The sequence below is a fragment of the Bradyrhizobium sp. URHA0013 genome, assembly GCF_000518345.1.
Taxonomy (GTDB): Bacteria; Pseudomonadota; Alphaproteobacteria; order Rhizobiales; family Xanthobacteraceae; genus Bradyrhizobium.
Window position 1 is genome coordinate 827,438 of the sequence record NZ_KI912426.1, and the last position, 114,318, is coordinate 941,755.

At 64.0% G+C, this 114,318-nt stretch carries 107 protein-coding genes (1 of these 107 running past the window's edge); 72 read left to right on the forward strand and 35 right to left on the reverse strand.

From position 1 onward, the window contains the following. Positions 1-893: 893 nt before the first annotated feature. The 10 genes from N551_RS0124455 to N551_RS38990 form a co-directional block, all read right to left on the reverse strand. Positions 894-1,544, reverse strand: coding sequence for a hypothetical protein (locus tag N551_RS0124455; RefSeq protein ID WP_027569137.1), 651 nt, complete (start codon positions 1,542-1,544; stop codon positions 894-896). Between the two features lie 67 nt (positions 1,545-1,611). Next, positions 1,612-1,812 carry a hypothetical protein gene (locus tag N551_RS0124460; RefSeq protein ID WP_007608336.1) on the reverse strand — a complete coding sequence of 67 codons (201 nt, stop codon included), beginning with the start codon at positions 1,810-1,812 and terminating at the stop codon, positions 1,612-1,614. 170 nt (positions 1,813-1,982) lie between these two features. Then, positions 1,983-2,741 carry a hypothetical protein gene (locus N551_RS0124465; RefSeq protein WP_027569138.1) on the reverse strand — a complete coding sequence of 253 codons (759 nt, stop codon included), beginning with the start codon at positions 2,739-2,741 and terminating at the stop codon, positions 1,983-1,985. 33 nt (positions 2,742-2,774) lie between these two features. Further along, on the reverse strand, positions 2,775-4,166 hold the full coding sequence (locus N551_RS36220; protein WP_245287844.1) for a hypothetical protein: 1,392 nt from the start codon (positions 4,164-4,166) through the stop codon (positions 2,775-2,777). Positions 4,167-4,448: 282 nt separating this feature from the next. Continuing rightward, complete coding sequence (locus N551_RS0124475) at positions 4,449-5,234, reverse strand: fumarylacetoacetate hydrolase family protein (RefSeq protein ID WP_035962185.1); 786 nt, start codon at positions 5,232-5,234, stop codon at positions 4,449-4,451. Next, positions 5,234-6,253 (reverse strand): 2-dehydropantoate 2-reductase, encoded by a 1,020-nt coding sequence (locus tag N551_RS0124480; protein WP_027569140.1) that lies wholly within the window; start codon positions 6,251-6,253, stop codon positions 5,234-5,236. Before N551_RS0124480 ends, N551_RS0124475 begins: the two co-directional genes overlap by 1 nt. 103 nt (positions 6,254-6,356) lie before the next feature. Then, a complete protein-coding gene (locus N551_RS0124485) occupies positions 6,357-6,782 on the reverse strand; it encodes a CBS domain-containing protein (protein ID WP_027569141.1) in 426 nt (141 codons plus the stop codon). Positions 6,783-6,956: 174 nt separating this feature from the next. Then, positions 6,957-8,279, reverse strand: coding sequence for an oxalate/formate MFS antiporter (gene oxlT, locus N551_RS0124490; protein WP_027569142.1), 1,323 nt, complete (start codon positions 8,277-8,279; stop codon positions 6,957-6,959). Between the two features lie 260 nt (positions 8,280-8,539). Beyond that, positions 8,540-9,826 (reverse strand): oxalate/formate MFS antiporter, encoded by a 1,287-nt coding sequence (gene oxlT, locus N551_RS0124495; protein ID WP_027569143.1) that lies wholly within the window; start codon positions 9,824-9,826, stop codon positions 8,540-8,542. Positions 9,827-10,076: 250 nt separating this feature from the next. Then, positions 10,077-10,214: a hypothetical protein gene (locus N551_RS38990; RefSeq protein WP_197031186.1), complete on the reverse strand. Its 138-nt coding sequence runs from the start codon at positions 10,212-10,214 to the stop codon at positions 10,077-10,079. A 278-nt stretch (positions 10,215-10,492) separates the two neighbouring features. On the opposite strand from N551_RS38990, the gene N551_RS0124505 reads away from it, so the two are divergent. Continuing rightward, positions 10,493-11,824: an Hsp70 family protein gene (locus tag N551_RS0124505; RefSeq protein ID WP_027569144.1), complete on the forward strand. Its 1,332-nt coding sequence runs from the start codon at positions 10,493-10,495 to the stop codon at positions 11,822-11,824. 40 nt (positions 11,825-11,864) lie between these two features. On the opposite strand, the gene N551_RS0124510 is transcribed toward N551_RS0124505, so the two are convergent. After that, on the reverse strand, positions 11,865-12,308 hold the full coding sequence (locus N551_RS0124510) for an SRPBCC family protein (protein ID WP_027569145.1): 444 nt from the start codon (positions 12,306-12,308) through the stop codon (positions 11,865-11,867). A gap of 394 nt (positions 12,309-12,702) precedes the next feature. Between N551_RS0124510 and N551_RS0124515 the strand changes: the two genes are divergently transcribed. From N551_RS0124515 to N551_RS0124525, 3 genes are all read left to right on the forward strand, one after another. Then, on the forward strand, positions 12,703-12,912 hold the full coding sequence (locus N551_RS0124515; RefSeq protein WP_007593324.1) for a cold-shock protein: 210 nt from the start codon (positions 12,703-12,705) through the stop codon (positions 12,910-12,912). A 98-nt stretch (positions 12,913-13,010) separates the two neighbouring features. Next, on the forward strand, positions 13,011-13,253 hold the full coding sequence (locus N551_RS0124520) for a hypothetical protein (protein ID WP_007593322.1): 243 nt from the start codon (positions 13,011-13,013) through the stop codon (positions 13,251-13,253). A 54-nt stretch (positions 13,254-13,307) separates the two neighbouring features. Further along, positions 13,308-13,532 (forward strand): hypothetical protein, encoded by a 225-nt coding sequence (locus tag N551_RS0124525; protein ID WP_027569146.1) that lies wholly within the window; start codon positions 13,308-13,310, stop codon positions 13,530-13,532. Positions 13,533-13,598: 66 nt separating this feature from the next. Here the strand turns inward: N551_RS0124525 and N551_RS0124530 are convergent, their stop codons facing one another. The 4 genes from N551_RS0124530 to N551_RS0124545 all read right to left on the reverse strand — a co-directional run bounded on the left by N551_RS0124530 (position 13,599) and on the right by N551_RS0124545 (position 18,002). Next, a complete protein-coding gene (locus N551_RS0124530; protein ID WP_007608360.1) occupies positions 13,599-13,781 on the reverse strand; it encodes a hypothetical protein in 183 nt (60 codons plus the stop codon). Positions 13,782-14,154: 373 nt separating this feature from the next. Next, a complete protein-coding gene (gene frc, locus N551_RS0124535; RefSeq protein ID WP_007608365.1) occupies positions 14,155-15,432 on the reverse strand; it encodes a formyl-CoA transferase in 1,278 nt (425 codons plus the stop codon). Between the two features lie 64 nt (positions 15,433-15,496). Continuing rightward, positions 15,497-17,230 carry an oxalyl-CoA decarboxylase gene (gene oxc / locus N551_RS0124540; RefSeq protein ID WP_027569147.1) on the reverse strand — a complete coding sequence of 578 codons (1,734 nt, stop codon included), beginning with the start codon at positions 17,228-17,230 and terminating at the stop codon, positions 15,497-15,499. A 79-nt stretch (positions 17,231-17,309) separates the two neighbouring features. Then, positions 17,310-18,002 (reverse strand): GntR family transcriptional regulator, encoded by a 693-nt coding sequence (locus N551_RS0124545; RefSeq protein WP_197031202.1) that lies wholly within the window; start codon positions 18,000-18,002, stop codon positions 17,310-17,312. A 351-nt stretch (positions 18,003-18,353) separates the two neighbouring features. On the opposite strand from N551_RS0124545, the gene N551_RS0124550 reads away from it, so the two are divergent. The 11 genes from N551_RS0124550 to N551_RS0124600 all read left to right on the forward strand — a co-directional run bounded on the left by N551_RS0124550 (position 18,354) and on the right by N551_RS0124600 (position 31,322). Continuing rightward, positions 18,354-20,483 carry an acetate--CoA ligase family protein gene (locus N551_RS0124550; protein WP_027569148.1) on the forward strand — a complete coding sequence of 710 codons (2,130 nt, stop codon included), beginning with the start codon at positions 18,354-18,356 and terminating at the stop codon, positions 20,481-20,483. Positions 20,484-20,544: 61 nt separating this feature from the next. After that, positions 20,545-21,387 carry an IclR family transcriptional regulator gene (locus tag N551_RS0124555; RefSeq protein WP_027569149.1) on the forward strand — a complete coding sequence of 281 codons (843 nt, stop codon included), beginning with the start codon at positions 20,545-20,547 and terminating at the stop codon, positions 21,385-21,387. A gap of 103 nt (positions 21,388-21,490) precedes the next feature. Then, positions 21,491-22,459, forward strand: coding sequence for a tripartite tricarboxylate transporter substrate binding protein (locus tag N551_RS0124560; RefSeq protein WP_018458586.1), 969 nt, complete (start codon positions 21,491-21,493; stop codon positions 22,457-22,459). Next, a complete protein-coding gene (locus tag N551_RS0124565; protein WP_027569150.1) occupies positions 22,456-22,941 on the forward strand; it encodes a tripartite tricarboxylate transporter TctB family protein in 486 nt (161 codons plus the stop codon). Before N551_RS0124560 ends, N551_RS0124565 begins: the two co-directional genes overlap by 4 nt. Then, positions 22,941-24,440, forward strand: a complete 1,500-nt coding sequence (locus tag N551_RS0124570) for a tripartite tricarboxylate transporter permease (RefSeq protein ID WP_027569151.1) — start codon at positions 22,941-22,943, stop codon at positions 24,438-24,440. The genes N551_RS0124565 and N551_RS0124570 overlap by 1 nt, the downstream gene beginning before the upstream one ends. A gap of 52 nt (positions 24,441-24,492) precedes the next feature. Beyond that, entirely contained in the window at positions 24,493-25,293 is an 801-nt protein-coding gene (locus tag N551_RS0124575) for an NYN domain-containing protein (RefSeq protein WP_027569152.1), read from the forward strand. Between the two features lie 85 nt (positions 25,294-25,378). After that, positions 25,379-27,181 (forward strand): adenine deaminase, encoded by a 1,803-nt coding sequence (locus N551_RS0124580; RefSeq protein ID WP_027569153.1) that lies wholly within the window; start codon positions 25,379-25,381, stop codon positions 27,179-27,181. 153 nt (positions 27,182-27,334) lie between these two features. Then, positions 27,335-29,125, forward strand: a complete 1,791-nt coding sequence (gene gcl / locus N551_RS0124585) for a glyoxylate carboligase (RefSeq protein WP_027569154.1) — start codon at positions 27,335-27,337, stop codon at positions 29,123-29,125. Positions 29,126-29,137: 12 nt separating this feature from the next. After that, entirely contained in the window at positions 29,138-29,923 is a 786-nt protein-coding gene (gene hyi / locus N551_RS0124590) for a hydroxypyruvate isomerase (protein WP_027569155.1), read from the forward strand. Between the two features lie 12 nt (positions 29,924-29,935). Continuing rightward, on the forward strand, positions 29,936-30,823 hold the full coding sequence (locus N551_RS0124595; RefSeq protein WP_027569156.1) for a 2-hydroxy-3-oxopropionate reductase: 888 nt from the start codon (positions 29,936-29,938) through the stop codon (positions 30,821-30,823). A gap of 115 nt (positions 30,824-30,938) precedes the next feature. Further along, positions 30,939-31,322, forward strand: a complete 384-nt coding sequence (locus N551_RS0124600) for a DUF1236 domain-containing protein (RefSeq protein WP_007593296.1) — start codon at positions 30,939-30,941, stop codon at positions 31,320-31,322. Between the two features lie 42 nt (positions 31,323-31,364). Here the strand turns inward: N551_RS0124600 and N551_RS0124605 are convergent, their stop codons facing one another. The 3 genes from N551_RS0124605 to N551_RS0124615 all read right to left on the reverse strand — a co-directional run bounded on the left by N551_RS0124605 (position 31,365) and on the right by N551_RS0124615 (position 32,999). Further along, on the reverse strand, positions 31,365-31,742 hold the full coding sequence (locus N551_RS0124605; protein ID WP_027569157.1) for a hypothetical protein: 378 nt from the start codon (positions 31,740-31,742) through the stop codon (positions 31,365-31,367). Between the two features lie 76 nt (positions 31,743-31,818). Beyond that, positions 31,819-32,421, reverse strand: a complete 603-nt coding sequence (locus N551_RS0124610) for a thiamine pyrophosphate-dependent enzyme (RefSeq protein ID WP_027569158.1) — start codon at positions 32,419-32,421, stop codon at positions 31,819-31,821. A gap of 11 nt (positions 32,422-32,432) precedes the next feature. Further along, entirely contained in the window at positions 32,433-32,999 is a 567-nt protein-coding gene (locus tag N551_RS0124615) for a thiamine pyrophosphate-binding protein (RefSeq protein ID WP_027569159.1), read from the reverse strand. A gap of 254 nt (positions 33,000-33,253) precedes the next feature. On the opposite strand from N551_RS0124615, the gene N551_RS0124620 reads away from it, so the two are divergent. Both N551_RS0124620 and N551_RS38995 read left to right on the forward strand, forming a co-directional pair. Further along, the gene (locus N551_RS0124620) at positions 33,254-34,303 is read left to right on the forward strand and encodes a hydroxyacid dehydrogenase (RefSeq protein ID WP_027569160.1); all 1,050 of its coding nucleotides are present in this window, start codon (positions 33,254-33,256) and stop codon (positions 34,301-34,303) included. Between the two features lie 186 nt (positions 34,304-34,489). Further along, entirely contained in the window at positions 34,490-34,702 is a 213-nt protein-coding gene (locus N551_RS38995) for a hypothetical protein (protein WP_027569161.1), read from the forward strand. Between the two features lie 61 nt (positions 34,703-34,763). Here the strand turns inward: N551_RS38995 and N551_RS0124630 are convergent, their stop codons facing one another. The 4 genes from N551_RS0124630 to N551_RS0124645 all read right to left on the reverse strand — a co-directional run bounded on the left by N551_RS0124630 (position 34,764) and on the right by N551_RS0124645 (position 39,099). Then, positions 34,764-36,968: a xanthine dehydrogenase family protein molybdopterin-binding subunit gene (locus N551_RS0124630; protein WP_027569162.1), complete on the reverse strand. Its 2,205-nt coding sequence runs from the start codon at positions 36,966-36,968 to the stop codon at positions 34,764-34,766. Positions 36,969-36,975: 7 nt separating this feature from the next. Beyond that, positions 36,976-37,992 (reverse strand): xanthine dehydrogenase family protein subunit M, encoded by a 1,017-nt coding sequence (locus N551_RS0124635; protein WP_027569163.1) that lies wholly within the window; start codon positions 37,990-37,992, stop codon positions 36,976-36,978. Further along, on the reverse strand, positions 37,989-38,480 hold the full coding sequence (locus N551_RS0124640) for a (2Fe-2S)-binding protein (RefSeq protein WP_027569164.1): 492 nt from the start codon (positions 38,478-38,480) through the stop codon (positions 37,989-37,991). Before N551_RS0124640 ends, N551_RS0124635 begins: the two co-directional genes overlap by 4 nt. A 139-nt stretch (positions 38,481-38,619) precedes the next feature. Further along, positions 38,620-39,099 carry an Lrp/AsnC family transcriptional regulator gene (locus N551_RS0124645; RefSeq protein ID WP_027569165.1) on the reverse strand — a complete coding sequence of 160 codons (480 nt, stop codon included), beginning with the start codon at positions 39,097-39,099 and terminating at the stop codon, positions 38,620-38,622. A gap of 134 nt (positions 39,100-39,233) precedes the next feature. Here N551_RS0124645 and ald point away from each other — a divergent pair, with 134 nt between their 5' ends. Next, positions 39,234-40,349: an alanine dehydrogenase gene (gene ald, locus N551_RS0124650; protein WP_027569166.1), complete on the forward strand. Its 1,116-nt coding sequence runs from the start codon at positions 39,234-39,236 to the stop codon at positions 40,347-40,349. A 9-nt stretch (positions 40,350-40,358) separates the two neighbouring features. Here the strand turns inward: ald and N551_RS0124655 are convergent, their stop codons facing one another. After that, positions 40,359-40,994 (reverse strand): 2-hydroxychromene-2-carboxylate isomerase, encoded by a 636-nt coding sequence (locus tag N551_RS0124655; RefSeq protein WP_027569167.1) that lies wholly within the window; start codon positions 40,992-40,994, stop codon positions 40,359-40,361. 201 nt (positions 40,995-41,195) lie between these two features. On the opposite strand from N551_RS0124655, the gene N551_RS0124660 reads away from it, so the two are divergent. Continuing rightward, entirely contained in the window at positions 41,196-41,414 is a 219-nt protein-coding gene (locus N551_RS0124660; protein ID WP_007593267.1) for a hypothetical protein, read from the forward strand. A gap of 130 nt (positions 41,415-41,544) precedes the next feature. Next, positions 41,545-42,603 carry a YeiH family protein gene (locus N551_RS0124665; protein ID WP_027569168.1) on the forward strand — a complete coding sequence of 353 codons (1,059 nt, stop codon included), beginning with the start codon at positions 41,545-41,547 and terminating at the stop codon, positions 42,601-42,603. 77 nt (positions 42,604-42,680) lie between these two features. Here the strand turns inward: N551_RS0124665 and N551_RS0124670 are convergent, their stop codons facing one another. From N551_RS0124670 to N551_RS0124690, 5 genes are all read right to left on the reverse strand, one after another. Then, the gene (locus N551_RS0124670) at positions 42,681-43,553 is read right to left on the reverse strand and encodes an ABC transporter ATP-binding protein (RefSeq protein ID WP_027569169.1); all 873 of its coding nucleotides are present in this window, start codon (positions 43,551-43,553) and stop codon (positions 42,681-42,683) included. Beyond that, positions 43,550-44,458, reverse strand: coding sequence for an ABC transporter permease (locus tag N551_RS0124675; RefSeq protein WP_027517024.1), 909 nt, complete (start codon positions 44,456-44,458; stop codon positions 43,550-43,552). The genes N551_RS0124670 and N551_RS0124675 overlap by 4 nt, the downstream gene beginning before the upstream one ends. Further along, positions 44,455-45,876 carry an ABC transporter substrate-binding protein gene (locus tag N551_RS0124680; protein WP_027569170.1) on the reverse strand — a complete coding sequence of 474 codons (1,422 nt, stop codon included), beginning with the start codon at positions 45,874-45,876 and terminating at the stop codon, positions 44,455-44,457. Before N551_RS0124680 ends, N551_RS0124675 begins: the two co-directional genes overlap by 4 nt. A 165-nt stretch (positions 45,877-46,041) precedes the next feature. Further along, positions 46,042-46,821, reverse strand: coding sequence for a Crp/Fnr family transcriptional regulator (locus tag N551_RS0124685; protein ID WP_027569171.1), 780 nt, complete (start codon positions 46,819-46,821; stop codon positions 46,042-46,044). A gap of 259 nt (positions 46,822-47,080) precedes the next feature. Then, the gene (locus tag N551_RS0124690) at positions 47,081-47,377 is read right to left on the reverse strand and encodes a gamma-butyrobetaine hydroxylase-like domain-containing protein (RefSeq protein WP_027569172.1); all 297 of its coding nucleotides are present in this window, start codon (positions 47,375-47,377) and stop codon (positions 47,081-47,083) included. A gap of 208 nt (positions 47,378-47,585) precedes the next feature. On the opposite strand from N551_RS0124690, the gene N551_RS0124700 reads away from it, so the two are divergent. From N551_RS0124700 to mmsB, 16 genes are all read left to right on the forward strand, one after another. Beyond that, positions 47,586-48,359 carry a ferredoxin--NADP reductase gene (locus N551_RS0124700; protein ID WP_027569173.1) on the forward strand — a complete coding sequence of 258 codons (774 nt, stop codon included), beginning with the start codon at positions 47,586-47,588 and terminating at the stop codon, positions 48,357-48,359. A gap of 104 nt (positions 48,360-48,463) precedes the next feature. Then, complete coding sequence (locus N551_RS0124705) at positions 48,464-50,206, forward strand: fumarate reductase/succinate dehydrogenase flavoprotein subunit (RefSeq protein WP_007608408.1); 1,743 nt, start codon at positions 48,464-48,466, stop codon at positions 50,204-50,206. Positions 50,207-50,235: 29 nt separating this feature from the next. After that, positions 50,236-50,469, forward strand: coding sequence for a ferredoxin family protein (locus tag N551_RS0124710; RefSeq protein WP_007593252.1), 234 nt, complete (start codon positions 50,236-50,238; stop codon positions 50,467-50,469). 2 nt (positions 50,470-50,471) lie between these two features. Further along, the gene (locus N551_RS0124715) at positions 50,472-51,449 is read left to right on the forward strand and encodes a HEAT repeat domain-containing protein (protein WP_027569174.1); all 978 of its coding nucleotides are present in this window, start codon (positions 50,472-50,474) and stop codon (positions 51,447-51,449) included. Positions 51,450-51,560: 111 nt separating this feature from the next. Further along, complete coding sequence (locus tag N551_RS0124720; protein WP_027569175.1) at positions 51,561-52,733, forward strand: fumarylacetoacetate hydrolase family protein; 1,173 nt, start codon at positions 51,561-51,563, stop codon at positions 52,731-52,733. A gap of 437 nt (positions 52,734-53,170) precedes the next feature. After that, complete coding sequence (gene ytfQ, locus N551_RS0124725; RefSeq protein WP_027569176.1) at positions 53,171-54,136, forward strand: galactofuranose ABC transporter, galactofuranose-binding protein YtfQ; 966 nt, start codon at positions 53,171-53,173, stop codon at positions 54,134-54,136. Between the two features lie 121 nt (positions 54,137-54,257). Further along, a complete protein-coding gene (locus N551_RS0124730; RefSeq protein ID WP_027569177.1) occupies positions 54,258-55,802 on the forward strand; it encodes a sugar ABC transporter ATP-binding protein in 1,545 nt (514 codons plus the stop codon). After that, positions 55,799-56,791, forward strand: a complete 993-nt coding sequence (locus tag N551_RS0124735; protein WP_027569178.1) for an ABC transporter permease — start codon at positions 55,799-55,801, stop codon at positions 56,789-56,791. Before N551_RS0124730 ends, N551_RS0124735 begins: the two co-directional genes overlap by 4 nt. After that, on the forward strand, positions 56,788-57,768 hold the full coding sequence (gene yjfF / locus N551_RS0124740) for a galactofuranose ABC transporter, permease protein YjfF (RefSeq protein WP_027569179.1): 981 nt from the start codon (positions 56,788-56,790) through the stop codon (positions 57,766-57,768). Before N551_RS0124735 ends, yjfF begins: the two co-directional genes overlap by 4 nt. Further along, positions 57,765-58,544, forward strand: coding sequence for a FadR/GntR family transcriptional regulator (locus tag N551_RS0124745; protein WP_027569180.1), 780 nt, complete (start codon positions 57,765-57,767; stop codon positions 58,542-58,544). The genes yjfF and N551_RS0124745 overlap by 4 nt, the downstream gene beginning before the upstream one ends. After that, the gene (locus N551_RS0124750) at positions 58,541-59,467 is read left to right on the forward strand and encodes a Gfo/Idh/MocA family protein (protein WP_027569181.1); all 927 of its coding nucleotides are present in this window, start codon (positions 58,541-58,543) and stop codon (positions 59,465-59,467) included. Before N551_RS0124745 ends, N551_RS0124750 begins: the two co-directional genes overlap by 4 nt. Positions 59,468-59,469: 2 nt before the next feature. Next, complete coding sequence (locus N551_RS0124755; protein WP_027569182.1) at positions 59,470-60,546, forward strand: aldose epimerase family protein; 1,077 nt, start codon at positions 59,470-59,472, stop codon at positions 60,544-60,546. Then, the gene (locus tag N551_RS0124760; RefSeq protein WP_027569183.1) at positions 60,546-61,424 is read left to right on the forward strand and encodes an SMP-30/gluconolactonase/LRE family protein; all 879 of its coding nucleotides are present in this window, start codon (positions 60,546-60,548) and stop codon (positions 61,422-61,424) included. Before N551_RS0124755 ends, N551_RS0124760 begins: the two co-directional genes overlap by 1 nt. A gap of 73 nt (positions 61,425-61,497) precedes the next feature. Beyond that, positions 61,498-62,571, forward strand: coding sequence for a multiple monosaccharide ABC transporter substrate-binding protein (gene chvE, locus N551_RS0124765; protein ID WP_027569184.1), 1,074 nt, complete (start codon positions 61,498-61,500; stop codon positions 62,569-62,571). Between the two features lie 188 nt (positions 62,572-62,759). After that, a complete protein-coding gene (gene mmsA, locus N551_RS0124775) occupies positions 62,760-64,337 on the forward strand; it encodes a multiple monosaccharide ABC transporter ATP-binding protein (RefSeq protein ID WP_027569185.1) in 1,578 nt (525 codons plus the stop codon). Beyond that, entirely contained in the window at positions 64,334-65,524 is a 1,191-nt protein-coding gene (gene mmsB, locus N551_RS0124780) for a multiple monosaccharide ABC transporter permease (protein ID WP_027569186.1), read from the forward strand. Before mmsA ends, mmsB begins: the two co-directional genes overlap by 4 nt. Before the next feature lie 83 nt (positions 65,525-65,607). Here the strand turns inward: mmsB and N551_RS39000 are convergent, their stop codons facing one another. Further along, the gene (locus N551_RS39000; protein WP_197031187.1) at positions 65,608-65,763 is read right to left on the reverse strand and encodes a hypothetical protein; all 156 of its coding nucleotides are present in this window, start codon (positions 65,761-65,763) and stop codon (positions 65,608-65,610) included. A gap of 171 nt (positions 65,764-65,934) precedes the next feature. Here N551_RS39000 and N551_RS0124790 point away from each other — a divergent pair, with 171 nt between their 5' ends. The 21 genes from N551_RS0124790 to N551_RS0124890 all read left to right on the forward strand — a co-directional run bounded on the left by N551_RS0124790 (position 65,935) and on the right by N551_RS0124890 (position 88,146). Further along, complete coding sequence (locus N551_RS0124790) at positions 65,935-66,510, forward strand: cytochrome c oxidase subunit 3 family protein (RefSeq protein WP_027569187.1); 576 nt, start codon at positions 65,935-65,937, stop codon at positions 66,508-66,510. Positions 66,511-66,512: 2 nt separating this feature from the next. Next, positions 66,513-66,773 (forward strand): cytochrome C oxidase subunit IV family protein, encoded by a 261-nt coding sequence (locus N551_RS0124795; RefSeq protein WP_027569188.1) that lies wholly within the window; start codon positions 66,513-66,515, stop codon positions 66,771-66,773. 96 nt (positions 66,774-66,869) lie between these two features. Further along, the gene (locus N551_RS0124800; RefSeq protein ID WP_027517044.1) at positions 66,870-67,322 is read left to right on the forward strand and encodes a cytochrome c; all 453 of its coding nucleotides are present in this window, start codon (positions 66,870-66,872) and stop codon (positions 67,320-67,322) included. Positions 67,323-67,361: 39 nt separating this feature from the next. After that, on the forward strand, positions 67,362-68,708 hold the full coding sequence (locus N551_RS0124805; RefSeq protein WP_027569189.1) for a cbb3-type cytochrome c oxidase subunit I: 1,347 nt from the start codon (positions 67,362-67,364) through the stop codon (positions 68,706-68,708). A gap of 59 nt (positions 68,709-68,767) precedes the next feature. Further along, a complete protein-coding gene (locus N551_RS0124810; protein WP_027569190.1) occupies positions 68,768-69,580 on the forward strand; it encodes a CbbQ/NirQ/NorQ/GpvN family protein in 813 nt (270 codons plus the stop codon). Between the two features lie 10 nt (positions 69,581-69,590). Next, complete coding sequence (locus tag N551_RS0124815) at positions 69,591-71,507, forward strand: nitric oxide reductase activation protein NorD (protein ID WP_027569191.1); 1,917 nt, start codon at positions 69,591-69,593, stop codon at positions 71,505-71,507. 73 nt (positions 71,508-71,580) lie between these two features. After that, positions 71,581-72,246 (forward strand): HAD family hydrolase, encoded by a 666-nt coding sequence (locus N551_RS0124820; RefSeq protein WP_027569192.1) that lies wholly within the window; start codon positions 71,581-71,583, stop codon positions 72,244-72,246. Between the two features lie 8 nt (positions 72,247-72,254). Beyond that, a complete protein-coding gene (locus tag N551_RS0124825) occupies positions 72,255-73,205 on the forward strand; it encodes a sugar-binding transcriptional regulator (RefSeq protein ID WP_027569193.1) in 951 nt (316 codons plus the stop codon). Between the two features lie 315 nt (positions 73,206-73,520). Next, positions 73,521-74,834, forward strand: coding sequence for a sugar ABC transporter substrate-binding protein (locus N551_RS0124830; protein WP_027569194.1), 1,314 nt, complete (start codon positions 73,521-73,523; stop codon positions 74,832-74,834). 90 nt (positions 74,835-74,924) lie between these two features. Then, positions 74,925-75,797, forward strand: coding sequence for a carbohydrate ABC transporter permease (locus N551_RS0124835; protein ID WP_027569195.1), 873 nt, complete (start codon positions 74,925-74,927; stop codon positions 75,795-75,797). Between the two features lie 3 nt (positions 75,798-75,800). Continuing rightward, positions 75,801-76,631, forward strand: a complete 831-nt coding sequence (locus N551_RS0124840; RefSeq protein WP_027569196.1) for a carbohydrate ABC transporter permease — start codon at positions 75,801-75,803, stop codon at positions 76,629-76,631. Between the two features lie 16 nt (positions 76,632-76,647). Continuing rightward, positions 76,648-77,655: an ABC transporter ATP-binding protein gene (locus N551_RS0124845; RefSeq protein ID WP_027569197.1), complete on the forward strand. Its 1,008-nt coding sequence runs from the start codon at positions 76,648-76,650 to the stop codon at positions 77,653-77,655. Positions 77,656-77,694: 39 nt separating this feature from the next. Continuing rightward, positions 77,695-78,468 (forward strand): SDR family NAD(P)-dependent oxidoreductase, encoded by a 774-nt coding sequence (locus N551_RS0124850; RefSeq protein ID WP_027569198.1) that lies wholly within the window; start codon positions 77,695-77,697, stop codon positions 78,466-78,468. Between the two features lie 38 nt (positions 78,469-78,506). Further along, on the forward strand, positions 78,507-80,153 hold the full coding sequence (locus tag N551_RS0124855; RefSeq protein WP_027569199.1) for an FGGY-family carbohydrate kinase: 1,647 nt from the start codon (positions 78,507-78,509) through the stop codon (positions 80,151-80,153). Positions 80,154-80,158: 5 nt separating this feature from the next. Further along, positions 80,159-81,094 carry a carbohydrate kinase gene (locus tag N551_RS0124860; protein ID WP_027569200.1) on the forward strand — a complete coding sequence of 312 codons (936 nt, stop codon included), beginning with the start codon at positions 80,159-80,161 and terminating at the stop codon, positions 81,092-81,094. Between the two features lie 123 nt (positions 81,095-81,217). Beyond that, positions 81,218-82,639, forward strand: coding sequence for an amidase (locus tag N551_RS0124865; RefSeq protein ID WP_027569201.1), 1,422 nt, complete (start codon positions 81,218-81,220; stop codon positions 82,637-82,639). Positions 82,640-82,736: 97 nt separating this feature from the next. After that, a complete protein-coding gene (locus tag N551_RS0124870; RefSeq protein WP_027569202.1) occupies positions 82,737-83,687 on the forward strand; it encodes an ABC transporter permease in 951 nt (316 codons plus the stop codon). After that, complete coding sequence (locus N551_RS0124875) at positions 83,684-84,577, forward strand: ABC transporter permease (protein WP_027569203.1); 894 nt, start codon at positions 83,684-83,686, stop codon at positions 84,575-84,577. The genes N551_RS0124870 and N551_RS0124875 overlap by 4 nt, the downstream gene beginning before the upstream one ends. A gap of 2 nt (positions 84,578-84,579) precedes the next feature. Beyond that, positions 84,580-85,593 carry an ABC transporter ATP-binding protein gene (locus N551_RS0124880; RefSeq protein ID WP_027569204.1) on the forward strand — a complete coding sequence of 338 codons (1,014 nt, stop codon included), beginning with the start codon at positions 84,580-84,582 and terminating at the stop codon, positions 85,591-85,593. Next, positions 85,590-86,594 (forward strand): ABC transporter ATP-binding protein, encoded by a 1,005-nt coding sequence (locus tag N551_RS0124885; protein WP_027569205.1) that lies wholly within the window; start codon positions 85,590-85,592, stop codon positions 86,592-86,594. The genes N551_RS0124880 and N551_RS0124885 overlap by 4 nt, the downstream gene beginning before the upstream one ends. A gap of 55 nt (positions 86,595-86,649) precedes the next feature. Then, positions 86,650-88,146, forward strand: coding sequence for an ABC transporter substrate-binding protein (locus N551_RS0124890; protein WP_027569206.1), 1,497 nt, complete (start codon positions 86,650-86,652; stop codon positions 88,144-88,146). A 123-nt stretch (positions 88,147-88,269) separates the two neighbouring features. Here N551_RS0124890 and N551_RS0124895 read toward each other — a convergent pair whose 3' ends face one another. Continuing rightward, positions 88,270-88,464: a hypothetical protein gene (locus tag N551_RS0124895; RefSeq protein WP_027569207.1), complete on the reverse strand. Its 195-nt coding sequence runs from the start codon at positions 88,462-88,464 to the stop codon at positions 88,270-88,272. Positions 88,465-88,718: 254 nt separating this feature from the next. Between N551_RS0124895 and N551_RS0124900 the strand changes: the two genes are divergently transcribed. Both N551_RS0124900 and N551_RS37405 read left to right on the forward strand, forming a co-directional pair. Then, positions 88,719-90,395: a methyl-accepting chemotaxis protein gene (locus tag N551_RS0124900; RefSeq protein ID WP_035962311.1), complete on the forward strand. Its 1,677-nt coding sequence runs from the start codon at positions 88,719-88,721 to the stop codon at positions 90,393-90,395. Between the two features lie 69 nt (positions 90,396-90,464). Next, entirely contained in the window at positions 90,465-90,836 is a 372-nt protein-coding gene (locus N551_RS37405; protein WP_027569209.1) for a hypothetical protein, read from the forward strand. Here N551_RS37405 and N551_RS36225 read toward each other — a convergent pair. Next, on the reverse strand, positions 90,774-91,727 hold the full coding sequence (locus N551_RS36225) for a helix-turn-helix domain-containing protein (RefSeq protein ID WP_035962321.1): 954 nt from the start codon (positions 91,725-91,727) through the stop codon (positions 90,774-90,776). The two genes, N551_RS37405 and N551_RS36225, sit on opposite strands and share 63 nt — an antisense overlap. Positions 91,728-91,930: 203 nt before the next feature. Between N551_RS36225 and N551_RS0124915 the strand changes: the two genes are divergently transcribed. The 5 genes from N551_RS0124915 to N551_RS0124935 all read left to right on the forward strand — a co-directional run bounded on the left by N551_RS0124915 (position 91,931) and on the right by N551_RS0124935 (position 97,210). After that, complete coding sequence (locus tag N551_RS0124915; RefSeq protein ID WP_051462899.1) at positions 91,931-92,515, forward strand: response regulator transcription factor; 585 nt, start codon at positions 91,931-91,933, stop codon at positions 92,513-92,515. A gap of 453 nt (positions 92,516-92,968) precedes the next feature. Continuing rightward, the gene (locus N551_RS0124920) at positions 92,969-94,054 is read left to right on the forward strand and encodes a cytochrome-c peroxidase (protein ID WP_027569211.1); all 1,086 of its coding nucleotides are present in this window, start codon (positions 92,969-92,971) and stop codon (positions 94,052-94,054) included. A gap of 17 nt (positions 94,055-94,071) precedes the next feature. Next, positions 94,072-94,392 carry a plastocyanin/azurin family copper-binding protein gene (locus tag N551_RS0124925; RefSeq protein WP_027569212.1) on the forward strand — a complete coding sequence of 107 codons (321 nt, stop codon included), beginning with the start codon at positions 94,072-94,074 and terminating at the stop codon, positions 94,390-94,392. A 65-nt stretch (positions 94,393-94,457) separates the two neighbouring features. Continuing rightward, on the forward strand, positions 94,458-96,077 hold the full coding sequence (locus N551_RS0124930; protein ID WP_197031189.1) for a methyl-accepting chemotaxis protein: 1,620 nt from the start codon (positions 94,458-94,460) through the stop codon (positions 96,075-96,077). Between the two features lie 158 nt (positions 96,078-96,235). Beyond that, positions 96,236-97,210: a magnesium transporter CorA family protein gene (locus N551_RS0124935; RefSeq protein ID WP_027569214.1), complete on the forward strand. Its 975-nt coding sequence runs from the start codon at positions 96,236-96,238 to the stop codon at positions 97,208-97,210. A gap of 44 nt (positions 97,211-97,254) precedes the next feature. Here the strand turns inward: N551_RS0124935 and N551_RS0124940 are convergent, their stop codons facing one another. After that, positions 97,255-97,881 (reverse strand): alpha/beta hydrolase, encoded by a 627-nt coding sequence (locus N551_RS0124940; RefSeq protein WP_027569215.1) that lies wholly within the window; start codon positions 97,879-97,881, stop codon positions 97,255-97,257. Beyond that, complete coding sequence (locus N551_RS0124945) at positions 97,878-98,816, reverse strand: ring-cleaving dioxygenase (RefSeq protein WP_027569216.1); 939 nt, start codon at positions 98,814-98,816, stop codon at positions 97,878-97,880. The genes N551_RS0124940 and N551_RS0124945 overlap by 4 nt, the downstream gene beginning before the upstream one ends. Before the next feature lie 129 nt (positions 98,817-98,945). Here N551_RS0124945 and N551_RS0124950 point away from each other — a divergent pair, with 129 nt between their 5' ends. The 6 genes from N551_RS0124950 to N551_RS0124975 all read left to right on the forward strand — a co-directional run bounded on the left by N551_RS0124950 (position 98,946) and on the right by N551_RS0124975 (position 105,527). Then, on the forward strand, positions 98,946-99,878 hold the full coding sequence (locus N551_RS0124950; protein ID WP_027569217.1) for a LysR family transcriptional regulator: 933 nt from the start codon (positions 98,946-98,948) through the stop codon (positions 99,876-99,878). A 272-nt stretch (positions 99,879-100,150) separates the two neighbouring features. After that, complete coding sequence (locus N551_RS0124955) at positions 100,151-100,936, forward strand: ABC transporter permease (RefSeq protein WP_027569218.1); 786 nt, start codon at positions 100,151-100,153, stop codon at positions 100,934-100,936. A 28-nt stretch (positions 100,937-100,964) separates the two neighbouring features. Further along, the gene (locus tag N551_RS36230) at positions 100,965-101,960 is read left to right on the forward strand and encodes an ABC transporter substrate-binding protein (protein WP_245287845.1); all 996 of its coding nucleotides are present in this window, start codon (positions 100,965-100,967) and stop codon (positions 101,958-101,960) included. 12 nt (positions 101,961-101,972) lie between these two features. Further along, positions 101,973-102,809: an ABC transporter ATP-binding protein gene (locus N551_RS0124965; RefSeq protein ID WP_035963096.1), complete on the forward strand. Its 837-nt coding sequence runs from the start codon at positions 101,973-101,975 to the stop codon at positions 102,807-102,809. Between the two features lie 31 nt (positions 102,810-102,840). Further along, a complete protein-coding gene (locus tag N551_RS0124970; RefSeq protein ID WP_027569220.1) occupies positions 102,841-104,514 on the forward strand; it encodes a carbon-nitrogen hydrolase family protein in 1,674 nt (557 codons plus the stop codon). 44 nt (positions 104,515-104,558) lie between these two features. Next, complete coding sequence (locus tag N551_RS0124975) at positions 104,559-105,527, forward strand: LysR family transcriptional regulator (protein WP_027569221.1); 969 nt, start codon at positions 104,559-104,561, stop codon at positions 105,525-105,527. Positions 105,528-105,568: 41 nt separating this feature from the next. Here the strand turns inward: N551_RS0124975 and N551_RS0124980 are convergent, their stop codons facing one another. Next, positions 105,569-108,244: a hybrid sensor histidine kinase/response regulator gene (locus N551_RS0124980; protein WP_027569222.1), complete on the reverse strand. Its 2,676-nt coding sequence runs from the start codon at positions 108,242-108,244 to the stop codon at positions 105,569-105,571. Next, positions 108,241-109,272: an ABC transporter substrate-binding protein gene (locus tag N551_RS0124985; RefSeq protein ID WP_027569223.1), complete on the reverse strand. Its 1,032-nt coding sequence runs from the start codon at positions 109,270-109,272 to the stop codon at positions 108,241-108,243. Before N551_RS0124985 ends, N551_RS0124980 begins: the two co-directional genes overlap by 4 nt. Positions 109,273-109,565: 293 nt before the next feature. On the opposite strand from N551_RS0124985, the gene N551_RS0124990 reads away from it, so the two are divergent. Together N551_RS0124990 and N551_RS0124995 are read left to right on the forward strand one after the other, a co-directional pair. Then, complete coding sequence (locus N551_RS0124990) at positions 109,566-110,339, forward strand: hypothetical protein (protein WP_027569224.1); 774 nt, start codon at positions 109,566-109,568, stop codon at positions 110,337-110,339. Positions 110,340-110,408: 69 nt separating this feature from the next. Continuing rightward, positions 110,409-114,318: the 5' portion of a leukotoxin LktA family filamentous adhesin gene (locus tag N551_RS0124995; protein WP_027569225.1), read on the forward strand. The gene runs 12,419 nt beyond the window's last position; only the first 3,910 of its 16,329 coding nucleotides appear in the window; it begins with the start codon at positions 110,409-110,411; its stop codon lies beyond the right edge, outside the window.

Below are 114,318 nucleotides of genomic sequence, written 5' to 3' on the forward strand. Positions count from 1 at the left end.
CGCTCTGTTATCGTTTGATGGCGGCAGGATGCCGCCCGGGTCGGGAAAAGTCTATTGGAAGGGCGTGCGGTGGAGGCGGGGCGATCATGCGGGGAGCGGGGGGATTCCGTGAGGCGGATAATTGAGGTGGTAGCACCGGGTGGCGCGAGGGTTTTTGTGCGCCGCTGCTTCAACACCGAGGGAGGATGAGGAGCTTTCGGAGACCATCAACTTGCATTTTCTCGCAAGGCACGCCTCCGCCCTCTCGCGGCGCATTCGCCCGAGCTTTGCCCGATCGCATCGCCCTCGTCGTAACAAGGGCGCAGGGAAGGCCGAGCGCCGGCTGGCACCCGCAGATCCGTGCACGATAGAAATGCACACGGGGTGGACCACAGGTTCGCCGGATCGCCCGGCCTTCCCTGCGCGATGGTTTTAACGTGTCCTTCGTGCTCTCCCCGGGGAGCGATGCACTATTGCCCCCGTCGCCCCGCAGATGACTGATGCGCGCGCCCCGGTTGGACCGCCACATTACCACAGGACTTGACGCACAGACCCCGGGCGTCAGGACCACACGACTTGTTCGTCCGCGCACGTCCTCGCTGGGACTTCGGGAGCTGGCGTGTGCTCGCACCCGAAACCATGCGAAGACGCTGTCGGCGCCGTGTCGTAGACGCGAAAGCCTTTGCTCACGGTTTCCCGCCCTGCAAGGCTCGCCGCGCCCGACGCCGTCGCGTCCATCGCTGCCCAACCCGCGGTTCGTGACGATCGCGATCCGCCCCTTGTCCCGGGTCAGGGTATCGCTCACGTACGACAAATCCGAATTTCGATAAAGTAGAATATTTTGGCGAGCCGGGATTGACACGCGACGCGGGAATTTGCGCGGGTGTTTTGCCCGACGGGCAAGACGGCTTCAGCTACTCCGCCGACAGCCGCACCATCTGGCGGCCGCCGTTCATTTCCTTGAGGCTGTTGACGAAGTTTTCCGGGCGCTGCCAGCGGTTGGGGACCTTCAATCCCATGTACTCGGCGATGTCGCCGATGAAGCCGGTGCAATTGGTGGTCTCGGCATTCCAGACCGGCGAGCTCGCCTGCAATTTCTTGATATAGGCAAACACGCGCTTGGCGTCCGCTTCGTTCAAATAGACGCGGTAGTTCGCGGTCAGGTAATCGGGGTCTAGATCGCCGTAGCTCGCGCCGGTCTCCGCCGGCACCCAGGTGAGGTGACCGAGCACATAGGCCCAAGTGTCGCCGGCCGGCGTGAGCCCTGCCACTTCGACGGCGCGCTCGCTGGTCTTGCCGTACCAGACGAAGGCGTGACCCCAGCTCGCGGCCGTGCGGGCTCGGAAATCGACGTAGTACGGGCCTTTCTCCGCGCGCGCGACTGCGCGCCGCGTCGTTTGCGGCGCCGGCCGTGATACGGCGTCGGTCGTGGCAAGCGCGTTTGCGTCAGCAACGCGCTTGTTCGCTTCGTGGGCCGAGGCCGAGGGTGTCGTGCACGCGAGCATGGCCGCGAGCGCGAATCCCGCAAGGATGCAGGGTCCCGATCGATCAGGTTTGTTCGTCACGCTATGCCCCTCGAATGTCGGCCACTCACGCAGAGTCTACGCTTGCTTCTGCGTATTTCGCTGCGCGTCAGTAGCGCGCGGCGACGGGGCCGGGCGCCTTGCCGATCGGGGCCTTTCCAACCGGGCTCTTGCCAATCGGCATCTTGCCGATCGGCGCCTGCTCGGAATAGACGGGAACGGGCTGGCGGCGCGGCAGATCCGCAGCATTCGCAACCGTCACCAGAGCAAGCGTAGCACCCACGACAAATACAATCTTCTTCACAGTCATACCCCTAGAAGGTTTGGTCCAAAGACGGCACCGCCGTGCCCCCAGACACGCCTCACAGAAGGGCGGCCGAATGCGTCCACAGTGCGGCATCCGCGCGACATGTTGGCGGCATCTGCCGGGCGCGCGGAGACGTGATGTGTCTGAATGTTCGCCTTCGCGCCGCTCGTTGGTCAGTGATCGGCGCTGAGGCGGAAATGCATCTCGATCTTCGCGGGTGACGCATCGCCCGCCGCGCGCCAGGGTGAAAAGCCAGGGGTGGGATCAGGATCGGAGGGGAGATCGATCGGCCAGCTCTGCGTCGGCGAACCCGGAAGCGTCAGGCTGACGGCGCGGTGACGCGTTTTGTACGTCAACGATGTGGAGGCAATGATCGCTTTGCGCTCGCCTTCATGCGCGCGCCAGTTCGGAGGCAAATTGGCATTGGCATAACCTGTCGCTTCCTCGACCTCGATGTGCACATCCTCCGCCTTGTCCGGCAGCGTCATGCCGGCGGGAAGGCGAAACTCGATGTGGAGCGTCATGTAGCCGTGACTGAGATAGGGCGAGCGGATGAGTTCGTACCAGCCCCAATAGCCAAGGATTGCCGCGATGAGCAGAACGGTCAGAGCAAAGGGCGCAGAGAGCTGCGTGGTGCGGTGAGGCGTAGTGTCGGAGGTTTCCGTGGGCGGCTGTGGCGTTGCGTTCCGGACCAGGCCGAAGCGCACGAACAGCCAGATGCCGGCGATCAGGCCAACCACACCGCCGATCGGACCGATGTCGAAGAAGGCGCCCATGGCGATGCCGCCATCGCGGTCTGGCCCGGCCAGCGCGATCACCAGTGCGGCAAGGGCGGACCAGCCGGCGAGCGCGCCGAGCAGGGCGGAGAAGAGGCCGAGGATCAAGCGCATGTCCGGATTGGTCGCGCGGATGGGGATCGCGGTTCGAACCATCCCGAAGGATCGGGTGCCTTCACCCGATCCGGTTCAGGCTGTTCCTGATGGTCGAGAAGATGCCGCCGATGTCTTTCGCAGGCCGTCGAGCGCGTTGAAATTGTCGAAGATGCGGGCGAGGCGGTCCTCGACCTCGCGCTTGCTCTTGGTCAGCGCGTCGACGCGCGAGGCGAGGCTGACGTCGCCGCTCGCCTCGATCTCGCCGACGGTTTTGGCGAGGAGGTCGCGCGTCGTGCCGACGTCCGCGATCATGGCCTCGATTCCGAACACGGGCGCCTTCAGTGGGACGAGGTCAGCCTGCGACTTCGACAGCTCCGTCTTGAAGGCGTTCAGCGTCGCCAGCGTTTCCTGTAAGGCGCCGAGGCGCTGGCGCGACTGGAGAACAAAATCGTTCAGCGCATTCTGGCGGTCGGCAAGCGTCTTGCCCTCGGCGTCGATCTCGACACCGGCGAGCGAGCGTTCGAGCTGGGCCCGACGCTGGCCGAGTTCTTCGAAGTCGAGCCCGATCCCTTTCAGGATGTGGAAGCTGTCGTCGATGCGGGCCAGGCGCTGCTCGATCTCGACCTTGTTCTTCGACAGCGTCTCGACGCGGGTGCCAAGCGGCGCTTCGCCGACGGTTTCGAGCTCGTCGACGCTCTTGACGAGGCGCTCATGGCTAAGGCCCAGCTCGCCAATCAAGGCATTGAGGCCGGCGTCCGAGGCGCGCAGCGGCACCAGCTCGGCGTGGGACTTCGCCAGATCTTCCTTGTACTGGTTCAGGGTCGCAAAGGTGCCCTGGACCGTGCCGACCCGGGATAGCAACGTCGATACGTCGCGCGCGATGTCCTTGAGCCGGTCGGCGAGATTGTTCTTGCGGTCGTCGGTCTCGAGGTCGTGCAGCGAGCGTTCGAGCTGGTTCTGGCGGTCGCGGATCTCGGTGAAAACCGGCTCGACCGCGCGGCGCTGCTCGGCGACCTTGCCCACCATGTCGCGCAGTTCCTGCTGGCGGCGGCGGATTTCGGCGAGCTGGTCGTGCATGTCGGTAGATTCGTTGCGGCCCCGCTGCAGCAGGGCGCGCTGCTCGGTCTCGCCCAGCTTGTCATGGAGGGCGGAGACGGCCTCCCGGGGATCGCTCTCGATCAGATGCTGGACGGTAGCGTCGAGGTGGTTCTGCAGGGCATGAGCGACGACGACGTCCTCGCGGGTCTTCTTGAGGCGGTCGCGCAATGTGTCGAGGCGCCGGTCCTGGCGCGAGAGCCGCCAGGCGGAGGCGCCGATCAGTGCCAGCACCAGAGCCAGGATCGCGCCGGTCGCAAACCGCTGCGGGACAGGCAGGCCTCCGAACCAGGCAGGCAGGTGGCCGACATCGTAACCGAGCGCCTGCTGGGCGAAGATCGCGATGGCGGTGAGCAGAACAAACCAGGCAACCAGGAAAAACAGCCACATCGTGACTTCCTCACGCCGGCACACATTATCGCCATAATTGCTATTGGAGAGCGGAACCGAGATCAAGGGCGGCGCGGGCTTGCCGGATAGGTCCGGTCGCACGATCCACGGCTGAATGCGTCAGCCGATCGGTGGAGGAGAAGTTGGTTGCCGGGATTTCCCGAGCTTGGACGAAGTGTCCGTAGCCTGGATGGAGCGAAGCGCAAGCCGGGTTCTGCAAGCCTTGAGTGCCAGCCCCGGAGTTCGCTTCGCTCCATCCGGGCTACCGCACCGCGTTGGTGGCTACAGCCGAAACTCGTTGGTCAGCTCGCCGATGCTGTCGATCGCGACGGTCACGATGTTCACCGGCTCTTTCATCACGCCGACGCCGACCGAGGTGCCGACGGCAATGAGGTCGCCGGGGAGCAGGGTCATGTCGTGCGAGATCCTGCTGACCAGCTCCTGCGCGGAGAAGATCATGTCCGATATCAGATAGTTCTGCCGCTCCGCGCCGTTGAGGATGGTGCGGACCACCAGCTTTGCCGGATCGAGACCGGTGGCGATGACGGGGCCGAACGGGCCGTAATCGTCGATGCCCTTGGCCCGCGCCCATTGCGGGAAAGTGGGATCGCTGGTCAGGATGTCGTTGGCAGTGATGTCGTTGACGCAGGTGTACCCGAAGATGAAGCTGTCCGCGTCCGCCGGCGACACCCGGGCGCAGGTCTTGCCGATGACGATGCCGAGCTCGCCTTCATACGTGGTCTTGCCGTCGTAATAAGAGGGACGGCGGATCACCGCGCCGGGCGTCGTAATGCTGGTGGTGGCCTTCAGGAGGTAGAGCGGCTCCGGCGGCTCGGGCTGGTTGAGCTTGGCCGCGAGCGCGTGAAAATTGTTCCAGAGCGCGACGATCTTGCTGGGCGCGCAGGGCGCGAGCAGTTCGACCTCCGACAGCGCCAGCGTCCTGCCGGTGGCCGCATGGCGGCCGAACATCTCGCCCTCGTGCACGCTGATGCCTGACGAATTCAGCGTGCCGAACCCGGTCGCACCGCTATTGCGGAAGCGGAGCCATTGTTTGACCTCGCCAGCCATCACGCCACCGCCAGTGCGCGCGGATCCGATCGTGTCGAGATGCCGTCGTAGAGACCGGCGATGCGGGCGCGCTGGGTCACCATCGCCAGCACTGAATCGAGCGCGGGGGTGGCGATGCCGGTGAGGCGGCCCATCTCCTGCACGACGGTGACGAGCGGGTCGATCTCCATCGGACGGCCGCGCTCGAGATCCTGGAGCATCGAGGTCTTGTGCGCGCCGACCTTGCGGGCGCCTTCGATGCGGCGCTCGACGTCGACGCGGAATTTGACCCCGAACGTCTCGGCGATGCCTTGCGTCTCCATCATGATCGCGCGCGACAGCGCGCGGGTCGCCGGATCGGTGCAGATCACGTCGAGTGTTGCATGGGTGAGTGCGCTGATCGGGTTGAAGCAGACATTGCCCCACAGCTTGAGCCAGATCTCGTCGCGGATGCGGTCGAGCACCGGCGCTTTCAGCCCGGCTGCGACGAAGAGATCGGCGAGGCGTTGCACGTCCGAGGTGGTCTCGCCGGAGGGCTCGCCGAGCGGAAAGTTGTTGCCGTAGACGTGACGGATCACGCCGGGCGCCTCGATCTCGGTGGCGGGATAGACGATGCAGCCGATGGCGCGCTCGGCGCCGATTTCGCGCCACTGCCGTCCGCCGGGGTCGATGCTCTCCAGCGTCGAATTCTCGTATTGGCCGCCGTGCTTGTAGAAGTACCAATAGGGGATGCCGTTGACGGCGGTGACGATGCGGGTGTGGGGGCCGAGCAGCGGCTGCATTGTCTCGATCACGCCGGTGATCGAGTGCGCCTTCAGCGTGATGATGATGTAGTCCTGCACGCCGAGCTCGGCCGGATCGTCGGTGCAGCGCGGATGCACGGTGTGCTTCTCCTCGCCCGCGAGCAGCGTCAGGCCGCGCTCGCGCATCGCGGCAAGGTGCGCGCCGCGTGCGACCAGGCTGACGTCGGCGCCCGCGCGCGCGAGCTGAACCCCGAGATATCCACCGATTGCGCCGGCGCCGTAGATGCAGATCTTCATGGAATCCTCGCGGAGCAGCAGAAGCCGGATTTCGGGACGAAAGATCCGGTCCGGCTCGGAAGGGTCCGAGCCGGACCGGTAGTCGCAGGGGAAGTGAGGCGCTTTAAGCTGCTTGCGGCGTGCCGTTGAGTGCTTCGTCGATGACGGCCGCGATGTCGCGCATGCTGATGACCGAGACGAGGCTGTAATCGTCGATGACAGGCAGGTGCCGGATGTGATTCCGGTTCATCAGATGGCGGACGTGCTCGATCGTGTCGCTCGAGGTGCAGGACACGAGTTGCTGCACCGAGACGAGCTGCGAGACCTTGACGTTGACGGCATTGGCGCCGTGCTCAGCGACCGCGCGCACGACGTCGCGTTCGGTGAACATGCCGACCGCGGTGTTACCCTCGGAGCGGACCACGTCCTTCACCACCAGTGCGCTGATGTTGTTGGCGCGCATCAGCTTGGCGGCGATACCCACCGTTTCGTTCATTCGCACCGTGACAACGCGCGGTGTCTTCTTGCGCAGAATGTCTCCGACCAGCATTGCAACCTCCCTGGGTGAATGATGTGGCAAGTGTGGTATACATAATGCCAATCGTCAAGCGTCGGTTTGGCTGATCCGAAAATTCTTGCGGCAGCAATGCTGACATTTATCGTGAGCCAAAAAGAAAGGGGCGCATCGCTGCGCCCCTTTTCATCCGTGCAAGGTGCGTGTTCGTTATGCCGTCTCGGTCTTGGCGTTCCCCGTCGCGGCGTTGGCGCTCTCGGCTTCCTTGCCGAGGATGAAGGAGCGGCGCATCGGCTTGATCACGAACAGCGCCGTCAGGGCTGCCGTCGCGTTCAGCGCGACTGCGACCACGAACACGGCCTTCCAGCCATAGGTGGCCGAGATCACGCTTGCGAGCGGAACGAGCAGGGACGCCGTCCCCTTCGCCGTGTAGAGCATGCCGTTGTTGGTGGTTGCAAACTTCGAGCCGAAGGTGTCCCCGCAGGTCGCGGGGAACAACGAGTAGATCTCCCCGAACACGCCGAAATAGACCGCGGTGGCGAGCACGAAGACGACGGGCACGTGGCCATAGGCCGACAGCGTCAGCAGCATCAGCGCGGCGGTGCCGAAGGCGATGAACATGGTGTGCTCGCGGCCGATCGTGTCGGAGACGAAGCCGAAGAAGGGCCGTCCGAAACCGTCGAAGATGCGGTCGAGCGAGATCGCGAACGTCAATGCCGCCATCTGGAAGCCGGCGAGCGTGACCGGCGTGTCGGCGATCTTGAAGTCGTGCGCGATCGGGGCGATCTGCGCTGCGGTCATCAGGCCGCCGGAGGCAACCATGACGAAAACGAGATACATCACCCAGAAAACAGGGGTGCGCAGCACCTCGGGCGGGGTAAAGTCGATCTTGGTCTGCGGCAGATTGAGCTGCTTCTTCTTCGGCGGGATCGAAATCCGCGGCGGCTGGATGAAGAAGGCGAGCACGAAGACGATCACGCCCTGGCCGATGCCGAAGGTGAGAAACGCGTGCTGATAGCCGCTCGTTGCGATCATGGTCGCGATCGGCACGACGGTGAGTGCAGCGCCTGCGCCGAAGCCGGCGGCGGTCGCACCGGCGGCAAGGCCCCGGCGATCGGGAAACCATTTCAACGCATTGCCGACGCAGGTGCCGTACACCGCGCCCGCGCCCATGCCGCCGATGATCGCAGCCGCGTAAAGCAAGGTGAGGCTGTCGGCATAGGAATTGAGAATCCACGACAGTGCGATCATGACGCCGCCGAACATGATGACGATGCGCGGGCCGTATTTGTCGACGAACCAGGCCTCGATCGGCACCAGCCAGGTTTCGGTGACGACGAAGATGGTGAAAGCGAGTTGGATCGCGGCGCGTCCCCAATGGTGCGCGTGATCGATCGGATCGACGAACAGCGTCCAGCCGTATTGCAGGTTGGCGATCATCGCCATGCAGACGATGCCCATGACCAGCTGGAGCCAACGGAAACCTGTGCGAAGAGGCGCGGCCGTGACAGCGCCATCGGTGCTGGAAATCATCAAAAACCTCCCGAGCGCCTGTCTGGTTCGACACCGGTCGCAAGATGACCTGGTGTCGCAATATTGTGGCGTATCGTCGCAAGCGCGATGAGGACCTTGGTATACCATATTCCAGATTGCAAGCCCTATCTTGGCGCGCCACTGACAAAAATATGCGGGGTTCCGTTTGGGAACGGCGGACTCATGAAGACGTTGCGCAAAACGAAAACGCCCGGCCGTGAGGCCGGGCGTTTTGCACGAGAAGGCGCTTTTGGAGCGCGTCAGACAGTCGATTGCGCGACCACCACCTTGCGCCAGGGCTTGAGCACCGCGATCGCCAGCGCCGAGGCCAGGATGTTGGCGCCGGCTGCGATGATGAACACGTTGTCCCAACTGCCCGACGACTGCTGCATGTAGTTGCCGATCGGGACCAGCAGCGCGGCCGTACCCTTTGCGGTGTAGAGCAGGCCGGCATTGGTGGTCGCGAACTTGGCGCCGAACGTATCGGTGCAGGTCGAGGGAAACAACGAGTAGATCTCACCCCAGGCGAAGAACACGAAGCCCGAGAGCAGCACGAACCAGAGCGGATCCTGGCCCCAGAGGTAGAGCATCCAAATGCCGATACCTTCCATGCCGAAGGCGATGAACATCGTGTTCTCGCGGCCGATCATGTCGGAGATCCAGCCGAAGAACGGACGCGTCAGGCCGTTGAGCACGCGGTCGATCGTGGCCGCGAAGGTCACCGCGGTCATGGTCACCGCCATCAGCGTGACCGGCACGTTGTCGATCTTCCAGTCGGCCGCGATCGGCTTCAAATTGGCCGTCACCATCAGGCCGCCGGCGCCGACGATCACGAACATGAAGTACATCAGCCAGAAGATTGGCTGACGCAGCACTTCGGTCGGCTGATAGTTGCGGCGGGTCTGTTGCAGATTGGCGTTCGCCACCACGCTGGGCACCTGGCCTGCCTTGGGCGCCAGCAGGAAGAAGGCGAGAATGCAGATGATGATGCCTTGTCCGAGGCCGAAATAGAGGAAGGTGGTCTGAAAACCGCTGTCCTTGATCATGGCCTGGATCGGCGCGACGGTCAGCGCAGAGCCTGCACCGAAGCCCGCGGCCGTGATGCCTGCGGCAAGACCGCGCTTGTCCGGAAACCACTTCAGCGCGTTGCCGACGCAGGTGCCGTAGACGCCGCCGGCGCCGATGCCCGCGATGATCATGCCGAGATAGTAGCCGTTGAGCGTGGTCGCCTGCGCGTTGATCGCCCAGCCGGCGGCGCAGAGCACGCCGCCGACCAGGACGACGAGGCGCGGACCGTATTTGTCGACGAACCATCCTTCGATCGGCACGAGCCAGGTCTCGAACAGCACGAACAGGGTAAAGGCCCATTGGATCGACGCGCGATCCCAGCCGAACTTCTTCTGGATGTCGGGGACGAAGAACGTCCAGCCGTATTGATAGTTGGCGATCATCACCATCGCCGCGACACCGACCGCCAATTGCGTCCAGCGATACGTGTCGCTAACGCGCGCGGCTGTCGGGGCGGTTGCTTGCACCATGTCCGTCATAAAGCCTCCCGTGGCGCCTCTCATTTTTCTGCGAGCGCTGGAACGGCATTCTTGTATGCATTATGCCAAGCTTCAAGCGCTGGTCCGGTCACCGTGCGCAAATGCCGCAGGACCTTGCCCGGTTGCGGCTGTGACTCAGGACAGCACAAGTAGAAATGGCCCCGTCATCCGGGGCCATTCATCAAAAGTAGTATGCGGACTGATCTAGAACCGTCTGCCGCTGTGCGCGCAGGGCGGGAGCCTGCCCGGGTCACAGGCCAAAGCGCGGCAGGTCGCCGTTATGATTCGAGATCCTGGCGCTCGCCATCAGGAGGCGGTCGATCGTGGCCATCAGGCGGGCGAACAGCGAGGAGGAGGGCGCGAGAGCGACGGAAGCGGTCTTGGACATCGAATTCCCTTTCTTGAGACGGTCAGTAGTGCTGTCTCATTTCGAAAGGGAATTTATGTATACCAGATGCCAAAGTCTATGCATGCCATTGCATAGCAGCATTTAGCTCTTCGCATTGCAGCATAACAATCCGTTAAATGGGCCGGTTTGAGCGGGATATGCCCAAGACCGGCCGAAACTGAACCATTTGACCGTCGATGTCCAAAAACGGAGCCTTGGCAGCGGTACACGAAGCCGTTAGTGGTCTGCCCCCTTCCAATCATCTGTCAGAGTGGTTCATGTCGAGCGCCTCGCCCGCCGTCTCGATCGGCATCGATTTTGGGACCAGCAACACGGTCGTGGCCCTTGCAGCGGACGACCGTCGGGTCGAGGCCATCCGCTTCGACCATGGCGGACAGCGCCACAGCGTCTTCGTGTCGGCGCTGTGTTTCTGGGAGGACCGGCCGGGCGCCGGCGCCCAGGCCGAAGGCGGCCCGTGGGCGATCGAGCAGTTCCTCGAAGGACGACATGTCTACCGCTTCCTCCAGTCGTTCAAGACCTTCGCCGCGAGCTCCAGCTTCAACACCACCCAGGTGTTCCGGCAGCGCTACAAGTTCGAGGATATTTTGGCGGCGTTCCTGCGGACGCTGGCGCGTCATGGCTGCGATAAATTCGGCTTCGAGACGTCCACCATCACGGTCGGTCGCCCCGTGCGCTTTGCGGGCGGCAATCCCGACGAGGCGCTGGCGATGCAACGTTACCGGGCCGCGTTCGAGCGCCTTGGGGCCGGCCACGCCCGCTACGTCTACGAGCCTGTCGGGGCCGCGTTCTCCTTCGCCCGCCGGCTGGAGCGCGATGCGACCGTGCTGGTCGCGGATTTCGGCGGCGGCACCAGCGATTTCTCGGTGATGCGGTTCTCGCGTGCCGGCGGTTCCTTGCGCGCCGAGCCGCTCGGCCATGCCGGCATCGGGATTGCGGGCGACACCTTCGATTACCGCATCGTCGATCACGTCGTCTCGCCGCGGCTGGGCAAGGGCTCGAGCTTCCGCTCGTTCGACAAGGTGCTACCGATCCCCACCGGCCACTACACCAATCTCGCGCGCTGGCATCAGCTCGCGATGATGAAGAGCAACGGCGACCTGCGCGAACTCCGGGAGCTTGCGCGCACCGCGGTGAAGCCGGCTCTGCTCGAGGATTTCATCACCATCGTCGATCTCGACCTCGGCTTTGCGCTGTACCGCGCGGTGTCCGACGCCAAGGTCGCACTGTCGGCGCAGGACCAGGTAGAGTTCCGCTTCAAAGGCGGTGGCGTCGACATCCGCTCGACCATCACGCGGAAGAATTTCGAAGCCTGGATTGCCGACGATATCGCGAGGCTCGGGGCTACCGTCGACAAGGTGCTTGGCGAAGCCGGCATTACCGCGCGCGAGATCGAGAAGGTGTTTTTGACCGGCGGCACGTCCTTCGTGCCAGCCGTTCGAAGACTGTTCGCCGAGCGGTTCGGCAACGAACGGCTGATGTCAGGCGACCAGTTCGAGTCGATCGCCTACGGCCTTGCTTTGATCGGACATAGCCCGGATCCCGACCGCTGGACCGCAAGTGGCGGCCTCCAGTCGAGGGCGGGCGCGTAGCCTGCGGTACGCGCGGCCGCCCCTAAGTCCCGTCCGGTCGCTATTGCTTGATCTCAGGCTCGACGAGCTTCGCCAGATTGCGCAGCGATTCCTGCCAGCCGAGATAACATGCCTCCGGCGGGATGACGTCGGGTATGCCGGCCTGCGTGATATCCAGCTCAGTGCCGACGGATACTTTCTTCAGGATCACGGTGACCTGGATCTCGCCCGGCAGATTGGGATCGTCGAACCTGTCGGTGTAGCGGAGACGTTCGCCGGGGACGAGCTCGAGATATTCGCCGCCGAAGGCGTGGCTGTTGCCCGTCGTGAAGTTGCGGAACGACATCTTGAACGTGCCCCCGACCTTGGGCTCGAAATGATGGACGGTGCAGGTGAAGCCGTTCGGCGGAAGCCATTTCGCCAGCGCATCCGCCTCCAGGAAGGCGCGATAGACTTTCTGCGGGCTGGTCGTCAAAACGCGGTGCAGGTGGACAGTGCTGGGCATGAAGTCTTCCTCGTGAAGCGCCGGGCTCGACGTCAGCGTCTATGCCCGTTCATGTCCAGATGACGGACGAGGTGCCGCCGATCCGACGGGGCATCTCGAATTTTTTGATGGATCCACGCATGTGGCGCTCGGCAGCACTCCCAAAGCAGCTCGCCGGCGGCGAACGATGAGCGCCGAATAGCACACGTCCTGTGCCTACCGCCGGGCTCCCGAGCCGTTAAATTCGGCCAAGCCTTGCAAATAGCGAGGATGTGGTATACGTTGAGGCTGTTCGTTCAGCCGCTGTGCCTTGTTGAATGCGCCCGCGGGCTCCTTTTCCATAGACATCGACGAATAGAATTTGTTCTGCGTGACGAGCACGCGGAACCTGCGCGTATGCGCTTTGGAGAAGAAAATGACGACAGGTACTGTGAAGTGGTTTAACGGCCAGAAGGGCTTTGGATTCATTCAGCCGAACGACGGCGGCAACGATGTGTTCGTTCACATCAGCGCGGTCGAGCGGGCTGGTCTTGCAGGTCTCGCTGAAGGCCAAAAGGTCAACTTCGAGCTCAAGACCGACAAGATGCGGGGCAAGGTCAGCGCCGAGAATCTCTCGCTGGCCTAAAGCCTTGGTGCCGTTTCACGGATGTGCTGAAACGGCCATGCCACCCGCTCGATCCCAGGATTGAGCGGGTTTTTGTCCGTTGCAGAGCAGGGTGAATAATGAGCGCCAAGAGACCGGCCGAACCGTCACCCGAAAGCATCGCGCGTACTAACCGTCAGCGGTTGGCCGCAGAGGAAGGCGCTCGGGCGATGGTGGATGTTGGAAAGCAAGCCGTCGATGTTCGCAAGAACATGGCGCGGCTTCGAGAGCTGCGCGAAGCCAAGGAAGCGGCAGACGCCGCCCTTCAGGCATCATTGCCCGCCGCCACCCCGACGAAGCGCAAGAAGAAGGTGACGCCATAGCTGGCTTCCATTGCGCCGACGACACCTCGGAGAGGGCCGATCACATGCCAAAGAGTGCGGGTCGTGCCTAGAATCAAGTCGGATGGCGGAGGCACCATCACCTTCTTTCTCGCGCTTGGCGCGGGACGACAGATGTGCCGTCTTGCGACGACCTTCCTGACGCAGAAGCAGGCTTTCAGTTATCTTCGCAAGAACCGGACCGAGTTCGAGCGCATGGCGCGGGCGCGGCTCGCTTCTGGTGCAGTCGAAGACGGAATCGTCGTGCTATCGATGCTGTAGGGCAGGCGCAGATTTCAGTGCCGCGCCTTCAGCGCAATCCGCGATCGGAGTCTGGGACCGACGCTCTTATTCGGAGCCGCTTCCCGGCTTCGCCTCCCGGGCCAATCGCTCCGCTTTCAGCCGTTCGCGATTCTCGTTGAAGGAGTTCTGATCCTTCGCATAGTCATTGATCGGCTTCTGCGTTGTCGCAGGCTTGAACGCCTTGTTGGCTTCACGCTTGGCGCGATCAGAGGATTGATCTTTCGACATTTAAGCCCTCAATTTGATCAACGAGCGTGGTCCTGGCGAGTGCCGGACGCGACGCCACCTGTACCCGAACTGAAAGGCCGACTTGCCATCCTCGGAAGCGGAGGCGACCAGTTCTTCAGCGTGGGGCAGGGTCTTTGCGAGGCGTGCTGCACTCGCCGTGGAGATTGCATGCTGGCTTTTCCGGGCATGCTCGCATTTCCGGGAGCACACCGGTCGAGGAGTAACGGCCGGCCACCGCATCTGTTCCTCGCGAAACAATCTTTAATCCAGCCTTGGCGGCGCGGCAAGCGCGCCGATCGTGCGATGCAGCCTTTGCGCGCCAACAAAAAGGCCGCCGAAGCCGGCGGCCTTTCGCGTCGTGAGATAAGCCCGCTTACTCCGCGGCCTGCTTTTGCGGCGGATCGAGCGCGCCGGACTTGTGGATATCGGCGACCTGATGGTCCGAGAAGCCAAGCACGGTGCGCAGGATCTCGTCGGTGTGCTCGCCGAGCAGCGGGGAGCGCTCCACCTCGCTCGGGGAGTCCGACAGCTTGATCGGGTTGCCGACCGAGATGTACTTGCCGCGGGTGGGGTGGTCGACCTCGACCACGGTGCCGGTCGCGCGCAGCGACTGGTCTTCGGCGATCTCCTTCATCGACAGGATCGGGCCGCAGGGGATGTCGTCCTTGTTGAGGATTTCCATCGCCTCGAACTTCGTCTTCGTCATCGTCCACTGTTCGATGCGGCCGAAGATTTCGTTGAGGCGCGGCAGGCGGACGGCCGGCTTGGCGTAGTTCGGATCGGTCTTCCAGGAGGGCTCACCGATCACGTCGCAGATCTTCTCCCAGACCGGGGCCTGGGTGATGAAGTAGATGTAGGCGTTGGGATCGGTCTCCCACCCCTTGCACTTCAGGATGCGGCCGGGCTGGCCGCCGCCGGAATCGTTGCCCGCACGCGGCACGGCATCACCGAACGGAATGCCTTCGCCGAACTGGCTGTATTCCTTGAGTGGACCATGGGCGAGGCGCTGCTGGTCGCGCAGCTTGACGCGCGCGAGGTTGAGCACGCCGTCCTGCATCGCGGCCGTCACCTTCTGGCCCTTGCCGGAATGGGTGCGCTGATAGAGTGCGGTGACGATGCCGAGCGCCAGATGCAGACCGGTGCCGCTGTCGCCGATCTGCGCGCCGGTGACCAGCGGCAGGCCGTCGCGGAAGCCGGTGGTGGAGGCGGCGCCGCCGGTGCACTGTGCGACATTCTCATAGACCTTGCAGTCTTCGTACGGTCCGGGACCGAAGCCCTTGATCGAGGCGACGATCATCTTCGGGTTGATCGCCTGGATCTTCTCCCAGGGGAAGCCCATGCGGTCGAGCACGCCGGGACCGAAGTTCTCGACCAGCACGTCGCACTTCTTGATCAGCTCGGTGAGGACTTCCTTGCCCTTGGGGTTCTTGGTGTCGAGCGTGATCGAGCGCTTGTTGTGGTTGAGCATGGTGAAATACAGGCTGTCCACGTTCGGGATGTCCTGCAGCTGGCCGCGGGTGATGTCACCGACACCTGGACGTTCCACCTTGATCACGTCGGCGCCGAACCATGCGAGCAACTGCGTGCAGGTCGGCCCGGACTGGACGTGGGTGAAGTCGAGAATGCGAACGCCCTCGAGCGCTTTTGTCATCGTGTTGCTCCGTACTCTGATCTACCCTGCACCCGCAGGGACCTTATGGGTTGAAGGGGAGTGCTTACTTCTTCTTCTGCAGAACGCTCTGCGGATTGAGGTTGCCGATGCGACCGCTTTCGGAACCGGCGGCTGGATCGATCACGGCGTTGATGAGCGTCGGCTTGCCCGAGGCCATGGCTTCGTTGACGGCGCGCTTGAGCTCGTCCGGCGAGGTCGCGTTCACGCCGATGCCGCCGAAGGCTTCCATCATCTTGTCGTAGCGGGCGCCCTTGACGAACACGGTCGTCGCCGGATCGGCGTTGACGCTGTTGACGTCGGTACCGCGATAGATGCCGTCATTGTTGAAGATGACGACGCAGATCGGCAAATTGTAGCGGCAGATGGTCTCGACCTCCATGCCGGAGAAGCCGAAGGCCGAGTCGCCTTCGACCGCGAGCACGGGATGGCCGGTCTCGAGAGCCGCCGCGATCGCCTGACCCATGCCAATACCCATCACGCCCCAGGTGCCGACGTCGAGACGCTTGCGCGGCTTGTACATGTCGATGACGCCGCGGGCGAGGTCGAGCGTGTTGGCGCCCTCGTTGACGAGGATCGCCTCGGGATGATCCTTGATGACGTTCTTCAGCACGCCGAGCGCGCCGTGATAGTCCATCGGCGATTTGTTGTTCATGAGCTTCGGCGCCATCTTGGCGACGTTCTCTTCGCGCTTGGTCGAAATCGCCTTGGTCCATTCGGCCGGCGGGGCGGTCCAGCCCGAAGCCATCGCCTGATTGAAGGCGGAGACGACCGAGTCGATGTCGCCGACGACGGGCGCGACGATCTCGACGTTGGAGTCCATTTCCCTGGGCTCGATGTCGACCTGGATGAACTTCTTGGGCGCTTCGCCCCAGTTCTTGCCTTTGCCGTGCGAGAGCAGCCAGTTCAGCCGGGCGCCGATCAGCAGCACGACGTCGGATTCTTTCAGCACCGTCGAGCGGGCGGCGCCTGCGCACTGCGGATGCGTATCGGAGAGGAGGCCCTTGGCCATGCTCATCGGCAGGAAGGGGATGCCGCTCTTCTCGACGAAGGTTTTGATCTCCTCATCGGCCTGCGCGTAGGCCGCGCCCTTGCCGAGGATGATGAGCGGACGTTTTGCGCTCTTCAAAACATCAAGCGCGCGCTTGATCGAAGCGGGCGAGGGGATCTGCGCGGGAGCCGCGTCGATCACCTTGACCAGCGACTTTCGGCCGGCATCGGCGTTCATTACCTGACCGAACAGTTTTGCCGGAAGGTCGAGATAGACGCCGCCGGGACGGCCGGAGACGGCGGCACGGATGGCACGGGCAAGCCCGATGCCGATGTCTTGGGCGTGCAGCACGCGATAGGCTGCCTTGCACAGCGGCTTGGCGATGGCGAGCTGGTCCATCTCTTCGTAGTCGCCCTGCTGGAGGTCGACGATCTCGCGCTCGGAGGAGCCCGAGATCAGGATCATCGGGTAGCAGTTGGTGGTGGCGTGCGCGAGTGCGGTGAGACCGTTGAGGAAGCCGGGCGCGGAAACGGTCAGGCAGATGCCGGGCTTCTTGGTGAGGTAGCCGGCGATGCCCGCGGCATAACCGGCGTTCTGCTCGTGGCGGAACGAAATCATGCGAATACCGGCCGCCTGGGCCATGCGACCCAAATCCGTGATCGGGATGCCCGGCACATTGTAGATGGTGTTGATGCCGTTCAGCTTGAGCGCGTCGATGACGAGATGAAAACCATCCGTCAATTCCTGCTCGGTGCCCGGTGCTTCGGACTTGGTCGCGGTATTCAGCATGGGCCTTGTCTCCCTGGTCTCAAGATGCCGTTTCAGGCTTTTGGGGGCGATGCCTCGCCCTTCTGGTGAACGTTGCTGGCTAGAAGAGTTCCTGACCATGCGCTTCGACGTAAGCGGCAAGGCCAAGGGTGTGATCGCGGGCGCGCTTCTCGGCGAGTTCGGTATCGCGCGCCTCCAGGGCTTCGATCATGCCGAGATGCTCGGGTAACGACGTCGCGGTGCGGTCCTTGCGTCCGATGGTCAATTGCCGATAGCCACGCACGTGCAGCAGCAGGTCGTTGGTGAGATCGACCAGCACCGGCGATTCCGACAGCGAGATCAGCGCCTGGTGGAAGGCGATGTTGGCGCGCGAATATTCCTCGACATGATCCTCGGGGAGGCGGTCTTTGCCAAAATCCTTGAAGTAGTCGCGCAGCGCCGTGATGTCTTTCTTGCGCGCCGTGGCGGTGATGAGACGGGCCGCCATGCTCTCCAGCGCCGCCCAGGCGCGGATCATGTCGACGATCTCGCTCTTGGTCCTTCGCACCACCATGATGCCGCGGCGCGGAACCGTCTTCACGAAACCGTCCTGCTCGAGCATCGCGATGGCTTCGCGGATCGGCGTGCGGCTCACGCCCAGGCGCTCGGACAACGCGCGCTCGTCGAGCATCACCGGCTCGGGCGTCGAGTAGATGTCCATCTTGAGGATGGCTTCCTTCAAGGCGTCATACGCCTTGTTCTTGAAGCTCGACTCCGGGGCAATACGAACGATTGCGATATCTGCCTCGGCCATGTTCGGCAACGCCTTGGTTGGTTTCCGCAGTGACACGACGAATCTCCTCCAGTGGGAGTCGTCTTTTACAGGATTATTAACGGGAAAGTTTTTGGCATACCAAATACCAGAATGTCAAGCTGCCTATTTTTTGCAGCGTTCTAAGGTGCGCTGCAGCTTGACAAGTTGGCTTCTGGCATACCAAATGCCATCGCCAGCCATTTTTAATCCAAGCCGGCGGAGTAATCTCGGCTTTATGCCACTCCGTTCCGCGACATGGAACAGAGCGCGGCGAATGGAAAAGCATCACGGGGCAGCCGCAACACGCGCGCGCTTTGAGAACGCAAGAACCAAGGTCAAGGGAGAAGCCACATGTCCAATTCCAAAGATGCCGTCCGCAAGGTGCTTGACCAGGTCAAGGCGGACAAGCGCACCAGCCTGACCGCGCCGGAAGGTAAGCTGGTCTGCGACGCCTATGGCATTGCGGTGCCGAAGGAGGGGGTGGCGAAGTCGGCCGGCGAGGCCGGCAAGATGGCCGCCTCGATGGGTTTCCCGGTGGTGATGAAGATCGTCTCGCCGGACATTCTCCACAAGACCGAAGCCGGCGGCGTCATCGTTGGCCTCAAGTCGGCCGAGGACGCCGAGAAGGCCTACGAGACCATTCTCGGCAACGCCAGGAAGTACAAGTCTGATGCCAAGATCGAGGGTGTCCAGGTGCAGCAGATGCTGGCCGGCGGCACCGAAGTGATCGTCGGGTCGATCACCGACGCCTCGTTCGGCAAGCTGGTTGCCTTCGGTCTCGGCGGCGTGCTGGTCGAAGTCCTGAAGGACATCACCTTCCGCCTCGCGCCCGCGACCAAGCAAGATGCGCTGTCGATGCTCGACGGCATCCAGGCGCACGAAATTTTGAAGGGCGTTCGCGGCGGTGAGCCGGTGAACCGCACCGCGCTCGCCGATGTCATCGTCAAGGTCTCGCAGCTCGTCACCGATTTCCCCGAGATCGTCGAGCTCGATCTCAACCCGGTGTTCGCGACGGCCAAGGACGCGATCGCGGCCGACGTCCGCATCGTCGTCGACTTCGCTTACGTGCCCAAGCCGAAGCCGCGCCCGACCGAAGAGATCGTCGCGGCGATGAGCCGCATCATGCAGCCGAAGGCGGTTGCCGTGGTCGGCGCTTCGGCCGAAGACGGCAAAATCGGCAATTCCGTGATGAAGAACCTCATCAACGGCGGCTACAAGGGCGACATCTACCCGATCCATCCCAAGGCCGCCGAGATCCTCGGCTACAAAGCCTACAAGAGCGTCAAGGACGTGCCCGGTGTGATCGACACCGCGGTGTTCGCAATTCCCGCGAAGTTCGTGGCCGCGGCGCTCACCGAATGCGGCGAGAAGAAAATTCCCGGCGCGGTTCTGATCCCGTCGGGCTTCGCGGAAGCCGGGGCGCCGGAACTCCAGGCCGAGATCGTCGAAGTCGGCAAGAAGTACGACATCCGCCTGATGGGACCGAACATCTACGGCTTCTATTATACGCCTGCCAATCTCTGCGCGACCTTCTGCACCGCCTATGACGTCAAGGGCCATGCGGCACTGTCTTCGCAATCGGGCGGCATCGGCATGGCCATCATCGGCTTCTCCCGTTCGGCCAAGATGGGCGTGTCGGCGATCGTCGGCCTCGGCAACAAGTCCGACATCGACGAGGACGATCTGCTCGCCTTCTTCGAGCAGGACTCGAACACCAACCTGATCGCGCAGCACTGCGAAGACCTCAAGGACGGCCGCGCCTTTGCGGAAGCGGCAAAGCGCGTCTCCAAGAAAAAACCGGTCATCGTGCTCAAGGCCGGCCGCACCTCCGCCGGTGCGAAGGCGGCCTCGTCGCACACCGGCGCGCTCGCCGGCAACGACAAGATCTACGAGGATGTCCTGGCGCAGTCCGGCGTGATCCGCGCCCGTAGCTTGCGGCAACTGCTCGAGTTCGCGCGCGGCGTGCCGGTGCTGCCGACGCCGAAGGGCGAGAACGTGCTGATCATCACCGGCGCCGGCGGGTCGGGCGTGCTGCTGTCGGACTCCTGCGTCGACAACGGCCTGTCGCTGATGGCGATGCCGGCGGATCTGGATGCGGCCTTCCGCAAGTTCATCCCGCCGTTTGGCGCGGCCGGAAATCCCGTGGACATCACCGGTGGCGAGCCGCCGATCACCTACGTCAATACGGTGAAGCTCGGCCTGACGGACGAGCGCATCCATTCGCTCATTCTCGGCTACTGGCACACCATCGTCACACCGCCGATGGTGTTCGCCCGCAACATGGTCGAGGTGAAGAAGGAGATGGAGGCCAAGGGCTTCGTGAAGCCGATCGTCGCCTCGCTCGCCGGCGACGTCGAGGTCGAGGAGGCCGCCGAATATCTCTACCAGAACGGCATCCCGGCCTATGCATACTCGACCGAGCTGCCGGTGGAAGTGCTCGGCGCCAAGTACAAATGGGCGCGCGGGGCAGGGCTGCTCTGAGTCGACGATGCCGCTTCGCCTCTCCTCGCGTGCGGGAAGAGGCGAGAACAGTCAGGTCGCGATGAGCAGGAACGTGATCCGGCGCAAATCGATCGAGCCCCGATCGCCATCGGAGGCCGACCACGACGCGCGCGACGGCGGGGTGCAATCCGTCGACCGCGCGCTGTCGATCCTCGAGACATTGTCCGAGGACGACGAGGGCTATCGCCTCAGCGACCTCGCTGTTCGCACCGGGCTCTCCGCCTCGACCGTGCACCGCTTGCTCGCCACGCTGGAAAGCCGCCGCTTCGTCCAGTTCGACCGCGCCGAATCCAAATGGCATGTCGGCGTGCGCAGCTTCACGGTCGGCGCGAGCTTTGCGCGGCGGCGCAATTTCAGCGCCCAGGCCATCCCCTATTTGCGCAAGCTGCGCGATCTTACCCGCGAGACCGCTAATCTTGCCATGGTCGACGACGAGTTCATCATCGTGCTGACCCGCATGGAGAGCCGCGAGATCATGCGTTCGCTGACCCAAGTCGGCGGCCGCGTCCCCATGGTGACCTCCGGCGTCGGGAAGGCGGTACTCGCGACCTATTCCGACGAGGACGTCGGTGCCGTCATCCGCCATCACGGCATGCCACGCTTGACCGAGAAATCCATCGTGCGGCCGAGCGATCTGTTCAAGGAGCTCGAAAAGATCCGAAAGCAAGGCTACGCGCTGGATGATGAAGAAGCCTGCATGGGCCTGCGCTGCGTTGCCGCGGTGGTCTACAACGACTGCGCCGAGCCGCTCGCGGCGATTTCGGTCTCCGGCATGACGAGCCGGCTGACCGATCAGCGGTTACCGGAAATCGGGCAGATCGTCCGCGATGTTGCTGCCGAACTGACGGCCGCGCTCGGCGGGGCAGTTCCGACACCCCGCTAATCGGAAACCCGGGGTATGTCACTGGACAGTGTCGGCTGTTTTGGCTGATATGCGACCAAACGACACGATGCGGCAAACGTCCGCATGAGCCCGGAGACGTCCCATGTTTCAACTTCCCGCGCGCCTCGTCGGCGCAGCCGTCGCGCTGACCCTTGCGGCAGCGACGCCGGCCTTTGCCCAGCAGCTCGAGCTCAAGCTGATGGCACCGGCGGCGCCGGGCGGTGGCTGGGACCAGACCGCGCGCTCGATGCAGCAGGCGCTGGTCGCTGCCGGCGTCGCACGCAGCGTGCAGGTCACCAACGTTCCCGGCGCAGGCGGCAGCGTCGGCATCGCGCAGTTCGTCAACGGCGCCAAGGGTGACGGCAACCAGCTGATGGTCAACGGCTTCGTCATGGTGGGCGCGCTCGCCATGAACAAATCACCCGTCACGCTCGAACAGGTGACGCCGATCGCGCGCCTCACCGAGGAAATCCAGGTGATCGTGGTGCCGGCGAATTCACCGATCAAGACCGCGCAGGATCTGGCCGCAGCGGTGAAGGCCGACATCGCCAAGGTGACCTTCGCGGGCGGCTCGGCCGGTGGCGTCGATCATGTGATGGCGGCATTGTTCGCCGGCGCCGTTGGCGCCGACGCGAAGAAGATCAACTACATCCCGTTCTCGGGCGGCGGCGAGTCGCTCGCCGCCATTCTCGGCGCGAAGGTCACTGCCGGCATTTCCGGCCTCAGTGAATATGACGGGCAGATCAAGTCCGGCAAGCTGCGCGCGATCGGCGTGACCTCGGAGAAGCGCATTCCAGGCAGCGACATCCCGACCTTCAAGGAGCAGGGCATCGACCTCGTGATCGCCAACTGGCGTTCGGTGGTCGCGCCTCCCGGAATCACGCCGGAGCAGCGCAAGACGCTGAGCGACGCGGTCGAGAAGATGGTGAAGTCGGACGCCTGGAAGGACATCCTCAAGCAGAAGGGCTGGGAGGATGCGTATCTCGGCGGCGACGCCTTCGCCGACTTCCTGAAGAAGGAAACCGTGCGCGTCACCGACGTGCTGAGATCAGTCGGCCTGGTCAAGTCATGACCTCGGGCGATCCGGTCCAGCCGCCGCGGTGCGTTGATCGCGCCGGCGTCGTCATTGCTGCGTTGCTCGCAGGTCTTGCCGCGGTGCTGGTCTGGGACGCGCGCGGCCTGCAATCGACCACGATGTACGGGATGGGGCCGGAAGCCATGCCGGTCGTGATCGCCTCCGGCCTCGCGCTGCTCGCGATCGGCAATCTCATCGACGCGCTGCGCGGTCATTTGCCGGCGCGCGAGAGCGCCGATCCTGTGCCTGTGGTCTTGATCCTCGCTGGTCTTGCGCTGCTGATCGGCATCATTGGCTTCGGCGGCGGGTTCATCCTGGCGACGTCGGCGCTGTTCGTCACGACCTCGGCAGCATTTGGGCGCCGCGCCGTCCTGGTCGATTCCGCCATCGCCCTGGTGATGTCGATCCTTATTTACCTCGCGTTCGACCGGCTGTTGACGTTGAGCCTTCCCGCCGGCCCCCTGGAGCGACTGCTGTGATGGACACTTTTGCCGCGCTGGCGCATGGCATGGCGGTCGCCGTCCAGCCGATGAATCTCCTCTACGCCCTGATCGGCGTGTTCCTCGGCACCGCCGTGGGCGTGCTGCCCGGCATCGGCCCGGCGTTGACGGTCGCGCTGCTGCTGCCGGTGACGTACAAGCTCGATCCCGGCGGTTCGCTGATCATGTTCGCCGGCATCTACTATGGCGGCATGTATGGCGGATCGACCACGGCCATCTTGATCAACACGCCCGGCGAGAGCGCCTCGATGGCGACGGCGCTCGAAGGCAACAAGATGGCCAAGGCCGGCCGCGGCGGGCCGGCGCTCGCGACCTCCGCGATCGGGTCCTTCGTCGCGGGCACCATCGCCACCATCGGGCTTGCCTTTCTCGCGCCGTGGCTAGTCGATTTCGCCGTGCGCTTTGGCCCGGAGGATTATTTCGCGCTGATGTGCGTCGCCTTCGTCACGGTGTCGGCGACCTTCGGCGATTCCCCGATCCGCGGCCTGACCAGCCTGTTCATTGGTCTGACGTTGGGCCTCGTCGGCATCGACAAGCTGACCGGTCAGGCGCGGCTTGCGTTCGGCGTGCCCGAACTGCTCGACGGCGTCGAGGTGACGACGCTCGCGGTCGGCCTGTTCGCGGTGGGCGAGGCGCTCTACGTCGCGTCCCGCCGTCACCACACCGAGGAGAAGCTCGAGCCGGTGCGCGGCTCGCTGTGGATGACCAAGGAAGACTGGAAGCGATCGTGGAAGCCGTGGCTGCGCGGCACCATGTTCGGCTTCCCGATCGGTGCGCTGCCCGCCGGCGGCGCGGAGATCCCGACCTTTTTGTCCTATTCCTGCGAGAAGCGGCTGACCAAACATCCCGAAGAATTCGGCAAGGGCGCGATCGAAGGCGTCGCAGGACCGGAGGCCGCCAACAACGCTTCGGCTGCGGGCACGCTGGTGCCGCTCCTGACGCTGGGATTGCCGACCTCGGCGACGGCCGCGATGATGCTGGCGGGCTTCCAGCAATACGGCCTCAACCCGGGGCCGCTGCTGTTCGCCGAGCGGCCCGACCTCGTGTGGGGCCTGATCGCGAGCCTGTTCATCGCCAATTGCATGCTGCTGGTGCTCAATCTGCCGCTGGTTGGCCTGTGGGTGCGGCTGCTGGCGATCCCGCAGCCGTGGCTCTATGCCGGCATCCTCGTGTTCGCGACCATGGGCACCATCGCGGCAAAGCCGTCCGTGGTCGAACTGTCGATGCTGGCCGGCTTCGGCGTGCTCGGCTTTCTGATGCGGCGGTTCGATTTTCCGATCGCGCCCGTCGTGGTCGGCCTGATTCTCGGCCCGATCGCCGAGAGCCAGCTGCGTCGCGCGCTCGCGATCAGCCTCGGCGATCCCATGACGCTGCTCCAGAGCCCGATCTCGGCGACGCTGCTTGCGCTGGCGTTGATCGCGCTGCTGGCACCCTTCGTGCTGAAAGGGATGGGACGCTTCAAAGCGAACGAGGACTAGCCATCCCGACGCGAGCGTCTTCTAATGCTACGTTCATCTCGTGGGAAAAGTCATGCCGTCAGAGCTCCGTTCGCCCCGTCTCGCTGTCCTGATTGATGCCGACAATGCTTCGGCAAAGATCGCCGATGGACTCTTCGGGGAGATTGCCAAGATCGGCGAGGCCAGCGTTCGCCGCATCTACGGCGACTTCTCCAATGCCAGGTCGAGGGGCTGGGCCGACATCCTGTCGAAGCACGCCATCATCCCGCAGCAGCAGTTTGCCTATACGACCGGCAAGAATGCCTCGGACATCACCTTGGTCATCGACGCGATGGACCTGCTTCACAGCGGCCGTTTCGACGGCTTTTGCCTGGTGTCCTCGGACAGCGATTTTACCCGTCTCGCCGCCCGAATCCGGGAGCAGGGCATCGATGTCTTTGGGTTCGGCGAACAGAAGACGCCGGAGAGCTTCCGGCAGGCCTGTCGAAGGTTCGTCTACACGGAGAACCTGCTTCCCGCGCCGGCGAACACCCAGGACCCCGCCTCGAGATCGACGTCGCTTCAGCCGCTCGATGCCGCAACCCCCATCATCAAGAAGGTCATCACCCAGATGGAGAGCGAGGACGGCTGGGTGACGCTCGGGGAAGTCGGTCGCCAACTTGCCAATCTCGCGTCCGATTTCGATCCTAGAACGTTCGGCTTCCGCAAACTGAGCGACCTCGTGCGAAAGACCAATTCCTTTGAGATCGACGAGCAGAACGGGAGGTCGATGCGGATTCGGGTCAAGCCCGCTGCCGCACCGGCCCCGCGAAGGCGGAACTCGCGCAGACCCGCGAGGCCGGCGGCGGCAGGCGGTTCGACGCCTAAGGCGTAAGCAGGGCGTGCCGTTATATTTGCGCTTGCCCGGTCGGGCGCGGAGCGTAACCATCGCAGGGCCATAACGCCACGCGAGGGTCCTGATGACCAGACTTACCCGCTTCGCCGTCGCACCGTTGCATTCGATGACCCGGCGTCTCGCCGATGTGGCCTCGGCCCGTGTCGCGCCGGATCTCGTCGTCACCGGCGCGCGCGTGCTCTCGACCTATTCGGAGCGCATCCATCAGGGACGTGAGGTCTGGATCACCGGCGGCCGCATTGCGGCGGTGAAGCCGGCTGGAACGGCCCAGAAGGCCTGGAGCGGCGTCACGACCTACGATGCCGCTGGCGGCATTATCGCGCCGGGCCTAGTTGATCCGCACATCCACATCGAATCCTCGATGGTGACGGCCTGCGCCTATGCCGAAGCCGCCCTGCTCAACGGCACCACCACGATCTTCTGCGACAGCCACGAGATCGGCAACGTCATGGACGTCGCCGGCGTCGAGGCGATGCTGGAGGACGCGCGCGAGGCGCCGTTGTCGATCTTTTTGACCGTGCCAAGCACGGTGCCGGCCACCTCAGCCGCACTCGAGACCGCGGGTGGCGACCTCACGCCCGACAAGATCGCCGGCCTGTTCGACCGTTGGCCGGAAGCGGTCGCGCTCGGCGAGAAGATGGACTTTGTGCCTGTCACCATGGGGGACGAGCGAAGCCACGCCATCCTCGCCGCCGCCCTGAAGCGCGGGCGCCCGGTGTCCGGTCATGTTTATGGCCGCGAGTTCGTTGCGGCCTATGCGGCGAGCGGCGTCACCGACACCCATGAGGCGATCGACCGCGACATCGCCGACGATTTGCTCGATGCCGGCGTCTGGGTGTTCCTGCGCGGGGGACCGCCGACCACGCCATGGCACTCGCTGCCGCAGGCCATCCGCACCATCACCGAGCTCGGGGCCTCGCACAAGCGCACGGCCGTGTGCACCGACGATCGCGATGCCGACGATCTCCTGCTATTTGGGCTCGATTGGGTGGTGCGCGAAGCCGTGAAGGCAGGGATGTCGCCGGAGCAGGCCTGGTCGATGGGCTCGCTGCATGGCGCGACGCGCTTCGGCATGGACAGCGATATCGGCGGGCTCGGCGGCGGCCGCCGCGCCGATCTCGTGCTGATGGACGATAACCTCGAGCCGCAATCGACCTGGTACGGCGGCGAGCTGGTGGTCGAGAACCGCAAGATCACGCCGAAGCTCGATCAGGCGCTGTCGCGGCGCTATCAATATCCGAAGGCGGCCTATGCGACCGTGAAGCTGCCCGAGAAGGTCAAGCTAATACCGGAACTGCCGGTGAAGGCCTGCACCGTCAACGCGATCAAGACCGCGTTGCCCGGCATCACGCTGATCCATGAGAAGATCGCGATCGAGCCCGCAAAGGACTGGCCGACGCTGTTTGCGCGCTACGGCCTGTGCTTTGTCACGGTGGTCGAGCGCCACGGCAAATCGGCCGGCAATGTCGCCTATGGCCTGTTGAAGGACTTTGGCCTGAAGCGCGGCGCGGTCGCCTCCAGCGTCGGCCACGACAGCCACAACATCATCGTTGCCGGCACCAACGAGGCCGACATGCAGGTCGCGGTCGCCGCCATCAAGGAGCAACAGGGCGCCGTCTGCCTCGTCGCTGACGGAAAGGTGAGGGCGCTGGTGCCGTTGCCGATCGCTGGGCTCCTGTCCGACAAGCGCGTCACGGAGGTGGCGGAAGAGGTCAAGGTGCTGAAGAAGGAATGGGCGGAAGCCGGCTGCACCATCCCCTACATGGGCTTCAATCTGATTCCGCTGTCGGTCATTCCGGAAATTCGTATCACCGACAAGGGCCTTGTGCTGGTGCCGCAGATGCAGCTGGCGCCGCTGTTCGAGTGAGCGCTTTCACGCGAGTCTCGATCTAACTGACTGAAGCTACCGCGATTTTTCCGCGGCTGCCGCATCGTGGAAAATAAAATCGATCTCGTTGAGTGAAGCCCTCGCGGGCCCGATGATCTCGCTCGAGCCAATGCAACTCAAGCGAGGTCCGATATGGCGAAGATGCGAGCCATCGATGCTGCCGTGCGAATTCTGGAGAAGGAAGGTATCTCGACTGCCTTTGGCGTTCCCGGGGCGGCGATCAATCCGCTTTACTCAGCGCTGAAGAAGCGCGGCTCGATCCGCCATATCCTGGCGCGGCATGTCGAAGGCGCCTCGCACATGGCCGAGGGCTATACGCGGGCCAAGGCAGGCAATATCGGCGTCTGCATCGGAACCTCGGGGCCGGCCGGGACCGACATGATCACCGGGCTCTATTCGGCGATCGCCGATTCCATCCCGATCCTCTGCATCACCGGGCAGGCGCCGCGCGCGCGGCTCTACAAGGAGGATTTCCAGGCCGTCGATATCGAGTCGATCGCAAAGCCCGTGACCAAATGGGCGGTGACGGTGCGCGAGCCGGCGCTGGTGCCCCGCGTGTTCAGCCAGGCGTTTCACGTGATGCGCTCGGGAAGGCCCGGCCCGGTCCTGATCGACATGCCGCTCGACGTGCAGCTCGCCGAAATCGAGTTCGACGACGAGACCTATGAGCCACTGCCCGTCTACAAGCCGACCGCGACCCGCAAGCAGGTCGAGAAGGCGCTGGAGATGCTCAACGCGGCCGAACGTCCGCTGATCGTCGCGGGTGGCGGCGTGATCAACGCCGACGCCTCGGATTTGCTGGTGGAATTCGCCGAGATCGCCAATGTGCCGGTCGTGCCGACGCTGATGGGGTGGGGGGCCATCCCCGACGACCACGTGCTGATGGCCGGCATGGTCGGTCTTCAGACCAGCCATCGTTACGGCAATGCCACCATGCTCGAATCCGATTTTGTGCTCGGCATCGGCAACCGCTGGGCAAACCGCCACACCGGCTCGGTCGAGACCTACACCAAGGGTCGCACCTTCGTGCACGTGGATATCGAGCCGACCCAGATCGGGCGCGTGTTCAATCCCGACCTCGGCATCGTCTCGGACGCGAAGGCGGCGCTCGAACTGTTCGTCGCCGTCGCCAGGGAGTGGCGCCGCTCAGGCAGGTTGCGCGAGCGCCAGGCGTGGCCCGCTTCCTGCCGGGACCGCAAGAAGACGATGTTGCGCAAGAGCCATTTCGACAACGTCCCGATCAAGCCCCAGCGCGTCTACGAGGAGATGACCAAGGCGTTTGGCCGCGACACCTGCTACGTCACCGTGATCGGCCTTTCGCAAATCGCCGGTGCGCAGTTCCTGGGCGTCTACAAGCCGCGCAACTGGATCAATGCCGGGCAGGCGGGGCCGCTCGGCTGGACCCTACCTGCGGCGCTCGGCGTGCGCGCGGCGTGCCCGGATCGCGACATCGTCGCGCTCTCGGGCGACTACGACTTCCAGTTCCTGATCGAGGAGCTCGCGGTCGGGGCGCAGTTCAACCTGCCCTACATCCACGTCGTCGTGAACAATTCCTATCTCGGCCTGATCCGCCAGGCCCAGCGCAGCTTCGACATGGACTATCACGTCCAGCTCTCCTTTGAGAACATCAACGCGCCCGAGCTCGGCGGCTACGGCGTCGATCACGTCGCTGTCGCCGAAGGGCTCGGCTGCAAGGCGATCCGCGTCACCGATCCCAAGGACGCGCAGGCCGCGTTCGCCACCGCACGCGAATGGATGGCGAAGTACCGCGTGCCTGTGATGGTCGAGTTCATTCTCGAGCGCGTCACCAACATCGCGATGGGCACGGAAATCGACAACGTCGTCGAGTTCGAGGAGGTGCTGGACCTGCCGCTCGACGAGGTCGCGACCGCGCGGCCGGGCGTGCTGCAGCCGGCGGAATAGGGGACCAGCATCATGCCGAAATTCGCCGCCAACCTCACCATGCTCTTCAACGAGATGCCGTTCATGGACCGTTTCGCCGCGGCCAAAGCGGCGGGCTTTTCCGGGGTCGAGTACCTCTCCCCCTATGATTTCGACAAGGCGCAGTTGCGCGAGCAGCTCGACAGCCATGGGCTGATGCAGGTGCTGCACAATCTGCCGGCCGGCAATTGGGCGGCGGGCGAGCGCGGCATCGCGATCCTGCCGGATCGTGTCAGCGAGTTCAGGGACGGCGTGTTTCGTGCCATCGACTATGCCAAGGCGCTGGATTGCGAGCAGCTCAACTGTCTCGTCGGCATCGCGCCTATCGATGCCGATCCGCGCGAGCTCAACGAGACGCTGGTCGGGAATCTGCGCTTTGCGGCGTCGACCCTGGCGCGGGAGAACATCAAGCTTCTGGTCGAGCCGATCAACACGCTCGATATCCCCGGCTTCTTCCTTAACGGCACCGCGCAGGCCGTGCAGCTGATCTCCGAGGTGCGCTCGAACAATCTGTTCATCCAGTACGATATCTACCACATGCAGATCATGGAGGGCGATCTCGCCCGTACCATGCAGGAATGTCTCCCGCAGATCGCGCACATCCAGCTCGCCGATAATCCCGGCCGCCACGAGCCTGGCACGGGCGAGATCAACTATCCCTTCCTGTTCCGCCATCTCGACGCGATCGGGTATCGCGGCTGGATCGGTTGCGAATACAAGCCGCGCACGACGACGCTGGGCGGCCTGTCCTGGCACGCGGCGCAGACTTTCGAGACCTGAGGAAACTTTGACATGATCGACATCGGCTTTATCGGACTTGGCACCATGGGACGGCCGATGGCCGGTCATCTTCTGGCCGCAGGCCATCGCGTTCTCCTGCACGATGTCGGGCCGGTCGCACCCGAGCTGATCGCCGCCGGCGGCGTTGTCTGCAAGTCAAGCAAGGAGGTTGCGGAGGAGGCGGATGCGGTCATCATCATGGTGCCGGATACCCCGCAGGTGGAGGCCGTGCTGTTTGGCAAGGACGGCGTCGCGGGCGGCATTTCCAAGGGCAAGATCGTGGTCGACATGAGCTCGATCTCGCCGCTGGCGACCAAGGAGTTTGCGAAGAAGATCGAGGCGCTCGGCGCGGATTATCTCGACGCACCGGTGTCAGGCGGGGAGGTTGGTGCCAAGGCGGCAAGCCTCACCATCATGGTCGGTGGCCCCGAGCGCGCCTTCAACACCATGAAGCCGATCTTCGACCGGGTGGGAAAGAACGTCACCCGCGTCGGCGCCAATGGCGACGGCCAGACGACGAAGGTCGCCAACCAGATCATCGTCGCGTTGACGATCGAGGCGGTCAGCGAAGCGCTGCTGTTCGCGTCGAAAGCCGGTGCGGATCCGGCGCTGGTGCGGCAGGCCCTGATGGGCGGCTTTGCGTCTTCGCGGATTCTCGAAGTGCATGGCGAGCGCATGGTGAAGCGCAATTTCGATCCCGGCTTCCGCATCGAGCTGCACCAGAAGGATCTTAACCTCGCGCTTGAAGGCGCCCGCGCGCTCGGCCTGTCGCTGCCGAGCACCGCAGTGGCGCAGCAACTGTTCTCGTCCTGCGCCGCGCATGGCGGCAAGGGCTGGGACCATTCGGCGATGGTGCGCGCGCTGGAACTGATGGCGGGGCACGAGATCGCCGCGGCCTGAACTGTTACCGGGTAACAGTCTCCGTTGTGGTTCTGCCTAGATCGGGCGAGGGAACCGGAACAATGATCCGGCCCCGCGGTTGAAGGCGCACAACAATCACTGGAGACATAAGCACATGAAAACCCGTCTTGCGATTTCGTTGGCTGCCGCGTCGCTGCTGGCGTCGAGTGCGGCCTTTGCTCAGTCGACGACCGAAGAGGGCGCCAGGAACGGCGCACGCGCGGGCGGCGACATTGGCGGTCCGGTCGGTGCGATGGTCGGTGGTACCGTCGGTGCAGCCGTGGGCGCCGGCCTTGAAATTCCGAACGCGATCCTGGGCGGAATTCCGCGTGATGATTCCGTCGTGGTTCACGAGCGCGTCGTGGTCGGCGAGCCCCTGCCGCCGACCGTGGTGCTGCGGCCCGTGCCGAACTACACCGAGTATCGCTATGCGGTCGTGAACGATCGCCGCGTGATCGTGGAGCCGCGCACGCGCCGCGTCGTCAAGATCATCGACTGATCAATCGGAGCGTGAGCTTTGAAAGGCGGGCCCTGCGGAGCATCACTCCGCGGGGCCTTGGCTCGTCAGGGCCGAATTTGCGCGAAACCGCGTCAAGGCCCAATCGGCGACGGCCGCGAGGGCGAAGCCGATGCAGGTGGTGCCGGCATCGACCAGAAAGTCCTCCAGCCGCGCATGTCGTCCCGGTGCCCAGAATTGCATCAGTTCGAGCAGGCCGTTCAGCACCACAGCGATGGCTGTAGCCGACAGGCGGCGGCGCGGATAGGCGAGGCCGAAGGCTAGTCCCACTAGGACGAAGGCGAGGGCGTGTTCACCGTCCTGGCCAAGGTCGGAATGGGGCCGCAGGCCGGGCGGGCCGAGGGTTGCAAAGGCGACGGCGGCGGCAAGCAGCCAGGCAGAGGAGCGAACCAAAATGGACATCCGCACCGCTTAGCATGGATTGCAGCAGCCTGCCGAGGGGCCGGGATCAGATCGCCGTGTAGTTAATGACGAAACGTTAAAGCGGCTCACGCACGCCCAGGCCGTGCATGAAGCGTTCCCGGATTTGTACGGGGTCGCGTCGGGTGGCGCCGACGCCAGGCTTGTCATCGATACGAACGGCGATCAGGCTCGGCTCGCCGGCCGACATGGCTTCTTCGACCAGACGCTCGAAATCCTCCTCGTCCGCGGCCCAGGCGCTGTTGGCAAGCCCGGAGCCGGTCGCGATGGCGACGATGTCAGCCACGTTCGCGGCCGGTGTCGGCTGCGCGCCGGTGATCTGATAGATGCCGTTGTCCATTACGATCATGGTGAGGTTCTTCGGCTTCAACGCCGCAATCGTCGAGAGCGCGCCGAGCTGCATCAGCAGCGAGCCGTCGCCTTCGAGCGCGAAGACGCGCCGGTCCGGCTGCGCCAGCGCCACGCCCAGCGCGATCGGGAAGGCGAGCCCCATGCTGCCGAGCATGTAGAAATTCTGTGGACGGTGGCCGGCGGCCCAGAGGTCGAAATTGGTGTTGCCGATGCCGCCGATCACGGCTTCCTCGTGCTCGAGTTTCGCAATCAGGCGCGAGGTGACGTCGAAGCGGTTCATGACCTTGGTGTTGCGCGCGTCTATATTCATTTGGGCCGGCCTCACTTGTCGAACACCTTGCCGCCCGTGAGCAGCGGGTTGAGGATCAGCGCCACCGGCGCCTGCGTCGTCACGGCCTGCTTGATCGAACGGTCGGCAATGAATTCGAGCTCGTCGAGCCGGGTGATGGTGTGATGCTCCAGCGCGAGCGAATCCAGCACCGGACGCATGGTGCGGCAGACCAGTGACTGGCCGTAGTTGAACTCGCCGAGCGTACCGCGCTCGGACACGAACATGATCAGCGGGATCTGGTAGGGCACCGCGAGCGAGGCCAGCACGTTGGCGAGCGTCGCAAAGCCGGAGGTCTGCATCAACACCGCGCCTCGTCGTCCGCCCATCCATGCGCCCGAGACGATGCCGACGGCCTCCTCCTCACGGGCGGTGGCGAAGGTGGTGAAGAACGGATCGGCGTGCAGGTTCTTGATCAGCGGCGTCAGCACGCGGTCGGGGACGTAAGGGACGAGGCTGATCTCGTTCCGCTTCAGGGTTTGCAGGACGATGCCGTGCCAGCTCTTGTCACTGGAGGTCTGCGCCGTCTCGGACGAGGTCTGTTGCTCCGCAATCGGCATTGCGTTCTCCCTTCGGCCGCGCATGCTTCTTGGTCTTTGTCGTTGTCTTGGCCGTCGCGGCGGTCTGCCGAACTTGACGCGGCGGACGGGATTGTCAACATGTCCGGGCTGCACCGTGATCTGCGCCAGGCGGCCTGCCGCGGCCGGCGGCGCCGTGTCATAAGCGGCAATAACAAGAGAACGGAGGAACGCATGGAAGGAGCGCGCGCCGCGCTGGCCCTGCGGATCTCCAGGAGAGAGCCGGAAGGGTCCTGATGTCCGTCAACAGCAAGCGCGTCTTCTACGTCAAATATCTGGCTAACCCGATCTATATAGACATCCTGAAGGCGCGGCCCGACGTCCGGCTCGATCGCATCGAGAACGAGACCCCCGAAGACGTTTACGCGCCGATCATCGGTGCCGCTCATGTCTACCAGATCGGCGCCGCCCGGGACGAACTCGCCCCGCATTTCCACGTCGATGCCGCCTTCCTGAAACGCACGCCGAACCTGCTGCTGGTCTCGAGCAATGGTGCAGGATTCGATCCCGTCGACGTCGAGGCGTGCACCGATGCGGGCGTCCTGGTCGTCAACCAGTCCGGCGGCAATGCCCATTCCGTCGCCGAGCATGCGCTGGCGATGATGCTGACGCTGTCCAAGCGCATCATCCAGTCCGACCGCAAGCTTCGCAGGGAGGCCAACGTCAACCGCAACGAGCTCGTCGGCAACGAGGTCGAACACAAGACGGTCGGCATCATCGGCCTCGGCAATGTCGGCCGCCGCATCGCCGCGTTGTGCCAGGGTCTGCTCGGCATGAAGGTGCTGGCCTATGATCCTTACCTCACCGCCGAGGTGATGGCCGAGCGGGGCGGAGAAAAGGTGGAGCTCGACGAGCTGCTGCGCCGCGCCGATTTCGTCTCGATCTCCTGCCCGCTCAACAAGGGCAGCCGCAACATGATCAGTGTGCGCGAGTTCGCGCTGATGCAGCCGCATGCGTACTTTATCACCACGGCGCGCGGCTTCATCCACGATGAAGATGCGCTGCTCCAGGCGTTGCGCGAGAAGCGCATTGCGGGCGCCGGTCTCGACGTCTGGTCCAAGGAGCCGCCACCGCCGGAGCATCCGCTGCTCCAGCTCGACAACGTGCTGGCGAGCCCGCATACCGCGGGTGTCACGATCGAGGCGCGCCAGAACATGGGCCGCATCGCCGCCGAGCAGGTGCTGCAGACGCTCGACGGCAAGCGCCCGCCGCGCATCATCAATCCCGAGGTCTGGCCACGTTACGCGGAGCGCTTCAAGCAGGCGTTTGGTGTGACGCCGGCGTAGTCGATGGTCGCTTTGTCCTTCCGGGGTGCGATGCTCCTGCTGCCCAATGTCCCGGTTAGCACTACGCGCCACCGAATGATCGGCGGGCGGGAACCGCGCCCGACTTTGATCCGCGTCAAAATCTCCCTCCCGCAATCCGGCTAAATGGGATTAGAGTGAGCGCCGCCGGGGCAGGCAGGAGGTCCCATGTCAACTTATGTGGTCAGGTTCATGAAGGACGTGCTCGGCCAATACGGCCGGCAGATCGAGGTGTGCCAAGGCACGCTCGAGGTCGACGCTTCCGACGAGGACGAAGCCAGAGAGCGGGCGAAGGCAAGGTTTTGCGCGGACCAGGCGTTGCACCACTGGTCGTTGCATGCCGACCGCATCCAGGTCAGACCGGCTGACTTTCCGTCGTGAGGGGCTTGGCGGCCGGGCGCCGTGAGGTCACGCTGGCGCCGAGCGGGACCGCTGCACCGTCTCAGTCGAGCAGCTTGTCCAGTGTGATCGGGAAGCGGCGGATGCGTTTGCCGGTGGCGTGATAGACGGCGTTTGCGATCGCCGCCGGGACGCCCACAATGCCGATTTCGCCAATGCCCTTGATGCCGAGCGCGTTGATGTGCGCGTCCGGCTCGTCGACGAAGATCACGTCGATGTCGCGAACATCTGCGTTCACCGGAATGTGGTACTCGGCGATATTCGCATTCATGATCCGGCCGAAGCGGTGATCCATCACCGTCTCCTCGTGCAGGGCCATCCCGATTCCCCAGACCACGCCGCCCATGATCTGGCTGCGGCCAGTCTTGGTGTTCAGAATCCGCCCGGCCGCGACGGCGCTGACGACCCGCGTCACGCGAACGACGTTTAGCTCTTCGTCGACCTTGACCTCGGCGAAGACGGCCGAATGGGTGTTGCGCGCGTGCTTCTTGTCCTCATCGAACTGGTTGAGCTTTTCCTTCTCGATGCGTTCGACCCCGCCATGGCGCATTGCGTCGGCGATCGAGACCGCGCGGCTGTTGTCGCTGGCGCCGGCAATGCTGCCGTCGATCAGGACCGTATCGGCCAACTCGGCGCCGGCGAGCGGCGAGCCTGGCATCTTTCCGGCCAGATCTAACAGCTCCTTGCGCACCTCCTCGGCGGCTGCGAGCACCGCATGTGCGCTCGAGGCGGCCATCCAGGAGCCGCCCTCGACTGGCGCCTGCGGCAAGGTCGAATCGGCGAGCCTGACGCTGATGTTCTCGATCGGCAGGCCGAGTGCGTCGGCCGCGACCTGCGCCACAATGGTGTAGGTGCCGGTGCCGATGTCGGATGCCGCGCAAGACACCTCGGCATGTCCGTTCGACGTCAGCACGATGCGGACGGCGACTGGCATCTGCAGTGCTTCCCACACACCAGTGGCCATGCCCCAGCCGACCAGCTCCTTGCCGTCGCGCATCGAGCGCGGCGCAGGATTGCGTCTGCTCCAGCCGAAGGCGTCCGCGCCGCGCGCGTAGCATGCCCGCAACTGCTTGCTGGTGTAGGGCAGGTTTTCGCTCTGGTCGCGGTCCGAGTAGCACTTCAGCCGCAGGTCGACCGGGTCGAGCTTGAGTGCGACGGCAAGCTCGTCCATCGCGCATTCGAGCGCGCAGACGCCCGACGCCGCGCCCGGTGCGCGCATGTCGCAGGGGGTGGAGACGTCAAGGTGGACCAGCTTGTGGGACAAGCGGCTGTTCGGGCTGCGGTAGAGCTGTTCGGCCCAGCCGGTATCGTTGCGGGCAAAATCCTCGTAGCGCGAGGTGACGGCAATGGCCTCGTGCGTGACCGCATCGAGCGTACCATCTGACTTTGCGCCGAGCCCGACGCGCTCGATGGTCATTGGCCGGTAGCCGAGCCCGTACATCTGCTGCCGTGTCAGCACGACGCGAACGGACCGTTTCAGCGCGAGCGCGCCGAGCGTTGCCAACACCACCTGATATTGCGGCCGCAAGCCGGAACCGAAGGCGCCGCCGACGTATGGCGAGATCACCCGAATGTCCTCCGGCTTCCTGTCGAACACGCCGCAGAGAAATTTGTGGACGTTCTGGACGCCCTGCGTCTTGTCATAGATCGTGAGCTTGCCATTGCTGTCCCAGACCGCCGTGGTCGCATAGAGCTCCATCGGGTTGTGATGCTCGGTCGGTATCACGTAGTCCGCCACATGGCGCACATCAGCTCCCGCAAGGGCGGCTGCGGCGTCGCCCCGCGGCTTATGCGGCTTGTCCTTCTCGGCAGCGTTGCCGCGCTCGCCTTCGATGTCGGTCGCAAAACTATGCTGCTCATAGTCGACCCGCACGAGCGTCGCGGCGAATTTCGCGGTTTCCCAGTCCTCCGCGACGACCAGTGCGATCGGCTGGCCATTGAACTTGATTTTGTCGTCATAAAGCGGACGGAAAGGCGAGCCTTCCTCGGGCGCCACCTCGTCCTTCCACGCCTCGTCCTTATCGGCCAGCGGCGGACGGTTCGCATGCGTGAGCACGTCGAGCACGCCCTTGATCTGCAGCGCCGCATTGGTGTCGAGGCGGGCAATGCGCCCGCATGGAATGGTGGCCTCGACAACGAAGCCATGGAGGAGCCTGTCGGCCGGAAATTCGCCGGCGTATTTGGCGGCGCCGGTGACCTTGGCCCGGCCGTCGACACGCGACGTTGGCGTTCCGACATAAGCGTTCATGGGGTCCTCACGCGATCTTCTTGTGGGCCTGGGATTGCGGCGTGGCGTTCGCCGCCTGTGTGAGCGTCCGCACGATGGCGCGGCGTGCGAGCTCGACCTTGAAGCCGTTATGTGAGCGGGCCGTTGATCCCTGGAGCAAGAGATCCGCGGCGTGCGAGAAGTGATCGGGCGTTGCGGCCTGGCCGCGCAACGCCGCTTCGGCTTCGAGGCTGCGCCAGGGCTTGTGCGCCACGCCGCCGAGCGCCAGGCGTGCCCCGCTGATCGCGTTGCCCTCCAATTCGAGCGCGGCGGCGACCGAGACCAGAGCGAAAGCATAAGACATCCGGTCGCGAATTTTTAGGTAGCTGTAGTTTTGTGCAAAGCCGCGCGGCGGCAGCTCGATCGCCGTGATGATCTCACCGGTGCCGAGATTGGTATCGACATGAGGCTTGTCGCCGGGCAGCCGATGGAAATCGGTCAGCGCGATGGTGCGTTCGCCGGAAGGACCCGCGACGTGCACGAGCCCGTCCAGCGCGGCAAGCGCCACGCTCATATCGGATGGATTGGTCGCGATGCAGGCGGCGCTCGTGCCCAGGATCGCATGGTTGCGGTTCAGCCCGTCCATCGCCGAGCAGCCGCTGCCGGGATGTCGCTTGTTGCAGGGCGTGGCCGTGTCATAGAAGTAGGCGCAACGCGTTCGCTGCATCAGATTGCCACCAACGGAGGCCATGTTGCGCAATTGCGCCGACGCGCCGGCTAGGATCGCGCTGGCGAGCAGGGGATAGCGCTGCTCGATCAATGGATGGTAGGCGAGGTCCGAGTTCGGCACCAGGGCGCCGATGCGCAAGGACCCGTCGGTCGTCTCCTGGACCTCCCGGAGCGGCAGGCGGGAGATGTCGATCAGCCGGGAGGGGCGCTCGACATTCTCTTTCATCAGGTCGATCAGATTGGTGCCGCCGGCAATCAGCTTGGCGCCGGGATCGGCGGCGAGCAGGCGGATCGCGTCGGCGACATCAGTGGCTCGGGCGTACTGGAAATTGTTCATGGCTGGCCCATTGCCTGCTGGATGGCGGCGACGATGTTCGGATAGGCGCCACAGCGGCAGAGGTTTCCGCTCATGAGCTCCCGGATCTCGTCGGAATCACGGGCACGGCCTTCGGCGAGCAGTCCGGCCGCCGAACATATCTGTCCCGGCGTGCAATAGCCGCACTGGAAGGCGTCATGGTCGATAAACGCCTGTTGCACGGGATGCAGTGTGCCGTCCTTGGCAAGACCTTCGACAGTCGTGATCTCCGCGCCGTCCTTCATGACGGCGAGCGTGAGGCACGAATTGACGCGCCGGCCATCCACCAGCACGGTGCAGGCGCCGCACTGACCATGGTCGCAGCCCTTCTTGGTGCCGCTTAGTGCAAGATGATCCCGCAAGGCGTCGAGCAGCGTGGTCCATGGCACGAGATCGAGCGTGTGACTGACGCCGTTAACGACAAGATGGATGGGGATTCGTTCGGAAATCTGATGCGTGACATCGCCCATGTCCTGCTCCCTGCGACGGCGACCGTGCCGGACGTCAGCCGTGTTGACGCGGGGGCACGCCTCCGCCGGCCAATAGCGCCCAACGGACCACCGACCGGTTGGTTCCTTGCAGGCAGTTCGCCTTTCCGAGAGGTTGCGGTCAGCGCTTTGCTTCGCCGAACACCACATTTGGCACGGCGCGGTTGACGACCTCGCGCAGCGCGAAGCTCGATTGGACCCGCGCGACGCGCGGCAGGCGCGACAGCTCCATGCGGTGGATGCGCTCGAAATCCTGGATGTCGCGGGCGAGCACGATCAAAATGTAGTCGTCGGTCCCCGACATCAGGAAGCAGCGCACGACGGACGGGCATTTCACCACCTCCGCCTCGAACGCCTTCAACGCCTCATCGCTCTGGCTTTCCAGCGCGATGCGGACCAGTACCGTGGTGGTGAGGCCGAATTGCGCGAGGTCGAGCGTGGCCTGATAGCCTTGGATGTAGCCGTCGTCCTCAAGTGCCTTCTGCCGCCGCGCGAGCGCGGTGCTGGAGAGCCCAACCTTGTTGGCTAGCTCGGTGTGGCTGGCCCGCGCATTGGTCGTGAGTTCCGCGAGGATGGCGAGATCTTTCCGGTCCAGGGCCAAAGTTTCGTTTCCAGCGTGAAAGGGCGTTTGCGCGCCGGAAACCGGCGCAGGGACGCCAAAGCTAGCGGATATTTGCACGAAACCAAACCGGGCAGGTCGCTACGATCATGAGGTGAATCAAAAGGAGGCCCGGGATGCGCGTCGGTGTGCCCAAGGAAATCAAAGTGCAGGAATATCGCGTCGGGCTCACCCCGGGTGCGGTCCGCGAATATGTCGCGGCGGGGCACGAGGTGACGGTCGAGACCGGTGCGGGTGGCGGCATCGGCGCCTCCGACGAAGTCTACCGGCGGGCAGGGGCGATCATTGCCGAGAGCGCACGCGACATCTTCGCGAACTCCGACATGATCGTGAAGGTGAAGGAGCCCCAGAAAAGCGAGTGGGCCCAGCTCCGCGAAAGCCAGATCCTGTTCACTTATCTCCATCTCGCGCCGGATCCCGAACAGGCCAGGGGTTTGCTCGCCTCCGGCTGTACTGCGATCGCCTATGAAACCGTCACCGACGCGGCCGGTCACCTCCCCCTGCTTGCGCCGATGAGCGAAGTCGCCGGCCGCCTCGCCATCGAGGCCGCCGGCGCCGCGCTCAAGCGTTCGGCCGGGGGCCGCGGACTGCTGCTGGGCGGCGTTCCCGGCGTGCAGCCGGCGCGGGTCGTCGTGCTGGGCGGCGGCGTAGTGGGAACGCAAGCCGCGCGCATGGCCGCGGGCCTTGGCGCGGAGATCACCGTGATCGACCGCTCTATTCCTCGGTTGCGGCAGCTTGATGATCTCTTTGCCGGGCGCGTACGCACCCGCTTCTCCACCATCGAATCAGTTGAGGAGGAGGTGTTCGCTGCCGACGTCGTGATCGGCGCGGTGCTGGTGCCGGGCGCGAGCGCGCCCAAGCTCGTCACGCGTGCGATGTTGACATCGATGCGACCGGGCGCCGTGCTGGTCGACGTCGCGATCGATCAGGGCGGCTGCTTCGAGACCTCGCACCCGACCACGCATGCCGATCCGACCTATCTGGTCGACGGCATCGTGCATTATTGCGTGGCCAATATGCCCGGCGCGGTGCCGGTGACGTCGAGCCAGGCGCTGAACAACGCGACGCTGCCGTTCGGCTTGATGCTTGCGAACAAGGGTTTTGCTGCAGTGCTGGAAAATCCACATCTGCGCAACGGGCTGAATGTGCATCGCGGCCGCATCACCAACAAGGCGGTGGCCGAAAGCCTCGGGCTGGAGTTTGCTCCGGTGGGGAGCGGGCTGGCGGCGTAGCGTTGCTGCTCATACCGGCTTGCGATGGCGGCTGCCGAGCGCGGCTTCGATCGTCTCAGGCTCCTCGATGCGTTCGATCAGCATGTCGATGCGGTCGCCGCCCCAGAACAGCTCGCCGTTGAATACCATGGTCGGCACGCCGAACACGCCGAGCGCTTCGGCCTCGTCGATGATGCGGTCATGCTCGGCGCGGGCGGGGCCATGGATGTAGGCTTTGAACTCACTGGCTGAACCACCGCAGGACGTGATGACGTCCGTGATGGCGGCGAGATCGTCGATCTCGAGCTCATGGCTCCAGAAGCGCCGAAACACCGCATCGTGATACGGACGGAAGAAGCTGTGCTGTTGGGCGAACAGCATGCCGACGCTGGAATAGAACGCGTCGTAGATCCGCCGGGGCCCTTTCATGACGAGCCCTTGCGCATTGGCATAGCGCCGAGCGTCCATATAGGCGTAGCGCACCTTGCGCCAGAAATGCGGCGTGCGCTCTTCCACGGTCCCCATGAATTCGGCAACGCGCAGCGTATAGGGCAGCCATTCGAGCTCGACGCCGTGCGTCTCCTCGAGTTCGAACAGGCGCTTGTTGGCCACGAATGCGTAGGGGCTCTTGTAGTCGGTGTAGATACGCACGCGGGGATTTGGCATTGGCAGATTCCTTTCATACGCGCGGCGCTACCTGCTCGCCGTGGCGCCGGTGCTCAAATAGGCCGGAAGAAGAAAACTATTGCCCCGGGTCCGTCCGGCGGAAGGAGTTTCCCCTTCGGGAGGCAAAAAAGCCAATCGCTTCCATTGCTGTTTGGGGCCGAAACGACGACATTTCCATCAGAAATTGATGGATTGACTGCCATGGAACGCACCAGGTTTGAGCCTTTCGGCGAGCAATTGGTGTCCGCAACGGACACCCAGCCGCGCTCGCGCGGGTCAAAGCTGCTGCTGCGGGTCGGCACCGGCCTGTTCTGGTCGCTGGTCGCCGGCATCGTGCTGGCGCGTGCGGCCTTCTTCGAGCCCGGCGTCTATGACGGCTTCAGCCGCGTCGCCTCACTGGCCAAGAGCTTGATCTTCTAAGGCGCGCCTGAACTTCCGAGCCGGATTATCCCGGGCTGAGGATAGAACTTCCCTGAGCCCTGATATGTCGAAAACTTATTTCCCAATCGGATGGCGCTGCGTATAAATCCTTCTCCTCGGGGAGAGATTTGTGTCGCAGAATCAAGCATCCAGTCCGGCCGACGCCAAGCCGACCACGGCCACTGGCCGCATTGTCGCGCTGATTCCCGGGATCCTCCTCTGCATCGCCGTGGCCGGTGTTTCGGCCCTGCTCGAACGGGCGGAATTGGGCGTCTTCGAGCATCCCTATGTCGAGGCGCTGGTGATGGCGATCTTGCTCGGCATGGCCGTGCGCAGCTTCTGGAAGCCCGCGCCGCGCTGGCAGTCCGGCATCGCCTTCAGCGCCAAGCAGCTGCTCGAAGTCGCCGTCATGCTGCTGGGGGCCTCGATCAGCTTTGCTGCTATCGCGGCGTCCGGCGTCGCGCTGTTGGCCTCGATCGCGGCCGTCGTTGTGGTCGCGCTCTGCGTCTCCTTCGGCATCAGCCGCCTGCTTGGTCTCTCGACGCGGCTCTCGATCCTGATCGCCTGCGGCAACTCGATCTGCGGCAACTCGGCGATTGCGGCGGTGGCGCCGATCATCGGCGCCAACAATGACGAGATCGCATCCTCGATCTCCTTCACCGCCATCCTCGGCGTGATGATGGTGCTCGGCCTGCCGCTGCTGATCCCGCTGCTGCAGCTATCGGCCACGCAATACGGCATCCTCGCAGGCCTCACCGTCTATGCCGTGCCGCAGGTGCTTGCGGCGACTGTGCCGGCGGGGCTCGTCTCGACGCAGATCGGCACGCTCGTCAAGCTGATGCGGGTGCTGATGCTCGGGCCGGTCGTCGTCGGCCTCTCGCTGACGGCCTCGCGCTGGCACAGCGACGCCAAGAAGACCAGTGTCGGCTTTTTCCGCCTGGTCCCGTGGTTCATCCTCGGCTTCCTTGCGCTGGCGACCCTGCGATCCCTGGAGATCGTGCCAGGCACGGTGGTTGGTCCGGTGACGAAGATCACCAGCTTTCTCACGGTGGTGTCGATGGCGGCGCTGGGTCTGGGTGTCGACGTTCGTGTGCTGGCCAATGTCGGGGGCAGGGTGACGGCGGCCGTGACGCTGTCGCTGATGCTGCTGCTCGGCATCAGCATCGCACTGGTGCACTGGTTCAAGTGAAGGCGGCTGTAGCCGCGAACTCTTCTTCCTTCGCGCAAGGGGAGAAGGGAACTAAGAGGGTAAGCGTCGAGAAATCGCTAAATCACATCCGCGAGCGAATGCCCGTGCAGCTCGATGTTCAGCCCCTGCATGCCCATGTCGTTGAGCTCGCCGCCCATCGCCTTGATGCTCTCCTCGCGGATCAGCGACATCAGTCCGCGGCGCAGCGCCAAAAACTCCGATGACATCATCATCGCCTGCTGCCGCGGCCGCTCCAGCGGGATCGGAATCTCCGCCTTGATCGAGCCGGGGCGTGCGGTCATGCAGTAGACACGATCGGACAGGAAAATCGCCTCGTCGATGTCGTGGGTGACGAACAGCACCGAGATCTTCAGCCGCTGCCACATGTTGGTGAGGATCTGCTGCATGATGACCCGGGTCTGCGCGTCGAGCGCGCCGAAGGGTTCGTCGAGCAGCAACACTTTGGGTCCCGTCGCGAGCGCCCGGACGATGCCAACGCGCTGCTTCATGCCACCTGAGAGTTTCTCGGGGTAATGCTTTTCGAAGGCTTCGAGGCCCGCGAGTCCCAGCAGCGTGCGCGCGGCGCGCTCGCGCTGCGAGCGTGGCATGCCGCGCATCTTCAGGCCGAACTCGACGTTCTCCCGCACGGTCTTCCAGGGAAACAGCGAATATTGCTGAAACACCATGCCGCGCTCCGCGCTCGGGCCGTTCACCTTCTCGCCGTCGACGGTGACGATGCCCGTGGTCGGCTTGAGGAAGCCGGCGACCGCGTTGAGCAGCGTCGACTTTCCGCAGCCGGAGGGTCCGACGATCGAGACGAACTCGCCAGGCTTCACATGAATCTGCGTATCCGTGACGGCTTCGACCGGCCCCTCGATGCTGTCGTAGCTGAGGGAGAAGTTTTTGACCTCGATATGGCCCTGCGGTGCCTTGACAACGATCTCACTCATCTTGACCTCCACGGCATCACCAATTGTCCGGCGCCTCGGATCAACATGCTCGATCCGAGGCCGAGCACGCCGATCGCGATCATGCCGAGCGCGATGTCGGCATACTGGACCAGCGAATAGGCCTCCCAGGTGAAATAGCCGATGCCATATTGCCCCGAGATCATCTCGGCGGCGATCAGCGACACCCAGGCCACGCCCATGCCGACGGTGAGGCCGGTGAAGATGTGCGGGAGCGAGGCCGGAAAATACACATCGCGGAAGATCGAGCGCTCCCGCGCGCCGAGACATTGCGCGGCACGCACCAGCACGGGATCCACCAGCGACATGCCGTGCAGCGTGTTGACCAGGATCGGGAAGAACGATCCGAGGAACGTGATGTAGACGATGCTCTGCTCGTTGGTCGGCCACAGCATGATGGCCATCGGCACCCAGGCAATCGCCGGGATCGGCCGCAGCACCTCCGCTACTGGGAAGATGATCTCGTGGATCAGCTTGAAGCGGCCCATGATCAGGCCGAGTGGCACCGCGACGATCGCCGCAAGCGAGAAGCCGAAGAAGATGCGCCGGCAGCTCAAGAGGACGTGCAGCAGGAATTTCGGATCGTGGATCGCCTTGGTGAAGCTCGCATAGACCGCGAGCGGCGAAGGCACGTTGGTGAAGCGCACGAAGAACACGACGCGATAGGTCGTCAGCAGATGCCAGACCAGAAGAAAGGCGAGCAGTGAGATGATGCCGATCGCGGTCGCGCGCAGCCCGCCCCGGTTGAGCCGGTACCAGCGCAGTGCGAGCGTGCCGAAGGAGGGTGGAGACGCGGGTGGCGTGGAGGCGGGCATGGCGCTTGCCTCCGCGATTGCACTTGCCGGCATGCTGTCCTCGGAATGTCTGAGGAGGGCGGGACTGCTCACGTCTTGCTCCCGCTGACCGCCGCCTTCACCGCGTCGTCGAAGCCGAGCACCTTGCCGCTGATCTTGGCGGCATAGGCTTCGGCATCCTTCTTCAGCAGGAACGGCGCAACCTCGCCATTGCCGACCGCGAAGAAAGCCTGGTCGGCGAACAGCTTGATACCGCGGGTGGTATCGAAGACGTAGGCGACGTTGATCTTCTTGCCCTTGGCCTTGTAGTCGGCATAGGCGCCGAGCGTGCAGCTGGCTGACGAGAAGGGCATGATGCCTGAATCGTCGACCCAGACCTCGCCGGCCTTGCGCGGATCGGAGATCGGTTTCTTGCAGAAGGAATCGTCGCCGGAGATCTCGTAATTCTTGGTGCTCGCAAGCTGCGCGTCATAGTCGAGCTTCATCTCGGCATAAGCTTTTCGGATGTAGCTGTCATCGACCCATTTCTTCGGGTCGAACTCCTTCATGCGGCCGAGGTTCTGCAGCACCTTGACGTCGGCCGTGGCGGCATCGATCAGCGCCGGCTTGACCGTGGGATCGGTGGTCATGTTGCCGCTGGGGCCGAGGAAGATGTAGACGACCTCCTTGCTGATGCCGGTCCATTCCTGGATCTTCTCGGCGGCGAGCTTGGGATCGTCTCGCAGCCATTGATTGGCGGCGATCACGGCCTTGAAGTAGGCGACGACGACCTCAGGGTATTTCTCGGCGAAATCGGTGCGGACCACGATGCCGTGGAAGGTCGGGAGATTGGTCTCGACGCCGTCAAAGATCTTTCGCGCAAAACCGCGGAACGGCAGCAACTCGGCGAACGGAACGAAGTCGGCATGAGCGTCGATCTTCTTCTCCTGGAGATTGGTCGAGCCGACCTCCGGGCTTTGGCTGACCAGCTGGAAGAAGTCCGACGCGTAGCCGCGGTCCTGCATCGCCTTCAGCACCATGCCGTGCGCGGCAGAGCCGAACGGCACGCTCACGAGCTTGCCCTTGAGATCGGCGAGATCGTAGTAGGGCGAATCCTTGTGAGCGACGATGCCGTTGCCGGAGCCCGACAGGCTGTAGGCGGCGATCCCGATCAGCCGGCTCTTGCTCTCCGGATTGCTGTCGAAAGTGAAGCCGTTCACGATCAGCGGATAGTCGCCCATCATGCCGATCTGCAGCTTATTCGCCATCATCGCGTTGGTGACGGGCGGGCCGGAGGTGAAGTTCTGCCACTCCAGCTCGAACTTGATGTTGGCGTATTTGCCGTCCTTCGGCAGATATTTTTCGAGGAGATGGAGCTGGCGGATGACGACGCCGGCGGTCACCGTGTTGGTCGTGGTGTCCTGCGTTCCGATGCCGAGCGTGACGGTTTCCGCCGCGGCCGGCTGCGCGAGGAGAAGCGCCAGCGACGTCACCGACATCGCGATCGAGAGCGTGGGAAGATGGCGGACCATTCTCATCCTCATTCGGTTGGATGTGCTGTGGTTGCCATGATTGGGTGAGGGCGTGGGCAGGGCAAATCCGGAATGAGCGCCACAGTCGATTAGTTGCCGGGAAAAGTTGATTGCATACTCCTTGGGCAGTCCTGCACTATAAAGCTGCTTGCATGGGCACCAGCCCTAGTCAGACCCTTGCCCTCGCATCTCTTCCAGCACGTCGGGCCGGCAGACCACGATCTGGGAGCGCTTGGTCAGCACGATTCCCTTCTCCTGCATGCGCTTCAGGCTGATCGTGACCCATTGCCTGGTGGCGCCGACCATGTGGGCGATATCGGCATGGGTGAAGGCGGCGGCGATCACCCGGCCGTCGGCGTCATCGACGCCATAGAGGTCGACGAGATGCAGCAACAGATGCGCAAGGCGCTGTGTGATCGAGCGCGTTCCCAGCATCTGGGCCAGAGCCGAATAGCACTTGCCCTTGAAGGTCAGGCCTTCGATCAGGCCGATCGCGAGGTTCGGGATCTCTAGGGCCAGGGAGCGCAGCTCCTTTCCGGGCAGATGCACCACGCTACAATTGCTGGATGCAACGCCGGACCATTGATGCACGGTGCCTTCGAACACTTCGGGGCCGCCGACGAAATTGCCGACATGCCAATAGGCCAGCGTGATCTCGCGGCCGAGCGGGGAGGTGTAGAACACCCGGATACGGCCGCTCTCGATCAGCCAGATACCGTCATGCTTGCCACCCTGGCTGAACAGCGTCTGGCCACGGTTGAGCACTTTCCGGCGTCCCTGCTTCAGCACCAGCTCACGTTCGCGCTGACTGAGCTTGTCCATCAACGCCGGCGGTCCGCCGATCCATTGCTGGTTCTCAGTGAGCAGCAGCGAGGAACCACCGGCAGGCCGGACCGTTGCGGGAACCGTCCCGCGAACCACATTGGCCGCTGCCTGCAACATCATTTGCCTCCGGAACGTTCAAACCGTTCTAAAGAGGAGCAATGTCCGTGCCAGATTCACCCCGCTGTCATCGCCCGGCTTGACCGGGCGATCTAGTATTCCAGAGACGTCAATGGGTTATCGAGAAGCCGCGGCGTACTGGATTCCCCGTCTGCCGCCTACGCTAAAAGCTTCGGCGCCCCTGGGCCTGAACCCCGGCGAAGCCTTGGCGTAGCCGGGTCGCGGGGAATGACAGCGGAGTTTGGAGGACGACCTGTGGCGTCTACCGCCCCGCTAGACTCAACAAATACGGCTTCGGGTAAATCCCCCGATTGTGCCCATCCGAAAACGAGATGTTCAGCCCGTAACCGAGATCGCCGATCTCGGTGATCGCGATGCCTGGAAACCGCTCGGGGAAGCGGCCGTCGAAGCGGGCGCGGGTGCAGTGGGCGCATTTGCAGGAGAGGCGGAGCGTTTCCGCCGGCAAGTCCAGCGTGTCGTCCTTAGCGGTGCGGACGCGGAGCGTCGCGAGGTCGGCGCTTGCTTCGTAATCTGCCACGGTCGGTGCCACCAAGGTCATGACGTGTCTCCGACCCTTCTCTACGTTGCCGCAGCGCTGCTGCGATAGCAACTAATTGCCAGGCGCAGGTGCGCGACGCTGATCTTCGCTGCCTGCTGTTCGATCATTGCGCACGAAATGTGAAACTAATCGACCGGGAATTTCAGTTCGGCGTTGCCGGATTCCTGTCTCTCCGAAACCTTGTGCGCAATCGAGATCAGGAGAGACAATGAACGCATTTCAGAAGGAAACGGTCCTGTCGGTCAGGCACTGGACCGATAGCCTGTTCAGCTTCACCGCGACGCGCGATCCGGGCTTCCGCTTCCAGAACGGCCAGTTCGCGATGATCGGGCTGGAAGTCGAGGGCAAGCCGTTGCTGCGGGCCTACAGCATGGCGAGCGCCAATCACGAGGAGGCGCTCGAGTTCTTCTCGATCAAGGTGCAGGACGGTCCGCTGACCTCGCGCCTTCAGAAGATCAGGGAGGGCGACGTCATCCTGGTCGGCCGCAAGGCCACTGGCACGCTGATCACCGGCAACCTCATTCCCGGCAAGCGCCTGCTGCTGCTCTCGACCGGAACGGGGCTCGCGCCGTTCGCCAGCCTGATCAAGGACCCCGACGTCTACGAGAATTACGAGACCATCGTGCTCGCCCATGGCTGCCGCCAGGTCTCCGAGCTCTCCTATGGCGAGCACCTCGTCGAAGGCCTGCGCAATCACGAGTTCTTCGGGCCGCTGATCCGTGACAAGCTCGTTTACTATCCCACCGTTACCCGCGAGCCGTTCAGGAACCGCGGCCGCATCAGCGACCTGATCGCGTCGAACCAGCTGTTCGACGATATCGGTCTATCAGGCCTCGATATCGAGACTGACCGCATCATGCTTTGCGGCAGTCCGGCGATGCTGGAGGAACTTCCTGCGATGCTGTCCGCACGCGGTTTTGTCGAGGGCAATCACAGCAGGCCCGGCCATTTCGTGATCGAAAAGGCCTTTGTCGAGCGCTGAGGCGCAAATCGCAGCCCAGCGACAACTAATTGCTATCGCCGGGACGCCTGCTGAACAAATCTGATGCAAAGGCGCCGGATCTGCCGGCGGACCAGGAGCAAGCGATGTCACTAGATCAGATCGTCGACGGACTTTCGGAGGTTTCCTGCGACGTGCTCGTCATCGGCGGCGGCACGGCCGGCCCGATGGCGGCGTTGAAGGCGAAGCTGAAGAATCCGAAGGCCAACGTCGTCCTGCTCGAAAAGGCCAATGTCAAGCGCTCCGGAGCGATCTCGATGGGCATGGACGGCTTGAACAATGCCGTCATTCCCGGCTACGCGACGCCGGAGCAGTACACCAAGGAAATCACCATCGCCAATGACGGCATCGTCGATCAGAAGGCGGTCTACAAATACGCGCAAAACTGCTACTCGATCATCGAGGAACTCGACAGCTTCGGCATCCGCTTCCTGAAGAACGAGAACGGCGACTACGCCGTCAAGAAGGTGCATCACATCGGCACCTACGTGCTGCCGATGCCGAACGGCGAAACGGTGAAGAAGGCGCTGTATCGCCAGCTCCGCCGCGCCCGCATCCTGATCTCCAACCGCTATATGGCGACGCGCCTGCTCAAGTCCGCAGACGGCCGCATTGCTGGCGCGATCAGCGTCAATACCCGCACCGCCGAGATGCTGGTGATCAAGGCCAAGGCCGTTATCCTGTGCATGGGCGCCGCCGGCCGTCTCGGCCTGCCGACCTCCGGCTACATGTTCGGCACCTACGAGAATGCGGCCAATTCCGGTGACGGCTATTCCATGGCCTATCACGCCGGTGCGGCTCTGGCGAACCTCGAATGTTACCAGATCAATCCGCTGATCAAGGACTATAACGGGCCGGCCTGCGCCTATGTCGCCGGTCCCTTCGGCGCCTTCACCGCCAACAACGAGGGATCGCGCTTCATCGAATGCGATTACTGGTCCGGCCAGATGATGCTGGAGTTCTACAATGAGCTGCTGTCCGGCAAGGGCCCGGTGTTTCTCCAGCTCAAGCATCTCCATCCCGATACCATCTCGGAGATCGAATCGACCCTGCACAAGGTCGAGCGTCCCACGCGCGGCCTGTTCCAGCAGGGGCGCGGCGTCGACTATCGCAGCGAGTCGATCGAGATGCATATCTCCGAGATCGGCTTCTGCTCCGGCCACAGTGCGTCAGGCGTGTTCGTCGACGACAACGCGCGCACCACCGTGCCGGGCCTCTATGCCGCCGGCGACATGGCCAGCGTGCCGCACAATTACATGCTCGGCGCCTTCACCAACGGTTCGGTCGCCGGCATCGACGCGATGGAGTTCGCGGACAATCACGACTTCGCGGAATTCGACGCGGCCGATGTCGCCAGCGAACGTGACCGCGTGATGGCGCCGACCAAACGCGAGGACGGCATTCCGCCGAACCAGATCGAGTACAAGACCCGGCGTCTCGTCAATGACTATCTCCAGCCGCCGAAAGTCACGCGCAAATACGAGCTCGGCATGCGCCGGCTCGCTGAAGCGAGGGAAGACATGCAGGAGCGCATGATCGCGCGCAATGCGCACGAACTGCTCCGCGCGCTCGAAGTCCAGTCGATCATGGATTGCGCGGACATGGCCGTGCATGCCTCGCTCTACCGCGAGGAAAGCCGCTGGGGCCTCTATCACTGGCGGACGGATTTCCCGGAGAAGGACAACGAGAACTGGTTCTGCCACACGCTGCTCAGCAAGCAGGACGGCAAGATGACCAGCGAGAAGCGTGCCGTGGAGCCCTATATCGTGCCGATCGCCGACGACGAGAAGGATCTCTACGACAAGCAGCGCATCCGCGCCACCGCCTGACCCGCCGCACAAATAACAGGAGACATACGATGCCTCTCGCTTCTTATCAGACATCGGTTCCGGTGGTCGTCGACGACGCCAAATGCATCGCGGACAAGGGCTGCACCGTGTGCGTCGACGTCTGCCCGCTCGACGTGCTGCGTATCAGCGATATGACCAACAAGGCCTACATGGCCTATGACGAATGCTGGTACTGCATGCCCTGCGAGGCGGATTGCCCGACCGGCGCCGTCACCGTCAACATTCCATATCTCCTGAGGTAGTCATGTCGAGCCCGTTCGAATCCTACGACGATCTCGAAGATGCCCACGAGCGGCTCCAGGCCGCCGATCCAGGGGAGCGCCGCGTCGCCATCATCGCGCTCGGCCATTCCGGCGATCCCGCAGCGGTCGGCCATCTCGCCAAAATGGTTGCCGATCCCGATGCCGGCGTCCGCCAGCAGGTTGCGATGGCGCTCGGCGAGTTCGATGGGCCGGAGGCCGCCAGCGCGCTGGTCAAGCTGCTTGTCGACCCCGAAAGAATCGTCGCGGCCGCCGCGGCCGACAGCATGGCGGAGTTCAAAGATCCCGCCTGCGCCGAAATCATCCTGCCGCTGGTCAAGCATGCCCACGCCTTCGTCCGCATGGGGGCGTTGCGTGCGCTGAAGGAGCTGCGCTGCAAGAACACCTTGAAACCCGCGCTCGAAGCGCTCCAGGATTCCGATGCCGCCGTGCGGGTGCAGGCGATCGGCGTGATCGGGTTCCTCAAGCTGGAGGAATCGATTCCGGCGCTGACCGCGCTGATCAACGATCCGGACGCGCATGTGCGCCGTGCTGCGGTGAGCGCGCTCGCCTTCTCGCAGATGAAGCCCGCGGCCGAGATGATCACGCGCGCCTTGAAGGATTCGGACTGGATGGTGCGGGAGATGGCCGCGGAAACGCTGGGCCTCAATGTCAACGGATCGATTGCCGCCGACCAGCTCATCGCTTCGCTCAGTGACGATTTCTGGCAGGTGCGTCTGAAGGCAATCCGCAGCCTTGGCCGGATGAAGATCGAGCGCGCGGTTCGCCCGATTGGCAATTGCGTCAACCACGACCAGGCCAATTTGCGGAAAGAGGCGGCTGCTGCGCTCGGCGAAATCGCCCACCACGACGGCGAAGCCTTCCTTGCCGTCATCGCCGACGATCCCGATCCCGAGGTGCGCAAGAACGCGCGCTGGGCGCTTCAGCAGATTGCGGCGCGAAAAGCGCGGGCGGGGGCATAGAAGCGCGGCGGGCTGCCGCGCTGGACTTCCCGTCCCAGACGTTTATTGGTCTTCGCCAATGTGATAGGCCTCCGCGAGCGAGGCCGATCCGAAAAGAGCGAGGATGCGCCCATGACGACATTGACGGTTAAGGACCTTCTCCCCGAGGACGGCACGCGGGGAACGCTTGTCGGCCGCGTCTGGCTGCCGCAGGCGAATGGCCCGGCCGTGGTCGCCGTGCGTGGCGATGGTGTATTCGACGTCACCGCAAAATTCCCGACCGTCAGCGCACTCTGCGAGGAAGACAATCCGGCAAAGGCGCTTGCCGCGATCAAGGGCGAACGCATCGGCGATCTCGAGGCTATCGTCGCCAACACGCCGCCCGATCAGCGCGATGCGAAAAAGCCGTGGCTGCTCGCGCCGGTCGATCTCCAGACGCTGAAGGCGGCGGGCGTGACCTTCGCCATCTCGATGCTGGAGCGCGTGATCGAGGAGCGGGCGAAAGGCAATCCGGCCTCGGCCGAAGCGATCCGGCAAGAGGTGACGCGGCTGATCGGCGACGATCTGTCGAAGCTCAAGCCCGGTTCGGACCAGGCGATGCATCTGAAGCAGGTGCTGATCGACCAGAACGCCTGGAGCCAGTATCTCGAGGTCGGCATCGGCCCCGATGCCGAGGTCTTCACCAAGGCGCCGACCTTGTCGTCGGTCGGCACCGGCATGGATGCCGGGCTGCATCCGAAGTCGACCTGGAACAACCCCGAGCCGGAGCTGGTGCTGTTCGTCTCGAGCCGCGGCAAGATCGTGGGCGGCGCGCTCGGCAACGACGTCAATCTGCGCGACTTCGAGGGCCGTTCGGCGCTGCTGTTGTCGAAGGCCAAGGACAACAACGCCTCGTGCTCGATCGGCCCGCTGCTGCGCCTGTTCGACGACAGCTTTACCCTCGATGACGCCCGCAAGCTCGACATCAGCCTGAACGTGAAGGGGCAGGACGGTTTCGTCCTCGACGGCCATTCCTCGATCAGCATGATCAGCCGCGACCCGACTGATCTGGTCGAGCAGACCATCGGCAAGGTGCACCAATATCCTGATGGCTTCGTGCTGTTCCTCGGGACCATGTTCGCGCCGGTCAAGGATCGCGGCGCGCCGGGACAGGGGTTCACCCACAAGCGCGACGACATCGTCACGATCTCGGCACCCCAGCTCGGCAAACTCGTCAACCGCATGCGGACCAGCGACGAGTGCGAGCCCTGGACGTTCGGCATCGGTGCGCTGATGAAGAATCTGGCGCAGCGGAAGCTGATCTAGCTCACTGCCCGCCGGGTGTGGGGGACTCTCCACGAGTCGCCTTGCTCGATAGACGAAGAAGCTCTCCCCACCGTCATTGCGAGGCAAGCGAAGCAATCCAGAATCCCTACGCGGAAAGACTCTGGATTGCTTCGCTGCGCTCGCAATGACGGGGAGAGAGGTTGCGGGTACGTCTTTCACCGTCCTTGCAGAGGTGCCCTCATCCCAACCGCTGTACCATTTTTTCATCTCCGCGTTGCATCGCTGGAACAAAATCGCGCTGGGCGTGTCATACCCGAGCCTTCCTGCCAGCCATCGCACCGATCCAAATAGTCAGATAATATGACTAGTCGGAACCAAACTTCCGTGAAATAGTCCCTCCCGCCGGCCTCAAAGGTCGGCCTGTGGGTGCGATGCTACCAATCGGCGCCCCGGATAACATTTGGGAGATACGCCTGATGATCCTCAAAGCCCTCTTTGCGGCCAGCGCCACTGCCGCGTTGCTGCTCGCGCTGCCGGCGAACGCCGCCGAGCTCACCATCGGCTTCTCGCAGATCGGATCGGAATCCGGCTGGCGCGCGGCCGAGACCTCGGTTTCCAAGCAGGAGGCCACCAAGCGCAAGGTCAATCTCAAGATCGCCGACGCGCAGCAGAAGCAGGAGAACCAGATCAAGGCGATCCGCTCCTTCATCGCGCAGAACGTCGATGCGATCTTCCTCGCGCCCGTCGTCTCGACCGGCTGGGACTCGGTGCTGAAGGAAGCCAAGGAGGCCAAGATCCCGGTCGTGCTGCTCGACCGCGACATCGATCCCTCCGGGAAGGAGCTCTATCTCACCGCCGTGACCTCCGACAGCGTTCACGAAGGCGAGGTCGCCGGCGACTGGCTGGCGAAGACCGTCGGCGCCAAGGCCTGCAACATCGTCGAATTGCAGGGCACGGTCGGCGCCAGCGTCGCTGCCAACCGCAAGAAGGGTTTTGACACCGCCATCGCCAAGCATGCGAACCTGAAGGTGGTACGCAGCCAGACCGGCGACTTCACCCGCGCCAAGGGCAAGGAAGTGATGGAAAGCTTCATCAAGGCCGAAGGCGGCGGCAAGTCGATCTGCGCAGTTTATGCGCACAACGACGACATGATGGTCGGCGCGATCCAGGCGATGAAGGAAGCCGGCCTCAAGCCGGGCAAGGAGATCCTCACCGTCTCGATCGATGCGGTCCCCGACATCTTCAAGGCGATGGTCGCCGGCGAAGCCAATGCCACGGTCGAGCTGACGCCGAACATGGCTGGCCCCGCGCTCGATGCCATCGCCGCCTTCAAGGACAAGGGCACCGTTCCGCCGAAATGGATCCAGACCGAGTCGAAGCTCTACACGCCCGCCGATGATCCGCAGAAGATCTACGACAGCAAGAAGGGCCTCGGTTACTGAGGCGAGAGTGTCGCCGGACGGCCGTGTTTCGGCAGTCCGGCGATCCCGCTCGAAACCGCCGCGCGAACGAACAGGCTCCGTGTCCGCATCGTCAGCGGGCGCCGTTGGGAGTGAATTTGTCATGGAGAACAGCCCGGATTCCGCTGCTTCCCTGCTGGAGGTGCGTGGGATCAGCAGGAGCTTTGGCGCCGTGCGTGCGTTGCAGGAGGTCGACTTCACGCTTCGCGCCGGCGAGATCCATGCGCTGCTCGGTGAGAACGGCGCCGGCAAGTCCACGCTGATCAAGGTGATCACCGGTGTGTTCCCGCGCGATGCTGGCATCGTCAGGATCTGCGGCGAAGAGGTCGCGCCACGCTCGGCCAAGGCGGCGGTTCAGGCCGGCATTGCCACCGTCTACCAAGAGGTCAATTTGCTGCCGAATCTCTCGGTGGCGCAGAACCTATTCCTCGACCGGCAGCCGATGCGCTTCGGCATCGTGCGTGAAGGCGAGATGCGACGCCGCGCGAAGTCGCTGCTCGCGGATTTCGGTCTCGACATCGACGTATCAGCGCCGCTTGGCAATTATTCGGTGGCGATCCAGCATGTCACCGCGATCGCGCGCGCCGTCGACCTTTCGGCGCGCGTGCTGATCCTGGACGAGCCGACCGCGAGTCTCGATCGCCATGAGGTCGAGATCCTCTTTCGCATCATGCGTCAGCTTGCCAAGCGCGGCATTGGCATCGTCTTCGTCAGCCATTTCCTCGACCAGGTGTATGAGATCTCCGATCGAATCACCGTTTTGCGAAATGGTCGCCTGGTCGGCGAGCGCGAGACCGCGTCGCTGTCGCGGCTCGAGCTGATCCGGATGATGCTCGGCCGCGAGCTGGCCGAGACCACCAGCGCGCGGGCATCGGCAGGCGCACAGACGACGCGTGAAGTCTGTGCGAGCTTCGAGGGTTACGGCAAGGCCGGCTATGTCGCGCCGTTCAATCTCGAGCTGCGGCATGGCGAAGTGGTCGGTCTCGCCGGCTTGCTCGGCTCGGGCCGGACCGAGACGGCCCGGCTGGTGTTCGGCGCCGAGCGCGCCGATCGCGGACAGGCGAGGGTGGAAGGCGCGCCTGTCCGGCTTCAATCGCCGCGCGACGGCGTGCGCCACGGCTTTGGCTATTGCCCTGAGGAGCGCAAGACCGACGGCATCGTCGCCGAGCTCACCGTGCGCGAGAACATCGTGCTCGCGCTTCAGGCCAAGCGCGGTTTGCATCGGCCGCTGTCGCGGCGCGAGCAGGACGAGATCGCGAGCCGTTACGTCAAGATGCTCGACATTCGTCCGCCCGATCCGGAGCGTCCGGTCGGCCTGTTGTCCGGCGGCAATCAGCAGAAGGTGCTGCTGGCACGGTGGCTTGCGACCTCGCCGCGGCTCCTCGTGCTGGACGAGCCGACCCGCGGCATCGACGTCGGCGCGCACGCTGAGATCATCCGTCTGATCCGCGAGCTCTGCGACGACGGGCTCGCGCTGCTCGTGATCTCCTCCGAGCTCGACGAGATCGTGACCTATTCCGATCGCGTGGTGGTGCTGCGCGACCGCGCTCATGTCGAGGAGCTCACCGGCGAGGCCATCGACGTCGGCAGCATTCTCGCCGCCATCGCCGCCGATGACGCCAGTGTCGCACATGAGGGCCGGGCATGACCGCGCTGTTGCCGCGCCGCGGCCTTGCCCAGATCCTCGCGTTGATCGTCATCCTGGCGGTCGATCGCGTGGTGTCGCCGCAATTCTTCGATTTGCGCCTCCAGGACGGCCGGCTGTTCGGCAGCATGATCGACGTGCTCAACCGCGGCACGCCGGTCGCGCTGCTCTCGCTCGGCATGGTGCTGGTGATTGCGACGCGGGGCATCGATCTGTCGGTCGGCGCGGTCATGGCGATCTCCGGCGCGATCGCGGCGAGCCTCGCCGATAGCCACAGTCTGGCCGTGGTGCTGGCGGCTGCGCTCGGCGCGGGCCTGATCTGCGGATTGTGGAACGGATTTCTTGTCGCGGTGCTCGGCATGCAGCCGATCGTGGCGACCTTGATCCTGATGGTGGCGGGACGCGGCATCGCCCAGCTCATTACCGAGGGTCGAATCGTGACATTCTCCTCGCCGGATCTGGTCTGGCTCGGCAATGGCTCTATTCTCGGTCTGCCGGTGCCGGTCGCGATTGCGCTGGGCATGCTGATCCTCACCGGCGCGGTGGTGCGAGGCTCGGCACTCGGATTGCTGATCGAGGCAACCGGCGGCAATGCGCGGGCGAGCGAGCTTGCCGGCGTCGGCACGCGCGCGATGATCTTGGCGGTCTATGTCTGGTGCGGCGTTTGCGCTGCGCTTGCCGGCGTCATCGCAGCGGCCGACATCATGGGCGCGGATGCCAACAATGCCGGCCTCTGGCTCGAGCTCGACGCCATCCTCGCGGTGGTGATCGGCGGCACCTCGCTGTTCGGCGGCCGCTTCAGCCTCGTGCTGGCCGTACTCGGCGCGCTGATCATCCAGACCATGAACACCGGCATTCTGCTGTCGGGCTATCCGCCGGAGTTCAATTTGCTGGTCAAGGCGGTGGTGGTGCTCGCCGTGCTGCTGCTGCAATCGCCGAAGCTGTCCGGCTTTGCCGGCGTTGTGACGCGGCTGCGGGGGACCAAGGCATGAAAGGCCTGCCGCCCGTCCTCATCACGGCGATCGTGCTTGTCGCGGGATTCGTGCTCTGCGCGATGCAGTTTCCCAACATCGCCTCCACCCGCGTAGTCGGCAACCTCCTGACTGACAACGCCTTCCTCGGCATCGTCGCGACCGGCATGACCTTCGTCATCATTTCCGGCGGCATCGATCTCTCGGTCGGCTCGGTGATCGGCTTCACCACGGTGTTCGTCGCGCTGGCGATCGAGCGCTGGGGAATGCCGCCCTTGGTCGCCTTCGTCGCCATTCTCGCGCTCTCGGCCGCCTTCGGCGCGGCAATGGGCGCGGTGATCCATGTCTTCGATCTGCCGCCTTTCATCGTGACGCTCGCCGGCATGTTTTTGGCCCGGGGTGCCAGCTTCCTACTCTCGACGGAATCGGTGCCGATCACGGCACCGGTCTATTCGACCGTGTCGGACTTCGCTCTGCGACTACCCGGCGGTGGACGGCTGACGGCGGTCGCGATCATCATGCTTGCGATCGTGATCGGCGGCGCATTGCTGCTGCAGCTCACCCGGTTCGGCGCCAATGTCTATGCGCTGGGCGGCAGCCGGGCGACCGCGAGCCTGATGGGCGTTGCAGTTGGCAGGATGACGGTAAAGATCTACATGCTGTCGAGCTTGCTCGCTGGCATCGCCGGCATCGTCTTCTCCTTCTACACCAGCGCCGGCTATTCGCTGTCCGCCGTCGGCGTCGAGCTTGACAGCATCGCGGCCGTCGTGATCGGCGGCACGCTGCTCACGGGCGGGCAGGGCTCGGTGATCGGAACCTTCCTCGGCGTGCTGATCCAGGGCATGATTCAGACCTACATCAATTTCGACGGGACGCTGTCGAGCTGGTGGACCAAGATCGCGACCGGTGTGCTGCTGTTCGCCTTCATCGCCTTGCAACAGGGATTGGTTGCGCTCGCGCGCCGGCCCGTGGCAAAGCGCGCGGGAGCAGTCTCATGACCACCTCGCGTATCCTCGTCATTCCGACGCGCCGGGCGCACTCAAATCACGCGGAAGTGGCCCGCTCGATCGGCGTTGACATCATCGCCGGCCGATATGCAGAAGGGACGCGGCTGCCGGGCGATGCCGAGATGATCGCGATGTTCGGCGTGTCGCGACCGGTGCTGCGCGAGAGCGTGAAGACGCTGGTGGCCAAGGGCCTGCTTACTACCAAGGCGCGCGTCGGCACCGTCGTGCGCGAGCGCGTCGCCTGGAACATGTTCGACGCCGACGTGCTGGCCTGGCACCTGGATGCCGGGATCGACAAGCGCTTCCTCAACGACCTCGCCGAGATCCGCCTCGCGGTCGAGCCGCGCGCAGCCGCGCTGGCGGCGGCGCAGCGGTCGGAGCAGGATCTCTCCGAGCTCCGTCGCTGCATGGAGCGGATGCGGCTTGAGGCCTCCGACTCCGTTGGCTTCGCCGATGCCGACCTTGCGCTCCATGTCGGTGTGGCGCGCGCCTCCGGAAATCTGTTCATGCGCTCGATCGGGCACGTCATCGAGGCTGCGTTGCGCGCCTCATTCCTGCTCAGCGCACCGGTCGAACCGGAGGACCGCGACACCGTTCTGCTCTGGCATCAGAAGATCGTCGATGCCATCGCCGCCGGTGAAGCCGCGACCGCGTCGGAGGCGATGGTCTACGTCATTCACAACGGCATGCGCCGCCACGAGGGGACAGTGATCGAGACTGTATCGGCCGAAGCGCTGCCGTCCGCGGAAGCTGGAGAAAAATCGTGACTGAACTTCGCATCGCCATCGTCGGCTTCGGCAAGATCGCGCGGGACCAGCATGTCGGCGCCATCGCAGCGGTTCCTGGCGCGACGCTGGCAGCCGTCGCGAGCCGCAACGCCTCGCTGCCGGATCTGCCGCATTTCGCGACCATCGAAGAGCTGCTGGAAAAAGGTCCGCCGGTCGACGCGGTCTCGCTCTGCACGCCGCCTCAAGTGCGCCGCGCCCAGGCCGTCGCAGCGCTCAGGGCCGGCAAGCATGTCATGCTGGAGAAGCCGCCGGGCGCCGGCGTTGCCGAGCTCGATCCGCTGATCGCGATGGCGAGAGAGGCCAAGCGGACGTTGTTCGCGACCTGGCATTCGCGCCATGCGCCGGCGGTCGAGCCGGCGCGCGAGTGGCTCGCCGCTCGCCGCGTCCGTTCCGTGCACATCAACTGGAAAGAGGACGTCCGCGTCTGGCATCCCGGGCAGGCGTGGATCTGGGAGCCGGGCGGGCTCGGGGTGTTCGATCCCGGCATCAATGCGCTGTCGATTCTGACCCGGATCCTGCCGAAGCCCGTGTTCGTCACCGCGGCCGAGCTCGCCTTCCCCGCCAATTGCCAGGCGCCGATCGCCGCGAACCTGACGCTGACCGACATCGACGGCCTGCCTGTGACCGCCGAGTTCGATTTCCGCCAGACCGGACCGCAGAGCTGGGATATCCTGGTCGAAACCGACCAGGGCCGGATGACGCTATCCCGCGGCGGCCGGATCATGGCGATCGATGGCAAGACCGTTGCCGAGGCGCCCGATGAGGAATACCGGGAGCTTTACCGGCGCTTCGTCACGCTCGCCGCGACAGGGGCGAGCGACGTCGATCTGGCGCCGCTTCGTCTCGTTGCGGACGCCTTCCTGCTCGGCAGGCGCACGATCGTCGAACCGTTTGTGGATTGATCATGGCTGGATCGAAAACAGAGAGAGACGTCTTCGGAATGCTGCCGGACGGCCGCAAGGTGGACCGCATCGTGCTGCGCGGCGAGGGCGGGTTCGAGGCGCGGATCATCACCCATGGCGCGGTGATCCAGGCGCTGCTGGCGCCGGACGCCAAAGGCGGCTACGACGACGTCGTGCTCGGCCATGATGGGTTTGCCGGCTATCTCGCTGAACGAAAGTTCTTCGGCGCCACCGTCGGCCGCTACGCCAATCGCATCGCCAACGGACAATTCTCGCTGGACGGCGAGACGGTGCAGCTTCCCGTCAACAACGGTCCGAATGCGCTGCATGGCGGCCTCGACGGCTTCGACCGCAAGCTCTGGGACATTGCGGAGATCGACGACGGCGCCGAGCCCGCGGTCACGCTGTCCTATGTCAGTCCGCACGGCGAAGAGAACTATCCCGGTCGTCTCGACGTTCGCCTGACCTATCGCGTCACCGGCCCGACCGAGTTGTCGCTTCGCATGGAGGCGCGGACCGACCGGCCGACCATCGTCAACCTGACCAACCACAGCTTCTTTAATCTGGAAGGCGCGACATCGGGCACGCCCATTCTCGATCACAAGCTGACGGTCGCGGCCGGGCATTTCCTCGCGATCGATCCCACCGCCATTCCGTTGCTTGAGCCGCCGCGCAGCGTTGCCGGCACGCCGTTCGACTTCCGCGAGCCGCGGCCGGTCGGCGAGCGCATCCGCGAGAGCGACCAGCAATTGCGCAACGGCAAGGGCTACGATCACACCTACTGTCTCGCGCGTGACGGCAAGCTTGCGCTCGCGGCGCGGCTGGAGGCGCCGCGCTCGGGGCGCATCATGGAGCTGTTCACTGATCAGCCCGGTCTGCAGGTCTATTCGGGTAATTATCTCGACGGCACGATTTCGGGCAAGGGCGGCAAGCTGTACCGGCAGTCGGACGCCATGTGCCTGGAGCCGCATATCTGGCCGGACGCACCGAACCGGCCGGATTTCCCGAGCCCGCGCCTAGCGCCCGGCGAGGTCTATCGCCATCATACGGTCTATCGCTTTGCGGTGAGGAGGTCCTGATGGAACAGGTGCCGACCTCGGTTCTTTCGAACGATCCTTGCCATCTCGGCGAGGGGCCGACCTATGACGTGACCACGGACACGGCCTGGTGGTTCGATATCCGCGAGGGGCGACTGTTCGAGGCGCAACCCGGCAGCGGCAGGATTCGCGTTCATGCGCTGGGCCGGATGGCGAGCGCACTTGGGCGGATTGACGCCAAGCGGCAGTTGATCGTCGCGGAAGACGGCCTCTATATCCGCAAAATTGCCGACGGTGCGATGGCGCTGCTCTGTCCGCTCGAAGCCGACAATCCCGCGACCCGCTCCAACGATGCCCGCGTGCACCCCTCCGGCACGTTCTGGATCGGCACCATGGGCCGCAAGGCGGAAGCAGAGGCAGGCGCGATCTACGCGTTCCATCACGGCAAGATATCGATGCTGTTTCCGCGCATCAGCATTCCCAATTCGATCTGCTTCTCGCCCGATGGCGCTACCGGCTACTTCGCCGACACCGCGCGTGCGGTGCTCTACGCGGTGCCGCTCAATCCCGCTACCGGCCTGCCGCGCGGCGAGCCGGAGATGCTGCTGCGCCACACCGGCATCGGCGGCCTCGACGGATCGGTGTGCGATGCCGACGGAAACATCTGGAACGCCTGCTGGGGTGCGAGCCGCATTGACGTCTACTCTCCGCAAGGCGAGCGGCTGCGCTCGCTCAGCGTGCCGGCAAAGCAGGCGAGCTGCCCCGCTTTTGTCGGCCCCGATCTATCGCGTCTCCTCGTCACCTCGGCCTGGCAGGACATGGATGCGGCGGCGCGTGCCGCCGATCCGCAAGCCGGCTACACCTTCCTGTTGGAGGCCTCCGCGCACGGTCGCGCGGAGCCTGACGTCAAGCTCGCATAGGAGGCTCGAAGCTGCACACGACCAAAGTTCTCGACGACACGAAAAAACAGTCTGACATCCAAGGGAGTGAAACATGTTGAAACTGAAGACGACCTTCCTCGCGCTCGCGCTGGCCGGCGCTGCGACGATCGCCGCGGGCGTCACCGCCTCGGCCCAGGACAAAGCAACAGTCGGCATCGCCATGCCGACCAAATCGTCGGCGCGCTGGATCGATGATGGCAACAACATGGTCAAGGTCCTGAAGGAGCGCGGCTACAACACCGACCTGCAGTATGCCGAGGACGACATTCCGAACCAGCTCTCGCAGGTCGAGAACATGGTGACCAAGGGCGCGAAAGCGCTGGTGATCGCCGCGATCGACGGCACCACGCTGTCCGACGTGCTCAAGCAGGCGAAAGCAAAAGGCATCACCGTGATCGCCTATGACCGCCTGATCCGCGGCACGCCGAACGTCGACTATTACGCGACCTTCGATAATTTCCAGGTCGGCGTGCTCCAGGCCGAGTCGATCGTGCAGGGCCTCGGCCTCAAGGATGGCAAGGGCCCGTTCAACATCGAGCTGTTCGGCGGCTCGCCCGACGACAACAACGCCTACTTCTTCTACAACGGCGCGATGAGCGTTCTGAAGCCGTACATCGACAGCGGCAAGCTCGTTGTCGTCTCCGGTCAGATGGGCATGGACAAGGTCGCGACCTTGCGCTGGGACGGCGCCACCGCGCAGGCCCGCATGGACAATCTGCTCAGCGCCTACTACGGCAACAAGAAGGTCAACGCGGTGCTGTCGCCGTATGACGGCCTGTCGATCGGCATCATCTCCTCGCTGAAGGGCGTCGGTTATGGCAGCGCCGGCCAGCCGATGCCTGTCATCTCGGGCCAGGATGCCGAAGTGCCCTCGATCAAGGCGATGCTGCGCGGCGATCAGTATTCGACGATCTTCAAGGACACCCGCGATCTCGCCAAGGTGACCGCCGACATGGTCGACGCTGCGCTTGCCGGCAAGCAGGTCACCGTCAACGATACCAAGACCTACGAGAACGGCGCCAAGACGGTGCCGTCCTATCTGCTCAAGCCGGTCGTGGTCTACAAGGACAATTGGGAGAAGGTCCTGGTCGACAGCGGCTACTACAAGAAGTCGCAGTTCCAGTAAGAGGTCTACTCCCTCTCCCGACCTGCGGAGAGGGAGTTCTTTAGGGTTAGCGCGTAGCGCATGTTTATCAACTCGTCATGCCCGGGTTTGTCCCGGGCATCCACGTCCCTCTTCGCAAGCGGCTGCACGTGGATGGCCGGGACAAGCCCGGCCATGACGATTGTGGAAGCCCCCGGGAGAATGAACCGATGACCGCAATGCTGGAGATGCGTAACGTCAGCAAAAGCTTTTCCGGCGTCCAGGCGCTGCGCGATGTCAACTTCTCGGTTGAAGCCGGGCAGATCCACGCCCTCGTCGGCGAGAACGGTGCCGGCAAGTCCACGCTGATGAAGGTGCTCAGCGGCGTCTACCCGGCCGGCAGCTACGAGGGCACCATCATCTTCGATGGCGAGGAGCGCCGCTTCCGCGACATCAACGATTCCGAGGCGCTCGGTATCATCATCATCCATCAGGAGCTGGCGCTGATCCCGCTGATGTCGATTGCCGAAAACATCTTCCTGTCGCATCCGCCATCCAAGCTCGGCGTGATCGATCGCGACGAGGTCTATCGGCGTACCCGGGAACTCCTGGCTCAGGTCGGCCTCAAGGAATCGCCGGACACGCTGATCACCGATCTCGGCGTCGGCAAGCAGCAGCTTGTCGAGATCGCCAAGGCGCTGTCCAAGCGGGTGCGGATGCTGATCCTGGACGAGCCGACCGCCAGCCTCAACGAGGCCGACAGTGCCGCGCTGCTCGAACGTCTCATGGCCTTCCGCGAGCAGGGGATCGGCTCGATCCTGATCTCGCACAAGCTGAACGAGGTCGCCCGCGTTGCCGATCACATTACCGTCCTGCGCGACGGCCGCACCGTCGACGGCATCGACTGCCGCGCCGAGCCGATCCAGGAGGACCGCATCATCCGCAGCATGGTCAACCGCGATCTCGCCCATCGCTTTCCGGAGCGCAGCGCAAAGATCGGCGAGCCCGTCCTCACCGTCGAGAACTGGTCGGTCTACCATCCCATCCATCCCGAGCGGCAGGTGATCAAGAACGTTGATTTCAGCGTGAAACGCGGCGAGGTCGTCGGCATTGCCGGATTGATGGGCGCTGGCCGCACCGAATTCGCCATGAGCCTGTTCGGCCGTTCCTGGGGCACCACGATCAGCGGTCGCATCCGGCTCGAGGGCCATGAGATCGTGCTGCCGAACGTCGCGGCCGCGATCGACGCCGGCCTTGCCTATGTCACCGAGGACCGCAAGCAGCTCGGGCTGATCCTCGCCGACGACGTCCGCAAGAACATCACGCTCGCAAGCCTTAACCAGGTCGCCCCCAACCGGGTGATCGACGACATCGCCGAGCTGAAGGTTGCCAGCGACTACCGCAACCGGATGCGCATCCGCTGCTCCGACGTCTATCAGGAGACCAGCCAGCTCTCCGGCGGCAACCAGCAAAAGGTCGTGCTGTCGAAATGGCTGATGACGGATCCCAAGGTCTTGATCCTGGACGAGCCGACCCGGGGCATCGACGTCGGTGCCAAGTACGAGATCTACTGCATCATCAACGAGCTTGCAGAGGCCGGCCGCGGTGTGGTGGTGATCTCCTCGGAGATGCCCGAGTTGCTCGGCGTCTGCGACCGCATCTGCGTCATGAACGACGGTGCCTTCGTCGGCGAGTTCCCCGGCACCGAAGCGACACAGGAAAAGATCATGCGCGCCATCATGCGCAACGACAGAAATTATGGAAGCCGCGCCCTGGCGGGTGCCGAGATGGGAGGATCGCAGCCATGACCGACAAGACGGTTTCGCTGCCCGAGGAGCGCCGGAACGGCAGCTTCATCAAGAACAATCTGCGCAACTACGGCATGCTGATGTCGCTGATCGCGATCATGCTGTTCTTCCAGGTCATGACGGGCGGCACGCTGTTGCAGCCGCTCAACCTGACCAATCTGGTGCTCCAGAACAGCTACATCGTCATCATGGCGCTCGGCATGCTGCTCGTCATCGTCACCGGCCATATCGACCTCTCGGTCGGCTCGGTCGCGGGCTTCGTCGGCGCGGTGGCCGCCGTGCTCATGGTGACATACAAGGTCGACTACACGCTCGCCTTCATCGCCTGCCTGCTGCTGGGCGCCGCGATCGGCGCCGCGCAGGGCTATTGGGTGGCCTATTTCAAGATACCGTCCTTCATCGTGACGCTGGCCGGCATGCTGGTGTTCAAGGGGCTCGCGCTTGCGGTATTGCAGGGCCAGTCGCTCGGACCGTTCCCGGCGACCTTCCAGAAACTGTCCTCCGGCTTCATTCCGGAGCTCTTGCCGGAGGCCGGCACCCTGCATCCGACATCCATGCTGATCGGTGCGGTGCTCGCGCTCGGCCTCGTCTACGCCAGCGCCAGGGGAAGGTCGCGCGAGCAGTTGCACGGCATCGAAGTCGAACCCTACGCGTTCTTCCTCGGCAAGAGCATTCTTCTGGCCTGCGCCGTGCTCTATTTCACCTATCTGATTGCCTCGCATCGCGGCCTGCCCAACGTGCTGGTGATCATGGGTGCGTTGATCGCGCTCTACGGCTTCGTCACCCGCCGCACCGTGATCGGCCGACAAATCTATGCGGTCGGCGGCAACGCCAAGGCCGCAAGCCTGTCGGGCATCAAGACGGAACGGTTGACCTTCCTCACCTTCGTCAACATGGGCGTGCTCGCCGCGCTCGCCGGCCTCGTCTTCGCCGCGCGCCTCAACACCGCAACGCCGAAGGCGGGTCTCGGCTTCGAGCTCGACGTCATCGCCGCCTGCTTCATCGGCGGCGCCTCAGCCTATGGCGGGGTCGGCCGCGTCGGCGGCGCCGTGGTCGGCGCCATGATCATGGGTGTGATGAACAACGGCATGTCCATCCTCGGCATCGGCATCGACTATCAGCAGGTCATCAAGGGCCTGGTCCTGCTCGGGGCAGTGTGCATCGACGTTTATAATCAGCGGAGATGAGGTTGCGTAGCCGGATGGAGCGAAGCGCAATACGGGACCACTGACCCGCATTCCGCTCTGCTCCATGCAGGCTGGGGCAGACGTTACTGCGTCGTGAACAGCACCGCCGCGATCGCGACGGAGATGCTCACCGCCGACACGGTGGCCACGGTCGAAAGCACGCCGATTCGCCGGAGCGCGATGGCGAAGAAGATGATGATGGGCGTCGCGGTCATCAGCCCGATTTGTGCATCGCTCATGTCATCGCTCGCAGCTCCATGGAACCTTCGGCGTTTCGTACCGCAACCCGGCAGGCTGGACGTTGTGACGGCGCAAACAAATTGATCGGCATTCCCCAAGTTTGTCCGGCAACAAACTCGGATCGGTGCGGCTGAGCTAGGTCTGGCCGGTGTCCTGATCCGGAAGAGCAGATGTCGGCAGCCGATTGCGAACCACAGAGAACGGGTTGGGGAATTCTGGACGATCTTCCCGGCGATCCCATGATCTGGGTGCTGATCTTCAGCGAACTCGCCGCCTTCGGTCTGTTTCTCGGTACCTTCACGGTCGCCCGCGCGATCCATCCCGCCGTGTTCGCGGCGGGGCAGGCGGCGCTTGATCCGGGTCTCGCCGGATTGAACACTATTGTGCTGGTGACGAGCGGTTGGGCCGCGGCCCGGGCTACGAAGGCCGCGCGGGCCAGCGAGAGGCGGGCGACACGATACTGGCTGCTCACAGCCATGGGGCCTGGTGGCCTGTTCGTGGCGGTCAAGCTCGCCGAATATGCCGAAGAGATCGGACGCGGCATCGGAATTGAAACCAGCCCCTTCTTCACACTCTACTTCCTCCTGACCGGCTTCCATCTCCTGCACGTCTGCCTCGGCATCATCATCCTCGCATTGGTCTGCCGCCGCGCTGAAGCGTTCGGCGTCGAGACGGGAACGGCCTTCTGGCACATGGTCGATCTGGTCTGGATCGTGATGTTCCCGATTCTTTATCTGGTGCGGTGACGATGCCGGATCGCCTGGACATCACCTGGATCGCGCTGATCGGCCTCGCGCTCGCGACCATCCTGGTGCCGCCGCTGGTGCCGCGGCCACTGCTCGGCAACGCCCTGCTGCTGGCCTTGGCCGCCGTCAAGGGCCGCCGGATAGTACTCGACTTCCTCGATCTTCGCGCGGCGCCCGCGCTCTGGCGCGGCCTCGTCAGCGCCTGGATCCTCATCGTGGTGCTGTTTGCCTGGCTCACATCCGCCGTCGTCGCCCTGATCTGACTCACTCCTTGCGCCCTGACAAAGATCGGGCTGGGCCAATCGGCAATAAATCGCATCACCGATTTACGCAACAGGACTCAATTGAAAGGATTGGCAATGGCTGAACGCCTGACCAAGTCGGCCGCTCGAAACGTCTTCTACGGCGGCTCGGCTTTTTTCTTCGCCATCTTCATCGGGCTGACGGCGCACAGCCACTATTATATGGCCACGACCTCGACGGACGCGACGACGCTGACGTCGTCGGTCGCCCGCGGCAAGCATGTCTGGGAGAAGAACTCCTGCATCAACTGCCACACCTTGCTCGGCGAAGGCGCCTATTTCGCGCCCGAAGTCGGCAACGTCTGGGATCGATGGGGCGGCAAGGAAGACCCGGCCGGCGCGCGAGAGACGCTGAAGGCCTGGATGCAGTCGCAGCCCTCGGGCGCGGAGGGCCGGCGGCAGATGCCGCAGTTCAACCTCACCGATCAGGAGCTCAACGATCTCGCCGATTTCCTGCAATGGGTGAGCACGATCAAGCGCCAGGATTGGCCGCCGAACAAGGCCGGCTGAGCCCGCCGCTTTCCTCTTTCAAGACAGAGAGAATCCAAGATGAAATATCAAACCCAGAAAGTCGCAATGCTGTATTTCTACGGCGCGCTGACCCTGTTCCTGGCCCAGGTCCTGTTCGGCCTCCTCGCCGGGACCATGTACGTCCTGCCCAACACGCTATCGGTGCTGCTGCCGTTCAACATCGTCAGGATGATCCACACCAACGCGCTGATCGTGTGGTCGCTGATCGGCTTCATGGGCGCGACCTACTTCCTGCTGCCTGAGGAAACCGAGACCGAGCTGTACAGCCCGCTGCTCGCAAAGATCCAGTTCTGGATGTTCTTTGGCGCGGCGGGCGTCGCGGTGGTGGGCTATCTCTTCCACTACCACGAGGGCCGCGAGTTCCTTGAGCAGCCCTTCATCATCAAGGTCGGCATCGTCGTCGTCTGCCTGATGTTCCTGTTCAACGTGACCATGACCGCGCTCAAGGGGCGCAAGACCACGGTCACCAACATCCTGCTGTTCGGCCTGTGGGGCGTTGCGATCTTCTTCCTGTTCGCCTTCTACAATCCGGCGAACCTCGCCGTCGACAAGATGTACTGGTGGTACGTCGTCCATCTCTGGGTCGAGGGTGTCTGGGAGCTGATCATGGCCTCCGTGCTCGCCTATCTCATGATCAAGCTCAATGGCATCGATCGCGAGGTGGTCGAGAAGTGGCTCTACGTCATCATCGGCCTCGCGCTGTTCTCGGGGATTCTCGGCACCGGCCACCATTTCTACTGGATCGGCGCGCCCGGCTACTGGCAGTGGATCGGCTCGCTGTTCTCGACGCTCGAGGTCGCGCCGTTCTTCACGATGGTGATCTTCACGGTGCAGATGACCTGGAAGGCCGGCCGCAAGCATCCGAACCGCGCCGCACTGCTGTGGTCGGTCGGCTGTTCGGTGATGGCGTTCCTGGGGGCCGGCGTCTGGGGTTTCCTGCACACGCTGTCCTCGGTGAACTACTACACCCACGGCACCCAGGTCACCGCCGCGCACGGCCATCTCGCCTTCTTCGGCGCTTATGTGATGCTCAATCTTGCCGTGATGGCTTACGCCATCCCGCAGATCAAGGGACGCGCGCCCTATAACCAGTGGCTCAGCATGACGAGCTTCTGGATCATGTGCACGGCCATGATGACCATGACATTCGCGCTGACCTTTGCCGGCGTGGTCCAGGTCCATCTCCAGCGCGTGCTCGGTCAGGGCTACATGGACGTGCAGGACCAGCTCGCCTTCTTCTACTGGGTGCGGCTCGGCTCCGGTGTGTTCGTCGCGATCTCCGCGCTGATGTTCGTCTGGGCGGTGCTGGTGCCCGGCCGCGAAAGGCGGGCGACCATTCCCGCCGCGCTGCAGCCGGCCGAGTAAGCGTGAAGGCGGCCGCGTTTCATCGCGGCCGCCGCTTCAGACATTTTCGGAGAGAGATCATGAAAGCAGCTCTTCACGCCTTGGCCGCGCCGGCACCCGCGCTACCGGCCTATGTCGCAAGCGGCAACGAATGCGTGCTGTTCGAGCATGCCTGGCGGCACCGGCTCCCGGTCCTGCTGAAAGGGCCGACCGGTTGCGGCAAGACACGTTTCGTCGCGCATATGGCGGCACGGCTGGGCTTGCCGCTGCACACCGTCGCCTGCCACGACGATCTCACCGCCGCCGATCTCACCGGCCGCTATCTGCTGAGGGGCGGCGACACCGTGTGGACCGACGGTCCGTTGACGCGCGCGGTCCGCGAGGGCGGCATCTGCTATCTCGACGAGGTGGTGGAAGCCCGCAAGGACGTCACCGTCGTGCTGCATCCGCTCACCGACGACCGCCGTATCCTGCCGCTGGAGCGAACCGGCGAGGAGCTCGTTGCTCCCGCGAGCTTCATGCTCGTCGTCTCCTACAATCCCGGTTACCAGACCCTGCTCAAGGCGTTGAAGCCCTCGACGCGGCAGCGCTTCGTCGCCATCGAGTTCGCCTTCCTGCCCGCCGAGCAGGAGATTGCGGTGGTGTCGGCCGAGAGCGGGCTGCCACCGGATCGCGTACGGCCGCTGGTCGCGCTTGCCGGACGTCTGCGGGCGCTGAAGGGGCATGATCTGGAGGAGGGCGTCTCGACCCGGCTCGTGGTGTATTGCGCGACCTTGATTGCGGCGGGAGTCTCGATCGCCGATGCCGTGCTCGCCGGCATGGTCGAGCCGCTGACCGACGATTCCCACGTCAAGGCGGCGCTGCTGGATGTCACGCGCGCCGTGATTGGGTGAGGCCGATTCCATGCTCGACTTCCTCGAATTGGAGGAGACGGTCGGCCGTGCCTGGCACCGGATGGTCGGCGGCACCGCGAGCTATCCGGTTCACGATGATCACGCGGTCGCGCTCGCAGAAGTGAGAGGCCGGCTCGCGGTGATGTTCCGTGCGCTTGGGGGCGAGACGGGTGTTCAGATCGCAAGCGCAGGCGCACGCAGAGCGGGCCATCGGCTCGGCTGGCGGCAGCGCATCGGCCTTGGAGACGAACGTCTCGAACAGCCGGGCCGCGACGCCGCGACCGTCTTCCTCCCCGATCGCATCGCGATATTCGCCGACCGCGGCCTCAACGCATGCCTCTATCGCTGGCTTGCGGCGTGGTTCGCGGTCGCTCCGATCGAGACGATCACGGAGCATGATCCGCTGCGGCGGGACCTTCTGGTCCTGCGCCGGGTGAGCGAGACGGCGGTCTTTGTGCTCACGCAGTTTCCCGGGCTCGCCGCCGATTACGCGCAGCTCGCTGCAGCAATGGCCGAGGCTCGGCCGCGACGTCCGTTGCCGCGTCTCGAGCAGGAGATCGAGCAGATCGCTCTCGCCTTGCTCGGGGCCGGAAAGGCGCCCGCGGGCCGGCTGTGGCCGGCGATGATGGGAACAGGTCCGCTGCCGGACAAAGCGCCGCCGGGCTATCGCTCGGTCCTGCCGTGTCCGCTCTGGGGCGATTGCTGGACGCGCGAGCTTTCGCCCGCGCATGCGGGCCACGACGCGTGCGCGCCGGGCGCGGGGGCCGCGACCCAGGACAATCGCAAGCGCTTTGCCGTACGCGAGCGCGAAAACAACGCCAATCGCCGCGATCCCTTCGTGCTCAACCGCTTCGAAAAGATCCTCGCGATGGCCGAGATGGTCAATGTCGACCGTCCGGCCGACGAAAACGAGGACGAGGACGCGCAGAAGGCCGCCGACGATCTCGAGGAGATCACGCTCAGTCGTCGCAGCGGCAAGCCGGCGAGCCGGCTCAAATTCGATCTCGACCTGCCGCCGGAAGCCCTTGATGCCTCGCCGCTGAACGCAGATCTCACCTATCCCGAATGGGACTACCGCAGCAGCTCCTACCTGCCCGATCACTGCCACGTGCTCGCGGGCGCCGCGTCCGAGACCGGCGAGACCTGGTCGCCCGACGAGTCCATGCGCCGGCATATCCGTCAGGTGCGGCGGCGCTTCGAGATCTTGCGGCCGCGCCGCGAATTGATGCGCGCCCAGGCCGATGGACACGACCTCGACCTCGACGCGCTCGTGCGCGCGCGGTGCGATCTTCGCGCCGGCAGCGGCGGCGGTCTCGATCGTATCCATGTCGCGATGCGCCCGCAGGGGCACGATCTCGCCGTCACGCTGCTTGTCGATGTCTCGCTCTCGACGGACGCCTGGGTCGAGGGCCATCGCGTGCTCGACGTCGAGAAGGAGGCACTGCTCGTGCTCGCGCACGGCCTGTCGGCCTGCGGCGACCACCACAGCATCCTGACCTTTACGTCCCGCCGACGGTCCTGGGTGCGGCTCGAAACTGTCAAAGCCTTCGGCGAGCCGATGGGCGGGGCAGTGGAGCGTCGTATCGGTGCGCTGAAGCCCGGCTACTACACGCGGATCGGCGCGGCGGTGCGCCACGCCTCGGCCGAGCTCGCCCGTCAGCCGCAGCGCAAGAAGCTGCTGCTTGTCCTCACCGACGGGAAGCCGAACGATGTCGATCACTACGAAGGCCGCTTCGCGGTCGAGGACACCCGCAAATCGGTGCAGGAGGCGCGCCGGCTCGGCATCGCCGCCTTCGGCGTCACGGTGGACGCAACCGCGCAATCCTATTTCCCGACGCTGTTCGGGCGTGGCGGCTACGCCATCGTCGGTAATATCCGCCGACTGCCCGCGGCGCTGCCGGCGATCTACCGGCAGGTGGCGCACTGATCCGGGAAAGGGTGCGGCCTTCCGTCTCTGGTGAGCTATTGCCCATGCTATGGGTATATGATCGAATGGCGGGATGGACCAGGGCCGGCCGAAACCCGATCTGATCATCTTCGACTGCGACGGCGTGCTGGTCGATAGTGAGCTGTTGAGCTGTCGGTGTCTGTCCGACGTGCTGGCCGAATGCGGCCTCGCGCTGAGCCCGGAGCAGGCGCTCGAACTCTTTCTCGGACGCAGCACCAAAGCGGTCGAGCAGCATTATCGGGATCTCGGGCAGGTCGTGCCGGACGGCTTTCTGCCGCGCTTGAAGTCGCATGTGTTGAGCACGTTCGCCGGATCACTCCAGCCGATCGCGGGTGTTGCCGCCGTGGTATCGGAATTGCGGACACCATTCTGCGTGGCCTCGTCCAGCGACATCGACCGTATCGCGCTCTCCCTTGACGTCACCGGCCTGCGGGCGCATTTCGGCGACCGGATTTACACCGCGCAGATGGTCAGGCACGGCAAGCCGGCGCCCGATCTCTTTCTCCACGCGGCCGAGCAGATGGGCGCGCAACCCGCGCGCACGCTGGTGATCGAGGACAGTGCGAGCGGCGTGCTGGCGGGTAAGGCGGCCGGCATGATGGTTTGGGGATTTGCCGGCGGCAGCCATTATCGCGGACGCGACGGGCACGCTATACTGTCGGGTGCGGGGGCCGACCGGGTCTTCGCGCGCATGATTGATTTCTGGAAGGACGCCTGACGCCCGCCATGGCCGCCGAGAACGAAAAGACCAGGCTCGATGACGCCGCGCGTGCCGGCTGGCTGTATTTCATTGCCGGTCACACCCAGGACGAGATCGCGAAGATGCTCCAGGTGTCGCGCGCGTCGGCGCAGCGGCTGGTGTCGCTGTGTCTCGCCGAACGGCTCATCACCTTCCGGCTGGAACATCCCATCGCCGCATGCATGGAATTGGCGGCGCGTCTGAAGGAGCGTTTCGAGCTTACCCATTGCGAGGTGGTGCCGGCAGATTCCGCCGCACCGCAGGCCACAGCGGGCATTGCCGAACGCTGCGCCAACCTGCTCGATTCCACCCTGCGTTCGGAGACCCCCGTCATCGTCGCGCTCGGCACGGGACGCGCCGTGCGCGCCGCGGTCGAGCGCGTCACGCCGATCGACCGGCCCAATCACCAGATCGTCTCGCTGGTCGGCAACATCTCCGCCGACGGTTCTGCGAGCTTCTACGACACCGTCGGCCGGCTCGCCGACCGCACCGGCGCACGGCACTATCCGATGCCGCTGCCGTTCCTGATGTCGTCCGAGGACGAGCGCAACAAGATGGTCCGGATCGAGCCGATCGCGAAGGTGAAGGCGGTCGCGGCCAAGGCGGATTTACGCCTCGTCGGCATCGGCCAGATGGACCAGAAGGCGCAGGTCCATGTCGACGGCTTCGTCACCCGCGACGAATTGTTCGAGATGATGCGGCAAGGGGCAATCGGCGAGATCACCGGCTGGGCCTATGATTCCAAGGGCCGCCTGCTGAAGGCCGGCACCAACAGGCGCCTGACCAGCATCCCGCCGGAAGTGCCCGCGAAGACCACGACGATCGGCGCCGCGCTCGGTGCCGCCAAGGTGCCGGCGATCGCGGCGGCGTTGAATGGACGCTTGATCAACGGGCTGATCACGGACGAGGCGACCGCAACGGCGATTCTGGAGCGCTGAGGCAGGCTCGCTCTTCGCGCTGGCGAGGCAGGCGGTCTTTTCCTACACCACACTGTCATCGTCCGCGCAGGCGGACGATCCAGTACGCCGCGGCTCCTCTTAGGGCAAACCAATAGACGACACGGCGTACTGGATGCCCCGCTTTCGCGGGGCAAGACACTGAGTGTGAGACGAGAGCTCAGTCCATCTCCCGCACCGCAGCACTCATAAGTTGCGAGAACAGCTTTGCGCCTGCTTGACAACGGCCCGCCCTCAGTCGAACATACGCCCAACGCGTGGGCATATGCTCAAGAGCGCGATCCTAGGGAGGTCACCGTGAAACACGTCCTCGGCGCCGTCTGCGGCGCGTCTTGCCTGTTGCTGGCCGTCCCTGCGATGGCCGAAACCACCCTGACGATCGCCACCGTGAACAACGGCGACATGATACGCATGCAGGGGCTGACGGCTGAATTCACCAAGAAGAACCCCGATATATCGGTCAAATGGGTGACGCTTGAGGAGAACGTGCTGCGCCAGCGCGTCACCACCGACATCGCCACCAAGGGCGGCCAGTTCGACGTCCTCACCATCGGCACCTACGAGGTGCCGATCTGGGCCAAGAAGGGCTGGCTGGTGCCGCTCGCGAATCTCGGCGCCGACTACGACGTCGCCGACCTCCTGCCCAAGATCAAGGATGCGGTCTCCGTCGACGGCAAGCTCTACGCCGCGCCGTTCTACGGCGAGAGCTCGATGGTGATGTACCGCACCGACCTGTTCGACAAGGCCGGCCTCAAGATGCCGGAAAAGCCGACCTGGGATTTCGTCGTCGACGCCGCCAAGAAGCTCACCGACAAGAGCACCGGCGTCTACGGCATCTGCCTCCGCGGCAAGGCCGGCTGGGGCGAGAACATGGCGTTCCTCTCCGCCATGGCCAATTCCTATGGCGCACGCTGGTTCGACGAGAAGTGGCAGCCGCAGTTCAACACCCCGGAATGGAAGGCGACACTCACGACCTACGTCGACCTGATGAAGCAGGCCGGCCCTCCCGGCGCGAGCTCGAACGGCTTCAACGAGAACCTGGCGCTGTTCAATGCCGGCAAGTGCGCGATGTGGATCGACGCCACCGTCGCGGCGTCCTTCGTCACCAACCCTAAGGACTCCAAGGTCGCCGACAAGGTCGGCTTTGCGATGGCGCCCAACACCGGGCTCGGCAAGAACGCCAACTGGCTGTGGGCCTGGAATCTCGCAATCCCCGCCGGTTCGAAGAAGGCGGAAGCCGCCGAGAAGTTCATCGCCTGGGCGACGAGCAAGGATTACACCAGGACCGTCGCCGCGAAAGAGGGCTGGGCCAACGTGCCGCCGGGCACCCGAACCTCGCTCTACCAAAACCCTGAATATCTGAAGGTCGCCCCGTTCGCGAAGCTGACGCTGGCCTCGATCGATGCCGCCGATCCGAACAAGCCGACGGTGAAGCCGGTGCCCTACGTCGGCGTGCAATATGCGGCGATCCCCGAATTCCAGGGCATCGGCACGCAGGTGGGCCAGCAGTTCTCGGCCGCGCTTGCGGGATCGATGACGGTCGATGCCGCGCTCACCGCGGCGCAATCCTCAACCGAGCGCGAGATGAAGCGCGCGGGTTATATCAAGTGAGCTCGAGCTCTCCCTCCTGAGCTCAGACTTGCGGCCATCCACCGCTAAGGATGGATGGCCGCCTTCTTCCCGCAAGCGGAGAAGCCAACAATGGCAACCCGGCAGACGCAGCTTCTCGCACGGACGCTCCTGACGCCGGCCGTCGGGCTGCTGTTCATCTGGATGATCGTCCCGCTGGCGTTGACGATCTATTTCTCGACGCTGCATTACAGCCTGCTCGATCCCGGCTCGGAATCGTTCGTCGGGCTGGAAAATTTCCGCTACTTCCTGACCGATCCCGCGTTCCTCGCCTCACTCCAGAACACGCTGGTGCTGGTCGGCTCGGTGCTGGCGCTGACTGTCCTGCTCGGAATTCCGCTGGCGCTGCTGCTCGACCAGCCCGTGATCGGCCTCAACATCGTGCGGCTGATGGTCATCGCGCCGTTCTTCGTCATGCCGACGGTGAGCGCCTTGGTCTGGAAGAACCTGTTGATGCATCCGGTGTCCGGGCTGTTTGCCTGGATCGCGTCGCTGTTCGGGTTGACGCCGATCGACTGGTTCACCGACGCGCCGCTGGTCGCGGTGATTCTGATCGTGTCCTGGCAATGGCTGCCGTTCGCGACGCTGATTTTGCTCACTGCGATGCAGTCGCTCGACGAGGAGCAGAAGGAGGCCGCCGAAATGGACGGCGCCAGCGCGGTCTCGACCTTCATCTACATTACGCTCCCGCACCTCGCGCGTCCCATCACGGTGGTGATCCTGATCGAGACGATCTTCCTGCTCACCGTCTTTGCCGAAATCTACGTCACCACGGGCGGCGGTCCGGGACTGTCGACCACCAACATCGCTTTCCTGATCTATTCGCAGGCACTGATCCAATACGATGTCGGCACCGCCTCGGCGGGCGGCCTCGTCGCCGTCGTGATCGCCAACGTCGTAGCTTTCTTCCTGGTCCGCATCGTCGGCCGCAATCTGGAGGCTTGAGACATGGCGCGGATAGCGACGAGGCAGCGGGTGGTGGTCTCGACCATCGGGGCGTGGTTCTTCGGCTTCCTGATCTTCTTCCCGATCCTCTGGATGGTATTGGCGAGCTTCAAGACCGAACTTGAGGCCTTCGCGATTCCGCCGTCCTTCCTGTTCTTCCACTGGACCACCGAGAACTACGCAACGGTCCAGGAGCGCAGCGACTATTTCCTCCACGCGATGAACTCGATCATCATCGCCGGCGGCTCGACCTTGATCGCGCTGCTGATCGCGATCCCCGCCGCCTGGTCGATGGCGTTCTCGCCGACCAAACGCACCAAGGACATCCTGCTCTGGATGCTCTCGACCAAGATGATGCCGCCAGTCGGCGTGCTGGTGCCGATCTACCTGATCTACAAGTCCTTCGGCTTGCTCGATTCCCGCATCGGCCTCGTCTTCATCCTGTGCCTGGGAAACTTGCCGATCGTGATCTGGATGCTCTTCACCTATTTCAAGGAGATCCCGCGCGACATCCTGGAAGCCGCGCGCATGGACGGCGCCACCATCGGCCGCGAGCTGGTCTATGTCCTGACGCCGATGGCAATCCCGGGACTCGCATCGACCATGCTGCTGAACTTGATCCTGGCCTGGAACGAGGCGTTCTGGACGCTCAATCTGTCGACCTCGAACGCTGCGCCGCTCACCACGTTCATCGCGTCCTATTCGAGCCCGGAAGGGCTGTTCTGGGCAAAGCTGTCGGCGGCGTCGACGCTGGCGATCGCGCCCATTCTTGTCCTCGGTTGGTTCAGCCAGAAGCAGCTCGTGCGCGGGCTCACCTTTGGCGCGGTAAAGTAGGAAGGGCTGCCGGATCATGGGTCAGATCACACTTCAGGACGTGCAGAAATCCTTCGGCCCCGTGCACATCATCAAGGGCGCAGACCTCGAGATTGCCGACGGCTCCTTCGTGGTGTTCGTAGGTCCCTCAGGCTGCGGCAAGACCACGCTCTTGCGGCTCATCGCGGGGCTCGAGGACGTCTCGGGCGGAAAGATCCTGATCGACGGCAAGAACGTGGTCGACACGCCGCCCGCCAAACGCGGGCTGTCAATGGTGTTCCAGTCCTATGCGCTCTATCCGCATATGAGCGTGCGCGGCAACATCGGCTTCGGCCTGAAGATGGCGGGTCTTTCCAAGGACGAGACCAACCGCAAGGTCGAGGCCGCCGCCGCGACGCTGAACCTCACGCCCTATCTCGACCGTAAGCCGCGCGAGCTCTCCGGCGGCCAGCGCCAGCGCGTCGCGATCGGGCGTGCCATCGTCCGCGAGCCCAAGGCGTTTTTATTCGACGAGCCGCTCTCCAACCTCGACGCGGCGCTGCGCGTCCAGATGCGCATCGAGGTGACGCGGCTCCAGAAGCAGCTCGGCACTACCGCGATCTATGTCACCCACGACCAGGTTGAGGCCATGACCATGGCCGACAAGATCGTGGTGCTCAACGGCGGTAAGATCGAGCAATACGGCTCGCCGCTGGAGCTCTACGAGAGGCCGGCTAATCTCTTCGTCGCCGGCTTCATCGGTTCGCCGAAGATGAACTTCGTCACCGGCGAGCACGCCCTGCAGAAGGGCGCGGCGACGATCGGGGTGCGGCCGGAGCATCTCAAGATCGAACGCGACGGTGCCGGCGGCTGGCAGGGAACGATCGCGGTGGCCGAGCACCTCGGCAGCGACACCTTCCTTTATGTCGATGCCGGACAGCTCGGCATGCTGACGGCGCGCTACATCGGTGAATTGAGCCTGCATGCCGGCGATCATGTGTCGCTGGTGCCGGAGCCCGCGCGCATCCATCGCTTCGACGCGAGCGGCAACGCCATTCGGAACTGACAGGAAACGGCAAGAAGCGGCAAGAAGCGGAAGAGCAACATGTACCTGGAAAAGTTCAAGCTGAACGGCAAGACCGCGTTCATCACCGGCGGCGGGCAGGGGATCGGGCTCGCCTGCGCCGAAGCGCTGGCTGAAGCCGGCGCCAGGGTCGTCATCGGCGACCGCGACAGCAGAGTCGCCGACAGCGCGAAAGCCGAGCTGAAAGCGAAAGGCTTCGACGCCGAGACGGCGATCATGGATGTCACCGATACCAAGCGCGTGGCGGAAGTGGCGAGCGACCTCGTCGCGCGCCACGGCAAGGTGGACATCCTCGTCAACAACGCCGGCATCGCCCGCAGCGAGACGCCGGCGGAGACCGTGACCGACGAGCACTGGCTCAACGTCATCGACGTCAATCTCAACGGCACCTTCTGGTGCTGCCGCGAGTTCGGCAAGCACATGCTCAATGCCAGGAGCGGCGCCATCGTCAATGTCGGATCGATGTCCGGTTTCATCGTCAACAAACCGCAGGAGCAGTGCTTCTACAATGCGTCCAAGGCCGGCGTGCATCATCTGACGAAATCGCTCGCCGCCGAATGGGGCACGCGTGGCATCCGCGTCAACGCGGTGGCGCCGACTTATATCGAGACGCCGCTCAACGCCTTCGTGAAAAGCAATCCAAGAATGTACGACGCCTGGATCGGTGGAACCCCGATGGCACGGATGGGGCAGGTCGATGAGATCGCTTCCGTCGTGCTGTTCCTGGCCTCCGAAGCCGCGAGCCTGATGACCGGCAGCATCGTGCTGGTGGATGGCGGCTACACTTGCTGGTAGGCTTGCGTCAAAACTGACGAGAGCTTCCGGGGGCGACAATGCCGCGAGCGTATATCGGCATCGATGTAGGGACCACGAGCACGCGGGCAGGGGTGTTCGACGAGGCGGGCACCTTGCTGGCGATCGCACGGCATCCGATCAGGATATGGCACGAGGCCGGCGACATCGTCGAACAATCGTCCCAGGATATCTGGGACGCTTGCACTGCGTCGGTGCGGGCCGCGATGGCGGAAGCTGCCATCGCGCCCGACAGCGTCGGCGGTATCGGTTTCGACGCCACCTGTTCCCTCGTGGTGCTCGACCGGCAAGGCGAACCGCTCACCGTCAGCGCCTCCGGCGACAGGCAGCGCAACGTCATCGTCTGGATGGATCACCGCGCCACGGCCGAGGCGCGGCTGATCAACGAAACCGGTGATGCCGTGCTGCGCTATGTCGGCGGTTCGATCTCGCCCGAGATGGAGATGCCGAAACTGCTGTGGCTGAAGCGGCACATGCGCGCGAGCTTCGATGCTGCAGGGCACTTCTTCGATCTGGCGGATTACTTGACCTGGCGCGCAACCGGCTCGCTTCAGCGCTCGACCTGCACGGTCACCTGCAAATGGAACTATCTCGCCCACGACGGCGGCGGCTGGAGCGCGCCATTCTTCAAGCGCATCGGCCTGTCGGATTTCGTCAACGAGAAATACGCCCGGATCGGCACCGAGATCGTCGCCCCCGGTACGCGCCTGGGCGCAGGTCTCTCCCGCACTGCCGCGGCCGATCTCGGCCTGTCAGCGGGCACACCGGTCGGAGCGTCCCTGATCGACGCGCATGCCGGCGGCATCGGGGCGATCGGCGGGCGCGATGAATCGGACGGCGCGACAGATGTCTCCGACCGTCTCGCCTACATCATGGGAACGTCGGCCTGCATCATGGCGACGACGAAAGAACCGTGCTTCGTGCCGGGCGTGTGGGGTCCTTACTATTCCGGCATGGTGCCGAATTTCTGGCTCAACGAGGGCGGGCAGTCGGCTGCGGGCGCTGCGATCGACCATCTTCTCAAGTCGCATCCTGGCCACGCCGAGGCGAGCGCGGCGGCGCGCAGCGAGGGCCTCGACCTCATCGAGTTCCTCGAGCGCCGCATCATCGCGCGCGCAGGCGGCGCCAGCCGTGCCGCGCTGCTGGCCAGCGACGTCCATGTACTTCCTGAATTCATCGGCAACCGCTCGCCCTACGCCGACCCTGACACGCGCGCGGTGATCGCCGGCCTCGATCTCGACACCGGCATCGCCTCGATGGAACGGCTGTTCGTCGCCGGTCTGTGCGGGCTCGCCTATGGGCTTGCCGAGGTGATCGAGGCCTTTGCCGCGCATGGCGTCCATTCCGGCATCATGATCATGGGCGGCGGCGCCAGCCGCAGTCCGCTGGTGCGGCAGGTCATGGCGGACACCACCGGCCTCACGGTCGCGCTGCCGCAGACCAAAGAACCCGTGCTGCTCGGCGCTGCCATGCTCGGCGCAGTCGCCGGCGGCGCCTATGCCTCGATCGGCGAGACCATGGCAAAGATGTCGGCGCTGGGACGCAAGAGCGAGCCGACCACGCCCGACATCGCCGCCTTTCACGCCCGCAAGCGCGAGGTCTACAAGCTGCTGCGCGAGGTCGATCGCGGCAGCCGCGTCGCGATGCGCGACATCGCGAGAGGGTGAGACGGATGCTGATTTCCTGCGGCGATGCGCTGATCGATTTCGTCCCGACGCGAAACACCGACGGGCGCGAAGCGGTGATGCCGGCGGTCGGCGGCTCCTGCCTTAACGTCGCAATCGGTATGGCGCGGCTCGGCGCGCCGACCGGCTTTGTCGGCGGAATCTCGACCGACATGTTCGGGCGCATGATCACCGACCACGCCGCTGCATCCAATGTAGAGCTCGGTCTCGCCACAAGCAGCGATCACCAGACCACGCTCGCTTTCGTTCGTATTGTCGCGGGCGAGTCGCATTACGCGTTCTACGATGCCGAGACGGCGGCGCGGAACTGGGTCTACCAGCGCGGCTCCATTCCCTTCGACGCGATCGAAGTTCTCCACGTCGGCTCGACCACACTCGTTAACGACCAGGGCGCGACCGAGACCAAGGCCCTGATCGCGGACGCGCGGGCGTCCTCGACAATCTCCTTTGATCCGAACTGCCGACCCAACCTCGTGAAGGACAAACCGGCTTATCTCGCGCGCATGGCCGCGTTTGCGGCCAGCGCCGATCTCATCAAGATGTCGGACGTCGATTTTGCCTATTTGTTCGGCGACGAGCCGTATTACCAGCGTGCGAGCACGCTGCTCGCGGGGGGCGCGAGCCTGGTCGTCATCACCCGTGGCGACAGCGGCGCGATCGCGTGGCATGCGGGGGCAGGGCAGATCGAGGTCGCCGCGCCCAAAGTCGTGGTCGCCGACACCATCGGCGCGGGCGACAGTTTTCAGGCGGCGTTGTTGTTCGCCCTGCACAAGCAGGGACGTCTCCCTCGACAGCAATTGAAGGATATCGGCGCAGACGAGCTTCGCCGTGCACTGTTCTTTGCCGCCAATTGCGCCGGTCTCACCTGCACCCGTCGCGGTGCCGATCCGCCCTGGAGCCATGAGGTCACCTGGAGCTGGTAGCTAGGGCAGACCTCGCCGCACTTCCGAGTTGTTTCGGTGGCCAGCGGCCATGCGCAAGCCGAAATGGACAGGATCGGTGCACGCTGGCAAGGTCCGCGCATCCTGAAGCGAGCCGGTCCTTCCATGAACGATGATCTCTGTTTCTTGTCCGCCACCGAATTGCGCGCGAGCATCGACCGCAAGGAGGTCTCCCCCGTCGAACTCGTCAGTGCGGTGCTCGCCCGTGCCGAGGCGCTCCAGCCTGAGCTGAACTGCTTCATCACGATCTGCGGCGACGAGGCGCTTGCCGCCGCGCGCGAGGCCGAGCGCAAGGTGATGGCCGGCGAGCCGCTCGGCCTGCTGCACGGCATCCCCGTCACCGTCAAGGACATCGTCAACACCAGGGGCGTCAAGACCACCTTCGGTGCCGTTCCCTACAAGGACAATGTTCCGAACGAGGATGCCGTCGCGGTTGCAAGGCTGCGCGCGCAAGGCGCGATCCTGATCGGCAAGACCACGACGCCCGAATTCGGCAGCAAGTGCCTGACCGACTCGCCCCTGTTCGGCCGCACCCGCAATGCGTGGAGCGCCGAGCGCTCGCCGGGCGGCTCCAGCGGCGGCGCGGCGGTGGCGGTGGCGAGCGGCATCGCGCCGCTTGCGATCGCGACCGATGGCGGCGGCTCGACGCGGATTCCCGCCGCCTGCAACGGCGTGGTCGGGCTGAAGCAGAGCAACGGCGTAATCCCGCACAGCCAGGCGCTGGACGCGTTCGGCAACCAGACCTATGTCACGCCGATGACGCGGACCGTCGCCGACACCGCGTTGATGATGCAGGCGATGGCCGGCGAGGATTCTTGCGACCCCTGGTCGATCGGTGTTCCCGTGCCCGACTTCATCGGCGCGGCCGCCCCGCGCGGCGATCTGCGTGGGCAGAAAATCCTGTACTGCCTGTCGCCGCCCGGACGCCCTGTCTCTGCCGATGTCGCAGCCGGCTTCAAGGCCAGCCTCGATCGGCTCGCGGGCCTGGGTGCCGAGCTCGAGGAATTTTCGGGCGAGGGGTTCGACATCGAGCCGATCTGGCGCGCCATCAATCACACGGTCTGGCGCACGCGCTTTGCCAAACTCGCGGCCGAGCATGGGGACGCGCTGAGCGAGGCCTTCCTCAAGCAGCTTGCGCTTGCCACCGACGTCAGCGGCGTCGTCTATCAGGAGGCGATGTTCGCGCGCACGGCGCTGTTCCGCCGGGTGCAATCCCTGCTTGCGCGCGGGCATCTGCTAGCGATGCCAACCATCACCCGCACCGCCCTGCCGATCGATCAGGACCTGTTCGGCACCATCGAGATCGACGGCAAGCAGTTTGACAGCGTCCGGCCGCACTGGTTCCCCTGGACCATGCCGTTCAACATGACCGGACACCCCGCGATCAGCCTGCCCTGCGGCTTCGGCCGCGACGGCCTGCCGATCGGATTGCAACTCGTCGGCCGCTTCCGCGCCGATGCGGACTTGCTGCGCGTGAGCGCGCTGTTCGAGGCCTCGCAAGGCCTTCTGTCCCGCTGGCCCGGCTGAGGGTGAGGGGCATGCAAAGGACCTGTTTGCAAAGCACTTGCCTCCGGTGCCCGGACATGTTGATCGTCCAACGGATGAACCCTGAATCCGAGCGCGCATGAGCGTATTTGTCCTCCGACGTCTGCTGACCTTGCTGGCGACGCTGGTCGGCGCATCCGTGATCATTTTCCTGGTGCTGGATGCTCTCCCGGGCAACGCTGCGCAGATGCTGATGGGCGCCGACGCCTCGCCAGATGCGGTCCGCGCGCTCACGGTCAAGCTCGGGCTCGACCAGCCGCTGGCGGTTCGCTATTTGCAATGGGTCAAGGGACTGCTGGTCGGCGATCTCGGCAACTCCTATGTCTACGGTACGCCGGTTGCCGCCTTGATCGCGGAGCGGCTGGTGCTGACCATTCCGCTCGCGATGATGTCGATGTTAATCACGGTGACGCTGGCGCTCTCGGCCGGCATCTACACCGCCGCCAACCACAACAAGATCGGCGACGTCGGCGTGATGTCGCTGACGCAGGTGGGCATCGCGCTGCCGAATTTCTGGTTCGCTATCCTGCTGGTGCTGTTGTTCTCGGTGCGGCTGCAATGGCTATCCGCGGGCGGCTTTCCCGGTTGGGAGGACGGCATCTGGCCCGGCATCAAGTCGCTGCTGCTGCCGGCGGTGTCGCTCGCGGTGGTGCAGGCCGCGATCCTCGCACGCGTCACGCGCTCGGCGGTGCTGGAAGTGCTGCGTGAAGACTTCGTCCGCACGGCGCGCGCGAAGGGCCTCGGCAAGCGCGAGGTGATGTGGAAACACGTGCTGCGCAACGCCATGATCCCCGTGATGACCGTGATGGGCCTGCAATTCGCCAATCTGCTCGCCGGCACCATCGTGATCGAGAACGTGTTCTATCTACCCGGCCTCGGCCGCCTGATCTTCCAGTCGATTGCCAACCGCGACCTCATCGTGGTGCGCAACTGCGTGATGCTGCTCGCGACCATGGTCGTCATCGTCAATTTCGTGGTCGACGTGCTCTATGCCTTCGTCGATCCCCGCATCAAGGTCCACGATCTGTGAGCGCGCCGCTGACCACCCTCGTCGAGGCGCCGGCCATGGCGCGCCCTCTGCCGGCCCGGACCTTCTGGCGCCGCGCGCTGCGTCATCGCAGCTTCGTGCTCGGCGGCGCGCTGAGCCTGCTGGTGCTCGCCTCGGCGCTGCTGTCGCTGCTGTGGACGCCCTGGTCGCCCTATGAGATCGACATCGCGTCAAAGCTCCGGCCGCCCTCGGCCGCGCACTGGCTCGGCACCGACGTCTTCGGCCGCGACATCGTTTCGCTGCTGCTCGCCGGCGCCCGCTCCACCATCATGGTCGGCATCATCGCGGTGAGCATCGGTCTCACCTTCGGCGTCTGTCTCGGCCTGATCGCCTCGGCCAGGCGTGGCTGGACCGAGGAGATCATCATGCGCTTCTCCGATTTCACCTTCGCCTTTCCGGCCGTGCTGTCCGCCATCATGCTCGCCGCAGTCGTGGGGCCGGGCATGGTGACCTCGATCGTCGCCATCGGCATCTTCCAGATCCCGACGCTGATCCGGCTGACGCGCGGCTCGGCCAACGCGATCTGGGCGCGCGAATTTGTGCTGGCCGCGCGCGCGGCGGGGAAGGGCAAGTTTCGCATCACCATCGAGCACGTGCTGCCCAACATCATGTCGATCCTGATCGTGCAGGCGACGATCCAGTTTGCGCTCGCGATTCTTGCCGAGGCCGCTTTGTCCTATCTCGGTCTCGGCACGCAGCCGCCGCAGCCGTCCTGGGGACGGATGCTGAACGACGCGCAGACGCTGCTGTTCCAGTCGCCGATGCTCGCGGTCTATCCGGGCGCTGCGATCGCGATCGCGGTGCTCGGCCTCAATCTGCTCGGCGACGGACTGCGCGATCTGCTCGATCCACGACTGGCGCGGGAGCGATGACGATGGGCGAGCGCTCGACCATGCCGTTGATCGAGGTCGAAAATCTCGGCGTGCGCCTCAACACCAGCCGCGGGCCGGCACAGGCCGTGCGCGGCGTCAGCTTCGCCCTGAAGCGCAGCGAGACGCTCGGGCTTGTCGGCGAATCCGGCTGCGGCAAGTCGGTGACGGCGTTGTCGCTGATGGGGCTGCTGCCGGACAGCGCGTCCGTCACCGGCAGCATCAAGCTGGATGGCGGCGAACTCGCTGGATTGTCGGACGCAGACTATTGTCGGCTGCGCGGCAATCGCATCAGCATGATCTTCCAGGAGCCGATGACCGCGCTCAATCCGATGCACACGATCGGACACCAGGTCGCCGAGCCGCTGCGGCGTCACAGGAAATTTTCGGCCGCGCAGGCGCGCAAGGAAGCGATCGCCTTGCTCGACCGCGTTGGATTGCCCGATCCGGCGAGGCGCGTCGACGCCTATCCGCACCAGTTTTCCGGCGGCCAGCGTCAGCGCGTCACCATTGCGATGGCGCTCGCCTGCGAGCCCGACCTTCTGATCGCGGACGAGCCGACCACGGCGCTCGACGTCACCATTCAGGGCCAGATCCTCGACCTCATCGCCGATCTCGTCGAAGAGCGCGGCATGTCGATGATCCTGATCTCGCACGATCTCGGCGTCATCGCCGAGAACGTGCAACGGATGATGGTGATGTACGGCGGCACGATCATCGAGAGCGGGCCGACCGACGAAGTGTTCCGCCGGATGGGCCATCCTTATACGCAGGGCCTGTTCCGCGCCCGACCGAAACTCGGCGCACGCAAGGGGACGCGGCTGACGACGATATCGGGCTCGGTGCCGGAGCTCGCCGATCTGCCTTCCGGTTGCACCTTCGCCGATCGCTGTCCGCTCGTGATCGAGCATTGCCGGGCCGCGCTTCCACCGATGGTGGACGTCGGACCCGGCCACTTCGTGCGCTGCATCCGGACGGACGTCTCCATGGCCGAACGCGTCGGAGCGCTGACCGCATGAGCACGGCGCCTCTTCTCGACGTGAAGGATCTCGAGCAGCGCTACACGCTGCCGCGCGAAAGCGTGTTTCGCCCGCCGGGGCAGGTGCGCGCGCTCAACGGTGTGAGCGTGCGGGTCGACGCCGGCAAGAGCCTCGGCATCGTCGGCGAGTCCGGTTCAGGCAAGTCGACTTTCGCGCGGGTGGTGATGGCGCTGGAACGGCCGACATCGGGGCAGGTCGCGCTGCTCGGCCGCGACCTCAACCGCATCTCCGCTGACGAGCTGCGCCGCGCCCGCCGTGATTTCCAGATGGTGTTCCAGGATCCCTACGGATCGCTGGACCCACGCCAGACCGTCGCGCGCATTGTTGCCGAACCGCTCACTGTGCTGGAAGACGCCGACCGGAATACGTTCCGTGCCCGCGTCTCCGCGGTGCTGCGGCAGGTGGGGCTGCGCGATGCCGACATGGAGAAGTATCCGCACGAATTCTCCGGCGGCCAGCGCCAGCGCATCGCTATTGCGCGCGCGCTGATCACCCAGCCGAAGCTGATCGTTGCCGACGAGCCGGTCTCCGCGCTCGACGTTTCCGTGCAGGCGCAAGTCTTGAATCTGATGCAGGACCTCCAGGAACAGTTCGGCCTCAGTTACGTCCTGATCAGTCACGACCTCGCCGTCGTCGACTATCTCTGCGACGAGGTCGCGGTGATGTATCTCGGCCGCATCGTCGAGCAGGGCAGGCCAGAGGATTTGTTCGAGCGCTGCGCCCATCCCTACACGCGAACACTGCTGGACGCCGTGCCGCGGGTGCGCGCCGGCGGCGGCCGGCGCCGGCGCGGGGCCCAGGCGATTGCCTCGCAATCGGCGGCGGCGACCGGGTGCCCCTATGTCTCGCGATGCGCGCTCGCCGACCAGCATTGCCGCGAGGTTCTGCCTGAGCTACGCAAGGTGGGCGAGACGCATCTGGCCGCCTGCCATAAGGCGGAAGCCGTGATGGCGTTGCCGCAATTGCCCGTGGAAGGTTAGCGTCCGCGGCGGGATTGGCGTAGGCTTGAGACGAGACAAGGCCGGGGAGTTACGCATGTTCAGGAAACTATCGATCGTCGCATTCGCCGCCGCGCTTGCCGTGGCTCCGTTGCCGGTGCTGGCGCAGTCCAAGAAGGACAGCGTCGTCATGGCGATGGCGCTGGAGCCGCCCGGGCTCGATCCCACCAATGCCGCCGCCGCAGCGATCGCCGAGGTCACGCTCTACAACATCTATGAGACCCTGACCAAGATCAACGAGGACGGCACCACGTCGCCCCTGCTGGCGGAGAGCTGGACCGCATCGCCCGATCTGAAGACCTATACGTTCAAGCTGCGCAAGGGCGTCAAGTTCCACAATGGCGAGCCGTTCGACTCCGCGGCCGTGAAGTTCTCGTTTGAGCGCAATGCTGTCGCCACCAGCACCAACAAGGACAAGAGCCTGTTCCAGAGCTTCGAGTCCGTTGCCGCGCCCGATCCCAATACGGTCGTGATCAGCCTGAAGAATTCCGAGCCGAACCTGCCGTTCCTGCTGGGGCAGGCGAGCGGCTCGATCGTCGAGCCGAAGAGCGCTGCCACCAATATCACGCAGCCGGTCGGGACCGGGCCCTATCAGCTCGGCGCCTGGGCCAAGGGCTCCTCGATGACCCTGACCAAATGGGCCGACTATCGCAACGCCGCCGCGATCAAGCTCTCGAAGGTGACGGTCCGCTTCATCTCCGATCCGTCGGCGCAGGCGGCGGCGCTGCTGTCGGGCGACGTCGACGCGTTTCCGCGCGTGTCGGCCCAGCGCACCATCGCGCAGTTCAAGGCCGATCCGCGCTTCAACGTTATGGTCGGCGGCTCCCGGGCGAAGACCATCGTCGGCATCAACCATCGCAAGAAGCCGCTCGACGACGTCCGCGTGCGCCGTGCCATTCTCGCCGCGATCGATCGCAAGGCGATGATCGACGGCGCCGTCGATGGTTTCGGCACGCCGATCGGCAGCTTCTACGTCCCGACCGCGCTCGGCTATGTCGACACCACAGGCATCAACCCGTTCGATCCCGAGAAAGCCAAGAAGCTGCTCGCCGAGGCCGGAATCACCACGCCGCTCGAGCTGTCGCTGAAGCTGCCGCCGCCATCCTATGCGCGGCAGGGCGGCGAGATCCTCGCAGCCCAACTCGCCAAGGTCGGCATCATCGCCAAGATCGAGAACGTCGAATGGGCGCAGTGGCTGTCGCAGGTATTCGCCGGCAATGGTCCGCACAATTTCGACCTCACCATCGTCAGCCATGTCGAGCCGTTCGATCTCGTCAAGATCACCGAGCCGGACTACTATCTCGGCTACAACAACGACGCCTTCAACGCGCTCTACAAGCAGATCGTGTCGACGCCGGATGAAGCCGCCCGTGTCAAGCTTCTCGGCGACGCCCAGCGCATGCTGGCAACCGACGCGGTCTCCGGCTATCTGTACCAGCCGCAGCTGATCACCATCACCAACAAGAAGCTGAAAGGCGTCTGGAAGGACGTGCCGCAGTACGAGAACGATTTCTCGACATGGGCGTGGGAGTAGGTCGCGCAGGTCGATTGCGCGATGTCGGTGACGATCTCTCCCACCGGCAGAGATCGTCACAACACCGGTCCAAACAAAAAACCTGAAAAACAACCCCATGCACAGTAGCCGAGGGTAGTTGTTTCAATGACTTGCGCGGCACGCCATCGAATGGCTTCGCGTAGCGCGATGCCGTTGACGCGTCGGGCAAAACACTGGCATGATGGCATCGTCGCAGAACTCGTCGGCCGCCGTCGCCACCACATGCCAAGTCTGCCCGGACGAGGTGAAGATCTGACCGGCCGTCTCGATTGCGAGCAAACCTTGCAGGCGCGTCATCGCCAAGACCTCGTGGCCAGGCAGACCAAAACCAACCTTGGTCTTCCAAGCAGCGTCTCTCGCTTCTTTCCCGCTGACTCACAACAGACCGTCCGTCTCACGTCAGTCTGAGCCGGAGCGCCGCAGTTGAACGCGCCGCCCGGCATCTGCTGCGGCAATCCCGTAGTCACACGATGGTCATCGGTTAGCTTTCGTCAACCAACTCGAACAAGGATGCAGGGCGTTTTATTAACCCTTTGCTTGCGGGAGCAAACATGCGCCTGAGTGTTAAAATTTGCCTACTTGGAATCGTTTCCCTCCTTGTGCTCCTTCTAATGGCGCAGGCATGGATGGCACTTTCCCGCGCGGCAGCGCTAAATGCGAATGCGGAAGACCTTGCCACCAATTGGTTGCCTGCGACGAAAGCGCTGGGTGACGTCAAGTATTGGTCGACACGCGGCCGGGTCGCCGGCAGCCGCCTGATCGTGACCACCGACCCGTTGCAGCGCAGAACTACAGAAGGGCAGCTCTCGCAATATATGGCTAATGCCGAGAAGGCCGGGAAGGTCTATGAGGCTACCATCGTATCGCCTCAGGAAAGGGCGCTTTGGGATAAGTTCCAGCAAAAGTCAGGTTTCTATAAGAATGAGCAGGATCGCATCCTGATGCTGGCCGCGAGTGATCCGGCCAAGGCGATAAGCGACTACAATGGCGTGGGGAGTGCAGCGTTCAGTGAGGCGCAGAACGCCATCGACGCCGTTGTCGAATTCAATGAGAAGGGTGCCGCTGAGGCCGTTTCAGAGGCACGCGGCAGCTATTCGCTCGCAAAACTGGTGACGTTCACGGTCGGGGGCGTCGCACTCTTGATGGGTCTCGTCGCTGCATGCTTTGTGTTGATGCGGGTGACTTCGCCGCTCCAGCGGCTGAACGGCACGATGCGGACTATCGCCGACGGGAACCTCGACACCGAAGTCGTATATACGACGCGCAACGACGAAATCGGCGACATGGCCAAGGCACTCCTCGTTTTCAGGGAGAACGGCCTGCGCGTGCGCCGGATGGAGGATGAGCAAAAGGCCAACGAGCAGGCGGAAGCAAGGCGTCGCAAGCTGGAAATGGAGAAGCTTGCCAACGAGTTCGAGCACGCTGTCGGCGAGATCGTGGACGCCGTGGCGTCCGCTTCTACCGAGCTGGAAGCCTCAGCCAACACGTTGACCCATTCCGCGACACGTGCTCAGGAGGTCACCACGACCGTTGCCGCCGCGTCCGAGCAGGCTTCTGCCAACGTCCAGTCGGTTGCGAGCGCAACGGAAGAACTGTCGACGTCGGTTAACGAAATCGGCCGGCAGGTTCAGGAATCGGCGCGGATGGCTGGCGAAGCCGTCGGCCAGGCCCGCAACACAATGAACCAGGTCAGCGAGCTGTCGCGGGCCTCGACCCGCATTGGCGACGTGGTTGAGCTCATCAACACGATCGCCGGACAGACCAACCTGCTGGCGCTGAATGCAACGATCGAGGCAGCGCGGGCCGGCGATGCGGGCCGCGGCTTTGCAGTGGTTGCCTCCGAGGTGAAGGCGTTGGCCGAGCAGACCGCGCGGGCAACCGGCGACATCGGACAGCAGATCACCAGCATTCAGGCCGCAACGCAGGAATCCGTCACGGCGATCAAAAGTATCAGCGGTACGATCGAACGACTTTCTGAAATTTCGTCGACCATTGCGGCAGCGGTGGAGGAACAGGGCGCCGCCACTCAGGAGATCGCGCGCAATGTCCAGCAGGCGTCCCAAGGCACTCAGCAGGTTTCCTCCAACATCGTCGACGTTCAGAGGGGGGCGACGGAGACGGGCGGGGCGTCCAGCCAGGTGCTGTCCTCGGCGCAATCACTGTCCTCCGACAGCAACAGGCTGAAAGCTCAGGTACAGCGGTTCCTCTCCACCGTACGCGCCGCCTGATCTGAAAAGCAACGGGCGCCTGGTGAACGCCAGGCGCCATCCCGTTCTCTCCAGTATCGATTGTCCAAGATGTCGAACGTCACAACCTTGCACCTTAGCGAGCCTGTGTTGAAACAGCGTCTCATCGCAGCCGATCTCATTGCGCAAAGCAAGGAGACCAGGGAAAAGAGGGCAAAATTTGCACAGTGCTTCGCCGAATTGGAATCGACCATCGAAGCGTTGAACGGTGCGAAGCGGCACGGCTATCGCATGCGCTTTCGGCGGCTTCAGAGGGAGCTGAAAGCTGCCCTCGAGGAGCTGGTGCTGTTGGAGAAGCAGCTCTGCGACGTTCGCCGATACGTCGCGCGCCAAGCCGTGGCCGAAACGAAGGGGCCGCTTTCACCGGCTTTCTTTGAGCTTTCGGAGGTCGCTGGGCAAAATTCCATAAGCTCTTTTGAATGATCGGCTGAAGTGGGTCAGGTCCGAAAATCCCCAGCCGAGAGCGATGTCACTGACTGAACGGTGTATTTGTCTCGGGTCTTCCAGCGCGTGGCGGCATCGCGCCAGTCGCTTGGTTTGGACGAGCCGCATGAGTGAGCTGCCCTGCGTTCCGAGCAATCTGTTGGCTTGGCGAACGCTAATTCCGACACGTTCGGCGATTCGCTCCGGCGTGAGGTCGGTATTCTGCAATCTCGCGTCGATGGCGCGGTGAATGTGCCAGACAAGGCGTGATTTGCTTGCCGGAAGTTGCGTTGGCCTATCGACCGCGTTCCCGAGGGAGAGCGCAATCAAGTCGATTGCCTGCGTCGAGATGGTTTCCTCGCTTGTCCTATCGAGTGTACCGCTCAGCTGTTCCAGCTTGGCTGCAAAGAATAGGGTTAGGCGCTCCTGCGGACCCAACGGAGCGATGCGGCAAGCCGCAATATCGAAGTTCTTACCGAGCCTTGCTTCAAGTTCCGTTTGCGGAACTTTGATGATGAGCGTGGACGACTGATCGAGAAAGTGCATCGTGTGGGCGAGCCGCGGGTCCACACACGCGAGTGAGCCTGCGTCCAAGGACACCCTGCGATCGCTTTGTTCCAGCAGGATTCGACCAGCGAGCAAACAGAATAACAGGACTTCGCTGGGGTCCGAGCGGGCCGCATGCCGGTTTGTGGAAGCGACCTGAATCTCGGAGTTACGTGATCTAACCAGGCCCAGCGACCCAACGCGTCCGACCGACAGCTCTGCGTTGAAACCGTCGCGAGAGGAAATCGAGGAGTCGTGGTCGGCGATCCGCTCGCGCGTGGCAGCTTGCCAATAGTCGAAACGGTCCCGCGGATGCACGTCTGCGGTGGAGAATGCGACCTCCATAAATCTCCTCCCAATTCCCCGTTGGCCGATGGATTGGACCCAACAAGCCGAGCGGATGAACCGCGCCTGTTTAAGCGTCGATGCAAAGCCTCGCTCGATTCGGCGAGCATCAGCACTGACCTTTTGGCATACAGCATATGAATCGCGCGAGACGTAATTGTACGGGTAGTCCTTCCGTTCAAGTGCCTGCCGGACCTGTTCTGGTGCTGGATGACGAACCCGCGGTCTGGCAGACGGTCTCGCTCGTGCTCACCAGGGCGGGGTTCGATGTGATCGGCTGCAACGATCCGAAGTCATTCATTGCGTTGTGCCTCGATTCCAATCCTTCTTGCGTCCTCGTCGACGTCGTTCTGAATGACACTTCGGGGTTGGAAATCCTGAGGGAACTCCGGAACCGAGGTTTTGATCGGCCCATCATCATGGTGTCCGGTTGCAGCGACGTCGTAACGGCTGTCCGCGCGATCAAGCAGGGCGCCTTTGATTTCATCGAGAAGCCATTTCGGGGCAACGACCTCGTTGCGCGGGTTGCGGCAGCTCTGAAACCTGGGGAGTCCAGGAGCTCGGGGCCTGTGTTTCATTTCCCCGGACGGCCGCCGCTCACGGTTCGCGAGCGGGAAGTTCTGTCCGAGCTGATCGGCGGGAGGTCGACCAAGGAGATCGCAGACCGCATGGATCTGAGCCCACGCACCATCGAGAGCCATCGGGTCAATATCATGCAGAAGGTCGGCGCGAAAAATCCCGCCGAGCTGGTGCGCCTTGCGATTACGGCGAAGCGTTCCGGCACGTGAAGACAATTTCGACTGTACCATCGGCAGGCATGTCGAGCCGCGGTCTCTGGCACCCTGTACCAAGTCGAGCCCTGAACAGGATCGCTGCTCAAGCATGATCGCCAAGTCGTCCGGCTATCCCATTCTTGGCCGCGGATTGCTCTTGCGCCGCAATTCAATTGCCACTGTTTCCCGGTTCACGCGCGCGGAGGCGCACGCACCGGGAAAGGCTAAATACTCCGTATTGATATGGTTCCAACTCAGACGGCCTACCCTACAACTTCGGTATCATGACGGTTGTTGCCGCTTTTTCCTGCAATTTGTATTTGCTGGTTTGCCGAAAATACATGCCGATCTGCTGGCGCCAACATTTTATTTTAACGATCTGCCTCTATTTTCATCACGCCAGAAGGGCGGTGCATTGCCTCGAAGGTTTTCCAGTGTCGCGAATGACACCCTCTCGAGGGACATTGCATGCCGATGTTCGGCTCCTCACGTTATACCATCTTCGCCGCCGCAGTCGCATCGGCCGGTATTGGCGCTATCGGCTTCAGCACGATCGGTTTCGGCGCAGCCGTCATCGGTGAAAGCCGCAAGGTCGAGATCACACAGAAGGCGCCGGGCGGGCTCGACGCCCTCAAGGCCCTGTATCGCAGACCCTCGACAATCCCGTTCCCGAAAGAAAATCCGTACACGCCCGAGAAAGCCGCGCTCGGCAAGAAGCTGTATTTCGACACCCGCCTCTCGGTGACATCGGCGCAGTCCTGCGCGAGCTGCCACAGCCCCGGGTTCGGCTGGGGCGACGGGCTGGCGGTCGGCGTCGGCCACGGCATGGCGAAGCTCGGGCGTCATTCACCGACCATCGTCAACGCGGCCTGGAGCGCCATCTTCATGTGGGATGGCCGTCTTCCGACACTGGAGGAGCAGGCGCTCGGCCCGATCCAGTCCCCCGGCGAAATGAACATGAAGCTCGACGAGCTCATGCAGCGGCTTTCCGGCATTCCCGAATATAAGCCGATGTTCGAGGCCGCCTTCCCGGGCGAGGGAATCAAGGCCAAGACGCTGGGCCAGGCGATCGCGACCTATGAGCGTACCGTCGTCTCCGAACGGGCGCCGTTCGACGGCTGGATCGACGGCGACGAGAAGGCGATCTCGGAAGATGCCAAGCGGGGCTTCGCGGTGTTCAACGGCAAGGCGCAGTGCGCGGCCTGTCACGAAGGCTGGAACTTCACCAATGAAGGTTTTCAGGACATCGGGCTGCCGAGCAGCGACGTCGGCCGTGGCGAGTACCTTCCTGGTGTCATCAAAATGAAGCACGCCTTCAAAACCCCGGGCCTTCGCGAGATCAGCCGCCGCAGCCCCTTCATGCACGACGGCTCGCTCGCAACGCTCGAAGAGGTCATCGAGCACTACGATCACGCGGGTATCGATCGACCTAGCCGCTCGGATCTCATGCGCCCTCTCGAACTGACAGCGCAGGAGAAGGCCGATCTCGTTGCGTTCCTCAAGACATTGACCAGCGAACTCGCCCCGACGGCCGTGCCGGTCCTGCCGCGCTAAATTTGAAAGGATACCCCATGCGTGCACTTGCTCTGTTCACTTGCGTTATCGTCAGCGGGCTTTCGGTAGGCGCCTATGCGGCCACCGAAGTCATCCACCAGCAGGGGCGCGTCTTCTCGGCCGAGAACATCTCGGTCAAGAAGGGCGCCGCCGTCACGTTTCTGAACGATGACACGGTGCCCCACAACATCATGTCGGCCAGCAAGGGCAACGAATTCAACCTCGGATCGCAGGCGCCCGGCACCTCGACGGACGTCAGCTTCAAGGATGCCGGCGAGGTCCTGGTAATCTGCGCCATCCATCCGCGCATGAAGATGATGGTCAAGGTAACTGACTAACGACCACGTGGCGCCGGAGATTGATGATGTCGATACGCTACAAGATATTCGGTGCCTTCAGTGTTGTGATCCTGCTGGCCTGCGGGATCGCGTTCTACGGCATACGCGCCATCGGCAATTCCGGGGACCTGGTGATCCGTCTGTACGACGGACCGCTGATGGGCATCAACCATGCGCGGGCCGCCCACGCGGCGCTGCATGAGGCCCGCCTCGTGCTCCAGCGAAACCTGCTCGCGGGCAGCTCGGGCGAACAGGTCAAGAAGTTCGAGGATCTGGTGCGCAGCAGCTTCGAAGATCTGAAAGTCGTGCGCGAACGCACCTCATCGCCGAATGTCACGAATGTCCGCGAGAAGGTCGAGGGCCAGCTCAAGGAGTGGTCCAGCGGCTCGCTGAAGATTCTCAAGTCGTCCGCCGGCGGTACAACGGAGATTCCGACCAGCTTCCTGCTCGCGCAACAGGGCGACCGGTTGATGACGTCGATCGACGATCTCGTCGAGCTTGTCGCGGCTTACGGCTATGAATATCGCACGGAGGCGGAAGCAGCGGTCAATTCGGCCCGCACCACGATGGTGTCAGTGGCGGTCGGGACGGCGCTGATCGGACTCGTCATCGCGCTCGCCTTCACTTACTCGATGAGCCGGCCGATTTCGGCCGCAGTCCGGATCGCCGAACGCGTGGCAGCCGGCAACTTCATGGACGATATATCCGTCCGTCGTCGCGACGAGCTCGGTCGGCTCCTGAAGTCTCTGGCCGTGATGCAATCCAGCCTGAAAGCCCGCGCCGATGAAGACTTGGCCTTGATCGCCGCCAAAGATCAGAGCAGCGCCGCGCAGATCGGCCGCCGGCAACGTATGGAGGCCGAGATCGATGCGTTCCGCGCCGCCTTCAGCTCCGCGCTCAGCCACACCGACCGCATGACCGGGGAGTTGATGGACACGGCGCAGAACCTGGCCGAGACGGCGCGCGTCGCTGGCACACAGTCGAGCGAGGCGGCTTCGACTGCCAAGGAAACGTCGAGCAACGTCCAGACCGTTGCGACCGCCGCGAGCGAACTCGGTGAGTCCGTGCAGGCCATTAGCTCTCAGCTGGCCGACGCCTCCACAATCGTCCAACGCGCCTCCGGTATGGCGGAGTCCGCCAACCAGACCATCGGCAGGCTCGCAAGCGCGGCACAGCAGATCGACGAAGTGGTCGGCTTCATCCGGACCATTGCCGGACAGACCAACCTGCTTGCGCTCAACGCCACCATCGAGGCCGCGCGGGCCGGCGAGGCGGGTCGGGGCTTTGCCGTCGTCGCGTCGGAGGTCAAGGCGCTTGCAACCCAGACTGCGAAAGCAACCGAGGAGATTTCGTCGCAAATCAACGAGGTGCAGTTGGCGACACGGCACGCAGTCGACAACGTTGGAGCGATCGCCTTGATCATTGGCGACATCGACAGTTTCACAGGCCGGATCGCCGCGGCTGTCAGTCAGCAGAATGCGGCGGCGGGAGAGATCTCCAGAAGTATCGGTCAGGCCGCGACTGGTACGGCCCAGGTTGCCCGAAGCATTGCCGGAACGGCCGAAGCTACGGATAATGCCAACCGTTCCGCCGACATGGTTCTGGCAACCGCCCACGATCTGTCCAGCCAGGCGGCACAGCTGCGCTCGTCGGTGAATCGCTTCCTCGCCAACGTGGCGGCTTGAGCAGTCCTTGCGTAGATTTCAGTTGGCGATCGCGGCCAGCTATTCAGCGCGGGTCTGCGCGGCAAGGCAATGAACGTTTGGAACCCCCAGACGTTAGCCCGGTGGATGGCAGCCGGATGCACCATCCGGCCTGACGATGCGGCCACGGAGTTCCATTCTTGCTCAAACTGTACAGGTGGCCGTCCGACGACTGGCAGAAGATCGGCGCGCAGATGCCGTCCGAGATCATCTGGGCTGATCTTTTGGACGCGACCGCGGAGGAAAAGCAGTTCGTCGAACGATTGCTCGGGATACGCGTTCCGTCCGAGGATTCGCTCAGCGAGATCGAAGCGTCGAGCCGCCTGATCCTCGACAACGGCACGCTCTATCTCAGCTCGCCGGCGGTTCGGCTCAACGAGGACAACGAGGCCGAGATCACGCCGGTGGGATTCGTCATCGGCCCGCGCGTGCTGGTGACGGTGCGCTTCGCGCAGCTGCCGATCTTTGACGACATTGGCAAGCGTATCGGTTCCGATGACAGCCTGGAGAACGGCATGTGCGTGTTCACCAGCCTGGTCGAGGCCATGGTCGATCGCGGCGCCGATGTCCTTGAGCATCTCGGCGCAAAGGTCGACAGGCTCTCGCGCGGCGTCTTCAAGGGCGGGCTGGTTCGCACCAAGCGGCCGGTCCGCTCCAGCCGCAGGATGCGCGAGGCGCTGGAGAACATCGGCGAGTTGGCCGATCGGCTCGCCAAGGCGCGCGATGTCCTGCTTGGCGTCGGCCGCATCGCCGCGTTTGCCGGCGATGTCGGGAGTGAATGGATCACGGCCGCGTCGAAGAAGCGCCTCGAGGCCGTCTCCAAGGATGTCGTCTCGCTCGGCGATTACGAGACGCGATTGTCGGACAAGATCCAGCTTCTGCTCGATGCCGTGCTCGGCTTCATCAACATCCAGCAGAACGAGCTGTTCAAGATATTGACGATCGTCTCGGTCGTCGGCGTGCCTCCCACGATTCTGGTCGGCATCTGGGGCATGAACTTCAAGCACATGCCGGAGCTGGACTGGACGTTCGGCTATCCGCTGGCGTGGCTCGCCATCATCGCCAGCGGCGTGCTGCCGCTGATCTGGTTCAAGCGGCGCGGCTGGTTCGAATGAAGCCGCGGCGCACCGTTCGAAAACGATGCGCCGCTTTTTCCGGATCAGGCGACTTCGACGGCGAGTTTGCCGATCCAGTCGCGGGCGAGCGTCACGTCCGCTTGCGACAATTGATGGCCCGCCGGCAACACCTTGTGTTCGACCCGCGCTCCGGCTCCCGACAACAACGAGGCTAGCTTCGCGGAATTGCTCGGCGGAACGATCGGATCAGCCTGCCCTGACAGAAGCAGGACGGGCTTGCCGCCGAGCTCAGCCTTCGGCGGATCCGACAGCGGCACCATGGCGCGGAGCAGGATCGCGCCTGCCAGCACGTCCGGCTCCAGCAGCAACAGCGCGGCTGCGATGTTGGCGCCGTTGGAGAAGCCGACCGCGACCGGCGCGGCTAGGCCATATCGCTGCCGCGCCTCCGCGACGAAGCCGCCGAGTTCGTGCGCGCGGCGGCGCACGTCGTCCTCGTCGAACACGCCCTCGGCCAGGCGGCGGAAGAAACGCGGCATGCCGTGCTCGAGCACGCGGCCGCGCGGCGAGAGCAGGGCCGCGCCGGGCGAGACCATCTTGCCAAGCCCGAGCAGATCGTTCTCGTCGCCGCCGGTGCCGTGCAGCAGCAGGAGCGGAGGGGAGCCCGCGCCGGTCGCGGGCTCGAAGCGATGGACGAATGAATTCTCGGTCACGACGCCCTCTCTTCCAAATTCGGCAGAACACCCTCGATCTGCTTGCGCTGCCCTTCGAGGAAGCTCGGCAGCTTGAGGTCGCGTCCCAGCGTCGCGACGGGCTCGTCGACGGCGAAGCCGGGGATGTCGGTCGCGATCTCGAACAGCACGCCGCCAGGCTCGCGGAAGTAGATCGAGCGGAAGTAGTTGCGGTCCCTCTGCTCGGTCGGGTGCAGGCCGTGATCGCTCACGAGCCTTTGCACCATCTTCCCCTGCTCGGCGTCATCGGCCGCGCGGAAGGCGATGTGATGCACGGAGCCGCCACCTTGGTGCCCGCGCAAAAAGCCCTTGGCCTCGTAGATGTCGACGACGCTGCCTTCGACATCGCCCGGTGCCTTGAAGCGGATCACGGAGCCTTCGCGCGCCGTCTCCTTGAAGCCGAACACGTCGGTGAGGACGGCCGCCGTCTTTGCCGCGCTGTCGAGCAGCAAGGTCACCCCGTGGAAGCCGCGGATCGCATGCTCGGCCGGCACGTCGCCATTGCTCCAGCCGGGCTCGCTCTCGGCACCGGGAATGCCGACCAGCGCGAGTGCCATGCCATCAGGGTCTGTGAACGGCAGCACGGATTCGCCAAAGCGCTTCTCCAGCGCCTCGTAGGCGATGCCCTTCTCGACGAAGCGCTGCGTCCAATAGCCGAGCGAGCGTTGCGGCACGCGGAGGGCGGTCTGGTGGGTCTCGCCGACGCCGCGCCGCCCGGCTGGCACACCGGCCCAGGGAAAGAAGGTCAGGATGGTGCCGGGGCGGCCGGTCTCGTCGCCATAGTAGAAGTGATAGGTGCCGGGATCGTCGAAATTGACCGTCTTCTTGACGAAGCGCAGGCCGAGATCCCGGATGTAGAAGCCGAAATTCCTGATCGGGTCGCCGGCGATCGCGGTCACGTGGTGCAGTCCAGACATTGTCGTCCTCCAAAGCTCGGGGAGCGGTCTTGCTCTGACCCGAAATATCGTTCCGCTTTGGATTGGAGACAATCCATGCAAATATGACGTCTATGTCTACGATTTGGAAACAATCGCCGGCGCCAGCCCATGGATAAGGTCGCCAGCCTCCGGGCCTTCGTAAAGGTGGTCGAAAGCGGCAGTTTTGCCGAGGCGGGCCGGCAGTTGCGGCTGTCACGCTCGGCGATCAGCAAATACATCGCGGACCTCGAAGAGAGCCTCGGCGTGCAGCTCCTGAACCGGACCACGCGCCATGCGAGCCCGACCGAGAATGGCCAGCGCTATTTCGAGCGCGCGGTCGTGATCCTGTCGGAGATCGAGGCCGCCGACCAGGCCGTGGCGCAAGCCCAGTCGGCGCCGCGCGGCCTGTTGCGCGTCAACGCGCCGATGTCGTTCGGTACCCTGCGGCTCGGGCCGGTGCTCGCCGATTTCATGGCGCGATATCCGGAGCTGCAGCTCCAGCTCGTGCTCAGCGACGATCTGCTCGATCCCGTCCAGGACGGTTTTGACGTGACCTTGCGGATCGCGGAATTGGAATCATCGAGTTTGATCGCGCGAAAAATCATGCCGGTGGCGCGCATGATCTGCGCTTCACCTGATTATCTCGCACGTCACGGCACGCCGAGACATCCGCAGGATCTGCGCGGCCACGCCTCGCTGACCTACGGCTTCCTGCTGACGGGCAATCAGTGGAAGCTCACCGGCACCGACGGCGATCACTGGATCCAGCCGGCTTGGTCGCTCTGCGTCAACAATGCCGAAGTGCTGCGCGACGTCGCGATCAAGGGCAGGGGGCTCGCGCTGCTCCCGGAGTTCATCGCCGCCGATGCCTTGAGGAAAGGCGAACTGCGAACGGTGCTGAACGATTATTCCGCGCCGCCGCTCGCGCTCTATGCGGTCTATCCGCCGACCCAGCATCTCTCGGTGAAAGTGCGGCTGTTCATCGATTTTCTGGTTGAGCGGTTTGGCCGGGAAAACGAACCTGATGCGCGCAGACGCACTGAGGGATCAACCGGTCGATGAGATGAACGCCGCTGGAGCTTGGTGGAGAGGAGATCGGCCCGGTGGGCCCATCGCCTTCAATAGCTGCCACTAGATTGGGCAAAAAGACTCAGTTTGCCTAAGTGTTGCGCGCTGCAAGCCTGCAAATCAATCAGCCAAATGATTGATTTCAATATGCATTCCTGCACGATTGATTGCACATCTCGCCATTTTCTTTCGGGCTCCCGAAGCCAACACTTCTTGTGCTCACGGCGGAAGGCACGCAGCGAGGCGCGAAGACCACGAGGATGCCGATGCAATTGATCAATGAAGCGATATCGAATCCAAAGGTGAAGCGCGCCATCGAACTCGCGATCGGGCCGCTGCTGCTGTTCGCGTTGTGGTGGATCGCGTTCAAGGGGCAGCTGGTCAACAAGGATCTGCTGCCGTCGCCGGTCGACACGCTGCGCGACACCGCGGCCAGCATCGCCGCCGGAAAGATGACCGGCGATTTCGTCCACACCATCGCGCGCGTCGGCTATTCGACCCTGATCGCCGTGGTTGCCGGTGTCCCCATCGGTATCGTACTCGGTGCCAGGGCCGCGATCTATCGTTCGGTCGAATTCCTGGTGGACTTCTTCCGCTCCACGCCGGCGACCGCATTGTTTCCGCTGTTCCTGCTGCTCTTCGGCCTTGGCGATTTTGCCAAGATTGCAGTCGCCGCTTTCGCCGCCTGGCTCGTTATTATCTTCAACGTCGCCTACGGCGTGATGAATGCTCGTCAGACCCGCATCCTCGCAGCGCGCTCAATGGGGGCGTCGTCGCTCCGCATTTTCAAGGACGTTATCTTCTACGAAACCTTGCCGCAGACCTTCATCGGCCTGCGTACCGCGGTGTCGCTTGCGCTGGTCGTGATTATCGTCGCCGAGATGTTCATAGGCGCGACCGATGGCATCGGTCACCGCATCATCGACGCGCAGATCTCGTACTCGCTCACCGACATGTACGGCTCCATTCTGATCGCAGGCGCGATGGGATACGGGCTCAACCTCGTGCTTCTGACGATCGAACGTTCGCTCATTCACTGGTCCGGCAAATAGACCGCTTAATCAAAACGAAGAGGCCATCATGCAGATGAAGAGATTCCTTGGAGCATTCGCAGCTTCCACGTTCCTGCTCGGCGTGACCGGCGCACATGCGGCCTGCGAAAAGACCGAGAAGGTGACGGCGGTCTGGTTGCCGATCATGCAGACCACCGCCTATTACGTCGCGCTCGAAGAGAAGCTGTTCGAGAAGGCCTGCATCGAGATCGTTTCCACCAAGATGGAAGCGCCGAACCAGATCATCGACGCGCTGATCGCGGAGCGCGCGGACTTCGGTCCGCCCGGCGCGGCGGCCGGCATCGCGATGATCGCGGAGGCCAAATTTCCCGGCAAGCTGAAGGTGTTCGGGCTGCAGGGCGGGGGCATCGCCGTTGATCGCATCAATGACGGCCTGATCGTCAAGCCTGACAGCCCGATCAAGAGCTTTGCCGACTTGAAGGGGAAATCGCTCGGTCACGTTCCGGGTATTCAGTGGCGCACCATCTCCCGCCACATGGTCCGATCGGCGGGCCTCGATCCCGACACCGACGTCAAGCTGGTCGATCTCGCGGTCGCCATGCAGATTCCTGCCGTGGTCGGCGGCACGGTCGATGCGACGCTGTCGCTCGAGCCGGTCGGATCGATCGCCGTCGCTTCGGGCAAGGCGGCCCGCGCCATGACCAATCCGGTCGCGCGCGTGATTGCGGATCCGTTCTATTCCGGAGCTTCGCTCATGACCACGAAGTTCTTGAAAGAGCGGCCTGACGCGGCGCGCAAGGTGGTGGCCGTCCTCGACGAGGCGACCGACCTCGTCAACGCCAATTTCGCAAAGTACAAGCCGATCCTCACCAAATACACACCCACCAAGGAAGATCAGCTCGACTTTCTGGCGCAGCCCCTTCTACGCGGTTTCAAGGACCTCAACGAGACCGACATGAGGTCGTACCAGGCGTTGGTCGACATCTTCATCAAGGAAGGCGTGGTGGCAGGCCCAATCAACGTCAAGGACAAGATCCTTGCCAAGTCCGATCTCGGAAACTGAGTGGACATTCCGATGGGGAAAGTGACCGCGATCCGCAACGTGGGCCAGCCAGAAACCGAGAGCCCGTCACCGGTCCTGTCGCGCAAACCGCGGCAGGCCGATGTGACCGTGCGTGGACTGAGCAAGAGCTTTCAGGGCACGACGATCTACGACGACTTCTCGATCGACCTTCCGATGGGAAAGTTCATCTCGGTATTCGGCCCGAACGGCTGCGGCAAGAGCACCTTCATCAACATGATCTCCGGCCTGATGCCAATGGACGCGGGTGAGGTGCTTTACGACGGCCAGACCATCCGCGACACCAGGATATCGTACGTCTTCCAGAACTACAGAGAGGCGCTGTTTCCCTGGATGCGCGCGATCGACAACATCCATTATCCCCTGAAAGTGATCGGGGTGGACCGCAAGGAGCGCCGCCAGCGTGTCGAAAAGCTGCTCGCCGATTTCGACGTGCCGTTCGACCTCAACGCCTATCCCTACACGCTATCCGGAGGCCAGCAGCAGACGGTTTCGATCCTGCGAGCGCTGGTGACGGAACCCGAGGTGCTATTCCTCGACGAGCCTTTCTCTGCGCTGGATTACGAGATGACGCTGTTCATGCGCGAACGGCTCCAGCACATCTTCATGAAGCTGAAAACGACGATGCTGCTCGTATCGCACGATCTCGAGGAGGCCATACAGCTCGCTGACGAGGTCGTGCTGCTGACGCGTCGACCGACGCGAGTAGCGGAAGTTGTTCCGGTGGATCTGCCTTGGCCGCGCGACCTCGACGTCACCACCGGCGAGGGATTCATCAAGCTGAAACGCCATTGCCTCGACCGCTTCTGGCGGGAAGTCAAACGGGACTAATTCGATCAATCTTCGAAAGATGGAGACCAACATGACGAAGCGCCGTTTCCGCGCTGCCGCCGTCCAGACGCTCGCCCGCTTGGGAGACTTTGACCACAACATCGCGTTGGCGACGCAATACGTCGAGGATGCGGTGAGGCAGGGAGCCGAGCTGGTGGTGTTCCCCGAATGCATGGACACCGGTTACCTCTTCGACTCGGTCGAGCATTGCCGTGAACTCGCCGAGACCATGAAGGACGGCCCGTTCGTGACGGCGTTGTCCGCGCTCGCCAAAAAGCACCGCATCTACATCGCCAGCGGCGTCACCGAGTGGGATCCGGACAAGGAGAAGATATTCAATACCGGCATCATGTTCGGCCGAAACGGCGAGACCGTCTGTCATTACCACAAGCAGTTCCTTGCCACGCACGATCAGAATTGGTTTGCGTTCGGCGAGCGCGGCTGCCCGGTGGTGGATACCGACCTCGGAAAGATAGGCCTGTTGATTTGCTTTGACGGACGCATTCCCGAGATCTTCCGCTCGATGGCGCTGCAGGGTGCCGAAGTAATCGTCGACATGGCGAATTTCTTCAGCATGGACCAGGCGGACATGTGGGGCCCGGCGCGCAGCTACGAGAACGGCCTGTGGCTCGTGGCCGCCACCAAGGCCGGCTATGAGCGGTCGATCTACTATCCCGGCGGCAGCATGATCGTCGATCCCAAAGGACGCGTGCTGTCGAAGGTGCCGTACGATACGCACGGTATGGCCGTCGCCGATATCGATCTCGACGCCGCGAACGACAAATCGATCTATTCGGCGAACGACAAGATCGCTGATCGCCGCCCCGAGACTTACGGCCTGATGGCGCTGCCTTATGAGAAGACGCCGGTCTACAGGATCGCGGAGCAGCCGCTGATCCCGGCGAAATCCGTTGCCAAGGTCGCGGCCGTGCAGATGCACGTCACCAAGGACAGTCCGGCCGAAGACGTGTTCGATATGGTCGATCACGCGGCCAAGCTCGGCATCAAGGTCCTCACGCTGCCGGAGTACGCATTCTGTCCGACCGCCATTCCGAACGCGGCGGAGGCCGCGGTGCTGGCCGACCAAACGCCGACTTTGCTGGCGAGGATGGCCGCGATCTCGTCCCGCTACCACTGCCTGATCGCACTCCCTACGGTGGAGCGCGCCGCAGCCGGACTGTACGTGACGACGTTCCTGATCGGGCCGGACGGGAAGGAGGCTGGGAAGTACCGCAAGACCCATCTGACAGCCGAGGAGCGGAAATGGGCAAGGGCGGGCGATGAATATCCGGTGTTCGAGACGCCATTCGGCCGCATCGGCATCATGTCCGGCTATGACGTGGTATTCCCGGAGGTCTCGCGTTGCCTCGGCATCGCGGCTGCCGATATCATCTTGTGGCCAGCCTCGCTGCGCGAGCCGTTCGAACGCGAACTGCTGGCCGTTCCGAGGGCCGAGGACAATCGCGTAGCGGTGGTGCTGGCGAACCGCGTCGATTCGCCCTATCCGGGCGGCAGCCTCGTGATCCCGCCGACGGGATTTCCGCTATGGGACATCAACGTCGTAGCGCCGCGCGTTCTCAAGCTCGGCGCTGTCATGCCCAAGCACATCGATCTCGCGGTCTGCCGGCAGAAGCTGATGATCCCGAAGGTCGACATGTTCGCGAACCGGCTGGTCGAGACCTACGCCCCGATCATCGCCGCCTGACGGTTGCGGTACCGGCCGATATGCCCGAAAGTGGCGAGTGTTAGATGCCAAAGCTCGCGAACGGGCATATCAGGACGGCCGAGGTGGCAAAGGCTGCGCGAACTCTGCGTTACAATTGGGACGACGTCATCTTCTTCCTGGAGGTTGCGCGCACCCGCAATCTCGTTCGCGCGGGCCAGAAGTTGAAGGTCGACCACACGACCGTCAGCCGTCGGGTGAGAGAACTCGAACGCAGCCTCAACAACACGCTGTTCAAGCGCAGCAAGGCAGGCTTCGCCCTGACCGAAGCGGGTGTGCGGCTGCTCCAGTTTGCCGAAGGCATGGAGAACAACGCCAACGCCATCATCGAGACCGTGGTCGGTTCCGAGAACGCGGACGCCGCCGGAGCAGTGCGAATTGCGGCCATGGAAGGCATCGGCAGCATGTACCTGACGAGATGCATGGCCGCCTTCAACAAGGCGTGGCCCTCGATCCAGGTCGAGTTAATCACCGATACCCGCCTCCTCGACATGACGCGGCGCGAGGCCGACATCTTCATCAGCTTCTTCAAGCCAAAGGGAAGGCGACTCTCAGTGAAGAAGATCGGCGAGTTCAGGAGCTTTCTCTACGCTTCCAGCGGTTACCTGCATCGCGCACAGGCACCTTCCGACCTGAAGGACCTCGACAATCACGACTTCGTCGATTTCATTGACGAGCACATCCACATCAAGGAGAACCGCTGGCTGTCCGACATCCTGCGGCCGGCCCACGTCGTCTTCCGCAGTACCAGCCTGGTCTCACAATATGTGGCCGCATCGAACGGGCTCGGCATCGCCATGCTGCCGTCCTACGTAGCCGCCCACAACAAGGATCTGCACCCGATCCTGCCCAGCTATTTTTCCGTCCGCGACATCTGGTTATCCGTCCACGAGGACCTGCTGCACATCTCCCGCATCAAGGCTTTGATGGGGTTCCTCGAGAAACGCGTCGCGGCAGATGTCGATTTCCTGATGTCGGCGAGCCATCACGCCTAGGCATAAGGCCCGTTGCCCGAAGCGCTAGTGACCGAACGCTGTTAGGCCGGCCGGAGCAGATCGTCCAGCGCGCTCATCGAGGCCTCTCGAAGCACGGCGAGCTCGCGGGCGGCGCTCTGGGATTCGGGAGAGGACATCGAGGCTGCTGCCAGCTCGACCTCGCGGCTGCGCTCGAACAGGCGGACGAGGCCGAGCGCACTCGCGCCGCTACCGAGTTGGTGTGCGGATCGCGCGAGCTGCGCGGGATCGCCAGTCGCCGCAGCCCTAGTGATGTCCTCGATCAGCTTTTCGCTCGTCTCTTCCAGCAGGTCGTGGAGTTTTGCGATCTGCGCTGCGCCCAGCAGCTCCTTCTGGTCATCGAGGAAATGCCGGTCGATCAAAGCGCCTGCCGCGAGCTGCGCCGCGGCCGGCTGGTTCTGGGCATCGTCCTCGATCGCCTCGCGCAGCGCATTGATCAGGATCGGCTTGCTGACGATCCTGGCAATGCCTGCCCCCGCGAGCCGCTCGCGGGCGCGGCGCGACATGTCGGCGGTTACCGCGATGATGCGCGGCATGGTCGGCAGACCGAGCGTTCGGATCCGCGATGCCGCCTCGACGCCGTCCATGTCGGGCATGTGCAGATCCATCAGGATGATGTCGAATGCCTGATCGCGCGCGTGAGCGATGGCCGACGCGCCGTTCGTGGCGATGGTGGCGTGGTAGCCGAGCCTCTTCAACATCGCTTCGCCGACCTCGCAATTGACGGGGTCGTCGTCGACCAGCAGCACGCGAAGCTGCCGCGATGGCGGCTGAACCGCCCCTTGCGCGATGTCGTTCGCGGCGAGGCCAAGCGGTACCTCAAGCATGAACGAGCTGCCCGTACCCGGCGTGCTCGCCACCGTCAACTCGCCGCGCATCAGGCGGGTGAGGCGCCGCGCGATCGCGAGGCCCAGGCCGGTGCCGCCAAACCGCCGCGCGATGCTGTCGTCGGCCTGGACGAGATCCTCGAAGATCCGCTCGTGCATGTCGGGCGCGATGCCGATGCCGGTATCGCGAACGGTGATGCGCAGCAGCACATGATCGTCATGTGCCTCGGCGGCCGCGCTCAAGCCGATGCCGCCGCGCGGCGTGAACTTGATCGCATTGCCGATCAGATTGAGCAGAATGCGATTGAGCCGAACCGGGTCGCCGTGCGCGGAGGTATTGACCGTCGCATCGCAGGCGAGATCGAAGGAGAGACCCTTGTGAGAGGCCTGCGGACGCATCAGATCGGCCGCCGTTTCGACGAGCTGGTCGAGGCGGAAATCGCGGGTCTCCAGAGTCTCGGCGCTGGCCTCCAGGCGCGCATATTCGAGGATGCCGTCGACCAGCGCGATCAACGTTTCGCCCGACGCGGCCGCGGTCGTGAGGTGGCGCCGCTGCGCTTCGCCGAGGCTGCCGTCGTCGAGCAGTTGCAGCACCCCCATGACGCCGTTCAGCGGCGTGCGCAGCTCGTGGCTGACGACCGCGAGAAAGCGCGATTTGGTCGCGTTGGCCGCGACCGCCGCGCTGCGCGCGCGCTCGGCGGCATCGTGCTCGGCAAGGGCCTGGTCGCGGGTCTTTTCCAGTTCGGAGGTGCGCTCGATCACTTTGCGCTCGAGCGTCGCATAGGATTCGCGCAAGTGAGCGGCCATCCGGTTGAACTGATCGCCGAGCGCCTCCAGCTCGTCGCCGGTCTTGATCGCGAGCCGCAGGCCGAGGTCGCCGCTGCCGATCCGCCGCGCGCCCTGCGTCAGGATCTGGATCGGCACGGTCATGCGCCGGCTCAGAAAGAGAGAGACCAGCACCGCACATGCCAACAGGATGACCAGCAGAAAAGTCGAGCGTCCGATCGACGCATAGATCGGCGCATAGGCCTCGGTGAGCGGCAGCTCGACGAACACCAGCCAGCCCAGCGAGGGGACCGTCGCATAGGTCGACAGCACGCGTTGACCGGACAGATCCTCCTTGACCAGGCCGCCGGAGGGCGGCCCGACGCCATCGAGCGCGGCGCGGACGTCGGCATGGCCGGAGAGATCGCTGCGGCGCAGTGCCGGCCACAAATCGGGATGCGCGATCAGCAACCCCATCCGATCGACCACATAGGCCTTGCCGGTGTTGCCCACCCTGATCCCGGCGACGAGGTCCCAGATGAAGCGAAGATTGACTTCGGCGACAATCACATCGGGCGTCAGGCCGGTTCCGCGCGTGGCGAGCGTCATGAACGGTTCGGTGTCTCCGAGGAAATAGACCGGCCCGTAATAGGCGCGGCTTTCATTGGCGCCGCGGAAGGCATGCGAAGCAGAGAGGTCGGCCTTGCTGCCGATCCTGTCCGCGACACGGCGCGACACGCGCACCTGCTCGCGGCCTTGGGCGTCGAGCTCGGCGATTTCCGCGATCGCCGGCGAGAGGCGCAGGAGGCGGATGGCGTTCAGCCGCTGGTCCTCGTTCGTGGACAGCTCCGGCGGCAGGCGCGAGAGCCATCTGATCTGGTTTTCGATCTGGCCAATGAACTGGCCGATCTGGATGGCGGCGCTTGCTGCCTGCTCGCGCTGGGTCGCCGCGAGTAGCTGTTTCTGCTCGCGATAGGAGAACCAGACGTCGAAGCCGGTGTTGATGGCGAGCGCGGCGAAAGCGAGCGCGACGATCGAGTAGAGGTATTTGCGGAACAGCCGGCCGGGAGGTGGCCGCAAATCTCCCTGGTCGATCGTCTCGTTCACTCGCGGATCTCGTCGGCGCGCGCGAGCAGCGTGAATGGTATGGTCAAATCCAGCGTGCGGGCGACCGTGCGGTTGATCAGGAGTTCGTATTTCCGCGGCGATTGCACCGGCAGATCGCCGGCCTTGGTGCCGCGCAGGATGAGATCGACATAGTCAGCCGAGCGCACTTCGAGCGTCGGCCCGTAGCTCATCAGGCCGCCCGCATCCATGAAATAATAGAACGGGTAAATCGTGGGCACGCGATATTTGGCCGCCGCGGCCACCGCAGCCTGCCGGTGGACCACCAGGAAGCTGTCGACCAGCGCAATCATCGCCGCCTTGGGCGGTTCGGAGAAGGGCCTGACGGCTTCGTCGATCTCGGTTGGCGCGCTGACGGGGGCGGGGACCACGGACACGCCGGCCAGTGCTGCCTCTTGCTCGATGGAATCGAGGAAGAAGCGGCCGCCGCGAGGCGTGGTCGCCGGGTTGTACAGAATACCGACGCGCGCAAGATCCGGCACCGCCTCGCGAATGAGCTGAAGCCATTTGCCGCCCATCTCGGCGCTGCTGTTGGTGAAGCCGGTCACGTTGCCGCCGGGATGGGCGAGGCTTTCGACGAAGCCGTTGCCGACGGGATCGTTGGCGGTCGCGAACACGATCGGGATGGTTTTGGTGGCCGCCAGGACTGCTGCGGTTTCGACCGTCGAGCCGGTCAGGATCACATCCGGCTTGAGCGCCAGCAATTCCTGGACCGCGGTTTTCAGTCTGTCCGGCGCGCCGAAGGTCGAACGGAGTTCGAGGCGGAAATTGACGCCTTCGACCCAGCCTCGCTGCCTCAAGCCCACGATGAGGCCGCCCAGGCGGGAGGTCGGGCTGTCGATCATGCTCCTTCTGGTCAGTTCGTCGTCAAGCGGCAACGCCGTCAGCGATGCCACGATCCGCACGCGATCAGATGTTGCGCCCAGCGCCAGCCATCCTGCGGCGGTCGTGCCCGCAAGGCGAATGAACCCGCGGCGATCGACCGCGAGAGCGGAAGGCCGTTCGGTCATGAAAGTCTTTGCATGATGCTTTGCCCCAAGCCGATGCTTAGCGCGAACGGCCGGCATCCACAATTGATGAAAAATTGCGTTTGTGACTGCTCATTCGCAGCGTTTGGCAGCCCGATACCGTATTCCTACGCCGCCAAAGAGTCGCTGTTCGAACCTTGCCTCCTCCGTGACACCTTGTAACGCACTGCGGCGTTGCAGCATTTTCCGTCTCGGTCGTGATGACGGTTCGGGGAGGCTGATTTCGTAGCTGCTGATTTTTGAAGCGTTGTTTCAAATTTTTTCGAAGGTTTTCGATGCGCAAGATCTATCTCGTTCCGGCCCTCGTCGGCCTGCTCACCTCCGTTGCAGCGGGCCCCCTTGCGGCCCAGGGCGCCGTACCGAAGCAGAAAGCTGCGACGGCACCGAGAGCCGCCGCCGGTGCCGCTCCCGCAGCATCCGGGACGCCGGTCGCTGCCGGCGCGACGTCGGCAGCCGGGGCCGAGACAGCGGCCCCGGACGACAAGTCCAAGGCGATCGACTCCAAGGCGATCGACGGCTTCCGCTCGGCCAAGTTCGGGATGAGCGAGGCCGACGTGCGCGCGGCGATAGCCAAGGATTTCGGCGCGAAGCCCGACGCCGTCAGGGCGCAGGACAATGCATCCGAGCTGACGCACAGCCTGCTCTATTCGGCGCCCGAGCTGCTGCCGAACGGCGGCACCGCGGAGCTCTCCTACGTGTTCGGCTACAAGTCGAAGTCTCTGATCCAGGTCGGCGCGGTCTGGTCGAAGGGCACCGACGCGGCGATCACGCCGGAGAAGCTGTTCTCCAACGCCAACATCCTGCGCGCCCATTTCCTCAGCGAGGGCTTCAAGCCCGACTCCATCGCGGTCAACATGCCCGTCAACGGCGGCATCGTGATGTTCCGCGGCAGCGACGCCAAGGACCGCTCGGTCATTTTGCTTCTCCAGGGCACGTTCGAGAACAAGGACAACAACCAGCGAGTGCTGACGCCTACCAGCCTGCTGCTGTTCTACGTGGCCGACGCCAAGAGCCCGGACATCTTCAAGCTGCCGCCCGGCCAGTTCTGATGCCGCGCTGCCACGACATTCTCCCACCCGGTTGTGGATCGGCCCCAGTGCCGATGAAGAGGATCTGAAATGCGCCGACCATCTGCAAGGCGAGACAATGACGAGCTGACGCTGCGGGGGCTCGCGCGTTTCCGTTCGATGTCACTGCTCTGCGCGATGCAGATGGTCTTCCTGCCGGTGTTCAGCGTCCGCCTGCAGGCGCAGCCGGCGAACGTGATCACGCCGGACGGCCGCACCGGGACCAGCCTTCAGACGTCTGGCAGCGTGACCACCGTCACGACGTCGACCGTCTCCGGCACCAGTGCCTTCAACTCGTTCTCGCAGTTCAGCGTCGGGCAGGGCAACACCGTCAATCTGCAATTGCCGACCGGCACGCAAAATCTCGTCAACATCGTTCGCGACGCACCGGTCTACGTCAACGGCACGCTGAACTCCTACATGAATGGCGCGATCGGCGGTAACGTCTATTTCGCCGATCCCAAGGGTTTCGTGGTCGGCCGCAGCGGCACGGTCAATGTCGGCAGCCTCAACGTCTCGACGCCGACGCGCGAGTTCACCGACAGCCTGATCGGCGCGCAGGGGCAGATCAACGGTTCGGCCGTCGCCAATCTGATGGCGGGCTCGTTCCCGGTCTCGCCGGACGGCAACATCCGGATCTACGGCCGGGTCAATGCCATCGATGGCGTGCGCCTGACCGGGCAGAACGTCCTTGTCGGTGGCGCGAGCCAACGCGACATTGCCAATCTCGATCATGCCGCGAAGTTCGCGGCCTCGGTCAATTCCAAGGGGCTGCGGAGCGCTGCCGCGATTTCCGTGCGCAACGGCTCCATTCACATCGGCGCCGTCAACAGCGCCAGCGTCAACGGACGGCTGACCGCGCGCAGCAAGACCACGACGCCGAGCAACATCACAGTCGTGGCCGGCAACCAGGCCGAACTCGGCAAGAATGCGCGCTTGAGCACGGCGAGCAGGACTGCGGATGCCGGCGGCGTCCTCGTCAAGGCCGGCAACGACGTGACGGTGAAGACCGGCGCGAAGATCGATGCCAGCTCGAAAACCGGCAATGCGGGCCTGGTCGAGCTGAGCGGAAACGGCATCATCGACGTGGGCAGCGGCGTTACCATCAACCTCGCCGCGCCGAACGGCCGGGCCGGCACGCTGCTGATCGACCCGACCGATGTGGTGATCGGCGACGCCAGCCAGGGCGACGTCGGCGTAACCCTCGGCAACACGTCCGTCGCCAACGCCATCGCGGCGCTCAGCGCTGGTGGCACCTATCTGGTTCAGGCCGACAATTCGGTCACACTGGCGGCGCATGCGGTGATCGATGCCCGCAACCTCGACGCCACCAAGACTCATTCCGTCGGCAACGCCATCAATGTCGAGATCGACGCGCCGACCATCAGCATCGTCAACGGAGCGAAGATTCTCGCCCAGGCGATCAATGTTGGTGGAACGAACTACGCCAGCGGCAGTGTCACGTTGACCGCGACGGCGACTGATACCAAGCTCTCGGGCCAGGCCACCGCGACCACAGGAATCACGATCGACGGCCAGATCACCGGCGGCGACATCTCGATCGGCGCGACCTCGACGGCGACATCGAGCTTCACCAGCTCGGTGCCCGGCCTCTTCACGCTGGTCGGCACCACGCTTGCAGCCTCGCTGCTCGGCCTCAACGGCGGCTATGTGGCCGCGAGCGCGACGGCGACGGTCAACATCAACGGCCACGCCAACATCAACGGCGTCGGCAACGTCGACATCAAGTCGCATGGTTCGGAAACGGCGCAGGATCCGGCGCTGGCGAGCACCTTGCTCGGCGGCTCGCCGATCGGCGCCGCCGCCGTCGTCGGCAAGCTCGACGGCAACGTCACCACCAACGTGGCCTCCGGCGCCACGATCAGCGCGGGCGGCAACCTCAACATCCACGCCGTCAACGACGCCACGCTGAACGTGACTGCGGTCGCGGCGACGTCCAGCGCGCAGTTCGTCGCGATCGTTGCCTATTCCACCGGCTCGGTCTCGACCACCGCCAATGTCGCGACCGGCGCGAACCTCTCCGTCGGCAACGTGATTGCATCCGGCAACGCGCTGACGGTGCGTGCGATCAACAACAACTCGTTCGCGACCAGTGCCACCGCGGTCGCGCTGAGCACGCCAAACGCGAGCGGCGGCATTGGCGGGGCGCTCGCCATTAGCGACGTCACCACGTCGGCCACCGCAAAGCTCGGCGCGTCACTGGGCACCAGCACCTCGTCCCGGATGAACGGCTCCGTGATGGTCGAGGCGACGTCGAACACCACGAGCAACTCGACCATGGCCTCGACCATCGTCGGTACGCCGGCCGTGATCGGCGCGATCCAGGATTTCATGGTCTCCACGGCCAGCCCGGGCTCGATCATCGCCCAGCATATGATCCCGCTGATGCCGGTGAATTTCAATCTGAAGGCCGCCGCCGCGCTGTCGCTGGCCAACAGCACCGAAAACGCCACCGCGTCGATCGGCCAGACTCCGAGCGGCGGCGCACCGAACCTCTATGTCAGTGGCAATGTCGCCGTCGTCAGCACCCTCGTCGACCGCGGCGTGCGCAGCAACGCCACGGCTTCCGCGATCGCCTCGGACCCGACGAGCGGCGAGGGGGTCGCGATCAGCGCCGCGGTCGCATGGGGTAATTTCAATCACAATTCGAACGCCTATGTCGGCGGCGGTACCGTGATCAATGCGGCCAACATCGCCGTCGACGCCAGCACCTGGATGCCGATCACCAATACCTGGCTGAAGTGGGACGGATTGACCGAGGTTCTCAGCCACCTCAACGGCAATCTCGGCGTCGGCGGCAACATCCTGACCAGCTATGCCAACGCCACGGCCGACGCGGGCGATACCGCCGCCGTGGCCGGCTCAGTGAACCATTTCGTCGTGAACAATGACACCACGGCGTGGGTGGCCAGCAGCGCCAGCCTGACCGCGACATGCACGGCGGCTTGCGGCAGCAGCTGGTCCGCGACGGCGAACAACGGCGACGTCCACACTTACGACGCCAGCATCCAGATCGCGGCGACGACGACGACGGCGTCGATCGACGCCGCCGGCAATGTCGGTACACTCGGCTTCCTGCCCGGCAACACCTCCGGCGGCTCCTCGGTGGGCGGATCGCTCAATTTCGTCCAGTTCAACACCAGCACGATCGCCGGCGTTTCGGAGAGTGCATCGCTGCGGGCGGCGGACGATATCGCCGTCAACGCGATCACCTCGGATCAGTTCGTCGCGGTCGCGCCGTCGTCCGGAAAGGCCGGCGGCGCGCTGGCTCTGAACGGCATCACCTCGCTCGGCTTCCTCAACAACACGACGCACGCCTCGATCTCCAGCCAGGCCAGCGTCTTTTCTCCGACGCTCAACGTCCTGGCGCAGCAGGATCTCTCGGTCGTGACGATCGCAGGCGCGGTCAATGTCGGCGGCGGTTCGGCGGTTGGATTGTCCGTTGCCTATCTGGGCGCGAATATGGATACGTCCGCCTATATCGGCGACAACCATTCCGACATCCGGCCCGGTCCGTTCAGCAGCAACGATCCGTTTGCCGGCAACGGCGGCGGAAGCGGCTCGGTCAACGCCGACAACCTCACGATCAGCGCCACCACCTCTGGCCGGATCACGTCCGCGGCCGTCGCGGCTTCGATTAGCGAGCCGTCATTGTCCAGCTTCGCCGACAAGGCGAACGCCGCCGGTGCCGCCGCGACCGGCGGGCCGGCCGGGATCGCGCTGGCTGCAAACAAGATCAGCTCGGGCTCGGGATCGAGCACGAGCGGCTTCACCATGGACCTTGCGGGCAGCTCGTCCGTGAGCGACGTCTCGCTCGGGACCAGTGCTTATATAAAGAATACGTCGGTCAACAAATTCACCACGGCGACCGCGGTGAACACGAATACGATCGTGCAGGCGCTCAACGACACGATCCTCAGCAACGGCTCCGGCTCCGCCG

Bases quoted from the DNA above. Each gene is read 5' to 3' on its own strand.
- N551_RS0124460 (WP_007608336.1), bottom strand. From the start codon at position 1,812: ATGACTGTGAAGAAGATTGTATTTGTCGTGGGTGCTACGCTTGCTCTG.
- N551_RS0124465 (WP_027569138.1), bottom strand. From the start codon at position 2,741: ATGGTTCGAACCGCGATCCCCATCCGCGCGACCAATCCGGACATGCGC.
- N551_RS36220 (WP_245287844.1), bottom strand. From the start codon at position 4,166: ATGTGGCTGTTTTTCCTGGTTGCCTGGTTTGTTCTGCTCACCGCCATC.
- N551_RS0124475 (WP_035962185.1), bottom strand. From the start codon at position 5,234: ATGGCTGGCGAGGTCAAACAATGGCTCCGCTTCCGCAATAGCGGTGCG.
- N551_RS0124480 (WP_027569140.1), bottom strand. From the start codon at position 6,253: ATGAAGATCTGCATCTACGGCGCCGGCGCAATCGGTGGATATCTCGGG.
- N551_RS0124485 (WP_027569141.1), bottom strand. From the start codon at position 6,782: ATGCTGGTCGGAGACATTCTGCGCAAGAAGACACCGCGCGTTGTCACG.
- oxlT (WP_027569142.1), bottom strand. From the start codon at position 8,279: ATGATTTCCAGCACCGATGGCGCTGTCACGGCCGCGCCTCTTCGCACA.
- oxlT (WP_027569143.1), bottom strand. From the start codon at position 9,826: ATGACGGACATGGTGCAAGCAACCGCCCCGACAGCCGCGCGCGTTAGC.
- N551_RS38990 (WP_197031186.1), bottom strand. From the start codon at position 10,214: ATGTCCAAGACCGCTTCCGTCGCTCTCGCGCCCTCCTCCTCGCTGTTC.
- N551_RS0124505 (WP_027569144.1), top strand. From the start codon at position 10,493: ATGTCGAGCGCCTCGCCCGCCGTCTCGATCGGCATCGATTTTGGGACC.
- N551_RS0124510 (WP_027569145.1), bottom strand. From the start codon at position 12,308: ATGCCCAGCACTGTCCACCTGCACCGCGTTTTGACGACCAGCCCGCAG.
- N551_RS0124515 (WP_007593324.1), top strand. From the start codon at position 12,703: ATGACGACAGGTACTGTGAAGTGGTTTAACGGCCAGAAGGGCTTTGGA.
- N551_RS0124520 (WP_007593322.1), top strand. From the start codon at position 13,011: ATGAGCGCCAAGAGACCGGCCGAACCGTCACCCGAAAGCATCGCGCGT.
- N551_RS0124530 (WP_007608360.1), bottom strand. From the start codon at position 13,781: ATGTCGAAAGATCAATCCTCTGATCGCGCCAAGCGTGAAGCCAACAAG.
- frc (WP_007608365.1), bottom strand. From the start codon at position 15,432: ATGACAAAAGCGCTCGAGGGCGTTCGCATTCTCGACTTCACCCACGTC.
- oxc (WP_027569147.1), bottom strand. From the start codon at position 17,230: ATGCTGAATACCGCGACCAAGTCCGAAGCACCGGGCACCGAGCAGGAA.
- N551_RS0124545 (WP_197031202.1), bottom strand. From the start codon at position 18,002: ATGGCCGAGGCAGATATCGCAATCGTTCGTATTGCCCCGGAGTCGAGC.
- N551_RS0124550 (WP_027569148.1), top strand. From the start codon at position 18,354: ATGTCCAATTCCAAAGATGCCGTCCGCAAGGTGCTTGACCAGGTCAAG.
- N551_RS0124555 (WP_027569149.1), top strand. From the start codon at position 20,545: ATGAGCAGGAACGTGATCCGGCGCAAATCGATCGAGCCCCGATCGCCA.
- N551_RS0124560 (WP_018458586.1), top strand. From the start codon at position 21,491: ATGTTTCAACTTCCCGCGCGCCTCGTCGGCGCAGCCGTCGCGCTGACC.
- N551_RS0124565 (WP_027569150.1), top strand. From the start codon at position 22,456: ATGACCTCGGGCGATCCGGTCCAGCCGCCGCGGTGCGTTGATCGCGCC.
- N551_RS0124570 (WP_027569151.1), top strand. From the start codon at position 22,941: ATGGACACTTTTGCCGCGCTGGCGCATGGCATGGCGGTCGCCGTCCAG.
- N551_RS0124575 (WP_027569152.1), top strand. From the start codon at position 24,493: ATGCCGTCAGAGCTCCGTTCGCCCCGTCTCGCTGTCCTGATTGATGCC.
- N551_RS0124580 (WP_027569153.1), top strand. From the start codon at position 25,379: ATGACCAGACTTACCCGCTTCGCCGTCGCACCGTTGCATTCGATGACC.
- gcl (WP_027569154.1), top strand. From the start codon at position 27,335: ATGGCGAAGATGCGAGCCATCGATGCTGCCGTGCGAATTCTGGAGAAG.
- hyi (WP_027569155.1), top strand. From the start codon at position 29,138: ATGCCGAAATTCGCCGCCAACCTCACCATGCTCTTCAACGAGATGCCG.
- N551_RS0124595 (WP_027569156.1), top strand. From the start codon at position 29,936: ATGATCGACATCGGCTTTATCGGACTTGGCACCATGGGACGGCCGATG.
- N551_RS0124600 (WP_007593296.1), top strand. From the start codon at position 30,939: ATGAAAACCCGTCTTGCGATTTCGTTGGCTGCCGCGTCGCTGCTGGCG.
- N551_RS0124605 (WP_027569157.1), bottom strand. From the start codon at position 31,742: ATGTCCATTTTGGTTCGCTCCTCTGCCTGGCTGCTTGCCGCCGCCGTC.
- N551_RS0124610 (WP_027569158.1), bottom strand. From the start codon at position 32,421: ATGAATATAGACGCGCGCAACACCAAGGTCATGAACCGCTTCGACGTC.
- N551_RS0124615 (WP_027569159.1), bottom strand. From the start codon at position 32,999: ATGCCGATTGCGGAGCAACAGACCTCGTCCGAGACGGCGCAGACCTCC.
- N551_RS0124620 (WP_027569160.1), top strand. From the start codon at position 33,254: ATGTCCGTCAACAGCAAGCGCGTCTTCTACGTCAAATATCTGGCTAAC.
- N551_RS38995 (WP_027569161.1), top strand. From the start codon at position 34,490: ATGTCAACTTATGTGGTCAGGTTCATGAAGGACGTGCTCGGCCAATAC.
- N551_RS0124630 (WP_027569162.1), bottom strand. From the start codon at position 36,968: ATGAACGCTTATGTCGGAACGCCAACGTCGCGTGTCGACGGCCGGGCC.
- N551_RS0124635 (WP_027569163.1), bottom strand. From the start codon at position 37,992: ATGAACAATTTCCAGTACGCCCGAGCCACTGATGTCGCCGACGCGATC.
- N551_RS0124640 (WP_027569164.1), bottom strand. From the start codon at position 38,480: ATGGGCGATGTCACGCATCAGATTTCCGAACGAATCCCCATCCATCTT.
- ald (WP_027569166.1), top strand. From the start codon at position 39,234: ATGCGCGTCGGTGTGCCCAAGGAAATCAAAGTGCAGGAATATCGCGTC.
- N551_RS0124655 (WP_027569167.1), bottom strand. From the start codon at position 40,994: ATGCCAAATCCCCGCGTGCGTATCTACACCGACTACAAGAGCCCCTAC.
- N551_RS0124660 (WP_007593267.1), top strand. From the start codon at position 41,196: ATGGAACGCACCAGGTTTGAGCCTTTCGGCGAGCAATTGGTGTCCGCA.
- N551_RS0124670 (WP_027569169.1), bottom strand. From the start codon at position 43,553: ATGAGTGAGATCGTTGTCAAGGCACCGCAGGGCCATATCGAGGTCAAA.
- N551_RS0124680 (WP_027569170.1), bottom strand. From the start codon at position 45,876: ATGGTCCGCCATCTTCCCACGCTCTCGATCGCGATGTCGGTGACGTCG.
- N551_RS0124685 (WP_027569171.1), bottom strand. From the start codon at position 46,821: ATGATGTTGCAGGCAGCGGCCAATGTGGTTCGCGGGACGGTTCCCGCA.
- N551_RS0124690 (WP_027569172.1), bottom strand. From the start codon at position 47,377: ATGACCTTGGTGGCACCGACCGTGGCAGATTACGAAGCAAGCGCCGAC.
- N551_RS0124700 (WP_027569173.1), top strand. From the start codon at position 47,586: ATGAACGCATTTCAGAAGGAAACGGTCCTGTCGGTCAGGCACTGGACC.
- N551_RS0124705 (WP_007608408.1), top strand. From the start codon at position 48,464: ATGTCACTAGATCAGATCGTCGACGGACTTTCGGAGGTTTCCTGCGAC.
- N551_RS0124710 (WP_007593252.1), top strand. From the start codon at position 50,236: ATGCCTCTCGCTTCTTATCAGACATCGGTTCCGGTGGTCGTCGACGAC.
- N551_RS0124715 (WP_027569174.1), top strand. From the start codon at position 50,472: ATGTCGAGCCCGTTCGAATCCTACGACGATCTCGAAGATGCCCACGAG.
- N551_RS0124720 (WP_027569175.1), top strand. From the start codon at position 51,561: ATGACGACATTGACGGTTAAGGACCTTCTCCCCGAGGACGGCACGCGG.
- ytfQ (WP_027569176.1), top strand. From the start codon at position 53,171: ATGATCCTCAAAGCCCTCTTTGCGGCCAGCGCCACTGCCGCGTTGCTG.
- N551_RS0124730 (WP_027569177.1), top strand. From the start codon at position 54,258: ATGGAGAACAGCCCGGATTCCGCTGCTTCCCTGCTGGAGGTGCGTGGG.
- N551_RS0124735 (WP_027569178.1), top strand. From the start codon at position 55,799: ATGACCGCGCTGTTGCCGCGCCGCGGCCTTGCCCAGATCCTCGCGTTG.
- yjfF (WP_027569179.1), top strand. From the start codon at position 56,788: ATGAAAGGCCTGCCGCCCGTCCTCATCACGGCGATCGTGCTTGTCGCG.
- N551_RS0124745 (WP_027569180.1), top strand. From the start codon at position 57,765: ATGACCACCTCGCGTATCCTCGTCATTCCGACGCGCCGGGCGCACTCA.
- N551_RS0124755 (WP_027569182.1), top strand. From the start codon at position 59,470: ATGGCTGGATCGAAAACAGAGAGAGACGTCTTCGGAATGCTGCCGGAC.
- N551_RS0124760 (WP_027569183.1), top strand. From the start codon at position 60,546: ATGGAACAGGTGCCGACCTCGGTTCTTTCGAACGATCCTTGCCATCTC.
- chvE (WP_027569184.1), top strand. From the start codon at position 61,498: ATGTTGAAACTGAAGACGACCTTCCTCGCGCTCGCGCTGGCCGGCGCT.
- mmsA (WP_027569185.1), top strand. From the start codon at position 62,760: ATGACCGCAATGCTGGAGATGCGTAACGTCAGCAAAAGCTTTTCCGGC.
- mmsB (WP_027569186.1), top strand. From the start codon at position 64,334: ATGACCGACAAGACGGTTTCGCTGCCCGAGGAGCGCCGGAACGGCAGC.
- N551_RS39000 (WP_197031187.1), bottom strand. From the start codon at position 65,763: ATGAGCGATGCACAAATCGGGCTGATGACCGCGACGCCCATCATCATC.
- N551_RS0124790 (WP_027569187.1), top strand. From the start codon at position 65,935: ATGTCGGCAGCCGATTGCGAACCACAGAGAACGGGTTGGGGAATTCTG.
- N551_RS0124795 (WP_027569188.1), top strand. From the start codon at position 66,513: ATGCCGGATCGCCTGGACATCACCTGGATCGCGCTGATCGGCCTCGCG.
- N551_RS0124800 (WP_027517044.1), top strand. From the start codon at position 66,870: ATGGCTGAACGCCTGACCAAGTCGGCCGCTCGAAACGTCTTCTACGGC.
- N551_RS0124805 (WP_027569189.1), top strand. From the start codon at position 67,362: ATGAAATATCAAACCCAGAAAGTCGCAATGCTGTATTTCTACGGCGCG.
- N551_RS0124810 (WP_027569190.1), top strand. From the start codon at position 68,768: ATGAAAGCAGCTCTTCACGCCTTGGCCGCGCCGGCACCCGCGCTACCG.
- N551_RS0124815 (WP_027569191.1), top strand. From the start codon at position 69,591: ATGCTCGACTTCCTCGAATTGGAGGAGACGGTCGGCCGTGCCTGGCAC.
- N551_RS0124820 (WP_027569192.1), top strand. From the start codon at position 71,581: ATGGACCAGGGCCGGCCGAAACCCGATCTGATCATCTTCGACTGCGAC.
- N551_RS0124825 (WP_027569193.1), top strand. From the start codon at position 72,255: ATGGCCGCCGAGAACGAAAAGACCAGGCTCGATGACGCCGCGCGTGCC.
- N551_RS0124835 (WP_027569195.1), top strand. From the start codon at position 74,925: ATGGCAACCCGGCAGACGCAGCTTCTCGCACGGACGCTCCTGACGCCG.
- N551_RS0124840 (WP_027569196.1), top strand. From the start codon at position 75,801: ATGGCGCGGATAGCGACGAGGCAGCGGGTGGTGGTCTCGACCATCGGG.
- N551_RS0124845 (WP_027569197.1), top strand. From the start codon at position 76,648: ATGGGTCAGATCACACTTCAGGACGTGCAGAAATCCTTCGGCCCCGTG.
- N551_RS0124850 (WP_027569198.1), top strand. From the start codon at position 77,695: ATGTACCTGGAAAAGTTCAAGCTGAACGGCAAGACCGCGTTCATCACC.
- N551_RS0124855 (WP_027569199.1), top strand. From the start codon at position 78,507: ATGCCGCGAGCGTATATCGGCATCGATGTAGGGACCACGAGCACGCGG.
- N551_RS0124860 (WP_027569200.1), top strand. From the start codon at position 80,159: ATGCTGATTTCCTGCGGCGATGCGCTGATCGATTTCGTCCCGACGCGA.
- N551_RS0124865 (WP_027569201.1), top strand. From the start codon at position 81,218: ATGAACGATGATCTCTGTTTCTTGTCCGCCACCGAATTGCGCGCGAGC.
- N551_RS0124870 (WP_027569202.1), top strand. From the start codon at position 82,737: ATGAGCGTATTTGTCCTCCGACGTCTGCTGACCTTGCTGGCGACGCTG.
- N551_RS0124880 (WP_027569204.1), top strand. From the start codon at position 84,580: ATGGGCGAGCGCTCGACCATGCCGTTGATCGAGGTCGAAAATCTCGGC.
- N551_RS0124885 (WP_027569205.1), top strand. From the start codon at position 85,590: ATGAGCACGGCGCCTCTTCTCGACGTGAAGGATCTCGAGCAGCGCTAC.
- N551_RS0124890 (WP_027569206.1), top strand. From the start codon at position 86,650: ATGTTCAGGAAACTATCGATCGTCGCATTCGCCGCCGCGCTTGCCGTG.
- N551_RS0124895 (WP_027569207.1), bottom strand. From the start codon at position 88,464: ATGACGCGCCTGCAAGGTTTGCTCGCAATCGAGACGGCCGGTCAGATC.
- N551_RS0124900 (WP_035962311.1), top strand. From the start codon at position 88,719: ATGCGCCTGAGTGTTAAAATTTGCCTACTTGGAATCGTTTCCCTCCTT.
- N551_RS37405 (WP_027569209.1), top strand. From the start codon at position 90,465: ATGTCGAACGTCACAACCTTGCACCTTAGCGAGCCTGTGTTGAAACAG.
- N551_RS36225 (WP_035962321.1), bottom strand. From the start codon at position 91,727: ATGGAGGTCGCATTCTCCACCGCAGACGTGCATCCGCGGGACCGTTTC.
- N551_RS0124920 (WP_027569211.1), top strand. From the start codon at position 92,969: ATGCCGATGTTCGGCTCCTCACGTTATACCATCTTCGCCGCCGCAGTC.
- N551_RS0124925 (WP_027569212.1), top strand. From the start codon at position 94,072: ATGCGTGCACTTGCTCTGTTCACTTGCGTTATCGTCAGCGGGCTTTCG.
- N551_RS0124945 (WP_027569216.1), bottom strand. From the start codon at position 98,816: ATGTCTGGACTGCACCACGTGACCGCGATCGCCGGCGACCCGATCAGG.
- N551_RS0124950 (WP_027569217.1), top strand. From the start codon at position 98,946: ATGGATAAGGTCGCCAGCCTCCGGGCCTTCGTAAAGGTGGTCGAAAGC.
- N551_RS0124955 (WP_027569218.1), top strand. From the start codon at position 100,151: ATGCAATTGATCAATGAAGCGATATCGAATCCAAAGGTGAAGCGCGCC.
- N551_RS36230 (WP_245287845.1), top strand. From the start codon at position 100,965: ATGCAGATGAAGAGATTCCTTGGAGCATTCGCAGCTTCCACGTTCCTG.
- N551_RS0124965 (WP_035963096.1), top strand. From the start codon at position 101,973: ATGGGGAAAGTGACCGCGATCCGCAACGTGGGCCAGCCAGAAACCGAG.
- N551_RS0124970 (WP_027569220.1), top strand. From the start codon at position 102,841: ATGACGAAGCGCCGTTTCCGCGCTGCCGCCGTCCAGACGCTCGCCCGC.
- N551_RS0124975 (WP_027569221.1), top strand. From the start codon at position 104,559: ATGCCAAAGCTCGCGAACGGGCATATCAGGACGGCCGAGGTGGCAAAG.
- N551_RS0124985 (WP_027569223.1), bottom strand. From the start codon at position 109,272: ATGACCGAACGGCCTTCCGCTCTCGCGGTCGATCGCCGCGGGTTCATT.
- N551_RS0124990 (WP_027569224.1), top strand. From the start codon at position 109,566: ATGCGCAAGATCTATCTCGTTCCGGCCCTCGTCGGCCTGCTCACCTCC.